The organism is Parabacteroides sp. CAG:2 (assembly GCF_000436315.1).
Classification (GTDB): domain Bacteria; phylum Bacteroidota; class Bacteroidia; order Bacteroidales; family Tannerellaceae; genus Parabacteroides; species Parabacteroides distasonis.
Map to the genome: position 1 here is coordinate 2,817 of NZ_FR885287.1, position 114,966 is coordinate 117,782.

The following is a 114,966-nucleotide window of genomic DNA, read 5'->3' on the forward strand; positions in this document are numbered from 1 at the left end:
TAGAAACAGAGATTCGGCGGTCAGTAACCGCCAAATTGCAAATGGTTTCAGAAATTGCAAATAATGACTGGAAATTGGCTGCTGAAAAGCTATTTAACAGATTATCTTCTACGCATTTGAATGCAATATCTGCTATTGACAATCCTATTAAACGTGCCTTTTATGAAATGGAAACGATTAGGGGATGCTGGACTGCAAAAGAACTGGAACGGCAGATTGATTCATTGTACTACGAGCGTAGTGGATTATCTAAAAACAAAGAAGCTCTTTCTGCATTAGTACAGCAACAGGCAGTTCAACTACAGCCTGCGAATGTAATAAATACTCCCTTGACCTTAGAGTTCTTAGGGTTAAATGAACGGGCATTAGTTACAGAGAATGATTTAGAGCAAGCCATCCTTGATAATTTACAAAAGTTCCTTCTGGAAATGGGACACGGCTTCTGCTTTGAAGCTCGCCAAAAACGCATACTGATAGATGAAGATTACTTCTTTGCTGACCTCGTTTTCTATCACCGCATATTGAAATGCCATGTCATAGTGGATTTAAAAATTGACAAATTCCACCATGAATATGCATCCCAACTGAATATGTATCTAAACTACTTCAAAGCAGAAGTAATGCAGCCCGATGATAATCCACCAATCGGTATTTTGCTTTGTACTGAAAAAGGAGATACTTTAGTTCGTTATGCCACAGCAGGATTAGACCCAAATATTTTTGTACAAAAGTATAAAATCCAGTTGCCCAGTGAGGAAGAAATCAAGAGATTTCTTTCAAAGGAGATAGGCTAACAACTTTCAATAAAAACAAAGGTTTAGTTCATTTTAGATATACAAGAGAAATGGGCTAAACTTAATCTGTAACCTTTTCATTATAAAACCTCAAAAATTCCATTTCACCCACCTGCTTTAAAAATTTCTGATTTTCAATAAAGTCTTGTCCATACTTTAACCAACGTTTTGTAAAACCTTTGAACTTAGTACAAGGAAATAGATGACATAGGTAGCAGTGTGTTATTCCTTTCTCAACGCAACACAGGTAAAATGTTCTACATTTTTCACAGCGGGTTTTGTTCTCCTCTGCTCCCTGACAAATTTTTTCATCTCGTGTGTAGCTTGGACAACCGCCACAGAACACACCACAAGCAGGAATACGACCATGATATGGTTTTATTACAGATAAGGTTTTTGCCATCCAAAAATTAGTCAAATTCAATTTATTTGCCTGTCGTTTTTGTTCCTTCTTCACCACGTATTTTTGCTTCTCAAAGAATGGACGAGCAGTTAGACTCACTTCTGATGTGATTTGTATAATACCTTCTGTAATAGCATATCGTTCTATTTCTTCCAAAAGCATAGTTGCAATGCCTTTGCCTTGAAAGTCTGCGTGAATGAACATAGAGTGCAGATAGCCTTGCGGCGTAATGGATGAAAAACCTACAATCTGAGACAGTTGATTAACAGCCACAATAAAATAGTGAGTCTTTATCATTTCCTCTATATTGGAAAGATCATCTCCGCATGATGCCCAATCTTCAACTTCATCCTGTGAATAATCACGCCTGTTTACTACAAGCACGGTATTCTTATATAAATCTCTCAGTTCAGCACTATCAGATTGTTGCGCTATTCTGATTTTAAAGTCCATTTTCATCTTTGGTTTTGTATCTTTTCGTATAATACCTTATTATCATTAAGGGTTAAAACATATATCTGTTTTTCCGAATTATCGTTAAATGCTTCTTCTTCAAAACTTCCAAACTTGTGAATAATATCAAATCCAGCCCGTTCCAGATATGAATCCAATTCTTGAGGGAAAAACATCCTCATGTCCAAATTCTGGATTGAATGAAACTCGCCATTGATAAAATAGTGCCATTCTATGCGATTGATTTGGGTTGTACTCTCATAACGCATTGTTTGTTTTATCAACACATCCCGTCCATCATCCGTTGTATATTCGGCAATTACTGCCTGCACTTTTTCGCTCTCGACAATATACTGGATGTTGGGATTAAAGCAATCTAACAGAAATAAGCCTCCTGCTTTGAGATGATTTCTAACGCATCCTAACGCATTGAATAAATCTTCGTTTCTGTATAAATGGTGGATTGAATTAAATGGAATAAAGATTAGGTCGAATTTTTCTTGCAAGTCGAGCATTCTAATATCTGCTTCTATGAAATCAATCACTAATTCTGCTTCGATAGCCTTCATCTTTGCTTGTTCGAGCATTGAGGGTGTGTAATCTACTCCGCAAATGCTGTATCCATCTTTGGCAATGGGGATCGTAAGTCTGCCTGTACCACAGCACAGTTCAAGTATTTCAGCCTCCTTATTTTTCGGTAGCCACTTTTTGTAGAATTGCAAATCAGATAGAAAGGTATTTAATCCATCATATATATTTGCATCATAAATCAACTCACCAACCTTGTAACCTATATTCATTTATATTCTCCAATACTCATTGTTTCATGTTTATATACCAAACTTATTTCTATTCTCTTTCGTGTCCGGATGGATATGCCATAGATTAACCTTATTTTCCTTTATTTCTGCAACCCAAATAGCATGAACATTATTTAGAACCTGATCTGAACAAATGGAATATCCCTGCATAATAACCATAGAACCATTTACTGTTACGCTCTCGAAAATGTTTCGATATCCCGGATAAAGTCTAAAAAACGGCTTCCATGCCTTAACTATATTATCAGATTTTCCTACAATTCGATTGTTTGCCATATCGATAAAAACATGATTTTCAGTCATTAAACTGGATAGTGCGTTAATGTCAGCCCTACTGATACATTCATTAAATTGCAAGGTAATAATTTGGGGGTCTATCATTATCTCTTCTTTGCTATATTTATCATTATTACCCCATTCGGTCTTAAGCTGCGCATAAATTATATCATCTACCCAATCCCCACGCAAATAATAGCTCTCCTTAAAGTGAGCTTCCTTTCTGAACCCCAATCGCTCTATTAACTGGATAGAAGCTGTATTTCTCGGATCGACTGAGGCTATAATCCGATGTTTATCGAGCGTTCCAAAAAGATAATCAACCATTGCTTTCAATGCTTCTGTAGCATAACCTTTTTTCTGATAATCTTTATGTAGCGTACATCCAAGTTCAGCCTGCATATTGTTGTGATTGGTAAAGCTGATTCCCATATCACCAATTAACCTGTTTTCATCTGCAAGAATAATGGTAAACTGAAAACATATATTGGCAATATCCATTGTCGCCGGCATATTGCTAATATAATCACGGACTTCTTCAACTGAATCAGGGAACCATCCCTGATACTTATTTTCCGCAAAGTCAGAACGGTAAGAAAAAATGCTTTCTGCATCTTCCGGTTCAGCAAGCCGTATGATTAATCTTTCTGTTTTAATGGGATATTTCACCTTGTTGTTTATAAATTCATGAGTTGAGCAAAAATACAAAAATTGTCTAGCCGTGGATAGTCCTGCCGAATAATTACATACAAAAAAAGCTTGACTGATTACTCAATCAAGCTTTTCAACTTCAGTACCCAGAGCCGGGATCGAACCGGCATGGAAGTGAATCCACTGGTGTTTGAGACCAGCGCGTCTACCAATTCCGCCATCTGGGCATTTTTAATTAAGCTTTAGCAGTAGGTTTGTTTCTCAAATGCGTTGCAAAGGTACAGCTTTTTTTTAAACCCGCAAGCGTTTGGGTGAAAATTTTCAAATATTTTTTTCACAGTGGGAATATGTACGGGATTGTTTCGCATAGAAAGATTATTTCGTTACATTTGTAAACGTATAATCATAATAACAGCCAATATCATGAAAGATAATTATTGCGTCATCATGGGAGGCGGAATCGGTAGCCGTTTCTGGCCTTTCAGTAGAGAAAGTTACCCAAAGCAATTCCTTGATTTTTTTGGGAGCGGACGGTCTTTACTGCAAATGACATTTGATCGCTTCGCAAAAATCATCCCTACTGAAAATATATACATCGTTACCAACGAATCTTATGCGGACTTAATCAAGGAGCAGTTGCCGGAATTAGCGGAAGAACAAATCCTTTTGGAACCGGCTCGTCGCAATACAGCTCCTTGTATCGCTTATGCGGCTTATCATATTAAGGCATGCAATCCGGAAGCCAATATTGTCGTAGCCCCTTCCGACCATCTGATCTTAAAAGAGGATGTTTTCTTGAGGGACGTTCAAAAGGCGTTGGATTTCGTGAAGAGAAACCGTGCGTTGGTCACCTTGGGCATCAAGCCTAGCCGCCCGGAAACAGGATACGGATATATCCAAAGCAGTGATACGGTAGTAGATGATTTCACCAAGGTGAAGACCTTTACTGAAAAACCGAACCTCGAGTTGGCAAAGGTATTTATGGAAAGTGGAGAATTCTTCTGGAATTCTGGCTTGTTCGTCTGGAACGTGAATACGATCTTGGAAGCGTTCTCTAAATATCTCCCGGATATCAGCAGCCGTTTCGATCTAGGTAAGGATAAATTTAATACCCCGGAAGAAAAAGCGTTCATCCAAGAGAATTTCCCTTATTGCCTAAATATATCCATCGACTACGGTATCATGGAGAAAGCACACAACGTATATATGCTATGTGTAGATTTCGGTTGGGCCGACCTCGGTAGCTGGGGATCTTTGTTCGACCTAGCGAATAAAGACGAAAATGAGAACGCAGTATTGAAAAATAACGAGGCAATGCTATACGAATGCTCCGGCAATGTGATCGCATTAAATAACCCGAAACGTCTAGCCGTTATCCAAGGGCTAAAAGATTGCATCGTGGCTGAGTCCGGAAACGTATTATTGATTTGTAAGAAGGATGACGAACAACGTATCAAACAATTCGTAGCCGACGCTAAAATCAAATACGGAAAAGAATACAACTAATTAAGAATTGAGAATTGAGAATTATCGGCAAGCGGTATTCATTCTCAATTCTCAATTTTCAACTTCTTAGCAAGATATCGTACAGGATACCACGCAGCCAAAAAGCCTATCGTTAATACCGTTACAAAGACTGTTATTATATCCACCGTGACTACACGTACTGGATAAGCCTCTATAATAAACGCTCCGGCAGCTTCCCCTAGTTTTATAAAGCCAAACTCTTGTTGTAGCAAGCAAAGTACAACCCCGATCAAGACTCCGATCAAAGCTCCAAAACCGGAGATCATCCAGCCTTCAAACAAGAAAATCCGACGGATCAGACTGTCGTCAGCCCCCATATTACGCAGTGTGCTCACATCCTCCTGTTTCTCGATCATCAACATGGATAAAGAACCCACCACGTTGAATAAGGCGATCGCCAATATAAAAGTAAGGATCAAGAAGGTCATCCATTTCTCGACTTGCATCATCTTGAAAGAAGCCTCTTGTTGCTCAAAACGGTCTTGCACGATATATTGATCACCTAGGATACGTTGAATCTCTTTCTTTACCGGAGCGATATCCCCGCTATCTTTCACCTTCAATTCCACCGCTGTCACTTCTTTATCATAATTAAATAAAGAACGGGCCAATGACAAAGGCACGATCATATATGAATCATCGTAAACCTGTTGGTCCGTACGAAAGACAGCACCGATATAAGCATATTCCAAATTGAAAGAAGAAGCCGGATTCGCCATGTTCACCTTCTCCTCCCGCTTCGGAGCGTAGATCTCCAGCGGAGAGACAAAGCCTGCGTTTATTCCTAGCGAGAAAGCCAATCCGATCCCCATATTCGCGTAATTCGCCACCTCGTCATTCAGAAGGAACTTTCCATCGATCAAGATACTATCGATCTGCGCCAGTTTCTCATATTGCTCGTCTACACCTTTCAAGGTAGCTACACCCTGACGATCTCGATAACGGACCAAGGCATTGTCCTGCAATACCTCACTAAAACAAACAATGCCGGGCAATTCCCGCACCTTACGTATCTCTTCCGAGGTCGGGTCGAAAACCTTCCCTTTCCGAGGCATGATCTTCAACTCCGGATCAAAATTGCTGAACAGAGAAGAGACCAAATCGTTGAAACCATTATAGACCGACAAGGCGCATACTAAGGCGATCGTGGCGACAACAACCCCGCATACCGATACCATCGATATGATATTTATGGCATTGTGCGACTTCTTCGAAAAGAGATATCGCCGGGCTATATAGAACGGAAGATTCAAGGCTCCTCTGATTACTTATGCAAAAGATTGTCGATATTCTCGATATAATCCAATGAATCGTCTATAAAGAAGCTCAATTCAGGAATCTTACGAACCTGCAAACGAATACGTTGCCCCAAATCAAAACGGATCGCTTTCGTATTGCTCCGTATAGCCTCCAATAGCTCTTGCGATTTATCCGACGGGAAAATGCTTAAATAAGCTCTCGCCACACTTAAATCCGGACTTACACGAACTACGCTGACAGAGACCAATACGCCATGCATTCCTTGCGTCTGCTTCTGAAATATATCACTCAACTCCTTCTGAAGAAGGCGTTCGATCTTTTGTAATCTAGTACTTTCCATACGCTTTATTATTTACTTTTTCCAGATCATCGTCAAGCCGTCACGTAAAGGGAGGATCACCTTCTCTACCCGATCGTCTTGCTTAACCTTTTCATTAAAAACCAGTATTCCCTTCGTTTGTTTATCGGAAGGATGCACTTCTTCTACCACTTTACCGTCCCAAAGCGTATTATCCGCGAGAATCAAGCCGCCCGGACGGACCATCGGGAATACCAAATCATAATACTCGGAATACAGGCGTTTGTCGGCATCGATAAAAACCATATCGAACGTCTCATCCAAACGGGGGATAATCTCCATCGCATCCCCAAAATGGACTTTTATCTTGTCCTTATGTAGCGAGCGGGAAAGATATTTCATGATAAAATCCTCCATCTCGTCATTGATCTCAATCGTATGGATCAACGCCCCCTCTTCCATGCCTTCCGCCATACACAAAGTGGCATAAGACGTATAAGTCCCGATCTCCAAGACTCTTCTCGGACGAATCATCCGGCAAAACATCTTCAATATCCTACCCTGCAAATGCCCGGATAGCATACGCGGACGGAGAAGGTTCACATTGGCGTCGCGATTCAGCGCCGACAGCAAATCCCCTTCTTCATCTATATGAGAAAGAATATACGCATCAATCTCGCCCGTAAACATTCCTCTTACTCTTTAAAAGTAGGCAACTGATATTGCGTGCCGGCATCCAGCACCTTTCCTACGTTGTTAATCTCCAAAAAGCTGGTACCGCCACCTTCGCCGAAGCTACCGCTCAAATACGCTACCATATCGTTGCGAGTGATACGTCCGCTATGGATCAGCTGGTTCAACGCATCATAGAAATATCCCCTACGACTGTCGTTGTACGGCTGATGAACCGCCCATACCCCATAAGAAAGACCCAACATACGCATCACACGAGGATTATAGCATATAGCGAACACAGTAGAGGTTCCGCGGAAAGCGGCCAGATAACGTGCCGTACGACCCGTATAACTATCCGTGATAATCGCCTTCACATGTAATTTAGAAGAAGACTTAACGGCTTGTTTCGCCAAGAAAGAAGTCACGTCTAAATCATTCCCCTCGATCGGCACACGGATATCATTCGCGGAAAGCTTGGTCTTCTCGGCTTCACGAGCCACTTTCGTCATGGTCTGTACCGCCTCGATCGGATATTTTCCATAAGCCGTCTCACCGCTTAACATCAAAGCATCCGTACGATAATAAATAGCGTTGGCGATATCCGTAACCTCGGCACGAGTAGGACGAGGATTATTAATCATGGAATGAAGCATTTGCGTAGCCACGATAACCGGCTTCTTCACCTCCACGCATTTACGGATCAGCATACGCTGGATACCCGGGATCTTCTCGGCCGGAACCTCGATACCCAAGTCACCACGAGCGATCATAACGCCATAAGCCACTTCCAAAATCTCCTCGATATTGTCTACACCCTCTTGATTCTCGATCTTAGCGATAATCTTGATAGGGCTGTTACGCTCGTCCAAGATACGTTGGATATCCAATACGTCCTGTTTGTTGCGAACAAATGAGTGAGCGATAAAATCGAGATCATGATCGATCGCCCAAAGGATATTATTACGGTCTTTCTCAGTCAACGAAGGCAAATTGATACGTACGCCCGGCACATTCACGCTCTTGCGGCTACCTAGCGTAGCGTCATTCTGGATCTCGCAAAGCAAACAATCGCCGGATTTCCCGGTAACCTTCATTTCCAGATCACCATCATCGATAAGGATGTCGCTGCCAATCGCCAAGTCGTTCACGAAATTCTTATATGACACACAAATACAATCATGCGAAGTTTCCTGATCGGGATTACCGATTACCTTCACGATCTCTCCAGTCTTGAAAGGGATCGGTTCCTTGTTTACCGTCGTCGTGGTACGTACTTCCGGCCCCTTTGTATCCATCAAGATACCGATACGGTCGGATACTGTACGGACGTTATTTACCACACGGGTCAACCCCTCTTCCATCATGTGAGCCGTATTCAGGCGCACCACATTCATTCCCGCTTTATATAACGCCTCAACGAACGCAACGTCGCAGCGCTGGTCGGAAACTGTAGCAACAATCTTCGTATGCTTTAACATATACCTTAAATTATTATAACCTAATTATTAATTCTATTTGATAACCTTCTAAACCTTCTATCACATAAACGATTCGATCGCCAACCGATACGAATCCAGCCCAAACCCAAGAATCACTCCCCTGCATGCCGCCGATATCATCGACACATGACGAAACGATTCACGGGCATGCACATTCGAGATATGCACTTCCACGACTGGCGTAGTAACCGCCTTGATAGCATCGTGCAACGCAATGGAAGTATGCGTATAAGCGCCGGCGTTCAACACGATACCGTCATATTCAAAACCCACCTCATGGATCTTGTTAATTATCTCTCCTTCCACATTACTTTGATAATAAGATATCTCACACTGAGGAAAGCGGGCACGTAACTCGCTCAAATAGTCCTCGAACGAGGCATTTCCGTATACTGTCGGTTCTCGCTTGCCCAACAGATTCAAATTAGGGCCATTGATGATCTGAATCTTCTTCATTCTTAATTGTAAGTTTATTACCTTTGTACCGCCCGTTGAGGCCGGAATTATCCGGCAAAGGTAAGGATTTTATTTGACACATTCATAACGACATACCGACAATGCGACAAGGAAAAGATATAATAAACCGATATAACACCTATTTACGATTAGAAAAATCGCTCTCAGCCAACTCCATCGACGCCTATTTGACAGATCTTGACAAATTGCTACGTTTCGCAGAGGATGAGAAAAAGGACGTTAAGGAGATCAGCTACGACGACTTGCAACAGTTCATCGCCCAATTACGTGACATCGGCATCCATCCCCGATCGCAAGCACGCATCATCTCGGGTATCAAATCGTTCTATCGTTTCTTATTGCTTGACAATTATATAACAAATGATCCGACCGAATTGTTAGAGTCTCCCAAGATCGGATTGAAGCTGCCGGAAGTATTAACCGTCAACGAGATAAATAGCATTCTCGACACGATAGACCTCACGCTTCCCGAGGGACAGCGGAACCGTGCGATGCTGGAGGTTTTATATAGTTGCGGACTGCGCGTATCGGAGCTTACTGGCCTGCGTTATTCGGATATATATCCCAAGGAAGGTTTCATCCGGGTAGAGGGTAAAGGAAGCAAACAACGGCTTGTTCCTATCTCCGAAGTTGCTTTGCGGGAAATTAAAAACTATCTGTATGACCGGAATTCGGTCGTGGTTAAAAAAGGCTTCGAGGATATTTTATTTCTAAGCCGGCGAGGAACGGCCCTCTCCCGTATCATGGTATTTCATATCATCAAGCAACAGACGGAGGCCGCCGGTATCCATAAAAACGTAAGTCCCCATACCTTCCGTCATTCTTTCGCCACCCACTTGCTGGAAGGCGGCGCCAACTTACGCGCTATCCAAGAGATGCTGGGGCATGAGAAAATCACCACCACCGAGATATATACACATATCGACCGGGAATTCCTTCGCAAAGAGATACTGGAACATCATCCGAGGAGCAGGCCAAGAACTTAAAAGAACCGATCCTGCTCCGCTAGCAAAGCCCCAAGGATATCATAAATTATTTATTTCCTCCTCTGACAAACCAGTATAACACACGACCATTTCCATCGAAAGCCCATCAGACCGCATACGCCGAGCTGTTTCTAGACGTTCTTCCGCACGGCCTTCTTCCCGTCCTTCAAACTTAGCAGTGCTCAACACGTCATTCTGGATCATAATCGCATTCAGATGTTCGTCATAAGCATAACGTTCCTCGGGAGACATTGAGTAATAGCGTAATTTCTCTCGTGCCTCTTCCAAGCCGGGGGCTGTCGTTTCGGAAGTTATGATCCCGTCTTTCAAGTATCGCACCCATTCCTCCAAGGGGGTCACGGCCTCCTTATCAAACTCATTCACCCGAACCAATATATACTCCGGAAAGATCTCCGAAGGAAGACGCTTGACGATCGCACCCCTCTCCTTGGTATTTACCTGTAAATGATCATGGGTATGCACGCCGACAAATTGGTTCTGCCCGTGATACAGATAATCGGTTCCTACGCCTATATCAAAATAAAGGATACTGATAGAATAGATCTTTTTCACCTCGGAATAGTCCTGCCCCAAATGAAGATGCTCGGTGACGGCCTTCGCCACGCCATAGAGCACACGTTCCAAATAATAAAGCTCGCGGGTATTCTGGATCTCGATAAGGATGATATCTCCCTTTGTGTTCTTAGCCTTGATATCCACCCGATTGAATTTATCATCAGCGTCCTGCTGGTTCCCCTCACTCTCCAATATCTCCTCAATCTTGATCTGCTCGCCCAAGAACACGGTAAGAAAGCCTTCTAGCACTCCGAAATTCGCTTTTTGCCGGAGTAGGCGTTTGATGGCCCAGTCGAAACGGATATATCGATCTTGTAATTCCTTCATATACTTCTCCTCTTTTTCTGTTTTCTTTTCCATAGTCATATCATGTTTTAGTTACCCCACTATTGGGTGGCTTCAAATGTACATAAAAAGATCCGGAATACAAGCTTATCCCATCTAAAAAGAAATGTCCTTCCTTTTGGATCCGTAAGTGAATAGCCAACGAACGGAATCGTAAGCGGTCGCAAAAGGGTATTCTTGTGCCGTTATAACTCTATTTTAACCTCATATTGTATCGGTTTAAACTATTTACCCAAAAACAAAAAACATGGATGTGGACAAATATAAAGACTACTCAATTCTTAGAAATGAGGATTCTGCACCAAATGGCCATCCGATGCTCTGTCGCACCACCTTCCGAATGCTGATCGCCGGGAGAGGCGCTATTGGTGAAATCAATCCACGCTTTATGATCATCTTCCGCCCATAAGTTCAAGGCCGTTCCCTTTACCTTTTTACTATCATACCGTTCCATAGAGGTTCCCAGTAAAACGGCGAAATTATGTTTATCGATCGAACGTTTATAACTCAACGTATTCTCCCAAAGAAGCTTCACGCCACGATTCATCGTTTGCTCCACCCTCGATTTCTCAGTCTTGACCATATAACACAAATAGCTAACAGGGAACCAATTTCTTTCGCCCCAAAAAGCCATATCCGTGGAGAGAGGGCTCTTAAACGTAAGACTCTCAAATACTTCTAATTCACCCCAAACAGAACCCACAAACTTAATCCCTCTACGGGAACGCGATATTATTCATCTCCGGAAGACGAATTAAATTAGGTTCAAAAATCTGACGCTTGAAAATGCGGTAGATCCTCCACATAGAAATGAATGTGACTATCTATCGGGAATGGCAGTTCTTGAAATAATGGTTTCATAGGCTTTATACTAAAGGTTTCAACCTCTCGATCAGTTCATCCCCAAGCGCCCGTTTATTCACGATATGTTCCTGCACGGCGGTAACAAACGGATTATTCATGAAATCTCCTCGAACACCCTCGAAATCCTGTTGTTTTTCTTTGCTGGAACCATCCACACCGAAACCAATCATAGAAGTCAAGGAGAATTCCTTACGGGCATCCTCATAAAGCATCTCATCCAAGCGGATCACACATTCTTGCCAACGACGAACCAGATCAATAATCTCTGCGGCGGAAATCGAACGGAGATCCACCCCATAATAACGTTCGATCATCTCGTACGCCCATGTCCATTCCAAGGAATAATAACGTCCGTGAACCAAACGGAAAAAGCATTCCACATCCTCTAAGGAAGCGATTTCCCCCTGTTCGATATCTTGCAACAAGGCTTCTAGCGGTTCCCTCGGGAGGATCAAGCCCGCCAAGTCCAACCATTCTCCGGAGCCTTTGGATTCCGTAGGACGCAATTGCTCCCAGACCTCTTCCATAGAACAATAGGTCGTACCTTCCAAACGCTTGATTAACGAGTTACCAAAGAACTTATTAATTGCCATCCCATAAAAGTTCAACGCATTCCGGAGGGAGGAACCTTTTATACGAGTATTCTGATAATAATAAATCTCGGAAGTCTCTCCAACCAATGCCTGCAGGTTTTTCAAGATATCCACCGCTTTCAGCATCTTCTGGATCGTATAGGGACTCAATAGATTATAGTTAATCATATCCAAGCGATCCGGGTCCGTACGTTTATCACGTTTCGGCCATTTCTGGGCATCACGGATCGTACCTACGCTGCGAAGATTAATTCCCGGAACTAAGTAAGTCTCATCATCCTTCTCTATTAAATAGGAGAATGGAATATCGGAAGTATCGCTATGATGATGATGGCGGCCCATTACCAAAGAGAAAGCGCCAATACGAGCCGGCCAAAGAATATACGAGTCGCTGGTCGTCTTGGAACCACGTTCCACGATCCCTTGATGGATCGGTCCCAGCTTATACATATGATTACTCTGGTTGGAGCCACTTCCCGCATTCAAAAACGAATACATTCCCGCTATCAGCAAACTACTCTTATGCATAGACACTGTAAACGGACCGGCGAAAATAGCGCAAGCCTCCCCATTCTCGAAAGCGCAGTTGCTGAACAACAAGGAATCATGGGCCGAGAAGTTATGCGTCACTTGGCAAGCCTGTCCGATAAAGCAACGGATAATCTTAGCGGCATCCGCGATCTTGGCTCCCGAAGAGACAATGAAATCTTGCGCGATCACGCTATCCCCGATAAATACCGGGGCCTCCTTCTTACTATTTACGGAACCATTTTCCAGACGTGCGCTATTCTCTATGGTCGCGTAATCACCAATCTTCACGTTACGGATCGTACCGGTATTGACAATCTTGACCTTATCGCCAACCGTTCCCTCCGTAGAGGCAATACCCTCCGTATAAGCGGTAATCATATCCCGCAAGCGTTCGATCAAGGCCGGACGATGACGGTACAATGCTATAATATAAGCCAATGAAGCCGACAGGCCATCGTAAATCGGAACCTCACGCCCGCCGGTCTCATTCAAGACCGACACCTCGACATTATTCCCGAACGTAGCCTTGCCTTCCACCAACATAACATTTATATTCTGGATAAAGCAGTCATCACCGATCCGGTAATTAGCGATATAATTCTGTACGTTCTCAATCAACACGTTATCCCCCAACGTGCAATTATGTAGGGTAACATGACGAAGCCCGCTATGCTTTACCAATCCTCCCGGCAGGGTAAAAATCTTACGAAAGGCTCCTAACTTAACCACTCCTGAAAAACGTACGTGGTTCACATATTCAATATCAAACACTTCTGGAACCCAAACTTGATTCCAATCATCGGCCCGGCAAGCCTGAGATCGCAAGGTGGCGATCTCATCCGGCCGCAAATTTCTCAAATGATTCATTGGTACTAATTTTGTAAGACTCTACTCTTCATCATATTGCTGAAAGAGGAAGTCATTGTAGGGGAAACGGGTGATATGGATTTGTTTGACCCGTTCATACAACATCTCTTTCAACGCCTCTATATTCGTACGTTCCTTGGCGGAGATAAAGATGCAATTATCTTGCAATTTTCCCATCCACGTACGTTTCAGTTCATCCAGATCGATATTCTCACGACCACGAGGGGTCAAATCATCTTCCTCTTTCGGGACAAAGGTAAATGCGTCCACCTTATTGAAAACCATGATCATCGGTTTCTCGGTCTTATCGATCTCCGCCAACGTACGGTTCACGACCTCTATTTGCTCCTCAAAAGTCGGGTGTGAGATATCCACGATATGTACCAGCAAATCCGCCTCCCGTACCTCATCCAAGGTAGATTTAAAAGATTCCACCAGCTCGGTCGGTAACTTGCGGATAAATCCGACCGTATCAGACAGCAAGAACGGCAAGTTCTCGATAATGACCTTGCGTACGGTCGTATCTAACGTAGCGAACAACTTATTCTCGGCAAAGACCTCACTCTTGCTCAATAAGTTCATCAAGGTAGATTTACCTACGTTCGTATATCCGACTAACGCTACACGTACCATCTTACCCCGGTTTTTCCGTTGTACGCTTTTTTGCTTGTCAATATCCACCAGCTCTTTCTTCAATCGTGCGATCTTATCCAAGATAATACGTTTATCAGTCTCCAACTGTGTCTCACCCGGACCACGCATACCTACGCCGCCTCGCTGACGCTCCAAGTGTGTCCACAGACGAGTCAAGCGGGGTAACATATATTTATATTGTGCAAGCTCCACCTGTGTCTTCGCATGGGCGGTCTGTGCACGGCTAGCGAAGATATCCAAGATCAAGCTCGTACGATCCAAGATTTTCACCTGCAATTCTTTCTCAATATTACGGAGTTGCTTCGGACTCAGCTCATCATCAAAGATCACCAAGCCGATCTCATTCTCTACCACATACTCCTTAATTTCCTGCAATTTACCGGTCCCGACAAAAGTGACGGAATTCGGGTAATCCATTTTCTGGGTAAAACGCTTTACCGCATCCACCCCTGCCGTATCGGCCAAGAAAGCCAATTCGTCCAGATATTCCTTAACCTTTTGCTCATTTTGCTCGGGGGTAACCAAACCCACCAAAACGGCCTTTTCGGTCTGTGCCTCAGATATGATAAATTCTTTCATGCCACAAAGATATATTATTTCAATTATTTACGTATATTTGCGAACATATTTACAAATATAAATCAACTTAGCTATGAAAAAGAGAATTTGGCATCTATCCAGATGCGTTGTCGTTTGTACGGCATTCCTATTCGTACAACAATTTATCCAGTCACAAGTTTCAAATCCATCTACATGGGAAAGTTTTGTGCAAAGTAACGCAAATATATCTATCCGGGATACGTTTCGGATGCAGACATTTGAGGGACTTGCTTCTGATAATTGGGATTATGCCATTACAGGTGAAGCCCTTATTGAAGATATCTCCGGCGTGAAAGATATTCCTAACAGCCACGGAAACTACGGGTTACGAATGCCAATGAATACGCAAGTGGCTTTCGAGCATTTCACGTTAACAAATCATCAAGATATAAAAATCAGTATACGGAAAGGGGGCATCCTTCTAGTAGAAGGAGAAGGCATGAGAGCCAGAACCTATCGAAAAGGGGAAACAAGTTATCCCTCCTTAGTTCCAACCATAGGAGAGAGTGGCATCAATCCTTTCAAAACCACAGATATAAAAAACAATCCTCCGGGCTTAGATCTTATCGTCCCCACACCGGCCGCCAATACCAAAAACGGCTATTATTATGTAGACAGCGTTTACGCACACGGCATGATTCCTACCTATTCCCTATTTACCGGAAACAGCGATTGGAACCATGAGGATCGCTGGAGCCACCTACCCGCCTACCGTCACCGCAACGCCTTGATTAACGGCAATATCTCCATAAATACAAATATCAGCTGTAAAGATATCTTTATTGGCAATGGAAATATCCATATTTTACCAACCGGAAATCTATCCGCAAATAACCTTACCATCTATCCTAATGATGGTATCTTGGCGTCTTCCTCCACCTTGCGATCGTCTGGAACTATTAACATCTCCGGCAAAATAACAATCGAGAAGACCTTCGCTCAAAAAGGCAAATGGTATTTTATCTCCTTCCCCTTCGATGTATTCGCTTCCGGCATAGACCCGGATTTCCAACTGGGTGATGACAAAAGCGATACAAACGGTAACTACTTTTACGTACAAACCTATAACGGAGAAAAGCGAGCCAACTCACAAAGCCCTTCCAACAACTGGGAAGTCATACCACAAACAATAATCAATACATCCCAGCCCATCTTCAAGAAGAACAAGGGGTACCTGATCGCTATTGACGCTTCCGCCGATCGTCAGAACCTTCGTTTCTCCTCGAAAGCAAAAGATATCCCTATAGATTTCGGAAAAAACGGTCAAGCCTCTATTCCGGTAAGCATTAACAACCAAAGCCAGAACCAGAATCACAACGGCTGGTATCTATGCGGTAATCCTCTGCCGGCTCCTTTATCTCTTAGTCAAATAGAATCAAACTCGGCCTTAGACGGATACATTTATATATATGACGGCTCCACCTACCAACCCTACGTGATCGGTAGCGATTTCGCCATCCCTCCATTCTCCGCTTTCTTTGTCAAAGCGAATAATAGTACCAGCCTATCTGTATATAATACATCCGAACCAGCCAATTATAAATTATTATCAACGAATGCACCCATATCTTTCCCAACATCGGAACCTCAAGCCCGACAAGATCCTCCTGTTTCCAATCAAGCCTTTTCATTTCCGGAATTAAGCTATCAGCTAGAGAACAAAACTTTATTCATTAATAATCTTCCATCCCCCGGTAAAGTCAAACTACTTACTCCGGCAGGCATATTGGTATTTACGCAAGCGGTACAGGCAGGGAACCCTATCCTCCCGATTCCCCTCCCACAAGGTTTATATATCTTAATTATTCAAACAGAACATTATCGGGCACAGTACAAATGCGTTTTAACCTCCTAAAGCCCGAAACAATCTTATATCTTTGCCCTGTTTTAAGAATAAAACGAATATGAAGAAGATCAACATCACAACAATTGCCTTACTTGTCTACTTAATCGTAATGAGTATCATCGGCTGGCCGGGAAACAATTCGGGGAATAATTATACCGAATATTTCTTGATGATCGGCGCTACGCTCGTCATCATCATCCTTCTACGCTATCTGCAAGTCAAACGTCTGAGAATGCGAGATAAGTGGAATAAAGACGAAGATCCTGCCAAGCAATAAAAACACAGCCTGTTTTTCTTCACAGAAGAACAGGCTGAATGAACTTTATTTTATTACACTAGTATTAATATTACTGCTTTTTCGCCCTCACAGGCTACTTGAATGTCTCGTAAAGACTACGCACAGTATAAATTATTCGATTATAAATAAGTACAATCTTAACAGGACACACACACCACTTGTTTCGCTTACTTTCTTAAAATGAGTTACTTTCATAATTCTTACATTTTATTCACTAGTACTAAAACGTCATTAACCAATACGCAAAAGACAACCGACATCATTTTTGTAATCGTAGCCTAATCGTCATATCACTGAAAGGCAATACAATCGTGAACACATTTTTAATAACATAGACATATCATCGTAATACAATCACACGTCCTTTGCGTTCTGAAAAAATAGATTAATTCTAATATATTTTAAGGACAAAAGGATGGACAACAGAAATTACTTTACGATGGCGATTCCCGCTCTTTTGCTAGGCGTAGCATACTTACAGCCAATCAATGCGGCACCAGCGGAGGATCTGCCAAACGTTACTGGACGAATGACGATCACCCAACAGACATTCACGGTAAGTGGCGTAGTCACCGATACGAACGGAGAACCAATTATCGGGGCTAACGTGATTGAGAAAGGGACTACAAATGGAGCCGTAACCGATTTTGACGGCAAATTTTCTCTCTCGCTGCAAAACAAGCAAAGCATATTGGTCGTTACTTATATCGGTTATAACACCAAGGAGATTCCAGCCGGGAATGGTTCTCCCCTCACGATCCAATTGCAGGATGACACCCAGAACCTAGACGAGGTTATCGTGGTAGGTTATAGTGTACAGAAGAAAAAAGACCTTACCGGTGCTGTTTCCGTACTGGAGGTAGGCGACCTGAAAGATACCCCGGTATCCAGTGTAGATCAAATGATGCAAGGTAAATTGTCCGGCGTAAACGTAATCCCGGATAATATGCCCGGCGGAGGCGTAGCGGTACGTGTACGCGGTTTCAGCACGATCCGTAACAATGATCCGCTTTATATCATCGATGGCGTACCAGTAGAGGGCGGCATCAATTTTCTCAACCCGAATGATATCGAAAGTATGCAGGTATTGAAAGATGCTTCTTCCGCTTCCATCTATGGCGCACGTGCGGCAAACGGCGTGGTTATCATCAGTACAAAAAAAGGGAAGGAAGGTACTTTCCGGGTAAACCTAGACGCTTACGTGGGAGTACAAACCTCGGCAAAACAGATGCGTATGCTAAACGCCCAAGAATATGGCGACTTATTATGGCAGGCACAGCGTAACGACGGGAAATCACCAGTAAGCGACGTGTATGGCTCCGGCGAGACCGCCGTAATTCCGGAATTCCTTGACGCAGATCACCGTCTTCCCTCGGGAGACGTGGATTGGGTTGACGAGATCATGCAAAAAGCCATGGTCCAGTCCTATAACCTCTCTCTGGCGAAAGCAGATAAAGTTAGCAGCCACTTGTTCTCCCTAGGCTATTTCAACCAAGACGGTCTTATGAAATATACTGGTTTCGAACGTATATCCGGACGTTTCAACAATGAGTTCAAGCTCTTCAACGATCGTTTGAAAATCGGTGAGAACGCCACATTATCACATGCGTGGGGAACCTCGGTCACCAATAACGCCGCACTGGGAGGTATGTTATACAACGCCTATAAGACCGTATCCATTACCCCTGTTTACGATCTGGACGGGAATTTCGGCAGCAACCCGATCGCCGACATCTCCAACCCGTTAGGCGAATTATACCGTAATAAGGATAATAAAGATCGTACCACCCGCCTATTCGGTAATCTATTCGCCGAACTGAATATCCTAGAGGGACTTTATTTCAAGACCAACTTCGGAGCGGATTACAAAAATCTGTATAAACGAAGCTTCAAGGCCAAATACAACGAATTGAACACCCAGCAGCCCTTGAGTACGTTGAGCACGCAAAACCGTTGGAACTTCAATTGGGTATTCACGAACACGTTAAACTATTTACGGACATTCGATAAACATACGATCGGAGCCTTATTAGGTATCGAGACAAACCGTTATCAAGAGGAATACTTCTCCGCCTCCCGTGAAGGCTTTGCCTCGGATGACAATAACTTCCATTTCCTCGATGCGGGCGATAGCGGCTCCCAGAAGAACGCAGGTTCTGCCTTTACTTCCAAGATGATGTCTTATTTCGGTAAAATTGATTATAATTTCGACAACCGCTACTTATTCGCAGCCACGTTCCGACGTGACGGATCTTCTAAACTTGGTAACAATAAATGGGGTAATTTCCCGGCTGTCTCCGCAGGCTGGCGTATCAGTAGCGAACCGTTTTATGATATTCCGGCTATCAGCAACATGAAAGTCCGCATAGGTTGGGGACAAAACGGCAACTCTGATATCCCGGCTTATTCCACGATCGATTCTTACATGAGTAATCCGAACCACTCCAACTATCCGATCGACGGTAGCCAAAGTTCCGTGACAACCGGATACACCCAAACCCGTTACGGTAACGCAAACTTGAAATGGGAGACCACCACGCAAACTAATGTCGGGCTGGATCTAGGCTTCCTAGATAACAGCCTAACCGTTGTGCTGGATTGGTTTAACAAAGATACCAAGGACTTATTATGGGAGCGTCCCTTGATCGGTACCGTGGGGGGTACAAACCAAACGGTATGGGACAATGTCGGGAAAATGCGTAACCGGGGTTTCGAAGCTGAGGTCAGCTACAATAAGAGCATCAATAAAGATTTCGGGTTCAATGTCGCCTTCAATATGTCCGCTATCAAGAACAAGATGACGGAATTAGACGGTGATGTCTCCTATATCGGACTGCCTACCAGTGTGATTCACTCCCTCAACTTCGATCAAGAGGTTTCTCGTTCCGCCATCGGTCAACCAATCGGCTCTTTCTACGCTTATAAAGAAGACGGTTTATTCCAGAGCGAGGCGGAGATCAAATCATATACCAATAATAAAGGCGAACTACTCCAACCTAACGCAAAACCGGGTGATATCAAGTTCGTAGACGTAAACGGAGATGGCGTAATAGACGGTAACGACCGTGACTATATCGGTAACCCGCTCCCCGATGTCACAGCAGGCCTTACATTAGGAGTCAACTTCCATAATTTTGACCTCAGTCTATTCTTTCAGGGAATGTTCGGAAACGATGTATACGACTTGACCCGTTATGTGGGTGATTTCTACAATCAATCGCAATACAACAAAAACAGCCGTGTCGTTAATGCATGGACACCAACCAACACGAATACGGACATACCCCGTGTCACCATGGACGATCCGAACAATAACATCCGGCCCTCGTCTTACTATGTGCAAGACGCTTCTTTCGTTCGCTTAAAGAACATGAAAATCGGTTATTCCGTACCTCAGTCCATCCTATCCAAGATTAAGTTCAATAGCTTGTATATCTATGCGCAAGCAACCAACTTATTCACGATCACAGGATACGACGGTATCGATCCGGAAGTGGGATTGCAAAGTTACTCCAGTGACTACCGTAACCTAGATATGGGTGTGGACCGCGGCATCTATCCGTTATCCCGCACCTTCACCTTTGGAGTAAACGTAAGTTTTTAATCATCAAACAACAACAAACTAGAATATGAAGAAAATGATTATAGCGGCCTGTGCCGTATTCGCATTGACATCATGCAGCGATTTTCTGGAAGAGACACCTGTAGGCGAACTGACTCCCGAACAAGCACAAGATCCCAATAACATCGAGGGATTGATTATCTCCGCCTATTCCATCCTAGACGGCCAGATGGACGATGCCAGCTCCGGCTTGAATTCAGGATGCTCCAACTGGCAATTTGGCGATGTGATCTCAGACGATACCTACAAAGGCGGAGGTGGTACGGGAGACCAGAACCCGGTTCACTTGATGGAAATCTTCCATATCGACCCGACTATCCAAGATTACAATCGGAAATGGCTAGCCTTATACGAGGGCGTGAACCGCTGTAACCAAGCGATCCGTATCCTCAAAGGCAGCGATTATGATAAAAAGGAGACCCGTATCGCCGAGATGCGTTTCCTGCGTGCCCATTTCTATTTCAACTTAAAGATCATCTATAACCAGATCCCATATTTCGACGAGAGTGTCAGCGATCCTTCCGCGTTCGCCTCTATCTCGAATAAGGAGTATACATCCGATCAATTATGGGAGAAGATACTGAATGATTTTAAGGCCGCCTACGAAGGTCTCCCGGATTCCCAGCCGGATGTGGCACGTCCATGCAAGATGACGGCCCGGGCTTATATGGCTAAAGTTTACTTGTTCCAAGGCAAATGGCAGGAATGCGCTACAGCGACGGATGAGGTGATCAATTCCGGCAAATACCAGCTACTCCCCGACTTCCGGAATATCTTCTTGCCGGAAAATGACAACTGCCCTGAAATTTTATTTTCAGTCCAAGCCTCTATCAACGATGGCTCCCCGAACAACTACAACGGAAATCCGGGCGACCGTTTGTTACCTCCGGGAGGCCCTTATCCCAACTATGGTTTCCTTCGTCCTTCCCAAAACCTAGTAAACGCTTATAAGACCGACTCCAACGGCTTGCCTTTGGAAGACGGCATAGACGTTTCGGAAAATGATTATGTAGACACCCGCCTAGACCACACGGTAGCCCGCCCCGGAATCATGTTCCTAGATGTCCAACTCTATGACTGGACTCCTCGTGAGGCTACGGTTTACGGTCCGTATAGCCCGAAAAAACGTATTGTCTCCAAGAACTCAAGTTACTATTTGGCTATCTGGCCATACGTAAACGCATTGAATGTTTATATTATTCGATATGCGGACGTGTTATTGTGGCGTGCCGAAGCTGCTATCGAACTAGGCGATTTGACTACCGGATTGAAATACATCAACCAAGTTCGCGAGCGTGCCATGAACAGCCAGACCGTAAAAACCGCTGACGGGACAGCGGATGCCGCCAAATACCGGATCGGATTATATCCGTCATTTTCCGACAAAGAGGAGGCGATCCGAGCCTTACGTACCGAACGACGTCTGGAATTCGCCTTAGAAGGTGAACGTTTCTTTGATCTAGTCCGTTGGGGAATCGCCTCAGACGTGATGAACACTTATTTCGAGCATGAGAAGACATTCCGCTCTCATCTCCAAAATGCCCGTTTCATCAAAGGGACCCACGAATACGGCCCGATACCGCAAGCGGTTATAGACCTTGCGAAAAATGGAATCATCGAGCAAAACCCAGGATATTAATGGGAATGCTCCCATTCTTCTTAAAAGAAATAGCTCCTATCCGAATATTCGGGCAGGAGCTATTTACATTTGTCTTTATATCGTCTCTTTATAACTTATCCCTTAAAAACCTACCGGTATAGGATGCCTCGCAAGCCGCGATCTCCTCCGGTGTGCCGGCACAAACCAGCTGCCCGCCGGCCTTTCCGCCTTCCGGTCCTAAATCGATCACATAATCCGCACATTTGATCACATCCATATTATGCTCGATAATTACCACGGAGTGACCTTTCTCGATCAAGGCATTGAAAGCTTTCAACAAAGTCTTGATATCATGAAAATGTAAACCGGTCGTAGGCTCGTCGAAAACGAACAAGGTAGGTTGCTGCTTCTCTTGGCCCAAGTAATAAGCCAGTTTCACACGTTGGTTCTCACCACCGGATAAAGTGGAGGAAGTCTGTCCCAGCTTGATATAGCCCAAGCCCACGTCTTGCAGCGGTTTCAAGCGTTTCACGATCTTCTTCTCTTGGGAGCCGGAACCTTTCTCGAAGAACTCGATCGCTTGATTCACGGTCATTTCCAATACATCGTATATGTTAGCGCCTTGATACTCTACATCCAATACATCCTGCTTGAAGCGTTTGCCGTGGCAAGCCTCGCATTCCAAGGTGATATCCGCCATAAACTGCATCTCTACCGTGATCTTGCCCTCGCCCTTACATTCCTCGCAGCGACCTCCTTCTTTATTAAAGGAAAAATAAGCGGCGTTATATCCCATCTGCTTCGCTAGAGGCTGCTCGCCGAATAGTTTACGGATCTCGTCGTAAGCACCGATATACGTCACGGGGTTCGAGCGAGAACTCTTTCCGATCGAGTTCTGGTCTACAAACTCAATCGCCTGAATCATATTCAAATCACCACTGATACCGGAGCAATCTACGGTCAGACGGGCGGCATCATCCAAATGGCGTTTCACGCCCTCGTAGAAAATATCACGAACCAAGGAACTTTTACCCGAACCGCTCACGCCGGTAACCACCGTCATCACGTTCAAAGGAAACTTCACGTCCACGCCCTTTAAGTTATTCTTCCGAGCCCCTGTCACTTCTATATAATTATTCCACGGACGGCGATAAGGCGGGATCTCGATCTGATCCTCTCCCGTCAAATAACGTACCGTATGGCTATCGGTACATTTCCGGAGGTTATTCACATCGCCTTGATAAACAACCTCACCCCCCAAACGCCCCGCTTTCGGACCGATATCGATGATATAATCCGCCGCACGGATAATCTCCTCATCATGCTCCACCACGACCACGGTATTCCCCAAGGCTTGCAACTGTCGCAATACCTTGATCAGCAAATCCGTATCCCGGGAATGCAGACCGATACTCGGCTCATCCAAAATATACAACGAACCCACCAAGCTACTACCCAACGAGGTAGCCAGATTGATACGTTGGCTCTCTCCTCCGGATAAAGAGGCCGAGAGGCGATCTAAAGCCAGATAACCCAACCCCACATCCAACAGGAATTGCAAGCGATTATTGATTTCCGTGAGCAAACGTTTAGCGATCGCCGTATCCGTCTCGTCCAGTTCCAGTTGATCAAAGAAAGCCTTTGCCTCCGAAACCGGCATCGTCACCAGCTCGGCGATATTCTTACCGCCCACTTGCACATACAGCGCTTCCGGCCTCAAGCGGCTCCCCTTACAAACCGGGCAAGTCGTCTTTCCCCGATAGCGGGCTTGCATCACCCGGTATTGTATCTTATAAAGATTCTCTTCCACGAACTTAAAGAAATCGTCGATGCCGTGTAAACCTCTCGCCCCATGCCACAACAAGTCTTTCTCTTTCTGTGTCAAGTCGTAATACGGGCGGTGGATCGGGAAGTTATATTTCTCGCTCTTCACGATAAAGTCTTTCAGCCATTCCCCCATCACCTCACCTTTCCAGCAAACCACGGCTCCTTGGTAGACAGACAAACTTTTATCAGGCACCACCAGATTCTCATCGATGCCCAGCACCTTACCGAATCCCTCACAGGTCGGACATGCGCCCAACGGATTATTAAAGCTAAACATCATATCGGTAGGCTCCTCGAATATCATGCCATCCGCCTCGAACTTCTTCGAGAATTCCTTCACGACTACCCCTTCCTCCGTATAAATACGGATCAAACAGGTACCATGGCCCTCAAAGAAAGCGGTCTCGGCCGAGTCTGCCAAACGGCTTTTCAAGGTCTTATCGTCCGATACCGTCAGGCGGTCCACCAACAACTCGATCGGGTAAGACAGCAACTCCTCGCTCGCCAGTACCTCCGAGATACGATATACCGTATCATTTACCGACAGACGGGCATATCCTTCTTTCCGCAAGATCTCCAGCTGCTCCTTCATATCCCGGCCTTCCGGCAAGACAACCGGAGCGAATACGGCAAAACGAGTTCCTTCGGGATATCGCATGACCTCCTTGATAATATCGCTCACCTGATGTTTTTTCACCTCGGTGCCGGAAACCGGCGATATCGTCTTTCCGACGCGAGCATATAACAAGCGTAAATACTCATAAATCTCGGTAGATGTACCGACCGTGGAACGCGGATTACGGGTATTCACCTTCTGCTCGATAGCGATAGCCGGCGGTATTCCCTTAATATAGTCGCATTCCGGCTTACTCATCCTCCCCAAGAACTGGCGGGCGTAAGCGGATAAACTCTCTACATACCGGCGCTGTCCCTCCGCATAAAGGGTATCGAACGCCAACGATGATTTTCCACTCCCCGACAGCCCGGTTATCACCACCAGCTTGTCCCTCGGAATCTCTACATCTATATTTTTCAAGTTGTTGACACGTGCCCCCTTGATGAAAATCGAATTGCTCTCAGACATATTACCTTTATCTTTTTCTTTAACGCAAAGATAGCCAAAACTAACCGATTCTGCCCTATCTTCATCGAACTAATTCACACAGTTAGACAGGGTGTGCCTCGTCTCTACTGCCAAGTAAATAAAATAACAAGGGTGAAATATTTCATATTTACAGGGAATCTTCTACATTTGTTGAAAATTTCATAGACAAACACAGCAAGGCACCCATGTACATTAAATATTTTCGCTTCTTAGTAGCGATTCTCTTTTGTGCGATAACCTCATGTTCTACGGTTCGCGAGAAGCCTCGTCCGGCTACAAGTACGGGCAAGGAGGCCAAGCGAGAGTTTAGGGGAGCATGGATACAGACCGCTTTTCAAGGCGAATACAAGGATATGACTCCCGCCCGGATGAAAAAAGACTTCATCCGCAAGCTTAATTACCTGCAAGCATGCGGCATCAACGCCATCATCTTTCAGGTGCGCCCCGAGGCGGACGCTTTCTATAAATCCGATATCGAGCCGTGGAGCCGCTTCTTCACCGGAGAGCAAGGCGTAGCCCCGGCAGGTGAGTTCGACCCGATGGCCTTCCTGATCCAAGAATGCCATAAACGGAACATGGAGTTTCACGCTTGGTTGAATCCTTACCGGGCGAGCACGGCGGGAAACACCCGTTTCGCCGATTCCCACATCTATCATAAGCATCCCGAATGGTTTGTCACCTATAATAAACAAATCCTTTTCGACCCGGGATTGCCGGAAAGCCGTCAGTTTATCTGCCGGGTAGTGCGTGATATCGTCGGCCGTTACGACGTGGACGCTATCCATATGGACGATTATTTCTATCCCTATCCCGCGGCGGGTATGCCTTTCCCGGATGATAACAGCTTCCGGAAATACGGCTTGCGAAAAGGATACAGCGAGGCGCAAAGGAACGATTGGCGCCGGGAGAACGTGAATACCCTGATCCGGGAATTGAAACGTACCATCCTGCTCACCAAGCCTTGGGTACGCTTCGGTATCAGTCCCTTCGGCATCTACCGCAACAAGAAAAGCACCGCGGACGGATCGGGTAGCAATACCAACGGTCTGCAAAACTACGACGACCTCTACGCCGATATCACCTATTGGGTACAGCAAGGTTGGATCGATTATAACATCCCCCAGATCTATTGGGAGATCGGACACCCGGCGGCCGATTACATCACGCTTATCAAATGGTGGGACAAAAACGCCAACGGAGGTCATTTATATATCGGGCAAGACGTGGCCCGCACCATGAAAGCGGACCAATTAACCCGCAAGATGCGTTACGAGCGTGCCTTGCCTCACGTGAGCGGCAATTGTTTCTGGCCCGCCAATGAGATTCTATGGAACAACAAGGGCGTAGCCGACAGCCTGAAACGAAACTACCACCGTTACCCGGCCCTTATCCCGGCCTATACCCATATGCATAACCGTCCGCCAAAAGATGTAAGCAAGCTAAAGGCCGAATGGACACCTAAAGGCTTCTTGTTACATTGGCAAGCGGAGCAAAGCCCCACGAATCCGGAGCTAGCCTCCTATTTCGTGGTCTATCGCTTTAACGACAAGGAGCCGATAGACACGAGCGATCCCTCGAAGATCGTGGCTATCACCCGGGAAACCGGCTACTTGATGCCTTACGAGAAAGGAAAGGTAAAATATCGCTATGTAGTGACCGCCGTAGATCGCTTTCACAACGAGAGCGAGGGCAAGACAAAGAAAGTAAAATTATAAAGACAACAATATATGTTAACCGACCATCGCTGCACCAAATATACCGACTGTTCCTCTTGTAGTTTCTACCAGAGGGACATATTCAAGTATCGTCTTTATCCGAAAGGGTACGTGATCCCTCAGACAAGATGCATGCAGAACATGGTCTTTTTCCTAGTCAAGGGAGAGATCTGGCTGAACAGCGAGGAGCACCCGGACACCACGTTCCGGGGCGGACAGTTCGTATTGCAACCGATCGGCTCGAAAGTGGAGTGCAAGGTACTCGACTACACCGAATGTATCATCTATCTCTTCGAGCGTCCGCAAAACATATGCGACAATCGTTTCAACAAAGGCATCTCCATCGTGGAGAACGAACGCCAGCAGCCCATCGTAATGACGATGGTCCCGCCGATACAACTCTTCATCGAGGGCATGAAGCTTTACCTCAACGATGATTTAAGATGCTCCGGACTGATGCAAGCCAAACGCTCGGAGATGGTCTACTTGCTGAACTGCTACTACCCCATCAAGGAGCTAGCCGCCTTTTACGCCCCGATTTACCGGTATAGCCACAGTTTCCAGTATTTCGTGATGCAGAACTACCAGAAGGCGAAAGACGTGGAGACCTTCGCCCAATTGGGAGGCTACAGCGTACCCACCTTCCGCCGTATCTTCAAGGATACGTTTGGAGAGCCCGCTTATCAATGGATGCTGAAACGCAAATGCCAAGACATTCATAACGACCTTATCATGACAGAGCTTTCCATATCCGAGATTTGCTACAAGTATGGCTTTGAATCGCTTTCTAACTTCTCGCACTTCTGCAGGGCTAATTTCGGCCAATCTCCCCGCTCTGTCCGTTCTCTAAAGGATGAAAATACATAATATTCAATGATTTTTTTTAAATCTCTCAACTTTTGCAACTCTTTGGACAAAAATAACAATTCTCCCCTTTAGCATTCCCTATACATTTGCGTTCAGAAGGTCAATCATAATTGATTTTCAAAGACAACTAAAATGTATAGGTACAATAAGACAAGTATTATCTTAAAGATCTCTATCGCGGTTTTATTCATTATCGGCATGGTGCTGGAATGTAGTTGCGAGAGATCCGAGGAACCGGAGAAAAGAGGCACGGGCTACATCACTTGCACCCTTCGTTGGGATAGCGTGGTAGCAGGTTCCCCGGTACCGGAGAAACTTCGCTATTGTATCTACCCGTCGGAGGGCGGGCCGATGATACAGACGGACGGGAACGCCAATGGCATCACCCTGTTCTTACCACCGGATAAATATAATGTATTGGTTTTCAATTACGACGCGAAAAACATAGGTTTTCGTAATATGTCGAAGTTCGAGGAAGCGGAAGCGTATATCTCCTCTCTAGAGGATCTGGAGGCATGTCAAGACGAGGTGATCCCGTTATATGTCGCCACGATCCGTTCGGTAGAGGTTGAGGGGGACACGGAGAAGCATAAGGAATTGACCTTGTCGCCGTTTTTCCTATCGAAGGATAGTTCCTTGAATCTAAGCAATGAAAGGAAAGGGATCGCAAACAATATCAACGGGCTAAAGAAAACGAGTATCCGATGAGAGAGAGCCGGTTATTTATCATCCTGATCTCGCTTGTCATGGGATTGGCGGGATGCTCGAAAGAGACAATGATCGGCGAGTATGTAGACCGTTGCGCCGTGCGCCTCGACATAGATTGGGGCCCTTGCGGTATCGACCCGGATGGTATGACCGCGCTCTTTTACCCGGTCGATGGAGGGGAGCCAAGCCGTTTCCTTACCAACACGGTGACGGGCGACGAGGTGCGATTGAGGAAAGGGATCTATAACGTAGTGGTATTTAACCAAGCGGCCGAAGAATACAGTTATCTCACGATCGAGGGTCAAGATCAATACAGCACCCTGCGGATCGTGATGAAGACGACGGATAGCGATTGGTACACGCCCACCGAGGGAGAGCGGCTGATCTACGATCCGGAACCTTTAGCGGTAGCTACATTGGAGGGTTTTGAGGTGACGCAAGAGATGGTACGGGCGAACCTTAAGGAGGGAAAGGAGTTTTCCTTGGCTTGCCGGCCCGAGAAGGTAATCTTCACGACCCATCTGTCCTTAGAGATAAAAGGATTGCACAACGTGCGGACTGCGAGGGGATCGATTAAAGGGATGGCGGATACATATTGGATAGCGGATAGAAAGACCGGGAGTAGCGTAGCGACGCAACTCGTGGACTTCTCGGAAAAGACCTTTCACGAGAACTCAACGACCGACGGTATCTTATCCGGCTCTTACTTGACACTCGGCAGACCGAACGTCACATCGAAGGCCACGGACGAGATCAGTAATTTGCTTACGCTCTCCATCTTATTGGTCGATAACAAAACGGTCATTACGAAGCAATATGATATAGCTCCACGTGCCGCGATCAATAATGAGACGAAAGAGGTGAAAGTGGTGTTGGGTACCGGAGCTGATCCGGACGAGGAGGAAACTCCCGAGGATATTCCGCTGGAATTGCCAAACGTAAAGCCGGCAACTAATGGCGGCGAAGGGGGATTCGACGCAAGTGTAGACAATTGGGGAGATGAGACGAATATCGTAATCCCCGCATAGATATAGAATGATAAATAGTAACAACATAAAACAACATTAAAAGACTAAGCGTTATGAAGACAAATTTATTCATCGCAGCATTAAGCCTAGTAGTATTGGCGGGCTGCTCAGGCGAAGATGAGATTGATACATTAGTAGCTAAGAGTGATAATGCGATTACTTTCGGGACTTATGTGGGGAAACAGACGAAGGCGACAGAAAAGAGTGCATTTGAGAAAAATGATACATTCGGAGTTCTAGGGTATTATGCTAAAGGAGGAACATATAGTCAATTCTCAGCGAATTTCATGTCAAACGAGAAGATGACAATGCAGGAGGGTGGAACTTGGTCATATACAAATACTAAATATTGGCCAGAAAACGCTACAGATAGTATCTCATTCGTCGCTTACTACCCTAGCAGTATTAGTACAACAGTAACAAATGGCTCAATATCTACTGAGTTCACGGTTGCAGATACCCCTTCTAATCAAAGCGACTTTATGTGGTCATCTATTAGAAGTGCAAGCAAAGATAATAAACTAGGAAAAGAAATCAATGGTAAAGAAAACACATCAACAAGTAAAGATAATGTTACATTCAAATTCCAACATGCTCTTTCTAAAGTTATATTCAAAGCTAAATTAGCAGAAGAGATACCTACTACAGGTGAAGGTGAGTCCGCTACTCCTGTTGCTACTGTTTCTATTACCAATATATCTATTGCTGATTTAGCAAACAAAGGAACTTTCACGATAGCTAATGATTTAAGAACTGGCTCATGGGGAGCAAATCCAGCAGGTAAGCAATCATATGCTATTTTTGAAGCAAACGCAGAGAGTCCCAAAGCTATCGACGTTACCTCCTCAACAAATGCAACGGATGCCATAGGAGAATCTCTTTTAACAATTCCTCAAAGCGTTAGTGGCAAAACAATCACAGTAAAGTATAATGTAACATACAAACAACCAAGTCTCACAGTTCCAAATGAGGTCACTATCACTATACCGGCCGATGCGACTTGGGCTTCTAATACGATTTACACTTATACTCTTAAAATATCCTTAACAGAAGTTTCTATGGAGACTGGCTTTGAAAAATGGGAAAATGGTGGTTCTGAATTGCCAAGCAAGTAATTCAGATTTGTAACTTCCACTGTTTTCATTCTTATAGTTAAGGGATTAGGCTTCTTCAACATAGAAGATCTAATCCCTTAATTAATTTTTAATAGCCGGTCTTCATATCATCGCCTCTCTTCTCAATCATAAAATCCATTCTCATAAAAACATGCCATCCTAATATCTAGCAAGGACTACTTATGATAAAACAAATATCAGAAGCCCTTCCGATAGCGATACAGTTGTTATCCCATCTTTTTGCTCAATATAAGCCGTATATCGTGACAATCCCTTCCACCTACAATCACGAAACAACACCAAAGACATCCCCATAAACCGCCTTTTTCCCCTCGAAAGTCCCCCTTTTCACACACAATAGGTCGCGAAAGCCAACGCGAAAGGCCGCGTTAGGCGACACATATGGTTACGTTGGGCATCGTAAGCAGCTAAGAATAGGGTTATAACCTAATGAGAAAGGCGTTATAACCTTATTATAACCCTATCGTAACCTTATGGAATCGCCCAAACACCCGGCAAACCATGAGTTACGATGAATTAATTTCGCTAGAATAAAAGGCCATTTTCCAACATCTGTCTGTCTACTAAACAATTGCTGTTTTTTTCTTGCGTATTTGGAAGCGAGACGTACATCCGCCCGAAATAATCGACTCTCACGGACTTCCGTTTACATTTTGTCAAAATGTCAATCCGCGAGGAAACTTCTCCCCACATAGCATACGGATATCAATTATTCTTCCTATATTTGCGATAATCCCTCATATCTAAGCGTAGGTCACTGAAGGAGGACATAAGTTAACGAAGAGCGTTTAAAGATATTATCCCGTATTGAAATCTGGACAATTTCATATCCATGGATAATAGACAATAAACGCTCACGTCGGTGCTATATTTACCAGTAATCGCTCTGGACGATATAACAGCATGGCGTGGGCTATTGTTTATTACATGGATAGGGCCGTCCAGAGCCTCAATACGGTAATATCAATAGTTTCCACGCTTCTGTATTTTTAGCCCGGCAACCGATGGAGACAGGTTGCCCTTATCCATTAAATGAAGACGATCCTCCTGTTACCCGTCTTGTCGCTATGGCTCCTGCTTGCCACGCAAGCCCATGCCCAAGTCTATCACCTACATTTATCCGACAACACTTGCCGGATAACAGAATGCGTTGATACTCCACAAGGCATCAAGCCCTTGGGTCAGACATGGAAAGGAAACACCTTCCATGATCGTTTCACGCTAGATTTCGATCGCGCTATCTTTAGGTGGGAAAAGGAAGGAAAAGAGACGTATGCCAACAAGATCATCAACCACACTGCCAAATACGCTCACCACTCATTCTCCACGGAGCAGATTACCGCCAACCTCACCATCAACAGCCATCGAGCCGTCCTTCAACTTATCCACTTTCAGAATGGCCAATGGATACAAGTCACTTATTTTTGCGAGATAGGGAATTAACGGCTCATGCGAACATCTACAACATCTACCACTTATACTTGATATTTGTACTTTTTATTTGTGAGTGAAAATTCCAGCCTTAAAAAAGGAGGCCTTAAAGTTTACGATAAACATCTTCAAAAGGTACTCTGCAACGTTCTCCCCAAATGCCTTTATTTCCATCCCGTATCCCACAAGGAATAGCCATGTTTATTTCAGCACCATGAGGTAGTTTCAATGTCCTTTTTAGCCGACGGCTGTCCAGCCCTTCTAAGGGGCACGTGTCATAGCCTTCGTTTGCCATCGCAATCATAAACGTTTGTGCGGCAAGCGCACAGGATTTATGGGCTGTCACACGTATGTCATTCTCGGAAACTTCAAGCATCATAGGACGGAAAATACTGATTATATTAGCCAACAATTTCCTGAGCAATCCGAGAATACCGAAGAACCGGGCATAAACAAAAGGCATCAATATACCGTAATATATTTCCCGATCCTTAATACGTTTGGCCTGACGTTCTTTAGGACTGTAACGACGAATGTTCTCCCGTTCAAAATTGAGTACGAATCGCGCATGTTTCTTGTACCAGTCACGCCGAACCACAAAAATGACAATTTGTGAAGCGGTAGAAGCCGCTTTCTGACCAAGGCAGTCCCTTGAAATTTTTGCCAATAATTCAGGTTCTGTAATATGGTAAAATTCCCATAATTGCATATCAGAACTGTTAGGAGCCAATGTAGCCAGTTCCAAACAATGTTTTACCTTTTCCGTATCTATTGGTTTTTCTTTATCATACACCCGTACAGAACGACGATGATGAAGGACTTCATCTAAATTCATAATGATACTGATTTGAATTAAACATTTATTCCCAGCTGATTACTTCAGCCATTTATTATTGTGCTTTATTTAATTGCCGCATAACGACCTTCGCCATTTCTTTAGAACTGAACGGGTCCTGCCCAGTAATCAGATTATTATCTACAACTATTTTTGAAGTCATAGGTATCAATGCTTTTTCATAATCCGCTCCTCTCTCTTTCAACAACGCTTCAAGATCAAAAGGCACGTCTTCTTTTCTTCTGGCAAGACTTTCTTCAAACCAACTGAATCCCGTCAGCTTTTTGCCTTTAATCATATATTCGCCATTGGATAGTTTGGCATTCAACAACCCACTGACCCCGTGGCAGATGGCCGACACTATCCTCCCACTTTCATCCTGTTTCCTTACGATAGTCTTTAAAGCTTCATTGTCAGGAAAGTCATACATCGCACCGTGTCCGCCGGCTAAATAGACACAATCAAACTGTTGTTCCAACAGGTTATCCAAACTGTTTGCATGATCCAACAGCTTTTTGAATTCTGGCTTTTCCCAATACTTTTCGGACATTTCATCTAAAAAAATTGGTTTTAAACTTTCGGGATCAATGGGAGTATAACCTCCTTTCGGATTGGCTACCGTTATGTCATAGCCGCTTTCTTTTGCACTATGATAGATATGAGTAAACTCACTAAGCCATAATCCGGTCGCGAGTTTCCCATTGGCAAAAGTCCCTGTGCTAGTAACTATTATTAAAATCTTCATGATAATCAAATTATTGATTCATATTCTTTAAAAGAAAACATACACATGGATAGATTGTTTTTCAGAATATGGAATCTTTAACATAATCCGAAAATATGAAAACCTGCAAATCCTTTCAAATGCTATCTCTATCCACCAGCATTCGATAAGGAGAAATTACCGATCCCTTTCCTATTACCTCCGGGAGGAAGCAATTTGATGAATATTGTTTCCATGATGCCCAAGTTGAAAGAAGAATTAAGAACTATTTTCAACGACTATGGCTTGAAATATGTCTTCGATACCAATAGCCAGGAGATTAAAGTAATGAAAGAAAAGAAACCGGGAGAGATATTTTTAATTCCATTTCATTCCATAGCCGATACCCTGCAGCGTATGATTTTCTACAAAGCGGCTATTGAAAGTAACAGTGAGTCCGCATTAGTTTTTGAAGAACCGGAAGCCCACTCATACCCTCCTTTCATATCAAAGGTAACGCAGGATATTATCCAATCGGACAGAAACCAGTTTTTTATAACGACACACAGTCCTTATGTGGTTAACGACTTTCTGGAATTACCGAGTGACAAACTTGCCATTTACCTAGTTGACTTCAGGAATGGGGAAACTTTCGTGAAAAGAGCCAGTGACACAGAAGTACAAGAAATGTACGAATATGGCATCGACCTATTTTTCAACACTGAAACATAGCGAAAGATACAGAACACATTGCAGGCACAAGCCCATACCCAAGTCTACCGCCTACGCTTATTCGACAGTACTTGCAGGATAACGGAATGCGTTAAAAACTATTTTACGGAATGTCCAAATGTTCTGTCAATACGTTTACGAATGTTCGTAATGGCGCACCTTCATAATTATCCAACTCCCCAACCAAGATCAGAGCGGCGTTCTTCATCCATGGGTGGTATGGAATCGATAGTTCATAGGGGATTTCCCGGATCAGTTCCGGGGTGTTCTTGATTACCGTATAAGTGTCGCCATCGGCGGCTTTCTTGCCTTCGAAAACTAAGGTGCGGTCGTACATTTTTTGCTTGTTTGCCCCGTTTAGTACTACCGGGGCCATGACTACGGAATCTCTGTCGCTACGCAACATCGGCATCAAGGACAGGGTTTGATATCGTCCCACGGAGAGTCCGCAGACACTGATCGTTAGGTCTAGACGCAAGGAGTTGCCCTCCCGCTCGATGCGGTTTTGCTTCACGGAGACTTGCCCCCGGTAAGATTGTATAGGCACCTGCGCTCCTGCCGGAAGAACAAGGCCGATCACAAGCAAGCATATATAAATGAATGTCTTCATAGATTTATCTCTTTATTTGATGATGTAAACGATACTGATACCCGCCTTTGTTAATCCCCAATACTCGTTGCGGAACTTGCCGATAGGCGCATCTCCTCTAGGAAAAGCGTACTTATCATATTCGAAATGCAAGTATCCGAAACCCGCCGTGAACTCCACGTTCCAACGGGGCGACACGTATAACTGATAACCATAAGAGATACCGCCGCCATAAGCGTTACCGTTATAACTATTCTTTTTCTCCATCCCATACAGGAGCTTCAAACCGGCGAAATCGTAATCCATATACTGGGCATGAACCCCGAAGAAATGTCCGTTGAAACGCTCGTGTATCCAGTAGCGCGCCTCTGGTTGTATCATCCAATGCTTAAAGGACTTATCGCTCGAGAATGTCCAACCGTTATAATACCCCGATGCCTCAACCGACCAATGCTTGTTGAACGCGACCTCCGCCCCTACGTTCGGCGTAGTGATCGCGTCATAAAGCACATTGGTCTTCACGGCCACGACCTGTCCTTGAATATCCATAAAGGTTGACAAAAGAAATACTAACAGTAAATATAGTTTATTCATATCTCCCGGTTCATTAGGTTTGTTTATTTAAGAGGCAAAACCGTACAAATATAAATATTATTTATCAGTTCATTTGTACGTTAACTTATATAATATCCATGATTTACGGATGAAAAACGTTATCTTTGTAAAATAAATCCAGAATATGACTCATGAAGGCTAAATATATCGTGATTTTTTTCCTGTCACTCCTTTCGTTTGTCGCTTGCGATAAAGAGGAGGTCGTTATCCCTACTACCGCCCCTCGTACGGTTCTTATCTATTTCGCGGGGGATAATAGCTTGAGTGGATACGTGAGCCAAAACCTGAGGGCGATAAAGGAAGGGATTGAGCGAGATGGATTGAACAACGGCAATTTGTTGATCTATACGGATAAGCAGAACGAGGCTCCCCAGCTTTTTCAATTAAAGCTGGAAGCGGATACCATCCGGCAGATCGTGCTCGAGACCTACGACTCGAACCAGAACTCGGCCTCTACCGAGACGCTGACGCAAATAATCGACAAGGTACAAAAGGAATATCCGGCGGATAGTTACGGGTTGGTGCTGTGGAGTCACGGAACAGGATGGCTGCCTTCTGATATCTATAGTTATTTGCGTTCCTTCGGGCAAGACGGGAAAAATAATTTCATGGAGATCAATGATCTGGCCTCCGCTTTATCGAAGTATCATTTTGATTTTATTTTGTTCGACGCTTGTTATATGTCGTGTGCCGAGGTAGCTTACGCTTTCCGGGGATGTGCGGATTATATTATCGGCTCGCCAACGGAGATATTGGCGAACGGCTTCCCTTATCAATCGATAATGGGGGATATGTTCAAGAAAGAAGCTGATGTGGTGGGGATAGCGACAAAGTTTTATACGTATTATCAAAGTGAGGCAGGAACGATCTCGGTCATGAAAAGCGATGAGTTGGATGAATTGGCTGCTACTTGCCGTACCCTATTCCATGATAAGACGGAAAGAGATCTTTTCGCCGTACCCGTTAGCGAATTGCAGATCATGGAGTATTTGACGCCGAATTATCATGCCTTATATGATTTTGATGATTACGTGAGCCGTCTGGCCACGGAAGAGCAATATAACGCATTCAAGCGGAGCATGGAAAAGGCGGTTATTTACAAGGCTACTACACCCAAGGCGGTTTACGCTTATCCGTATCCGTATGGAAGCTATCTGCCGGTCAATAAATATAGCGGCTTATCTATCTACATCCCCCAAGAAGCCTTGCCCAAACTAAATGAGTGGTACAAGGATCTTGAGTGGTATAAAGATGTATATCAATGATTAAAACTCATCTCTTAGCCAGCGTTTACCACGAGGGGTATACAGGAATATCAAGAAACCTGCCGCCATTATAGAAATAACCGTAAAGAATACTGCTAATAACATATTTCTCTATTTTAATAATGCGCTTCCTACTCCCAATACAAGAGCGGCAAAAGTTAATTTTGACAAATCGAAGAAATACTTTGAAGTATTTTCTCTTCTGTTCTTCATTAAATCCTGAGCCGCTTTTCTTTTTTCAATGTTACCGTTATAGTTACTCATAGCAAAAATACTAATATTATTTCACAAATGAACTTATTTCACTAAAAACACTTCCTTATATCGTTTTACCTGTCCTTGAGGATGAACAAGTTCCGCATAGAAAATATAAACGCCGGTTCTCACCTTGGAACCATTTGCCGCAAGGCCGTTCCAAGTTAATTCACCTTCTATCCCTAATAAGTCATGATTTACCACCTCACTGATACGCCTTCCGGAGATATCAAATATCCAGGCCCTACAGGTATAGCCGGATTCATCAAGATGGTAGGAGATCGTATATTCCTTCGTTGCCTCAGAATAAACGGGAGACTCTATGCCCGTGACCTCGCCTTCATCTTGCTTTCCATATTGGGAATTCCGATAGCCGGGCGTACCGTATCCCGCCGTGGCCGAAGCCGAGGTCCAATTCATCTCATCCTGCGTATCGCTATCAGGATTAATCCGCTCCAAGGCAATCCCCTTCTCGTTTTTCACGGATGGAGCATGCCATTTAGAAGTATAACGAATCTCATCGATCATAACCTCATCTTCTGTACGAAACAGGACTAACGTAGCGGAGGTATTTGCCAAGACCGGAAGTTTTAATTCATGCAAAGCATCCGGCGAAGATATCAGATAAAAATCGCTCACTCCTCCCATACTTTTAGTCAGCAACACATAATCTTGTGGTTCTACCGGAGAGACTATAGAAGATAAAGGATAATGCGAACTCAATGTACCATCGGATTTACGAGTAGCAACAGACAGTCCGGCCAAAGGCAATGTCCGGTCCGAACGATTATAAAGCTCGATATACTCACTCCCTTCCGGGTAAGGATTCGGCAACAACTCATTAAAAACGATCTCATTGGGTAAGACTATAATGTCCGTGGGGATACCCGGTTTATGGGGAGTGTCCGGACGATCTGGATCTTCTGGTTCATCGTCAGGAGAAGAGTTCGCGGAACCCGGCGTGCCTCCTCGCTCATCCGTTGATAAATGAAAGCCGGTTTCAGAACGTTCCCAAGCGATACCGACTTTCGCTTTCTCATAGGCAATCCGGTCGATCTCCTTACCGGAAGGATCGAATAAAGCAAGCTCCTTCCCCGTGTTTACCAACGACGCCGGGAATTTATCCAAGGGCAGATCCAGCCCCGCATCATCAATATGTATATCCCTACCGGACCGATAAAGCACGACATACCCATCCGCATCCAAGAGCAAAGCTGTCAATACCGTTGGCTTACTACCATATAAGAATGACCAACCATTTAACTCTATAGCCTTATCCGTCGTATTATAAAGTTCCACATACTCCGTTTCCGGAAAAGCCTTTTGTCCTTTCGGATCAGCCATCACCTCATTAATACGGATACTACCGGCGGGGAAAGAAGGAGTATCCGGCACTTCCGGTTCCTCCGGAACGTCGGGCTCTTCTTCATATTCTAACCGAATCTCGGTAGAACTCTCCGGAATCTTATTTCCCTCAAGATCCATTAACCCCGAGCACAACAAATCATAACCCATACCAACCTTCAACTCCTTATCAAAGCTGATATTCACATGGATCCGCATATCATCCGCATAGGTCATACGAGAAGCATTACCGATACCCGATATAGAGAATATCGCCTCACGGATATCCACCGGAAGATTATATTGTAATTGGAAAACAGACTCGGTGATCGGTTGGATAGCAAGAAGCCGCGGAAGAACCAACGGCTCATCGGGCTCATTGGGTTCTTCTGGCTTTTCGGGAGTATCCGGCTTCTCTGGTTCGATCGAGATATTATCGGATATAATGATGTAGTTACACGCAAAATCATTTACTCGAGTTTTAGAATAGCGGCATTCAAAACGTAGTTGTCCCCCTTTACATGAAGAAGAAACTTCAGACTCACAACTCCCTATCAAGACAAACCTACCCTTCTCTAGCACATATAAGTTCCATATCTTATGATTTTCTAAAGTAAGTTTCACTTTCAAATCCACGGCTCCCAACAAGACATCGAGCGCTTTCTCTATTAAGATCTTTGGATTCTTCTCCGTTGCGGTATGTTTCCGAAAAGTTATCGTTTTCTTATTACTGCCGATTTGGACATAATAATCGTTTTTTAATCCAAGCATCCTCTGATCATCTAAATAAACATGTAGCCGGATATGGTTTTGATCGCTTGGTTTGAAATCCATCCGAATCTCAAATTCCCATTCCATTGTAGCGGAATAAACGAGAGGAGTTTCTATGGAAACACTTTTCCGGGTAGGATCCGCACGTGAGACCAGCCATCCGTTCTCAATCACAAAGCAATCTAAATCACCCGTCCAAGGGTTATCCGATGTAATCTCCGGTCCATTAAATGGTTCTTTTAACTGGGGATAAGCGCAAAGCGGAAGTAAAAACGCAAGAATTAATAATAATTGTTTCATAGCTATATCGTTTTAGTTATAAATTTCTCTATCTTTGCACCCTAATAAGTTACAACTGTAAATAATAGGGCGCAAAAGGCAAAAATATGAAAGCCCTTTACAGACAGCAAAGTTATAACTATTTTACATTATTCAAATTAAATCAGTGCTCAAAATGAAAGTAGCAATTGTTGGTGTAAGTGGAGCCGTAGGACAGGAGTTCCTGCGTGTACTCGACCAGAGAAACTTCCCGATGGATGAGCTGGAACTTTTTGGCTCATCTCGTAGTGCCGGACGTGTTTATACCTTCCGTGGTAAACAGTATACCGTTAAGGAACTGAAGCATAACGACGACTTTAAGGGAATCGATGTTGCTTTTGTTTCAGCCGGCGGTGGTACTTCCAAGGAGTTTGAGAAGACGATCACGAAACATGGTACGGTGATGATCGATAACTCCAGCGCGTTTCGTATGGACGAGGATGTTCCATTGGTCGTACCGGAAGTAAACCCGGAGGATGCTTTGAATCGTCCTCGTGGTGTGATCGCTAACCCGAATTGTACCACGATCCAGATGGTTGTAGCGTTGAAGGCGATCGAGAACTTATCTCATATCAAGCGTGTTCACGTATCTACTTATCAAGCTGCCAGTGGAGCAGGTGCTACCGCTATGGCTGAGTTGGTAAAACAATATGAGCAACTATTAAAGGGCGAGGAGCCTACAGTGGAGAAATTTGCTTATCAATTGGCATATAACGTAATCCCTCACGTAGACGTATTCACGGAAAATGGCTATACGAAAGAGGAGATGAAGATGTATAACGAGACCCGTAAGATCATGCACTCGGATATCGAGGTGAGCGCTACTTGTGTTCGCGTACCGGTTATGCGTGCGCATAGCGAATCTACTTGGGTAGAGACAGAGCGTCCGATCAGCGTGGAAGAGGCTCGCAAGGCTTTCGCCGAGGCTGAGGGTGTGGTATTGCAGGATGAACCGGCAAACAAGGATTATCCGATGCCGTTGTTCGTAGCGGATCACGATCCGGTTTACGTAGGCCGTATCCGTAAGGATATCAGCAACCCGAATGGTTTGACATTCTGGACCGTGAGCGACCAGATCAAGAAAGGCGCCGCTTTGAACGCCGTACAAATCGCCGAGTACTTGCTAAAGGTGGGTAATATCAAATAACAGACAACTTTGTAAATTCTATATACGTGGAAGCGGGATCAAGAGAATACTCTTATCCCGCTTTTTTATGCTTAGCGTAATTCCTCCATGCCTTCTCAAAACGTATAAATCAATACGCCCAATACCCGATGGTTGGTTATCGAATGTGTGTCATGAATCCGTCCGCCATCTTGCAAATCCACATTGCCATACCATGCGATGGAAGGGCTATATTCAACACCTAATTTCCAGTGCGGAAGATTATACGAAAGTTGCAGGTTGGTCGTAAATACCTGATCTACGTCCAGACCTACGCCATAGGTTTTGCCTACCAGTGCCTCATTCGCTCCCAAGTTCTTCAAATAGCCTAAGAACAAACCCGGTTTCCATTTCTTTCCGTACACGATATTCAACCAAGAAGTAGAGAAGAGATACGGCGAATATTCCTGTTCGCCGGTACGTGGGTCGATAGAGGTGACGCCGTAACCACCCAACATACAAGTCTGCGTCAAGTTAGAAGCCAGCAAGGTTTTCGCCATCACCAACCAATTCGCGTCCTGATATTTCACGTGCGCCTCGCCGGATACGGAAGAAACCCGCTCGCTGACTTTATAAATCTTGCCATCCACCTCGTTCTGCGTTCTCGGCACTAACGACAAGATTTCCATACCGGCTCCTACCTGCCAACCGGGTTTCTTATAATCCACCCCGAGATAGACTTCCGGCACGCAACTATTCTTGATATATTCCTCGCTCTTTCCGTTCGGTCCAGCCGATAGATATTGCAACTGCCATAGAACCGACCCGGTCAATTGCCACCCATTGTCCGTATAACGATAACGAATTTGCGGGCTGCGGTTAAAGGGCTGGAACGGGGCGCCGGTAGAAAGATTCAACATCTGTGGAAAGACCTCGCCAAATAGCGGATGCCATGTCTGTCCGATCAAGACAGCGGACTTGCCCCAATCCAGATTCACATAGGCATGACGGATACGGAGCACCGCCCAATTGCTACCCGAACCCCGGAAATCGGCCTCCAGTTTCAAGGAAGTCTTGGCCGAACCAACCTTCGGTCCTTGTACATCGATTCCCAAACGGGAGTAAAGCAGGTAAAAACTACCGTTCGGACTAGCGTTCAAGTCCTTGCCATCCGCATCCAACGCCACGTCCTTCGGATATAGGTGGAACAAACCATCCACGATCTCGGCATTCGCACGGGAATTATAGAACAAGTCTCCACGTACCTGTCCGTAAAATTTGTAAGAGAAGTTTTTCTTTTGCGCCTGTACGCATACCGCCATACATAGGCCGATCAAAAGAAGCAAGTTGCGTTTCATTTCCATTCCGGTCAATCTATCTTTAAAAATAATACATCATCAAACCTAATATACGATGATTCGTTATCGCATGTGTTTGCTCGATACGTCCGCTCTCTAAGTCGGTCGTGCCATAATAAGCTGTCGCCGGACAATACTCGAAACCGAACTTCCAATGCGGTAAATTATACGATACGTTTAAGCTGACGGTTATTAATTGATCGATATCCAATCCCATACCATACACCTTATCCGCTGAGACCAAGGACTTCCCGGTTCCCAAATTCTTCGTATATCCGACGAAAACTCCCGGTCTCCATTTCGTTCCGTAGGCGAAATTCACCCATGTCGTAGAATGGCGAAAAGGCGTATATCCCTGCTCGCCCGTACGGGAGTCCACCGAGCTCACCCCGTAACCGCCCAATAAAGCGGTATGATCCAAGGCTGAGGCCATCAAGGTTTTCGCCGCAAAGGTATAGTTTCTTCCGCTATACTTCAAATGTGCCTCGTAAGAGAATGCGGTCATTCGCTCGTTCACCTTAAAAGTTTGCTCCTTCCATTCCGTGGAAGTACGGGGTTTCAAGGAGATCATATGAGCGCCGAGCCCCATCAACCAACCATCCGCAGGGGTAAAATCCGCCCCCACGAACATCTCCGGAATGCAGCTATTCTTAATATAATCCTCGCTCATGCCTTTCGGTCCGCTGGAAAGGTATTGTAATTGCCACAACACGGAAGCCGTCAATTGTACCCGGCTATTCGCCTTATACTGGTAACGGATCTGAGGGCTACGGTTGAAAGGCTGGAACGGCGCTCCGGTGGAAAGATTCAAGACATCCGGCATCACGGCGCCAAACAAGGGATGCCACGTGATCCCTACTAATACCGCCGATTTTCCCCAATCCAAGTTTACGTATGCCTGCCGGATACGTAACATCGTATTACTACCGGAAAAACCGCCAAAGTCCGTCTCTATCTTAGCGGAGGAACGAGCCTTGCCGATATCGGGACCCGTCACGTCCAAGCCCAAGCGGGAAGTGAACGTATAGAAACTGCCATTCGGCGTGGCGTTCAAATCCTTGCCATCCGCATCAAAACTCTTATCCAAAGGATAGAGATAAAAGTTCCCATCGATCGGAGCCATATTAGCCCGGGAATTGTAGAAAAGATCTCCACGGACGAAGCCGTAGAATTTGTAAGTGAAGTTTTTTCTTTGCGCTGTCGTAGAAAATAAGGCTAGCATCCCCACGAGCAACAGGGTAATCCGTCTCATTATAATTCAGTTTGTTATTTTTCTTACCTTATAAGCCGCGAATGTATATATTTTTACGGATTCAATTTGAAGAAACGAAATATTATTTGTTCCTTTGCTTCCAAGTTGTAAGCCTTAAAGGTCAAATTAGATTAATATTGTAAACACCAGATAAAGAAAATGAGTACTAAAAAGTTTTTGCTAGAAGAAAAAGATATACCTACGGCATGGTATAATATCGTAGCGGATATGAAGAACAAACCGCTGCCGATCTTAAATCCACAAACTAAACAGCCCTTAAAGGAGGAAGATTTATATCCTCTATTCTCGAAAGGCGTCTCTCATCAAGAAATGAACACGACAGACACATGGATCGAGATCCCCGATGAAGTACGCGAGCTTTATAAGGTATGGCGACCGACTCCGTTGGTTCGTGCCACCGGATTGGAAAAAGCGCTGGATACGCCCGCTCATATCTATTTCAAGAACGAGAGTGTAAGCCCGATCGGTTCACATAAGTTGAATTCGGCCTTGGCTCAGGCTTATTATTGTAAACAAGAGGGTACGACAAATATCACGACCGAGACAGGCGCCGGACAATGGGGTGCCGCTCTTTCTTATGCGGCAAAAGCTTTCGGCTTGGAACTTGCCGTTTATATGGTAAAGGTTAGTTACCACCAGAAGCCCTACCGTCGTTCGATCATGCAGACTTTCGGAGCACAAGTTGTTGCCTCCCCGAGTATGAGTACGAAAGCCGGACGTAAGATCTTGACAGACCATCCTAATTATCAAGGTAGTCTAGGTACCGCCATCTCCGAGGCGGTAGAGCTGGCCATGCAGACACCGAACTGTAAATATACATTAGGTAGCGTATTAAACCACGTTATGCTGCATCAGACCGTTATCGGACTGGAAGCTGAGAAACAAATGGAAATGGCTGGCGAGTACCCCGATGTCGTTATCGGTTGTTTCGGTGGTGGTTCCAACTTCTCCGGTATCACATTCCCATTCCTGCGCCATAAACTAACGGAAGGTAAGGATATCCGGGTTATAGCGGCGGAACCGGCATCTTGCCCGAAACTTACAAGAGGGCAATTCCAATATGACTTCGGAGATGAGGCAGGCTATACCCCATTAATCCCGATGTTCACGTTGGGACATAATTTCTCTCCAGCGAATATCCATGCGGGAGGTTTGCGTTATCATGGCGCCGGCTCCATCGTCAGCCAGTTGATGAAAGACGAATTGATGAGCGCCGTGGATATCAAGCAATTGGATACCTTCAAGGCCGCTACCTTATTCGCACAAGCGGAAGGAATCATACCGGCCCCGGAATCATCCCACGCTATCGCCGCGGCTATCCATGAGGCAGAGCAAGCCAAAATCGAAGGTAAACCTCGTACGATCTTGTTCAACTTATCGGGCCACGGCTTGATCGATATGGCCGCTTACGACCAATATCTATCCGGCGATCTAACAAACTATGAGGTAACGGATGAGGAAGTAGCTAACAATTTGAAAGATTTGGAGAAAATCATCTGATAAAAACAAGAAAAGGGGCGATACCAAATCGCCCCTTTCCCTTATTTGTCTATGAAAGTCTTAATTTAAAGTATGTATTATGAGAAAATTTCTTCGTAATTAGTACTCGGGATAATCATGTTCTGGACATTTAAGCTAAAGTTTTTCTTCTTCTTATCCCACATACCGTAATTTGTCTTTATCTCTCCACTTTGATCATCATATTGATAAGTGATCTGATAGAATGGAACCCATTCGTCGTTTGTCCGATCCCAACGAAACGCTTTCTTCTCGGAAACCTTGCCGTTCTCGTTGTACTGGAACTCATATCTTACCTGTTTGTTCAACAGTCCGTTTTCCTGTAAGAATACCACTTTAGAGATAATCTTACCATTCTCCTCTTTTGTATCATATAGATAATCTTTAGGAGACGCTGCGCTTATCGCTAAACTACACATGAAAGTAAAAACTAGCGCAAGAATACTTTTACCCCAAACTGATGTCTTCATACTATTTTAATTTATAAGGTTACTATCATTTTGTACCGCGAAGTAAGGAAGTTTCCCAACAATCACCAAAAGTAAAGTGACAAATCGTTAGCGATATCACAATATTTAACACATTCAAGACCTTCATTCCCTTCGATTCCCCCATGTTTACTGACATATTGTAAACCAAATCGTAAGTTCTCCCGATTTTTAAATATCTATTATTTACCACCAGCCGGATGTAACTTTCAAAAGAAAACTTTAAACATCGCTTTTTTAATAAATTAAAAATCTATTGATTAATAAATATATCCTTACCTTTGCGAAGGTAGAATGCAAATTGATTTCTTGACATGCGACAAATAATGAAACTATTTATCACATCCTTTCTTTTTATCCTATTCTCAGGATGTACAAAGGATGTATATGATCCTTCCGATAAAATTCCGGGAGAAGGTACTAATCCATTCTCAAAGGTAACAATTTCCTCTAATTTCGATTGGTCGATGATACAAATATCCCACCTTACCGTACAATCTTTCGACCCCTATGATGGCACCTATAATTATCTGGTAGAAGTATTTGATAAAAGTCCGGAAGATCAAGACGCGAATCTTCTCGCTACCGGGGTTTGCTCAAAGAAAACGCTTTTCGATAAGAAAATTATCTATCCAAAGGGAGAGTCGGATCAAGTTTACATACAATTGACGACCCCTACCGGATATCAAGTTACCGCTCCTGTCACCTTAACACCGGGTAATGATAATGTCTGTGATTTCGATTCGTTAGCCGTATCGCAGGAAACAACCGCTACTCCGGTTAGCCGTACCCCGACCCGAAGCGTGTCTTCCACCTATACATTTATAATAGAAGACTCTTTCCCTAATTACGGAGATTATGATTTTAATGATGCCGTGATAAAAGTCCAGATGGAAACTTCCATGAAAGACGATTATGTACAATTCGCCAATATAAAACTGACTTTCCGTGCATTAGGCGGAACTAAGCGGGCCGGAGCTTTCATCCATCTCCCCGGCATAAAGTCCAAAGACATCCAAAAAGCCGAGTTAAATGGCTGGACCACGACTCCAGAATCGGAAACCGAGACTCCGGTTTATGCCCTATCGGATGATATACATGGATTATTCTCTTTTCATGAAATGATTAATACAGATAATGACCTTCCATATAGGGGAAAGCAAGAACGTTTGATCACCTTTTCGTTCGCAGCCGGTGCCTTAAAAGATTTGACCATTGATGACATCGATCTTTTCACGACCGTATTAAAGCGGGAAGGAGAGGTCTTACGCACGGAAATCCACCAACGTAATTATAGCTATACCCCCAAAGGGGTCAGATACCGTTATTACTCAAATGATAATTGCATATGGGCCTTAATGATACCGGATGATTTCAAATACCCTGTGGAACATGCTTTTATTGGTGATGCCTATCCGGATCTATTGAAATGGGTAAGTGGAGATAGCAAACATGTACAATGGTATAAAAGTAAGAATACGGTTGATAAGTGGATTTATACCCGAGAACAATAACAACCTAAAATCCTCCGTAAAATGAAAACGACCGCCATCTTATTTCTTGCCTATCTGGCTTTATGCGTTCAGTGCTCAGTGCCGGAAAACAAGAGCACGAAAAAAGAGATTAGTACTCAACCGATAAAGGTGGGTGTATTCGATGGGCATGGAGGAGCACAGACCTGTATTTGGGAAACTGTCGCCGCTATCCGGCTGGACCCGGAAATGGAGGTATGTACCATTACTACAGCAGATATAGCTAATAATGTGCTCGATTCGATCGACGCTATTATTATCCCGGGAGGAAGTGGCAAAAGTCAGTACTTAAACCTAGGGACCTTAAATCAACAACGTATCAAGGACTTCATCTCTAAAGGTAAAGGGGCTGTCGGGATCTGTGCCGGAGCCTATCTATTCTCGAATACTCCCGATTACACCTGTATACAGCTAAATGGACAGCAAGCGATCGACATCGAGCATGACAACCGAGGGCATGGATTAGCGAAATTCACCTTATGCGAGGAGGGTAAGAAGATATTCCCCGAATTAGCCGACCGCGATACGAGTTTCGTCATTTACTATGAGGGACCGGTATTTATAAACAATCCGGCTGATACGATCCAAAGCAACACGCTTGCCATCATGGAAAGCGATGTGCATGAGGAAGGAAACGCCCCGGCTAATATGACAAACGGTAAGCCATTCTTCGTAGCCAATAACTACGGGAAAGGGCGTGTTTTTAGTTCCATCGCCCACCCCGAAGGTACTCCCGGCATGATGTGGATGATCCCCCGGATGGTACGTTGGACCTTGAATAAGCCTTTTATCCCTTATCAATCCTCCGCCGTACGTCCAGACCTGTTCAATCATGAATCATTAATGGCTACCGATGATTTAAAGCAGGAAGAAAAAGCCTTTCAAATCCTTTTAAGCGGAGAAAGCGAGCAAAAGGTTGCCGCCTTGGATTGGCTGGAAGCACACCATTCATGGGACGCCAAACGATGGGTACAAGGATTGCTTTATGACGCTTCACCCGCCGTCCGTATCCGGGCAGCTCGGTATATAGCGGATACCCATTACTTACCTTTCTTACCCAACTTACAGGCGGCCTACCGGACAGAAACCGATAAGGCGACCCAAGAAGAGTTAAAGACGCAGCTGGAGAAACTAACAGCCCTACTTCCTTAGGCTAGGGAGATTTAAACTCTCCCTAGATATTCATCTACCGTATAGTTTAAGAAACGATTGAATGGTAATAACAATTTAAAGTCATCCACCGCCTTATCCATCCAATTCTTAGCGTAAAAGAAATTATCCGGCTTATAAGACACCACGCTGAAATCCTTATGCTTCATGATATAACCATAAGGGGAATCCATTGGATAGCCGGCAGGCATGCGTTTCAGCATCTCCCCCTCTAACACCGGAAATGTTTTCTTAAATGTAGGTTCCTCGATAATAGCCGTAAATTCCTCGATATGATCGTATATATCCTGACGAAGTTTCTTTAATAGCGCAGGTGGCGGGCACCATACACCACCGGAAAGCAAGCAACCTCCCGGCTCCAGATGGATATAATAACCACCCCGTTCGCTGGCACGACCACCTTGGGAGATGTAAGCGGCGAAATGACATTTATAAGGAGTCTTATCCGGAGAGAAACGGATATCCCTGTATATCCGGAACAAACAATCTTTCGCCTCCAACCCGGCTACCTCGGGATCGAATAAAGAGATACGACCGATTAAATCCTGTACCTCATCGATAAAAACCTTACGTAGCGCATCGTAACGATTTTTATTGTCTTGGAACCATTCCCGATTGTTATGGCTCCTCAACTCTGTCAAGAACTCTATGATCTGTTCATTCATAACTTTCTATTTTTAATCCTTACAAATGTAAGAAATATTAGAAACTGTAACCCAGATTCAGATAAAATTGCAGGTTATTATTCCGGTTCGACAATCCAAAGTTCGTATTCATCGGACCGACTATACTGTTATAAGCATAACCGATGCTACCTCCCCAAACGCTTTCTCCCTTGAAGAGATCGAAGAAATTATTCTCATGGATCGCATAATTAGCGATCAAAGAGATATAATGCCGTTGCCCGATACGCTGACGCAAGTTTAAGCGGACAATCGCCACGGAATTATCGAATATCTCCATATGGTTGATCCCAGCGAAAGGGAGTTGCTGGGGAAGATACCGTTCCGGCATATCGCCTCCCACCACATTCAAAAAGGGATAAGCCGGATCTTTCCCGATCAACACACGCCCATCGATGGAAGGTAACAGGCTCAAATGGGAAGTCAGCGGCAATACCGACAGGAAGCTGAGCTTCAAGGCGGAGAAGAATGTATGTCCTTTATAGGTCACGAAGTTATCCGTATAAATGGAATAATCCGCTTGCAGAGAAACGCCTTTACTCGGGAAGTAACGACGATCCAACGTCTCCAGATGGGCTTGAGCGAAATAGCTGATAAAGCCTTCCGGTTTTACTTGATACTTTTGGTTTTCCGCCGTATAAAGGAATGAGTTATAATCGAAATACTCATAACGGGCTCCTAGCTTCAACTTGAAATTCAGCCAGTTCATATCCGAATACCCGAGTTCCACGAAATGATGGCGATACGTCGTATTTACGATCTTATCTCCCCTGTTATACACGTCGAGGTCATGGTACGTGAACATGTAAGACAGGTTAATATTACGCAATGGATTACGCTCTATCGCATAGTCCACCCGCCCATACATACGTTTCCCGATCCTCCCGGTTACGGAGAACTTCGAATGGTAACGGGCCCGATTGTCAAAAGTCACATTCAGCAATAGGGCGACGATATCCTCGCTATTGAAATTCAGGCCCACATTAATCGCGCTATTTGATTTTTCCTGTACCGTAAGCACCAAATCCTCCTGCCTCTCGCCGACTAATTTATAGCTTACATTCGAGTAAAGGTTTGTACCGATCACAATAGACATGGCTTCCTGCAATTTCTTCACGGTAAGCAAGCTATTCTCTTTCAAGCCGCTGATTTGCGTCAACCATTTCTCATCACGAGGATCTATACCTTCAAACAAGACACGCCGGATATGAAACGTATCGGTAGGGGCTACCGGATAGGAATGTACTAATCTCTTTCGGTGCATATCCGAACTATCGGATAAACCAATCTTCTTCTTTAAGGCAAGAATCTCATCCCATTGCTTGCGGGCGACTTGCTCACCCCGGTCAATCAAGGTATCCAAGGCCGTCTCCCCAAAACTAGCGGAATTATAAGGGTCTGTATTCGGGCGGAACAACAGATCGGTCTGTTCCTTATTCGGTCCGTATTTCTCATAACCATGCAAGGCGACGATCTGCCCTACGATATCCCAAGGGGTATTTATCCGCTCCAACTGTTTCAAGTCGCTAGTACCCAGATCTACGCCAATAATAATATCCGCCCCCATATCCCGTGCGACATCCGCCGGATAGTTATTCTTGATCCCACCATCTACCAACACCATGCTATCCAAACGTACCGGTGCGAACACGGCAGGAATCGCCATACTGGCACGCATAGCCAACGGAAGACTTCCATGATGGAAAACATATTCTTGGCCGTCCACCACATTCAACGCCACACAAGCGAAAGGTATATTCAATTGATTGAAGTCCACGGAATCATGATAGCCGATCGTTAGATTCGAGAACAGGTTCTGGAGATTTTGCCCTTTTATCATCCCTTGGATCGCTATCTCTTTTTTACTCCGCCCAAAAGGGAGTGAGAATACATAACGCTCGGAATTCTCTTTCTCCGGAAAAGTAAGGCTACTACGTTTCACCCGGTCGCTCAATAACATACTCCAGTCCTGCAATCTCACCATGCTATCGATTTCCGCAGCATTATATCCAACGGAATATAAGCCCCCCACGATAGCTCCCATACTAGTGCCGGCAATATAATCAATCGGGATGCCGGCCTCCTCCAATACCTTCAACACCCCGATATGAGCGACACCTTTCGCCCCACCGCCTCCCAGCACCAAGCCAACCTTTTTCCGCTCAGCCATCACAGAAGGCACCAACATCAACCCAACCAACCACAATAAAAGGAACTTCCTCATCTAGATATTCTTTCCGGCAAATGTAGCTGGTTTACTCGAAAACGCAAACGGATTCATCTAGAATAAAACGTATGTTTACCTATATATAAAGTTTATCGCTATCTCATCTATTCTATAAACCATGCCGTGAACTGTATAAACCAAGGCGTGGTCTGCACATTCCACGGCGTGGTTTATACAGTTCACGGCGCTGATTTAAGAATAAATACTTATTCGCTATGGAATGCATAGGTTATCGGAGAGCTATTTCAATAGGAGAGGAACATTTTATTTCCGGAACATAAGTGGGCAATCGATAGTATTTGATACGGCCTCCCTAAAATTAATAGGCATTTCTCGCTCAAATCGATTTAAGAACACACGACCAGAATAAAGCTTCTTATAAATCAGGGTCATAATTTCATCAACGATTTCCATTTTTTCAACTGGTGCAGCGGTATAATGTCTCACAGAAAACATGTACATACATGATCGGAATCAAGTATGTACGTGTTTATCAAAAAATAATATAGCCATCAACTTACTTTTTTCCAGCAAGGTAGCAGCCGGAGCAATATATTACTTTTTCTTTTTCAGCAGCATGACCACAGGATTCGACTCCTCACTCAAGTTTGCGGCGATCTCCTTCAACTTTCCTTTTAGCTGGCCTTTCTCGTAAGCCTCAACTAAGTCCGGGGCATCTAGAGTTTGGCAGATAGCTATTTCGGGGTTTCTTGGCTCTGATGTTAGAGAGACTTCTTCCTTATTGATGAAATCATCATTGCATAGAATATAGCTGAATAAGGCATTTTCTTGTTTATCATACACCAGATCTTCACCAAGGAAACCTTTAAACGTCGTAAAGTCAACCTCTTTTCTCATGGTTCTCATAAAACAGTAGCGATCGGTGATAACGGTTGGAAAAAGAAATACTTTCGTATCCATGGAGGATATGGAAGGGCTTCTTACGATAAAAGGACTCAGATTACCATCCGGCAAGTAATGGAATATGGTATCAGACGATGTATTGACAAGTATCCATTTATCCCGATCCGGGAACGTAAGATAAAATTCCGGCGTAATGACAAACTCCCCTTCTGTCACAACCGGAGTCTCAATACCCTTAGAGGGAATCTGGATCTCATGGGTGATACGGCCATCTTGTTTGGAAATAATCAAATGGCACTCCCGCTTGCCTTTTTCCGATGGATAACTCTTATAGCAAATCAAATGATCACGATCATAATTAAATATATAATTATAATAACTGGTATCCGTGAACTTAAAACTCCTTTTATAGTTTCCCAATAAGTCATAGACACCTATTTTTCTCGCCGGATTATCCTTGACGAATATCTCATCGTTATCCTCATCCAAGACAAGCCCTGTAAGCTGCGTGTATTCCTCACCGCTTTGCCCTAAACGGTTTATCTTCCTAAGTCCCTTTCCGTTTTTATCGAAAACAAGAATCTCCCCATCACTGCCCCGATTCGTCACCAGCATGATATCCTTTCCGATCGCTTTCACGGCACCTTTAGTTATAAAATCATCCGTGGTTTCCAACGCAATGTATTCCACGTCCATAAGATCTTGAAGTATCAATTCCTTTTCCGGATAATCGGCCATGACATCAACCCTTATAAGGTTATCGACAGAGGAAGCGGACCGATTGCCACATCCCATACATCCGACTAAAGCGAGTAGCATAGCCACTGCGTTCGTAGTTAATTTTCTCATTTTTTATGATGTTTAAAGTCTTTCGTTCAATGTCATTTCTTGCTCTTTAGCATTTTCTCCCGGTCCATCATTCGTATCATCTCTTTTACCTCATCGGATGTCTCCGGCAGTTGTTGGATCAGAGATTGGAGTTCATCTATAGAAAGCTGGCTTTTCCGATTATCTGGAGCCAGCATGGTTTGCTCCGTGATACCCCGTTTGGACATATCCGAATTTAATGACTCCAAGAAAGGCCGGGTAAAAGTCAAGTTACTCAGATCCGACTCGTTTTTCAACAGTTCCTTTGCGTAAGTCACTTGAGCGAATACACCTCTCTGTAGCTCCTCCGCATTCTTGAATCCGGAGATATCCGGATGGCTATATAGGTTCGCGATCTCACGAAGCAATTCTACACGAGTACCCTTCACCTTCCACGCCCGATAAAGCAGACGGGCCGCCTCCTCTATCTTACCCGAGCTTCTGGCGCTCATGGCACGAATCTCCATGACCATCTCCGATTCCTCCGGCAATTGATTGATCAGGTTACGCAAATCCACGATAGAGATCTTGCTCTTTTTCCCATCCGGGTCTATCATAGTCTCCTCCTCCACATTACGGAAAAACATATCCTCATAGAAGGATTGCAGAAGCGCCCGGCTAAACACCATCGTCCTCTCGTCCGCTTTTTTCTTTAAGCTCTCATTCATATAAAGTACCAAGATAAAAAGCCCTCGCTGGCGATCCTCCTCACTCTGGAATTTAGACACGTCAATCTCACTATACATATGCGAGATCGCCGCCAGGAAATCCAGTCGTTCCGGATTCTTCTTCCATGCCTCATAGTAGAGACGGGACGCTTCCTTATATCTCCCGTCTTTTTGGTAAGTCTCCGCACGGAAGGCCAATAATTGATTTACCAAGAAACGATTGGGTTCCAATCCCTTTTCCGCCCGGTCAAATAAGTCGTAAGCCCGCTTCCGGTCATACGTCTTACCCAAGGCGGAACCCAATAAGAGGCATACCTCGACCGAGGTCGTATCCTGCTCATATGCCATATCCAAGATATCTACCGAGGGCATATACAGACCGGCATAATACTTCGAGGCTCCCCCATATTTCAAGGTAAGGTAGGTGGAATCACCATCAGCCAACAAACTGGAATAGACAGAATCCGCCTGAACAAATTGTTTCACGATATATAGCCCCAATCCTTTACTACGCAATAATTGACGATTCCCGGGATTATAAAACAAGGCGGTATCGCAAATCGCTATTCCTTCCGATATATAATCCGGGCTACTAGCCCCCATCCGATACAATGAATTCACTAACGCAACCGCCAACCCCGCATTCTCACGATTCAAGTTATACGCCTGAAAATAAGCGGTCGTAGCGGAAGGATATTGTTCCATTCGAGTATAGCAATCGCCAATCGCACGGTATAAGACAGTATTATCCTCATTCTGAGCTTGCAATTTCTCATAGGCATCAACTGCTTTCTCATACTCCCCCAATTGGAAATACAGACGTGCCAACTGATAATTAGCGTAGAAGTTCGAGCTATCGGCGGATAAGACCTGATGAAAATATCGCTCGGCATCCTCCGCACGGCCTAAGTTCGTCGCCGTCCGAGCCAAGATGTTTAAGATATCCAAGTTCGTCGTATCCATAGAAAAGCAAAGACGGTAATAGTCATAAGCCTTCTGATACCGAAGCATACCCTCATAAGCCTGCCCGATAGCGTTCATAATCTCATAATTCGAAGAATCGGCTAATGTAAGGCTATCAGCATGAGCGATCACAGCCGCATATTGCTTACGGTTCACCAAGTCTTGCCAATTAAACTCTTGAGCATTCCCGGGAAAAATAAGGCAACAAAGTAACAGAACTGTAACTAAATTACATTTCTCATTCATATCTGTATGTTTTTAAGATTACTGATTAAGCGACCAACACAGCCTCTATTCTTATTTCACTGTAACCGGAAAGTAATAGGCACCGTATATAAGACGCGGACCGCCTTTCCGTCCTGACGACCGGGAGTCCACCGGGGCATCATTCCGATGACTCGCAAAGCTTCCGCATCCAAGGAGGGATCTATCCCCCGTATGATTTTAGGTTCCACGATATTTCCTTTCTTATCTACCACAAACGAACAGATCACACGACCTTGCACTCCCGCTTCCTGCGCATCTGTCGGATACTTTATGCTTTGAGCGATAAACTTCAATAATTCACGATCCCCTCCGGGATATTGCGGCATCACGTCCACTACCGTCAAAGTCTCTTCCTTCGCTTCTTCTACCGGACTTTTCAAACGGAACGTAATCGGGACCGTATATTTCACGGCGACCGCCTTTCCACGTTGCATTCCCGGATTCCAACGAGGCATAGTGTTTATTACCCTTACGGCCTCCTCATTCAATAAAGGAGTCACTCCCCGAAGCACCTCCGGATTATTGACGGAACCATCACGCCCAACGATAAACGAGCAGATTACACGCCCTTGCTCCCCGTTATCCTGACTCTCTTTCGGATACTTTATATTCGTGGCTATGTATTTCAACAACTCCGCATCCCCACCCGGAAAACTAGGCATCTTCTCTACCACGGTAAATACTTGCTCGTTCATCTCACGGGATTTGGAAGATAAGGACAAATGGGTATTATTTGTCATATCAGCAGCCAAGACCTCTTGAGACTCCCTTCCTTGATAGCTGCATCGCAAAATCGCATTCGCAGGGACCTCCAAAGAGAAAGCCCCTTTCTTATCCGTGATAGTCCTCTCTTTACCGCCCTTCACCACAACTGATGCCCCGATCAAAGGCTGCCCGGTCTCATCAACCAGAATGCCCGTAGCCGTCACCATAGCGTTCGAGACCGTAGCCTCATTCGCCAGACGGACAGTCAAACGGGCTACCGCCTCGATATTACTTAACAGCATCAAGATCCCTACCAATGGAATAAATATCAGATATTTCGTACGTACGATACCCGGGCTCCGCTTCTTGTTCATCATCATAATCCGGTTCTTCAGATGCAGCACATTGAAACTATTATACAAAGTAGTAACGGACTGATGATGAGCCAATCCCAATAAATGGTATTGATAGCTCTTACTATCGTAACCAGACTGGATCACCGTGTTATCCGCCAGATACTCCAGATTATGCCTAACCTCACGCTTCAATAACCATACAAAAGGATTAAACCAGCAAGCCATACACATCATCTCGCTCAAGATCACGTCAATCGAGTGCCATTGGGATACGTGCGTACATTCATGTGTCAATATCTCATCCGTTTCCTTATCCGAATGACTCTCCGGATGCAAGAAGACCATACGGAAAAAGGAAAATGGCCCGGCGGCCTTCCGCAACGCATAAACCGGAGTTTCATGAATAACAACACGCTCACTGGTATGAGCCAACCATAAGATACTGCTTAATTGCACGAGAAAACGTCCGCATAAGAACGCTACGATCCCCCAATAAATAAACCCCAAAGATCCCAGCAACCATCCATACCAATCCACGGACGCCGCGGCATCCGCTTTCGCCGTCGCCTCAGGCAACATAGCGGAATACATATAAATCACATCTGCTATAGGCTCTTGTTGCCTTACCCAATCTTGGATGTTCAGCAAAGGATAAAACAGAGCCAAGCCAAAGAACGCCAGCAATATCGCACGACGTAGCTTGAAGAACGTGTCCTTATAGAAGAACAACCGGTAGAAGGCGTAAAAGAGTACAAAGGCTACATTTACCTTCAATAAGTAGGCAAATTCCGGTGTCATGGTATGTGGGATTTAGGTTATTCTTTTCCTTTCTCAATCAAATCGATGATATCCTTTAGATCATCCGTAGAGATTTTCTGATCTTTCGCAAAGAAAGAAACCATTTCTTTATACGAGTTAGCGAAATAATTCGTTACCACGCCGCCAAGGAACGTACGTTTATATTCCGTTTCCTCTATCAAAGGACGGTATTCATACGTATTTCCATAACGTTTCGCCTTCACGTACTTCTTTCGCTCCAGATTCTTGATCACGGAAGCGAGCGTCGTATAAGGAGGTTTCGGGTCCTCGTATTTGGCCAGCACATCTTTCACAAAACAAGGACCGATCCGCCAAATCCAGCGCATCGCCTCTTCTTCCTGCATCGTTAGCTTCTCCATAAATCTTATCCTTTTATTAATGTATATCCACAAAGCTACGAAATAGTCGTAAACGGCATGCGGAAGGCACGTTAATTAACATTAAATAAGAATCACAAGACCTGCAATCGTGAATTATTGCAACTTAAATGTGATCGGCACCGTATATTTCACGGCTACCGGCTCGCCTCTTTGCGTGCCCGGTGTCCAACGAGGCATCATTTGCAAAACTCGAACCGCCTCTTGGTCTAATGCCGGGGAGATTCCTCTAATGACCTTGTAATTCGTAAGTGTTCCATCCTTCGTTACCACAAACGAACAAATCACACGGCCTTGCTCTCCTTTGTTTTGGCTTTCTTGTGGATACTTTACATTCTTGGCTATAAATTTCAAAAGCTCCGCATCACCGCCGGGAAACTTCGGCATCACCTCTACTACCCTAAATACCTGCTCTCCATTTTCCAGCGTATCTTCGTCCTCCGCTTCCACCTGTACTTGCTCTTGTTTTTCTGCCTTTGTTACATCTGTCGGAACACTTTCTTCTTTTTGTTCCGAAGACTGTCCGCATCCTACGCACATCGCCAAAGCGAACAGGATGATCATTGTGTTCATAATCGCCTTTTTCATTTTCAATCAGTTTTAATGTTATTTATACCGTTATTACACATACTTACCAACCTCTAAGCATACCCGGATATTACGTCGGTTTCGCAAACATACGAAATATTCGTAATATAAATATAAACAATATGTTAAATAACACTAATAGCCATCAAAGACATAGAAAAGATAAAAGAACATAGCTTCTATCGCTAGATTATTACAAGAAGTACAACCGAGCGATACATATCGAAGTCAAATAAGCGAATAGAACACAAAAACCGGATTGCCCTCCTCTCCTTTTAAGTCCAACTCCTGCGGAATCGTGATCGAGTGAAGCGACTTATATAAGTTTAGCTCATACGGGGTCACTACTTGTACCAACTCATCTTTTATGACCCTCCCCCAGACCGGGAAATTCCGATAACTTCTCGTACCCTGCATGCCATGTTGAAGGTTCGCGTCCGCCAGTTCATAGATAGACCCCGGCATCTCGCATTTTTCCACGAGTGTCTTTCCCGTTTTTTTATCCACAGAGGCGATATAATAGCCTTGGTTATACAATAAACGGAAATAATAATGTGCCGGAAACTCAATCATATCTTGCACAAAGATATCCTTGGGGTCCTTTTTTTCAATTCGCAAATTACTCATGTCCGTAACATCCAACGAACGAATCACTTCCGCATCCGAGTTTTTCAGATCAAGGACACAAGCCGCACTTATTCGATCCGCCGAGATACAGAAGACCGTATCATTACTACCGGTCTTAAACAACACGGAGTTTTGCGCATCAGAATAAGCGGAGGCGATACTTGTCGTGAACCCGCTCTTCTCATGGGGTAATAAAAAGGAATAAAAATCATTCTTGATCGCTATCGTATCCCCTTTCCTCGAAAATAGGCCCAATCCGAATCCCCCTCCGTTGAAAGGCTGAAAAGGGAATGATATGGCGGCGAAACGATCCTTTCCGATATGACGCATATAGATTACCGAATACTCATGGGTGGATTGTCCGATAAATTCACCTTCTAACGTATATTCCCAAACTCGATTATTACTAAATAAAAAAAGGCGATCATTACGTTCGTCCACTTGGATACATGGCAGAATACCGCTAAATTCACCCGGCCCCTGCCCTTCTTTTACCAACGTCCGGATAAAACGCCCTTGCCGATCGAACAGGACGATACGGGGCTCTTTTACGGGAAACACATAGATATATCGATCTGTCACGGCATAATCATAAACTCCGTCTATCAACGAGGCATCATCCGTGGTCACCTCTAAAGGGACAAAAGTAACCCCCTTGATCTCATCGCCTAATTCCAATAGCCCCGGTTTATCCATCCCCCCTCTTATATCCGCAGTTAAAAGAGAGGACGCTTCCGTTGGCGAAGAACCGCATGACACGAAACAAGAAACGACAAAAACACTATTTAAATAAAACAAGATAGAGGCTAACTTTACACTTTTCATAACCATGCTTTTTTGCCTCCAAAAATATCCCGTATATCTCACAAATCACATAATAAATGAGAACAAAAATGAGAACAAACCTGCCAAGACCGCTATAAATATATAATAATCAAAAGTTTGATATAAACTCCACAAATGCCTCCGTAGAACCTTCTTTCTTAAAAATCTTCCGGAATAGACGAGGACGAAGTACCGAACTATTATATTTCAATACCCGTGTGATCTGGTTGGCGGGAACACCGATTTTCGTGAGCATACAGGCCTTCAACTCCGTATCGGAAATAACAGGATATAGCTTTTTCAGCCGTAAGGTAAAGTCATCATAAGCCTTATTCAACAAAACCTCCAAAAGCTCCCAATCCTCAGAGATAATCTTGCCGGCATCCCGATCGTGAAACTTCTCATAGACCTCCGATTTCCGCAAGATCGCGACAGATAATAAATGCTTACTCTCCTTATTAAGAATCGACTCGTTACAAATTTCCAGCCGTTGTTTTTCCAATTGTAAGGAAACCAACATCAACTCTTGATCCTTTTCTTCCTTTATTTTCGTAATTCTTTTTTCCAAAAGGGTGATTTGCCGTTCATTCTCTTCTTTTTCTTCTCGCATACGTTGTTGCTGGCTAGCAATCGAACGTCGCAAGGCTTCTTCCCTTCGAAGAGCGTTTTCCTGCGTATTTCTCCATCGCCGATAAAGGAGGAAGCAAATAAATAGGATTATGCCGATAATAAATGCGTACAGATAACGCTCCTGTCCCCTTTGTAATAGCATCAACTCTTTCTTAGACAAGTCCTCACGGATCGGCCTTACATCATAGCGGGAAGTGATCTGATAAATCGATTCTCTCGCTGATAGTGATCCGATAGAATCCCGTAACATCTCGTATTTCTTGACCTCGGTCAGTATCCGGTCTTGTCCGGCCGCATCGTTCAATAACTGATATTGAGCACTCGCTTTTCTCAAAAAAGACATAGCCTTGCCATATAATTCCTGCTCGGCGTACAGCATCCCCATTTGGTTATATAACCTTCCCCAGAATTCATAATCCCAATTCTCTCCCTCATATTCCAACGCACGTAAATAGCATTCCAAAGCTAGGGACGGTTGATCCATATCCTCATAGACTTTCCCCCGGTAAAACCAAGCTTTGGGAGGCCAGTAACAGCCTCGTGTCGTCCTATAATAATCCGTAGCGATAGAGATTATGGAATCCGATGTATGCCTCAATCCCGCCTCATCCCGTGATTCGGTCCATAACAGACAATAACGGGCTTTCTCTCGAAGCGATAATCCATTGATATCCCTCACTTTCTCTAATAACACCAAAGCACTGTCCGGATGATGCGGAATCAATTTCTCTACCTGCCAGAACAGGTTGCCATGCTTGTCGCTCCTATATGAAAAAAGCACAAGAACCAAGATCACGATCGTAAATAATAAGATCGTAAACTTGATCCCTATGGAAAAATGCCGTGACCCATTCAAATCCTTACGCATATAGGCAAATGTATATAAATTATTCATAAGGAAAGCCTTTTCCTTCCGCATTATTCCATGTGTCGGGACACATGCCCTGACCTCTCCCATTAATGCAGAAATATTTCTTTAATCGTTTGCGCAATATATGGATTTAGCATACCTTTGCGTGATAATTACATAGTTTAAGTAGAAATTTCTAAATACAATTAAATAACTTAAATTATTATCTTATGTGGTTACTTAATTCTTCTATCGGGAAGAAGCTGATAATGAGTATATCAGGCCTCTTTCTTGTTCTGTTCTTATTGTTCCACCTGTCGATGAACGTGGCGGCCGTTTTCTCCGGAGAGGCTTATAACATGGTTTGTTCGCTGTTGGGCTCTAATTGGTACGCTGTGGCAGCTACTCTCGTATTGGCCGCAGGCGTTGTGATCCACTTCGTGTACGCTATCATTCTTACCTTGCAAAACCGTAAGGCACGTGGTAACGACCGTTACGCTATCAACGCTCGTCCGAAAGGCGTGGAATGGGCATCTCAGAACATGTTCGTTTTGGGTTTGATTGTTATCCTGTTCATGCTGTTGCACTTCAGCCAGTTCTGGTATAAGATGATGTTCGCCGAATTGATCGGTCATCACGAAGTTGCATTGGGGTCAGCTATGGTATCTCCACAAGACGGAGCCGCTTTTATCAACTATTACTTCCAAGGTAATGCCGTGATCACTGTTCTTTATTTGATCTGGTACGTGGCTTTGTGGTTCCACTTGACTCACGGGTTCTGGAGCGCTATCCAAACAATTGGTTGGAATAATACGATCTGGATGAACCGTTGGGAATGTATCTCTAAGATCGTAGCTACGGTTATTTGCGGACTTTTCGCGATCATTACTATCATCTTCTTCCTAAACGGAGTAGGTGCTTAATTGCAAGCTACAGGTTTTATAATTAAGAACTTTTGAAATTAAATCATTATGTCTGAAATAAATTCTAAAATACCTCAAGGCCCGTTGGCTGAGAAGTGGACTAATTATAAAAATCACCAGAAATTGGTGAACCCCGCTAACAAGCGTCGTTTGGATGTTATCGTAGTCGGTACAGGTTTGGCCGGAGCTTCCGCTGCCGCATCTTTGGCAGAGATGGGATTCAACGTATTGAACTTCTGTATCCAAGATTCTCCCCGCCGTGCGCACTCTATCGCCGCTCAAGGTGGTATCAACGCCGCTAAGAACTACCAGAATGATGGTGACTCTGTTTACCGTTTGTTCTACGATACGATCAAAGGTGGTGACTACCGTGCTCGTGAGGCTAACGTTTATCGTTTGGCTGAGGTTTCTAACTCAATCATCGACCAGTGCGTGGCTCAAGGCGTTCCTTTCGCTCGCGAATATGGTGGTTTGTTGGATAACCGTTCATTCGGTGGCGCTCAGGTATCGCGTACGTTCTACGCCCGTGGCCAGACGGGCCAGCAGCTTTTGTTAGGTGCTTATTCAGCGTTGAGCCGTCAGATCGGTTTGGGTAAGGTTAAGATGTACACTCGTCATGAGATGTTGGATGTAGTTAAGGTAGACGGTCGTGCTCGTGGTATCATCGCCCGCAACTTGATTACAGGTAAGATCGAGCGTTACGCCGCTCACGCTGTAGTTGTAGCTACGGGTGGTTACGTTAATACGTTCTTCTTGTCAACCAACGCTATGGCATCTAACGGTTCCGCCGCATGGCAATGCTACAAGAAAGGCGCTTACTTCGCTAATCCTTGTATGGTTCAGATCCACCCGACTTGCGTACCGGTGAAAGGTGACTTCCAATCTAAATTGACTTTGATGTCCGAATCCTTGCGTAACGACGGCCGTATCTGGGTTCCGAAGAAACTGGAAGACGCTAAAGCTCTACAGGCCGGAACGAAGAAAGGTAAAGATATTCCCGAGGCAGACCGTGATTATTATTTGGAGCGTCGTTATCCGGCATTCGGAAACTTGGTTCCTCGCGACGTGGCTTCTCGTGCCGCTAAAGAGCGTTGCGACGCAGGTTTCGGCGTGAACAGCACGGGCTTGGCCGTATTCTTGGATTTCTCCGACGCGATCAATCGCTTGGGTAAAGAGGTCGTTAAGCAGAAATACGGTAACTTGTTCGATATGTACGAAGAGATCACGAACGATAATCCATACGAGACTCCGATGATGATCTACCCGGCATTGCACTACTCAATGGGTGGATTGTGGGTTGACTATGAGTTGATGACCTCCATTCCGGGTCTGTTCGCTATCGGTGAGGCAAACTTCTCCGATCACGGAGCGAACCGTTTAGGTGCTTCCGCTTTGATGCAGGGATTGGCCGATGGTTATTTCGTATTACCATACACGATCCAGAACTATTTGTCCGACCAAATCCAAGTTCCTCGCTTCAGCACGGATCTGCCGGAGTTCGTCGAGGCAGAAAAGGCCATCAAGGATCGTATCCAAAAATTGATGAACGTCAAGGGTAAAGAAACCGTAGACACTATCCACCGCAAACTAGGTCATATCATGTGGGAACATATCGGTATGGCACGCGACGCAAAAGGTTTGCAAGAAGCTATCCAGATGCTGAAAGACTTGAAGAAAGAGTTCTGGAGCAACGTATTCATCCCAGGCAACGCAGACAACTTGAATACCGAGTTAGAGAAAGCATTACGTGTAGCCGACTTTATCGAGATCGGTACATTGATGGCACACGATGCTTTGGACCGCGCTGAGTCTTGTGGTGGTCACTTCCGTACGGAGCACCAGACAGAAGAAGGTGAGGCCTTGCGTCATGACGATAAGTTCATGTACGTATCTTGCTGGGAGTACCAAGGCGAGGACAAAGATCCTGTCATGTTGAAAGAGGATTTGAACTATGAGTTCGTTGTTCCTCAAACACGTAACTACAAGAAGTAATAATCATCAATCTCAGAAAAAATTAGAATCATGGATAAAGATATAAGTGTAACACTTAAGGTTTGGCGTCAGAGAGGTCCGAAGGAGAAAGGACAGTTCGAGACATACAAAATTGAGAAGATCAATCAGAGTGTCTCTTTCTTGGAAATGTTGGATATCTTGAACGAGCAGTTGGTCAACGAGGGTAAGGAACCGATCGTATTCGATCACGACTGCCGCGAGGGTATCTGTGGCATGTGTTCATTGTATGTAAACGGACACCCGCACGGACCGGCAACTGGAGCTACGACTTGCCAGTTATATATGCGTCGTTTCCACGATGGAGAGACGATCACGATCGAACCGTGGCGTTCCGCAGGTTTCCCTGTTATCCGCGACTTGATGGTAGACCGCTACGCTTACGACAAAATCATCCAAGCGGGTGGTTTCACATCTGTCAACACAGGTGGTGTACCCGACGCTAATGCGATACCTATCCCAAAGAAGGACGCAGACTTAGCCATGGACGCTGCCGCTTGTATCGGTTGTGGCGCTTGTGCTGCCGCTTGTAAGAATGGTTCCGCTATGTTATTCGTATCCGCTAAGGTTAGCCAGCTGGCTTTGTTGCCTCAAGGTAAAGTCGAGGCTGCTCGCCGTGCCAAAGCTATGGTCGCTAAAATGGATGAGCTTGGCTTCGGTAACTGTACGAACACACGTGCTTGCGAGATGGAATGTCCGAAGAATATCTCCGTTAGCAACATCGCTCGTTTGAACCGCGAGTTCATTTGCGCTAAATTACAAGACTAATATTTGATTAGTATATCATGGAAAAGGCGTCTTTCTCTAAAAGAAAGGCGCCTTTTTGTTTTTGTTATATGTCGTAAAACATAATTTAGCATTATAACCCTTGACAGGAATTGAAAAGTCCGTATATTTGCATCGTGGTTTTTTCATAATAGTATTAGATTTAAGGTTAACAAAGTTTGGTTAGGGCTTGTCGTGAGACAGGCTTTAATTGTTTATAGACCTACCTTTTAAACATGGACCATAAAATACTGCAAATAGAGATTGTTTAGCGTCATTTTATCGTCGATCTTTGCCTTTAAAGATCATATAGTATATGCTAATAAGTATTTTATTTGGCTTCTTATGTTATTTTCTCCGGGTGTTGATCAAACACAAGGAAAAAATCATGCGCCAGATAAGACAAATGGTAAAACAAAAATAAAATGGACAAAAAACGAACCACCAGTTCTTTCAGGGCAATGAGCACGGAAAGAAAACTCGAGTCGATCTTCCTTTTCGTAACAGGCCGATGCAACGCCAAATGCGCAATGTGTTTCTATGCCCAAGAAATGGATAAGAAGCAACCCGACCTCACTTTCGATGAAATCAAGAAGATATCAGAAACCGCCGGGCAATTCAATCGATTATGGATATCCGGGGGTGAGCCTACCTTGCGTGAGGATCTACCGGAAATATTGGAGTTATTCTACAAAAACAACCATATCAAAGATGTGAACATCCCTACGAACGGCTTAAAACCAGACCGGATCGTCGAATGGGTAAAACGGTTCCGCCAGAACTGCCCGGATTGTAATATTAACGTAAGCCTTTCCTTGGATGGCTTCGGTACGACCCACGATACACAGAGAGGCGTACCGGGAAACTTCTATAAGGCCTTGGAAACCCTGCGTAAGATACAGGAGAATTTCGGAGATGACGGCAAAGTCTTAAAAAATATAGCAACCGTTATCACGAAATACAATATAGACCAGATAGAAGACTTCATGACTTGGGTATACGGACGTTTCCGTACCTCCACGCATACGATTGAGGCTGCCAGAGGCATGACCCGTGACGATGGCGTGAAAATCCTAACCGAGTCAACGCTACGCAAAATACAAGATGACATATCCCCTATCTATTCTGCTTATGCGGATCGGATGGTAGCGGATACCACCGGCTTAAGGAAACCGATCACACGCTTCTTCTATCTCGGCCTTATACGTACCTTATATAATGTGCGTGCCAGCAACATAGATCACCCGACCCCTTGGGGGATGGATTGTACGGCCGGAGAGACTACCTTGGTAATCGACTACGACGGACGTTTTCGTGCCTGCGAGCTACGGGAACCGCTCGGAAATATAAAAGAGTATGGTTGCGATATAAGTAAAGTGATGAATAGCGAAGCGATGAAACAGGAAATAGCCGCTATCGGACATGGGTATAAAGCCAACTGTTGGTGTACGCACGGCTGCTGGATCACCTCATCCGTCATTTTCAATCCACGTAAGATGATTCGCTCCGTATATAAAGGATACCGGGAAACGAAACGATTGAATCATCCCCTAGCCATCAATGAGCAGAAACTACAAACGATGGAAGCCAAATACCATCTGGACATCGAGCGTTTGCGTCAACTGAATATCCGGTAAACAAGACCCTCATAGCCCATAAATAAACGTAGCATGAAAATACTATTAGTAACCAGAGGCTCACAAGGCGACGTCCTTCCTTATTTGGCCATAGCGGCCGAATTGGAAAGACGTGGCCATGAGGTGACCATCAATCTCCCTCAAATATTCGAGGAGACCGTTAAACCCTACGGATTTAAATACGTATTGCAGCAGTTTGACGATATCGGCGGCATGATCGATAGCGCAGCGCAAAACTCACATAAATTCCGGCCATTCCTTAAATGGATGAGGAACGTGATCGATAAACAGTTCGATCAATTGATTCCCCTACTAAAAGAGCATGATATTTTAGTATCGACCAACTCGGAATTTGCTGTCGCAAGTATCGCCGAGTATTGCAAGAAGCCCTTGATACGTACCGCCTACGCCCCGTTCTTGCCGGGTAAGAAGATTCCCCCGGCCGTATTGCCATTTCCCAAACCCAACCCGATCATCACCCCTGCCATCTTATGGAAGTTGATGAACCGGATGACCAATTTCATGGTCAAAGACACGATCAACAAGAACCGGGCTAAATACGGACTCGCACCGATTCGTAATTTTGGTTATCATGCGGGAGAGCGTTCATATAATTACTTGCTTTTCAGCCAGCACCTAGGAAACATAGATCCGGACTGGACGTTCAAATGGTCGATCGGAGGCTATTGCTTCAATGACACTTTTCAATATGATGAGAAGGCTTACGAGGAAATGATATCATTCGTCGACAGCGCTCAAAGCCCTATTATCTTTTTTACCCTCGGGAGTTGTAGTTCCAAGGATGGTAACCGTTTTAGCAAAGCCTTGGTCGATATTTGCAAGAAACATGATTATCGGCTCATCATCGATTCCGGTTGGGCAAAGACAGGAATCACCTTACAAGCGGATAAACATTTATTCTTAATGAAGCAGCCGGTTCCGCATAATTTGATATTTCCGCACTGCGACGGCGTTATCCATCATGGAGGTTGCGGCACGACCCATAGCGTAGGAAGGGCGGGAAAGCCCCAATTAATCACTCCGTTGATTATCGATCAACCCTATTGGTCCTATCGAATCCACCAATTAGGGTTAGGGCCGGAAGGGCTTAAGATAGCGAAAGCGAGCGAGCAGGAGATCGAACGCAAGGTTTGTGATCTGGTCACCAATCCGCTTTATAAGAAAAATGCCGCTCATATAGGCGAGATGATCCAAAAAGAGGGAGGTATAAAGAATATATGCGACTCTATCGAAAGATTTCAATGAGGCATAAGTTCCTATTAGATTTTATTACATGTTACAAAACACAATTTAGCACTTAAACTATTGACAAATAATAGTAACTCCGTATATTTGCATCGTGGTTTTTTCATAATAGTATTAGATTTAAGGTTAACAAAGTTTGGTTAGGGCTTGTCGTGAGACAGGCTTTAATTGTTTTATAAGGTCTGCTTCCCGCAAAGCCCTTCGATTACATCAGAATAATCCGATGCGTCAATAAAGTTGATATCTTGTCTTTTAAGATCTTCCCATTAATCGGTTTCGCCGTATAGGCATCAAATCCACTATTAATGATCCGTTGCTCATCTTGGGCGAAAGCATAAGCCGTCACCGCGATAATAGGCACGCTAGCAGAAACCTTACGAATCTCTGCGGTAGCCTCGTATCCATCCATGACCGGCATCTTTATATCCATCAAGATCAACTGAGGTTTGTGCTGATAAAATAGCTCCACAGCCTCCTTTCCATTCCATGCATGAATCAATTTATATTCAGGCTTCAATATAGACTCAAACAGGCGATAATTACTGGAATTGTCCTCAGCGATCAAGATCGTAACCTCACTTCGGGCGATCTTCTCCAAAGTAACAGGCTTCTGCTCTTCACTAGGAAATAATTCTTTCTTCGGCTGAAAAGGCAATGTAAACCAGAACTTAGAGCCTTTCCCTTCCATAGAATCAACCCCGATCGTTCCTTTCATCTGGGTAACAATCATCTCACAGATGCTTAAACCCAATCCTGTTCCTTGAGCGAAAGTGTTCAGTTTCACAAAACGTCCGAAAATATCTTTCCGTTTATTCTCCGGGATTCCGCAGCCCGTATCCTCTACATAGAACCACAACGTATTATCATCCCGCAGTTTATAGCCAAATGAGATCAATCCTGCCTGCGTAAATTTCATGGCATTGTTCAACAGATTGATCATCAGTTGGGACAGACGATTTCGATCCGTATAAATCACGCAAGGCTCCAGATAATCCTTAAATGAGATCTGTACATCCGGATTCTTATTCTTCAAATGAGCCGATTGCTCCAAATCCCTCAATACAGCGTTAATATCCACATAGTCATAAGTAAACTCCAAGGTACCCGCCTCAATTTTTGACAAATCCAAGATATCGTTTATCAACTGCAACAATAGGGAATTATTATTCTCGATAATATCAGCGAATTCCTTCTTATCCTCAAGGTTATCGGTCGAGGCGAGGATATTAGAGAAACCTACGATCGCATTCAACGGTGTACGTATCTCATGGCTCATATTAGCTAAAAACGCAGATTTCAATTTATTCGACTCCTCCGCCTTATCCCTAGCCATTCGAAGGTCATGTTCCAATTGCTTACGCTCGGTAATAGATATCGTAGACCCGATCAACGCTTTCGGTTTACCGGAAGCATCATATTCGACCATTACCTGTATCTCCTCCCACTCATGGCGATCTTCTCCCGGAATCAACCGCTCCAGACAATATTCTTTTCGTACTTTCTTTATTTTCCCATTACACAAATCATCGAAAGCCTTTTCCACGCAAGCCCTGAAAGACGGGTGTATCTTGCTGAAATATTCCTTCAACGAAACCTCATGGGTATGCACCTCTGCTGTCTCTATATTATCTCCCGGATGTACTTTCGACTCATAGATAATCTTCTCTTCAGCCAGATTATATCGCCACGGTAAAAGATCTGCCGCCTCTAACGCCATAGCCAGCTTATGATTCATGGCTTTCAAATGCGTCTGGAATTTATGGATATCCGTAATATCAATAAAAAACGCATCAACCACATTCTCTTCCGAGGTAGGCATGATGATAATCGTATAGTAAAGCCCTGTCGGCTCAAAATAATACTCACAAGTAAAGGATTTCCCACTCTCCAGAACTGTAGGTACAGCCGATAGAAGCAAAGGATAACTTCCCCCAATTAAATTAGCGATCTCTTTTCCATGCTTATTTACCACGAAATCTTTAGGAGCGATTTTTTCCTCGAAAGCATGGTTTACATCCAAAACCTGCACATCGATTTGCGTACCTTCCCGAATCAGCCGCTGCCGTATATAAGGCAATGGCATATTATTAAATAAATCACGGTAACGGGATAATAGCCTCAACTCCACTTCCTTCATCTTTTGCTTAGAACGATACACGTAATGCCACGCTAAAAACACGACTACCAGAAAGAATATCAGAAAGCCTAACAGTTGCATCCAATATTTTTCCAAGAAAGAGGGAGGCGCATTCAAGTAGATCGCATCACGCGGGAAATTATCTTCATTAGATATCGCACTTATCAACGAAACATAATTCAAGTATTTATGAGGATCATCCACCGTTGAAACCGGGATCTTGCCCATATCTTCACCGTTATAAACTTGTTGTAGCAAGGGGATTAGAGCAGTCTCAATCGTTTTAGCGCTATTATAATATCCACCAATCGTATATCCTTCTTCCACACCCATATCATATAAAGAAAAAACAGGATGCCTAGAAATACCGTTTATACCTTGATATAAAGTACTATATAATAACGAGTGATTCAAGAAAGGTTTCTCGGTAATCCACGAGTAATACATCACGGCTGTCGCTCGATGCGGATCTTTCTCCGACAGAACCGCCAATAAACTATCCATGGAGCAAGAACCCTCCGTATAAAAATCCACTTTCCCCTCAGGGAAAGAAGTTTCCATATGTTTCTCCATCTCATCCCGGAGCCATGTGGAAACATAACGTCTGTCGGATATGAAAATCAGACGTTTCAAACCCGGGATTAATTCCTTCACCAAGTCGATCGAACCTTTAACATAATAAGGGATAACCAATCCCGTAGCGTTATACCCCTTAACCGCCTCTTGTAAAGGAATCACCCTATCAGAGGAATGCCTCTGATTAAAATAACATTCATTTTCTGCCATTTCCCCCGTCTCCGAACAGACCAGAGTGGGAATATCCCCCCATTTCTCCCGGATCTTATCCCGCATAAAAGCCCATCCATTTACGCCTAAGTAGATAATTCCATCCGGCTTCTTCTTGTTAGCTTCAAAGAAGACCTCTTGTTTCTCTTTTAATTTCTCTGGCGTATCAACCAACATCACGCTTATATGATCTATCCGGAGAGTGTACTCCTCCGGGGTAGCGAACTTCGAGATCATGTTTAATAAATTACCAGACCAACGTTCGCCATCCACATATGAATTTATCACCAATACATACGATTCCTCCTTGACCGGATATGAAGAACTCCCATAAGCCGGAGTCGGCATACCGGCTATCAAGCATAAAATCAATCCAAAATAAAGTATTATTGCCTTTAAATTTATAATATTTCGTATCATTCCCTACATTCCTCTATTGCAGTTGTAAAGACAAAGATATTCCTTAATTATCAACTAATCTTATCAAACTAGTTTTTTTATCAAGTTTTGGTGTCAAATTCACGTTTCTTACAAACTAAAGGCTTTTTTAATCGGGATTATTCGGTTATTTACCGATACTCGTATAGAAATCAGCGGTATTTACTTGTGTATAGAATGACGAACCCGTACATTTGATAAAAAACAAAAAAATGGAACTTATGGATATGAAAGATTATGACATCGATTTTAAAGAGAAGAGGACAAACGGGTATCTGATCGCTACCTTATTTATCATTGTCGGTATATTATTTTTACTGCGGAATCTAGGAATGATAGATCCATCCTTATTTGACTTGCTTGTATCTTGGCCGATGCTGCTTGTCGTGTCGGGCATCTTTACGATTTTCCACCGTAATCCGGTAGGAGGTATGCTCCTCGTAGGCGTGGGAGTCTATTTCCTTTTCCCGCAGTTAAATTGGATCACGAACGATTTCTTACGTATATATTGGCCGTTAGGATTAATCCTGTTAGGATTGGTCATCATGCTGAAGCGGAAAGATTCTATCCGCACGAAAAAGCATAAACGTCCTTTTAACCATCCCCCTTTCGGGCACAGAAAGCCTAACGATGAGATCAACTACGAGACAGATAACGGTTTCGTATCGGTTGACACCACTTTCAACTCGGTAAGGCACATCGTACTGGACCCCGTATTCAAGGGAGCGGACATAGACGTATCTTTCGGCAACGTGATCCTCGATCTTAAAAAAACAACATTAGAGGCTGATGAAACCATCATAAACATAGATAGCTCCTTCAGCGGCGTAGTAATATACGTTCCTAAAGGATGGCTGGTTCGTCTAAAGGTTGATTCCTTCTTGGCTGGATGCCAAGACATGAGGGACCTGACAGAAACAACCGACATGACGCACACGTTATATATATGTGGAGACTTGTCGTTCAGCGGCCTTGAACTAAGAGACTAAACTCATCATGCAAGAACATCCTATTACAACATCCATATTACATAAAGGGCTGGGAAGCCTATTATTACTTTTAGCCATAGCGATCCAATGCGCATTATTAACTCTTTATGGCGATCTTCCGTTGAGCATCACTTTGGTCGATAGCTTACTTTCCATCGCATTGTTCGCCGTAGCGGGATATTATCTTTGGTATGTACAATGTACGTTACATATCATGCAAGCACGAGTGGCTTTCGCCGTACTCGTACAAATCGCTTGCATAGCCGGATGCTCGATCTTGCTACAAATATTCGGATTGGAAGATTGGGAGGAATTCTCGATCACGATTCCTTTTCGATTCCTGTTCGGCCTAATGGCATGGATCATTCTATCCCAATGGTATGCCAGCCGGGAAAGAAAGAGTGAGGCGGAGCTTATCGTGAGACAAATGGAGGAAAAGACGGCACCTCCCCCGACTACCGTTCCGGAGGAGATTCTAGATCGTATATCCGTAAAAGACGGGACACGTATTCATATCATCCCGATAAAAGAGATATTCTATTTGCAAGCATGTGGCGACTATGTGACCTTATTCACTACTTCCGGTCAGCACGTAAAGGAGCAAACCATGAAGTATTTCGAGCGAAGCCTTCCTTCTCCGGAGTTCGTTCGTATACATCGCTCTTATATCGTTAATACGGAACAGATATTGCGAGTAGAACTATTCGGAAAAGAAGCCTATCAAGTACGATTAAAGGATGGAACCTATCTTCGTGCCAGTAGCGCTGGCTATAAGCTACTCAAAGAACGTCTTTCCCTTTAGCAGTCCTATAAAAGGAAGCTAATCATCGTTAAAATTAGAAGATTTTGATTGTAATATATAGAGTTTTGTGTTGTGTAACACTTTTTGGCAAGCATCGATATGTTACTTAACATATATTAGTTGCAAAAGACTTGACAAATGGTCTTGACGAACGTATCTTTGCATCGTGGTTTTTTCATAATAGTATTAGATTTAAGGTTAACAAAGTTTGGTTAGGGCTTGTCGTGAGACAGGCTTTAATTGTTTATAGGGATTTGCTTCCCTAGATTTACATATAACTATAAAAAAACGGCCACCCCTAAAAAGAGGCGGCCGTAATTATACCATAAGATAGGATTTCTATTCCTCAACAATACCTACGACTTCCATCTCAAAAATCATCGTAGTGCAAGGTTTTACAACAACAGCCCCGGTATTAGGATTCTTATATCCCGCTTCTCCATATCCAAGTTGCGAGGGAACCCAAATCTCCCATTTATCACCGGGATGCATATTCTGTAAAGCCGTGGCAAAGCCATCAGTCATCTTGTACACTTCCATCACCGCAGGCTCTCCAGCCTCGAAAGAACGATCATCAAAAACTTCACCATTTATAAAAGAGCCTTTATAATAACATTCCACCTTGCTCGTATAATAAATCGGCTCCTTACTCTCCCCAGTCTTCAAGACCTTGTAAAGGATAAATCCGGCATTACTTTGAGAACTCAATTGCTCGAAACCCGGAACCAGCATCTGGGCTTGAAAAGCCTCCTCATTCTGGACCTTCCAAACCTCATCCACCTCTAGTGCCTCATCATCATCCCCACAAGAGGTGATCATGAGCACGCAAAACAACATCAACGCAATATGCCAGTACTTCTTCATTCGTTTACTCTATTACCTTTTTCAATAAATTCTTCATGCTCACCTTCTCCGTGATAATATCGTGAAGCTTATCGATACTTACGCGCTCTTGCTCCATCGTGTCACGGAAACGGATCGTTACGCAATTATCCTTCAAGGTGTCATGGTCTACCGTAATACAATACGGGGTACCGATCGCATCCTGACGGCGATAACGCTTACCAATAGAATCCTTCTCGTCGTATTGGCAACGGAAGTCGAAACGCAACATATTTATAATCTCCTCAGCTTTCTCGGGCAAGCCATCTTTCTTCACCAATGGCAATACGGCCAACTTGATCGGAGCCAAGGCTGCGGGCAACTTCAATACCACACGGCTCTCGCCATTCGCCAACGTCTCCTCGCAGTAAGAACCCGCCATGATGCTCAAGAACACACGGTCTACACCGATCGAGGTCTCGATTACATACGGAGTGTAACTCTGGTTCAACTCCGGATCGAAATATTGGATCTTTTTACCGGAAAACTTCTCATGCTGACTCAAGTCGAAGTTCGTACGGCTATGTATACCCTCCACTTCCTTAAATCCGAACGGCATCTCGAACTCGATATCCGTAGCCGCGTTAGCGTAGTGAGCCAACTTCTCATGATCGTGATAACGATACTTCTGATCTCCCAAGCCAAGAGCTTGATGCCATTTCAAGCGAGTAGACTTCCATTTCTTGAACCACTCGATCTCCTCACCCGGACGAACAAAGAATTGCATCTCCATTTGCTCGAACTCACGCATACGGAAGATAAACTGACGAGCCACGATCTCATTACGGAACGCCTTACCGATCTGGGCGATACCGAACGGGATCTTCATACGGCCAGTCTTCTGCACATTCAAGAAGTTCACGAAAATACCTTGAGCCGTCTCCGGACGAAGATAAATCTTAGTCGCTCCATCAGCGGTAGAACCCATATCCGTAGAGAACATCAAGTTAAACTGGCGAACCTCCGTCCAGTTACGAGTTCCGGAAATCGGGCAAACGATCTCGCAATCCAAGATCAATTGGCGAAGATCCTCGAAGTTAGACTCGTTCATCGCCTTACTATAACGCTCATGAATCTCATTCCATTTCGCTTGATGCTCCAATACACGAGGATTCGTCTCACGGAATTTAGCCTCATCGAAAGCGTCACCGAATTTCTTTGCGGCTTTCGCCACTTCCTTATTTATTTTCTCCTCGATCTTGCCCAAATGGTCCTCGATCAAAACGTCCGCACGGTAACGTTTCTTCGAGTCCTTGTTATCGATCAACGGATCATTAAAAGCGTCAACATGGCCGGAAGCTTTCCAGATAGTAGGGTGCATAAAAATAGCGGAATCAATACCCACTACATTCTCATGCAGCAAAGTCATGCTATCCCACCAATATTTCTTTATATTATTCTTTAACTCAACACCATACTGGCCATAATCGTATACCGCTCCCAAACCGTCATAAATCTCTGAGGAGGGAAATACGAAACCATACTCCTTACAGTGTGAAACTAATTTCTTAAATACATCTTCTTGTGCCATAATCTAATAATTTGCCAATTTTGTTAATATGCCAATGTGCCAATGATAAGTCCATCGGAGACCCGCCTGAGTGACACATTAGCACATGGTCTCCTTTATGCGGCTACAAAGTAAATGATTTTTTCCGTAACTATAGAAAGTTTTGTATATTTACGACGTAAATCGTTAGTGTTTGCGCAAACAGTATAATTTAAACAAGATAATACCATGAAATCAGAAGAAATCTCACGCCGCTCGTTCCTTAAGCGAGCGCTAGCCTTATCGGCAGTATCAGCCATCCCGTCGTTCTGGACACCCGCCCACGGACGTGTTCTACCTACTTCCCCGCTAATCAGCGCTAATGACCGGGTAAATATAGCGTTCATCGGCATCGGACAACGAGGGGGCGAGATCGCCAAGGAATTGTATAACACAGGTCTGTGTAACGTGGTAGCTCTCTGCGACGTGGACATGGGAGCCCCTCACACGCAAGAGATTATCAACATGTTCCCGAAAGCGGCCCGTTTTCAGGACTTCCGCACGATGTTCGACCGGATGGCGGACAAGATCGATGCCGTCAGCGTAGGCGTGCCGGATCATTCCCACTTCCCGATCACGATCGAGGCGATGGCGCACGGCAAACATGTATATGTAGAGAAACCGATGGCCCGCACGTTCCAAGAAATAGAGATCATGATGCGTGGAGCGAAGAAATACGGCGTTGTCACCCAAATGGGTAACCAAGGACATTCCGAGGCGAACTATTTCCAATTCAAGGCATGGAAAGAGGCCGGTATTATCAAGGATGTTACCGCCATTACCGCCCATATGAATAATCCGCGTCGCTGGCACGGATGGAACCCGAATATTAGGCATATGCCTATGGGAGAACCGGTTCCCGAGACGATGGATTGGGACACATGGATCGGCGTAGCTCAATATCATGATTACAACCATGACTACCATTTGGGACAATGGCGTTGTTGGTACGACTTCGGAATGGGTGTCTTAGGAGATTGGGGAGCGCATATTTTGGATACGGCACATGAATTCCTAGATTTAGGATTGCCTACAGAAATAAATCCGCTTTATTTGAAAGACCATAACCCGTTCTTCTTCCCGATGTCATCCACCCTTCTGTTTAAATTCCCGGAAAGAGGGAATATGCCGGCCGTGGATATCACTTGGTACGATGGACTGGACAATATCCCCGCCGTACCGGAAGGTTATGGTGTCTCGGAGCTCGACCCGAACATCCCGACCGTAGCCGGAGGGAAGATACAACCGGCGAAGTTGAACCCGGGCAAGGAAATCTACTCGAAAGAATTAACCTTCAAGGGTGGTTCTCATGGAAGTACCTTATCTATCATCCCGGATGAGAAAGCGAAAGAGATGGAATCCCGCTTACCGGAAGTGCCGAAAAGCCCGTCTAACCATTTCGCGAACTTCCTGTTAAGCTGTATGGGTAAGGAGAAAACCCGCTCACCGTTCTCGATCGCCGGCCCATTAAGTCAGGTATTCTGTCTCGGCGTATTAAGCCAGCGCTTGAACCGCAAGCTCGTCTTCGATCGTGACACGAAACAGATCACGAACGATCCGGAAGCGAATAAGATGCTGTGTGGTTTGCCGCCTCGCAAAGGATGGGAACAATATTATACCATTTAATTGAAACATGGAGAATTGAAAGTTATTCGTTCATCGCTTTAACTTTCAATTCTCCCATATAATTTACAAGCCCATTTGCTACAACATCTACAACTATCCCTGCAATCATCTGGTCTTAGGATACTTAATCCATGGTGGTAGATAAAAAACATCTACAATTATCTGGCTCTATCTACCACTATTTACTGCCATTTACCACTTTTCCTTCACCTAACACAACGATCCTCTACACTCACTATATAGCATTATCCGATCTCCTTTCAACATATATAAAATATTAGCATCTAGTTATTTGTAGTTTTTCAGACTAAAAAATAAAAGTTTGTCCATATGAAAACAAAAGTTTAATAAGCGGAAAACTTTTATTTCTCTATAGGGAAACTAAAGTTTCCTCAGTATGAAACTTTTGTTACCTCTAAGAGAAACCCACTTTTGCTTTTAATCCCGACGCTACGCTCTGCATTTTTTGTTATATTTATGGCAAATATAGAAAACCATAAGAACTAAAAGAATTTTCAAATTACCGGAGGAAAAGTACAAGGAGTGAGAACAACTACGGAAGGGGTCTTATTGTATAAGGGTATTTCATGAAGACCGGAAATCCGAACGAACAAGGATTGGACGAATAGGCCCCCTATACGAAGGAAAAAACATTCGTGATGACATTCCATATCGAATAAAGTCATCACGAACGCCTTCAAATATACTCATAGGACTCCGAGAAACTCGACTGGGAGCTAGAAGAAGCTAATTCTTCAGAGACTAATTGAAGCAGATTGCCATTCTGATCATAGGACTTCGTGATCCGACGAAGCTCTATGGATTCTTTTTCTGTTGGAAGGTCGGCATAAACCATGATCTCCATGTTCAATCCGTTCTCATTACGGTACTCGCTATATCGGAGAACCTCGGACGTTTCGGGATCACGAATCGTTTCTTTTGTCAACAACCCTGTCTCATCGTACTCATAGTCCGTATAAGTAAGCTTCCGGCCGAGTTCGTCGTACTCAACTTTCCGTTCCAGAAGATTATTCTTATAAGAAAAGACTGTCACCTTGCTCTTGCCAATAACCGGATATTCAGTAATCTCCTTTATTTTCCGGCCTTGTTCATCATACTTATAATGAAGCGTAGACAAATTATGATACGTCTGATCTAGGTTTCTGTTGAAGTAAACTTCTTTAGACAAAAAACCCCACTCGTCATAAACATATTCAACGTAGCCAATCAAGTATCCTTCTCCATCCTCCGTATTCAATGGATATAATACCTTGGAGATACGTCCCGACTCATCGTACACATATTCCTTCGCCAGACTCTGAGGAGAGGAAATACCCGCACCGTACCAAACTCGTGCCAATTTAGCTCCCTCCGGATAAACAACACTAGGACAAATCACCGGCTTAGCCTCATCTTGAAATGAGTCCTCGCTACACCCCAGAGTGCCCAGCAAGACAAAAAGCAGGATGATCCCACCTATCGGATTGATGATTCTCATAATATCTTATTTATTTAAGTTTCTATAAGTTATAGATGATCAAACAATCTCAAAAGCTGCGTATCTATTAAAAAAAGACACCGAATATTCGTCAGATTCGTATCCTATAAGTGATTTGCTGTTAAAGCTTGAACTTATACCCAACCGTCAGACTCATCGTATTGTAATTGGCACCGACACTTCTTACCTCATACAGAGAGAAATTATCGCCATCGATCTTATAGTTACCGCCCTCATCACCTAGAGAGAGATCATACCCCAGATTCATCACCCAGTTATTCACCTCTATACCAAAAGAAGTTGTCAATCCCCAATCAAAAGAATTCACGTCTCGAAATGGATGATCGGCGTTTTCAGCCTCATCACATCCCGAATGGCCATAACCATAACTATACCCTAGGCCAGTAGATTTGACATATTTACCAAGCGCCTGCGGCTCCTTCGAATACCCCATCGTAAACGAAGATCCCCAATTCGTATCATTCTTGACAGATACACCGGCATACATACCGACCGCTAAATGCATACGTACCTCTTTCGACACTTTCCATGAGAAATCAGCCATCACGGGCAATTGCAAAAAATGTTGCGTGATACCACCGGTCATCATCTCTTTCAAGACATACGTGGCAGACTCCGTCGTTCTCGGATAATCTCCCAACGAATACCCTCTATTCGCATAATATAAACCGGATTTCAATCCAATCCATCCCGGTTCAAACTGGTAAGATACACCAACGCCTACCTTAACCCCCGCACGCCAGCTAGAGCCCATTCCAACACGATTAACCGCGGCAAATCCACCCTCCGGAGTAATCCCCCAGCGTGATTGAGCGCTCACCATCAAGCCACTCAAAGCGCATAACACAAATAAAATCAGCTTCTTCATATCATATTCTTTTATATGTAAATATCAATTGTTATTGATAAGACAAAAGATTCTGAAAAACCCCTACCACCTAAATATTTATTTTATAAAATCTCTTTATTTAACGCAAACTCACTCTCGTAAAAGCCTCATTCTTATAAAAACTGCCGAATATTTGCTATATTTACACCCTGTTAGCAATTTGGCGTAATAGCGTTGTGTAGAAAGAACTGGATTTTATGAGACCGGAAGATAAAGAAGACGATTATATCGAGGATAAGGAAAACGAGGAAATTGAGGATATAAATAGTGATACCCAAGATAACGAGACTACGGAGGAAGAGGCGAATACCCATTCCGACTATAAAGTCCCGGGGAAAGGGGATACACGTGTCACGACCTATCATTTGTCTGGGATGTACCAAAACTGGTTCCTAGACTACGCTTCTTATGTGATCTTGGAACGGGCCGTTCCGCATATCAACGATGGACTGAAACCCGTACAACGACGTATCCTGCACTCCATGAGGAGGTTGGATGACGGGCGGTATAACAAGGTCGCAAATATCGTAGGTCATACGATGCAGTTCCACCCTCACGGAGACGCCTCTATCGGAGATGCCTTGGTGCAATTGGGACAAAAAGATCTGTTGATCGATTGCCAAGGAAACTGGGGTAATATCCTGACGGGAGACGGAGCCGCCGCTCCTCGTTATATAGAGGCTCGCCTTTCCAAGTTTGCCTTGGAGACCGTATTCAATCCCAAGACAACCCTTTGGCAGCTTTCTTACGACGGGCGTAATAAGGAACCGGTTACCTTACCGGTAAAATTCCCTTTATTGCTGGCACAGGGCGTGGAAGGTATCGCCGTAGGCCTGTCTTCCAAGATACTCCCTCATAATTTCAATGAGTTATTAGATGCTTCCATCGCCTATCTACGGGGAGAGGAATTCGCGTTATACCCGGATTTCCAGACAGGAGGCTCTATCGACATAGCCAAATATAATGATGGAGAACGGGGTGGATCGGTGAAAGTCCGTGCAAAAATCGGCAAGCTCGATAATAAGACATTGGTGATCTCGGAGATCCCGTATGGAAAAACAACCTCTACCGTGATCGAGTCCATCCTAAAAGCGAACGATAAAGGAAAGATCAAGATCAAGAAGGTAGACGATAATACCGCCAAGGATGTAGAGATCTTGGTGCATCTCGCTCCGGGGGTCTCTTCAGACAAGACCATCGATGCTTTATACGCCTTTACGGATTGTGAGATCAGTATCTCCCCGAACTGTTGCGTGATCAAGGAGGACAAGCCGCATTTCCTTACGGTCAGCGATGTGCTTCGCCACTCTACGGATCGTACGCTGGAGCTTTTACGGGAAGAGCTCAAGATCCAGAAACAAGAGCAGGAGGAGGCCCTGTTCTTCGCCTCCCTTGAAAAGATATTTATCGAGGAACGTATTTATAAAGACCCGGAATTCGAGAACGCCAAGAACATGGACGAGGCGATATCCCATATCGACCTTCGTTTAGAGCCGTTCAAGCCCCGATTTATCCGTGAGGTTACCCGGGACGATATCCTGAAACTCATGGAGATCAAGATGGGACGTATCTTAAAGTTCAACTCCGACAAGAGTAACGAGTTCATTGCCCAGACCTTGGAACAAATCGCCAAGATCAACGATAAGCTGGAACATATCGTCGACTATACCATCGATTGGTTTACCATGCTGAAAGAGAAATACGGCAAGGCTTACCCTCGCCATACCGTGATACGCAATTTCGACACGATCGAGGCGACCAAGGTCGTAGAGGCGAACGAGAAATTGTATATCAACCGTCAAGAAGGTTTCATCGGTATGGGACTGAAAAAGGACGAGTTCATATGTAACTGCTCGGATATAGACGATGTCATCATCTTCTATCGCAACGGTACTTATAAGATCGTCAAGGTAGCGGATAAGATCTTTATCGGTAAGGATATTCTATATGTCAACGTATTTAAGCGCAATGACAACCGGACGATTTACAACGTTATATACCGGGACGGTAAGTTCGGATATAATTACATCAAACGCTTCGCTGTCACGGGCGCTACACGCGACCGGGAATACGACCTGACCAAAGGAACGGAAAACTCCCGTGTCCTTTACTTCAGCGCGAACCCGAACGGAGAGGCGGAGACCGTCAAGGTAATCCTGAAACCCAAACCCCGGCAGAAACTACTCGTCTTCGAGAAGAACTTCAGCGAGATAGCCATTAAGGGACGGGGCTCTCAAGGTAATATCCTGACGAAAGCGGAAGTGCACAAGATCAGCCTCAAGCAGAAAGGCTCTTCCACCTTGGGAGGCCGGGAAGTATGGTTCGACTGGGACGTACTCCGGTTAAATTACGATGGGCGGGGAGAAGAGCTAGGCGAGTTCCACAGCAACGACCAGATATTGGTGATCCTGCCGAACGGCGATTTCTACGCCACGAATTTCGACCTTAGCAATCACTACGAGTCCAATATCATGGTCATCGAGAAATACGAGCCGAGCAAGATATGGACTGCCGTATTATACGACGCAGATCAGAAATATTATTATATCAAACGATTCCTGCTGGAGGTAAACACCCGGAAGCAGAATTTCCTAGGAGAGAATCCGAAGAACCGCCTGATGTTGCTTACGGATGAGGTCTACCCGCGTATCGAGGTGATCTTCGGAGGCCATGACGCCTTCCGGGAGGCTCTCGTCCTCGATGCCGACGAATTTATCGCGGTGAAAGGCTTCAAAGCCAAAGGTAAACGAATCTCTACATTTGAGGTCGAGACAATCAATGAGCTGGAACCGAATCGCTTCGTCCCTTCCGAAAACGCATCGGAATCAGACGATACCGAAGGCAATGAGGAGGGAAACGACACTGACGACGGGCAGAGTACCACGGATATTATCGATGAAATTACGGGACAGATGAAATTGTTTGACGAATAACCTATGAAAGCTATCACCTGTTTGATTGGTTTGTTCCTGCTGTTTCTCGCGTCACCGGCCAAGGCCCAGTCCGATGGAGACGAGATCCCTTGGTCTATCAACAGCGGGACCATGGTCGGTATAGGAAGCTACAACCTAATGGACACCTATTTATCTCCCAGCATGGAAGATAAGAAATATACAGGCCCCGGATTACGGGTAATGAATGAACGGATGAAGAGGGTCCGGCTGGCAAACTATCGGGTATCCAGACAGCAAATCATAAGCGTCGATCTGGCTACCACGGATAATGCCGCCTCTACCGCTACGGATTTCGCAGGCTTTATCGATTATACGTTGGGTTACCATTATCATTTGCCCACGCTATTGCCGGATCTAAAGCTTCTGGCGGGTGGTGCCGTGCATGGCATGGGTGGTTTTATATACAATACCCGTAACGGAAATAACCCGGCCTCGGCGAAAGCGGATATCGATTTGAACATCTCTGCCATGGCGATCTATAAGTTACGCGTCAAGGAATATCCCATGACGCTACGCTACCAGTTCACGATCCCCTTCGCCGGTGTTTTATTCTCCCCCCATTACGGGCAATCGTATTACGAGATCTTCAACCTAGGGAATGCCTCGGGAGTGGTGCAATTCAATTCCTTCCATAATAAATTCGCCATGAAGAACTTTTTCACGGTAGATTTCCCGGTTTGTAATTTTACGATACGGGCAGGTTACCTAAACAGCTCTTACCGTACAGATGTCAATGGGATACAGTCTCATATAATCTCTCACTCTTTTATGATCGGCCTCGTGAAAGAATTTATCTCTTTCGGAGGAAAACGCCTAAAGAATACCCAGCGGTTCAGAAGCGCTTATTATTAAAAGGAAATCAAATGAAACGATACCTTATATATATATGTATATCTCTCGGATTCCTGTTTACCGGATGTGAGAAATCGGACGAATACGTGGCCTCCCCACAGGAGAACTTTGAGGCGCTTTGGAAAATATTGGATGAGAATTACTGCTTCTTCGAATACAAGGACATTGATTGGAACGAGGTTCACGACCGTTATAAGACGCAGATAAGCGATACGATGAACCAATACGTCCTATTTGACGTATTAGGCGATATGCTAAACGAGCTGAAAGACGGGCATACCAATTTGATATCCACCTTCAATATGTCCCGCTATTGGGATTGGTACCTCGATTATCCGAATAATTTCGACTCGGACATACAAGAGAATTATCTCGGAAGGAACTACTCGATCGCCGGAGGACTTAAATACACGACATTGAGTGACGGGCAGATCGGGTATATTTACTACGGTAGCTTTTCCAGTTCGGCCGGCGAAAGCGGTTTGGATCACATATTCTATCAATTCAAGGATTGCAAAGGTTTGATCTTCGATATTCGGGATAATGGCGGTGGCATGTTATCAAACGCCGATCGCATCGCTTCCCGTTTCTTGGAGGAAAAGATACTGACCGGCTATATCCAACATAAGACGGGTAAAGGGCACGATGACTTTTCCGAACCTTATCCCCTTTATCTCTCACCTTCCGAGCGTATCCGCTGGTTACGCCCTGTCGTGGTCTTAACGAATCGTCATTGCTACAGCGCCGCCAACGATTTCGTGCAGAAAGTACGCATGATGCCTTATGTAACGACGATGGGAGATCGCACCGGAGGCGGTAGTGGCTTCCCCTTTAACTCCGAGTTGCCCAACGGCTGGGGTGTCCGTTTCTCCGCGTCTCCCATGCTAGATGTAAACAAACAGCATACGGAATTCGGTATCGATCCTACATATAAGGTTTCTATGACCCAAGAAGATATCGAGAAAGGTAAAGATACGATTATCGAGGCGGCGATCACCCACCTCTTGTCCGAGACCGAGAAGAAATAAGGTTTCGCTAAAAAAACAACGCAAATATTTGCAAGTTTATAAAAAAGCATTACCTTTGCACACGATTCCAATGCGGCTGTGGTGTAATTGGTAGCCACGTCAGACTTAGGATCTGATGCTTCACGGCGTGGGGGTTCGAGTCCCTTCAGCCGCACAAATCCAGAAATCCTTGTAAGTTCGCTTACAAGGATTTTTTAGTATGGATAAACCTCCTCCATATATACAAGCACTGTGCAGATCAAGGATTACAAACAATATCCAAATTGTTAATTTTAGAAGATTTTGCGCATATTCTGTATAGTTTCAAATTCAAAAACATTTTTTACACCGGACTGGCATGTTGTTTAACACAAGTTATACTCAAAACCCTTGACAAAGGGGCTTTACAAGCTTATCTTTGCATTGTGGTTTTTTCATAATAGTATTAGATTTAAGGTTAACAAAGTTTGGTTAGGGCTTGTCGTGAGACAGGCTTTAATTATTTATAGGGGTTTCATTCGTTTATAGATGCTTCCCGGCATCGATTTTATCTTTCCATCCAATTCCAACTCAAAGAGCAGAGAAGATAATTGATGTACCGGAAGATTCAAGGCTACGGACAATTCATTGATATGAGATTCCTTTCGCATTTCCAAGAACGACAAGATCCGTTCACTCTCCTCGTTCTCAGGAAATAATAATTGGGTTTGGACCGGTAACGCGTCCGTCTTTTGAGCGACATCCCAACGCATCGCCATGATTAAATCGTCAGCGCAAGTGATCAAGCCTCCTTTATTCTGCCGGATTAAGCTATTACATCCCTTAGAGTTGATATCCGTTACCCGGCCCGGAAAGGCATAGACATCCCGGCCATACGAGAAAGCGATATCCGCCGTGATCAAAGAGCCTCCTTTCTCCGCCGATTCAATAACGATCGTGGCATCCGCCAGACCGGCTACGATCCGGTTTCGCCGGATAAAGTTCTGCCGATCCGGATTCGTCCCGCTAGGAAAGTCGGTCAATAAACCTCCCCGCTCCAACATCTCGACCGCCGTAGAGCGATGCACGGGAGGATAGATACGATCCAAACCATGCGCCAATACGCCCACCGTGGGCAATTGGTTCTTCAACGCATTCCGATGAGCGCAAATATCGATGCCATACGCGAGTCCGCTAACGACCAATAGATCCGGGAAAATCACGGATAAATCCCGCAATAAACGCTCGGTCACTTCCTGTCCATAAGTGGAGGCCCTACGAGTACCCACAACGCTGATGATATGGGCGGCGTTTAAATCCGCGTTCCCCTTGAAATAAAATAAAACCGGAGCGTCCGGGCATTCCCGCAGACGTTCCGGATAATTCATATCTTTCAAGAAATAGATAGAGATACCGTTCTTTTGGGCAAAAGCCAATTCTTTCTCTGCCCGTAAGAGCACATCCGCCCGCTTAATCTCGGTGATAATCGAATCGCCGATACCCGGTATCTTCTCTAGCGACTGGCGCTTTTCCGTAAACACGGCCTCCGCATCTCCCAACGCTTCCAGAAGATGGCGGGCTAGGATATCTCCCACCCCATTAATCATAGTAAGGCCAATTTGGTAAATCTGTTTGTCTGTCATTTATGCTTGTTTTGATTCTATTCGCTTTAGCATCTCATCGAAATATTCTCCTCTGGTTAATTTGCCATTCTCTACGACAACGGATTCCACGACTCCTTTAGTAGCCAGCGCCCCATCGGATTCCCGGTAAATATCTTGCTCGAACACCAGTTTCACCCCTTTCTTATATACATTCAGGCAAGAAGTATACCGATCGCCGCTCCGCAAGGAGTTCTTGAACTGGATATCCACACGGGCCACAAAAGCATCGATGCCCTTCTCATGCATGGCGCCGAAGTTCTCACCCAACGACTCTAGAAACTCATGCCGGGTATGCTCCATATAATGCTGGTAATTGGAGTTATTCACCACGCCTTGCAAATCGCACTCATAATCGCGAACCTTGTCTGTCAGTTTAAAAATATATTCCTTCATTATCGTAGTTCTTTTTCGATTTGTACTTTCTCCATTTTATAAAGACGATCGGACGGGCGGATCTTCTCGGACATCTTTATCGAGAAGCGTTCCCCTTTCACGGTCTCCTCCACCGGTTTCAGGTCTACCCGGATCTCATCGACGGTCTGCATAACGGCTCCGGTCGTGGGACCTGTTACCAAGATCTCATCGCCTACTCTCAAGGAACCGGACTCCATCTCAAACTCGGCGACACCGATTCCGCTGAAGTATTTGATACCCCGTGCCACGTACACTTTCTTACGGGTAGCACCGGAGCCATATTTACTGCTCCATTCACCCAATCGTTGTCCCAGATAGTAGCCATCCCAGAAACCGCGATTAAAGACCCTGCGCAGACGCTCGTCCCAAACCGCTACCTTCTCCTCATCGAAGGTACCTTCGCAATAGGCCTTGATCGCCTCTTTATAACATTCGGTCACGAGACGCACATACTCCGGCCCGCGGGCACGCCCCTCCAGCTTGAACACACGTACGCCGGCATCCATCATCTTATTCATGAAATGAATCGTCTTCAAGTCTTTCGGCGACATGATATACTGATTCTCCACATCCAGCTCGATCTGGCTATCCTTGTCATGCACCGTATAGGCACGACGACAAATTTGCATGCAAGCCCCCCGGTTGGCGGAAGCGTTCATCTCATGCAAACTCAAATAGCATTTACCGGACACGGCCATGCACAAAGCCCCGTGAGCGAACATCTCTATGCGGATCAATTCCCCTTTCGGGCCTTTGATCTGCTGCTTCACGATCTCCTGATAAATCTCATGCACCTGCTTTAAGTTCAATTCGCGAGCCAATACGACCACATCGGCGAAGCGGGCGTAAAACTTCAACGCCTCCACGTTCGAGATATTCAACTGCGTGGATAAGTGCACCTCTTGCCCGATGCTATTCGCGTAATTCATAGCGGCCACATCGGCGGCGATAATGGCGGAGACACCCGCATCCTTAGCGGCGTCTATGATCTCCCTCATCAACGGAAGATCCTCACCATAAATAACCGTATTAACCGTGAGATAACTCTTGATACCATGTTCCCCGCAAATAGCGACGATCTTGCGCAAATCCTCCGTCGTGAAATTATTCGACGAGCGAGAACGCATATTCAATCCTTCGATACCGAAATAAATGGAGTCGGCCCCTCCTTGTATAGCAGCCATCAACGATTCATAGGAACCGACAGGCGCCATTATTTCAAAATCCTTCTCTTTCAAGGTTATATATTTTAATATTACGGTAGCAAAGGTACGAATAATATTTGAGAAGATTTCTTATAAGCACAAACCCTCCATCCCATCATGAAAGAATAGTTCCAGTTGGAGAAGCACAAGATCCTAAATAAAGCGGGGCAATCCGAACTCTATCAATATATCATAAATGATCCGGATTATTAAAAACACCTGTTCCATCCACCGATCATCTTACGAGATGTAAAAATTATTCCCCAAAAAGAAGTACTTTTGTAATCTCTATTTAGTTAGCAAACAGAAGGTATGAAGATTGGTTCAATAGATTTAGGGGAGCGTCCGGTATTCTTGGCGCCTATGGAGGACGTGACGGATATCTCGTTTCGTTTGATGTGCAAACGCTTCGGGGCGGACATGGTATATACGGAGTTCGTATCGAGCGACGCGTTGATCCGCAGTGTGAACAAAACACAGCAAAAACTAAATGTCTCCGATGATGAACGTCCGGTCGCTATCCAGATTTACGGCAAGGACGTAGCCTCGATGGTAGAGGCCGCACGTATTTGCGAGGAAGCTCGTCCGGATATTTTAGATATAAACTTTGGTTGCCCCGTAAAGAAAGTAGCGGGCAAGGGAGCCGGGGCCGGCATGCTACGCAATATCCCGTTGATGCTGGAGATCACGAGAGAGGTGGTGAAAGCCGTGAACATCCCCGTCACCGTGAAAACCCGTTTGGGATGGGATGCCGACAACCGCGTTATCGTGGATCTGGCCGAGCAACTACAGGATTGCGGTATCGCCGCCCTCTCCATCCACGGACGTACACGGGCGCAAATGTACACGGGCGAGGCGGATTGGACCTTGATCGGTGCCGTAAAAAATAACCCTCGCATGCAAATCCCTATCATCGGGAATGGCGACGTGACTTCCGCCGAGATATGCAAGCAGCGTTTCGAGGACTATGGCGTAGACGCCGTAATGATCGGTAGGGCTAGCATAGGCCGCCCTTGGATCTTCCGGGAGGTAAAACACTATCTTACGACCGGGGAATTATTGCCGCAAGAGCCTTTCTCTTGGTATCTGGATATCCTAAAAAAACAAGTGGAGCAAAGCGTGGAACGATTGGACGAACGTAGGGGAATCTTACATATTCGTCGTCATCTGGCAGCTACTCCGCTCTTCAAAGGTATTACCGATTTCAAGCAAACACGGATCGCCATGCTACGTGCGGAGACTGTTAACGAATTATTCGAAATTATGAATAATATTCCTAAAAAGTACGGAATTTCAGAATAACAAGCTTGATATATATCAAATTGAAACCCATTTGCGATATTTTTACAATAAAATGTTACAAATACTATTGACGCATATTATAAAACCCTTTATATTTGCATCGAGTTTTTTTCATAGTATTTTAGATCTAAGGTTAACAAGTCTTTGCAAGGGGGGAATCGTGAGATTGTTTCATTGAGGAGCAAAAAAAGCCGCATCCATATTGGGACTAGCGGCTTTTTTGTTTTTCCGGACTCTATATCCTAAATCAAGAAACTTATCGTATCTTTGTCAATAGGTCACATTAAATATTTGGCACTATGAACCAGACTATTTATCCCATCGGTATACAGAACTTCGAGAAGATTCGTAAGGACGGCTATCTCTACGTCGACAAGACCGCTTTGGTTTATCAATTGGCGAATACCGGAAGTTACTACTTCCTCAGCCGTCCCCGACGCTTCGGGAAAAGCCTGTTACTCTCTACTCTGGAAGCCTATTTCCAAGGGAAGAAAGAGCTATTCGAAGGATTGGCGATCGCGAATCTGGAGAAAGAGTGGATGGAGTATCCCATCCTGCATCTGGATTTGAATGCCGAGAAATACTCAGACGCAGGCGCCTTGGAAAGCATACTACGGCGTTTCTTGAATCTTTGGGAAGACCGGTGGGGGAAGGATGACAGGGAGACCACACCTTCCGATCGTTTCACCGGTGTGATACGCCGAGCTTATGAGAAAACAGGACGAAGAGTTGTCGTGCTGGTAGACGAGTACGACAAGCCTTTACTCCAAGCCCTAGAGAACGCAGAGCTTCAAGAGGCATATCGTGCGATATTAAAGGCGTTCTACGGTGTGTTGAAAACCATGGACGGATATATCCGGCTGGCATTTCTAACTGGTGTCACGAAGTTCGGGAAAGTGAGCGTATTCAGCGACCTAAATAACTTGGACGATATATCTATGCGAGAGCCATACGCCGCGATTTGCGGGATTACGGAAGCAGAGTTACTAACTTATTTCGACGGAGATATCCATAAACTGGCCTCCTCCCTCGAACTGACCTATGATGAAACACGCTCCTTGCTGAAAAAGCGTTACGACGGCTATCATTTCGTAGCCAACGTACCGGGTATCTATAACCCTTTCAGCCTGCTGAATACCTTTAAATATATGCGGCCTGAGGATTATTGGTTCGAGACCGGAACACCTTCTTATTTAGTAGAGTTACTCAAGCACACCCATTACGACCTCTATGAGCTGGCAAATACCGAAACCGATGCCGATGTGCTGAATAGTATCGACTCAACCTCTAGCAATCCTGTCCCTGTCATTTACCAAAGCGGCTACCTTACGATCAAGGATTATGATTCTCGCTTTGGTATCTATAAACTAGGATTTCCCAATTTAGAGGTAGAAGAAGGCTTTGTCAAATACCTGCTTCCTTTCTACACCAGTGTTAGCGCCCCAAAGACTCCTTTCGAAATCGGGCGTTTTGTCCGGGAGGTGGAGAATGGTGATTACGACGCTTTCTTCCGTCGCTTGCAAAGCTTCTTCGCCGACACCCCTTACGAGGTGATCGCCGGCCAAAAGCCGGAACGAGACACGGAGTTGCATTACCAAAATGTACTTTTCATTGTCTTCCGACTGATCGGGCTTTACGCCAAGGTGGAATACCACACCTCAAACGGTCGTATCGACCTCGTCGTACAGACCGATCGTTACATATACATCATGGAGTTTAAGTTGAATGGCTCCGCGGAAGATGCCCTGCGGCAAATCGACGAGAAACGATACGCCCTGCCTTTCGCCAACGATGGACGCAAGGTTTTCAAGATCGGTGTAAACTTTTCTTCCGAGACACGAAACATTGAGCGGTGGGTGGTGGAATAAAAAAGCCTATGTTTTCGCACACACGCTATACATTATTCGAAATAAACCCTTACATTTGCGAAAAACATAATACTATACCACCATGAGTAAGAAAGTCATAACTTTCGGAGAGATCATGCTTAGGCTGGCTACTCCGGACTATTTACGCTTTTGCCAAGCCAATCAGTTCAACGCTACTTTCGGCGGAGGGGAAGCGAATGTCGCCGCCTCACTCGCCAACTATGGCATAGAGACTGAGTTTGTAACCCGTTTACCCCAAAATGACATCGCCCGTGCCTGCGTTATGGAATTACGCAAACAGGGTATCGGAACTTCCAAGATCATTTACGGAGGGGAACGGTTAGGCATTTATTTTCTGGAGACCGGAGCGGTCGCTCGTGCCAGCAAGGTGGTATATGACCGGGCTCATTCTTCCATCGCCGAGATCCGACCGGGGATGATCGATTGGGACGAGGTATTCAAGGATGCCTCTTGGTTTCACTGGACAGGTATCACGCCAGCCATATCCGAAGGTGCCGCCAACGTATGCTTGGAAGCGATACAGGCGGCAAACCGATTGGGCATCACGGTATCCTGCGACCTCAACTACCGGAAAAATCTCTGGAAATACGGTAAGACAGCCCATGAGGTCATGCCGGAACTAGTAGCCGGATGCGATATCATCCTAGGAAACGAGGAAGATGCCGAGAAAGTCTTCGGTATCAAGCCCGAAGGTTTCGACGCCGCCGCCACGGAAGGCGAGGTACACGCCGCTTCTTTCCAGTCGGTATGTACCCAATTAATGGCTCACTTCCCACGTGCCCGGAAAGTTATCATCACGCTAAGAGGCTCCATCAATGCCAATCATAACACATGGGGCGGAGTGCTATACGCCGACAACCGGTTGTACGAATCCCGCCGGTATGACATCACCCATATCGTAGATCGTGTAGGTGGAGGCGATTCTTTTATGGGAGGTCTTATTTACGGTTTGCTCTCCTACCCCGGTGACGACCAGAAAGCCTTGGACTTCGCGGTAGCGGCTTCCTGCCTGAAACACACGATCTACGGAGACTTCAACCAAGTAACCGTAGAGGAAGTAGAAAAACTCATGTCCGGCGACACCTCCGGCCGTGTCTCCCGCTAATTTTCAATTCTCAATTTTCAATTTTTAATTCCCAATATGGCTCGATTCAATAAAATACAAACATTACAGGCTATCATCCAAACCGGAATGGTGCCCGTCTATTATAATAAAGAGGTAGAGATCGCAAAACAAGTTGTAAAAGCCTGTTACGAGGGAGGCGTCAGAGCCTTCGAGTTTACTAACCGGGGAGATTTCGCCCACGAGGTATTTGGCGAGCTGGTAAAATACGCCGCCAAGGAATGTCCGGAATTAGTATTGGGCGTAGGTTCTATCGTAGACCCGGCCACAGCCGCCTTATTCATACAGCTAGGGGCAAACTTCGTAGTCGGCCCGCTGTTTAACCCGGAGATAGCGAAGATATGTAACCGTCGCCTCATCCCTTATACGCCCGGCTGCGGTTCCGTATCCGAGATCGGCTTTGCCCAAGAAACAGGTTGCGACCTTTGCAAGATATTCCCCGCCGGAAATGTAGGAGGTCCCTCATTTGTCAAGAACATAAAGGCCCCCATGCCATGGACCCTAATCATGGCTACCGGTGCCGTGGAGCCGACAGAGGAGAATCTATCCGCTTGGTTCAAGGCCGGCGTGACCTGCGTAGGAATGGGATCCAAACTCTTCCCCAAAGAAGCGATAGCGGGAAACGATTGGCAATCCATTACAGATTTATGCCGCGACGCCTTATCTATCATTCAAAAGTATCGCCAAGTATGAAAAACTTTTTAGATCAAGATTTCTTGCTCCAAACCGACACGGCCCGTGAGTTATATCACGAGCATGCGGCGAAGATGCCCATCATTGATTACCATTGCCATCTGGATCCCCGGCAAATAGCGGAGAATCATCAATTCGAGGATCTTACGGAGATATGGCTGGGCGGAGACCATTACAAATGGCGGGCGATGAGAGCGAACGGTATTCCCGAAGAATATATCACCGGAGATAAGCCCCCTTACGAGAAATTCCTTAAATGGGCAGAGACGATGCCTTACACGATGCGAAACCCGCTTTATCATTGGACACATCTGGAACTTAGCCGTATATTCGGAATCCATAAAGTCTTGAATCCGGCTTCCGCCGAGGAAATCTACGCAACTTGTACGGATAAACTGCGTACTCCCGAATATCGTGCGCAAGCCATCATGAAACGGATGAACGTAGAGGTTGTTTGTACGACCGACGATCCTATAGACTCATTGGAATTCCATCAAAAAATACGTTCAAGCGGATGCCACACCCGTGTATATCCGGCATGGCGACCGGACAAGGTACTCGCTATCGATAATTTCAAGGCGCTAAATGACTATTTGTCCAAGCTGGAGGCCGCCGCCGATAAGACCATCCTCACCTACAAGCATTTATTGGAGGCATTACAAAAGCGGCATGATTTCTTCGCCGCCCAAGGGTGCCGGTTATCGGACCACGGGTTGGATACTTTCTATGCCGAACCTTATACCGAGCAGGAGATTGAGGTGATTTTCCTCAAGGCTCGTATGGGTAAATCGCTCACGGAGCAGGAAGTTCGCAAATACCGTTCGGCATTGCTATACGAATTGGCGGCGATGGATGCCCGGAGTGGATGGGTACAACAATTCCATATCGGCGCTAACCGAAATAATAACAAACGGATGTTCAAGTTATTAGGACCGGACACGGGTTTCGACGCTATCGACGATCAGCCGATCTCCGTATCCATGAACCGCTTTTTCAGTCGTTTAGATCAAGAAGGGCTGTTAGCGAAAACGATCGTTTACAACCTGAACCCCCGCGACACCGAGTTGATGGTAGCCAATGCCTACAATTTCAACGACGGCAGTGTACCCGGGAAGATGCAATATGGAGCGGCTTGGTGGTTCCTCGATCAGATCAAAGGTATGGAAGATCAATTAAATGCGCTTTCCAGCCTCGGTCTTTTAAGCCGTTTCGTCGGTATGCTGACAGATTCCCGTAGCTTCCTGTCATATCCCCGTCATGAGTATTTCCGCCGGATCCTTTGTAATATGCTAGGCAATGAGATAGAGAAAGGCTTATTGCCTGCCTCCGAGCTTTCCTTCATTGGACAGATGGTGGAGGACATCAGTTACAACAACGCTAAACGATACTTTGATTTCTGATTACTGCAACCCGCATTGCAGTGTTACTGCACGCCTGTCGCAGTAACACTGCACGTGCGTTGCAGTAAGGCTGCAACAGCTTTGCAACATTTTATTCACAAACGCTTCATAAGACCTTCCACTATACTCGCACATATTACGCCTACTTTTGCGGCAGATTTAGATAAACACTAAAATACGCAAACATGAAACAACGGCTTTATGATTTCATCCCTGTCAAGCATCTATGCGTAGGGATGTCTTTATGTGGCATAGTGGCAGGTACCCAAACCGCTCAAGCTTCTCCCGTCTTCGGGCAATCATCGGGCTTAGAACATCTGAGTCCCAGCATCTACCAACAAAGTACGAAACAGATTTCCGGTATCGTCAAAGACCAGGCGGGGATTCCCGTAATTGGCGCGAACGTGATCGTAAAAGGGACGACAAACGGAGTAATCACCGGGCTCGATGGAGATTTCCTACTGGAAGTTCCGGAAAACGCTACCTTAGAGATCAGTTATATCGGTTATATGACGCAAAGTATCCCGATAAACGGGAAAACGACCTTCAACATCATCCTAGAAGAAGATACGCAGAAATTGGATGAGGTAGTCGTACTCGGTTATGGAGCGGGGCAACGCAAACAAGATCTCTCCGCTTCCGTGGGCGTGCTGAACAACACGGAAGACTTGGTGGCCCGTCCGGTTACCTCTACCGAAAGTATGTTGCAAGGGCAGTTAGCGGGTGTTACCGTACAAGCGAACGGTGGAGACCCGACGGCTACACCCTCGATCGTGATTCGTGGACAGGGCTCACAGAATGGCGATAACGTATTATGGGTTGTTGACGGTGTTCCCGGCGCACCCATCGCCTCTATGAATGATATCGAGACGATTGTCGTCTTAAAAGATGCTGCCTCTGCCGCTATCTATGGAGCGCAATCCGGAGCCGGCGGTGTTATCTTGGTAACCACCAAGAAGGCGAAAGAGGGCAAGACCTCGTTGAGCTATGACGCGACTTTCGGTGTTCGTAAAGCTAGCAACGTAATCGAGCCGTTAAATGCGGAAGAGCAACTCGAGATGCGAAAACTGTCTTACGCAAACGCGGGGCTTACATTGCCGACCGGTTGGGATTTGACCAAGAACCCATGGGTAGGTACCACACGTACCAACTGGATGGACGAGATCTTCCGCACCGCTTTCTACCAACGCCATAACGTAGCCTTGAATGTTGGTTCCGAGAATGCCTCCAACCGTGTTTCATTTGCTTACGATAATGATGAAGGTGTATTGATCAATACTTTCAACAAGAACCTTTCACTTCGTTACAACGGTAAATTCAAATTGAATAAATGGGTGACTATCACCGAAGACGTGGTTTGGAAAAACAACGAAAGCCGTTCAAAAGATACCGACAGTGGTTATACGGGAGTTGTTGCGGCGGCTATGTATATGCCTGCCAGCGCTACGGTTTACAATCCGCTGGATGGCACTTACGGTGGAACAACGACCGAAGACCCGGATTACATCGCCAAATATGGCTCCAACTTCGCAGATATCCATGGAGACGCTGTCAATCCGGTTCGCTTGCTGGAAGCGGAAAACCGCTATGACCGAACCAGCGACATCTGGAGTACGACCAGTCTGGAACTAGCTAATATCGTTACCGGCTTGAAGTTCACGAGCCGTTTCACTTACAACCTGAAGAATAATCTATATAAGAACTTCAGCCCGATCCGTGACGAGGTGGGAAAACCCTCCTTGACAAATAATCTGGATGAAACGACTTACCGTGCAGACGCATGGAAAACGGAAAACACATTGACTTACGACAATACGTTTAATGACATGCACACCGTGGGTGTCTTACTATCCACTACGGCCGATCATTACAGCAAGCGAGGATTAGAGGTTAATGGAAAAGATTTATCTGACGAATCCGCTTATTTACAATATCTATCCTATGCGAATTCCGTTTCCGCAACCGATTATTTGACCGGTCCTGACGCAAACGTATCCTTGATCGCCCGTCTGGCTTATTCCTTCAACGATCGTTACTTCGTTACAGCCTCTTGGCGTCGTGATTACGCAGGCCGTCTACCTAAAGATAATAACTATGGCGACTTCCCTGCCGTAACAGCCGGATGGAAAATCTCTAATGAATCTTTCTTCCCGAAGAGCGAGACACTGAATTTATTGAAGATCCGTGCTTCTTGGGGACGTGTCGGTAATCTAGGATCTATCGGTTATAATTACAAATCAGCTTTATTAGGTAAGAATTATTGGTCGGAGCAGGCACAGTACGGCGTAGAATCGAACAAGATTTGGGGAAACTTCGTCTATAACTCTACCGCATTAAATCCCAACTTAACATGGGAAACTTCCGAGCAATGGGACTTAGGTCTAGATGTGAACATGTTCGACAATCGCTTGAGCATGGCATTCGACTATTTCGACAAACGCACGTTCAACTTGATCCAGTCGCAAACGATGAACTGGCCGGGAACGATCGGTATCGATGCCATGTTAGTCAATCAAGGTGAAGTCCGCAACCGAGGTTTTGAGGCGCAAATCAATTGGAACCAACAGGTAAATAAAGATTGGTCGTACTTCGTTTCCGGAAACTTCTCTTATCTAAAGAACTGGGTTTCTGATATTGGGGTAAAGAACTCAGACGGAACCCCGGGTGTCTGGACAGGTATCACCAAGGACAATGCCTATTTCGATGGAAGTTATCGTAACCTTCCATATATGTATCAAACAGCCGAAGGAGAACCGCTGGCCTCTTTCTATCTGATCAAGACTGACGGCATTTTTCAAAGCGACGCAGAGGCAGCCGCTTATGTAAACAAAGACGGAAAACGAATCCAACCGGACGCTGTAGCCGGCGATTTGAAATTCGTCGATGCCAATGGTGATGGAGTCATCAATGATGAAGACCGTCAATACTGCGGTAGCGCTACACCTAAAACTACATTCTCATTCTCCGGAGGATTCACTTGGAAGAAGCTTTCCGTAAGCGCTATGTTCCAAGGCGTAGGTGGAGCACAAGCTTTATATGTAGGTAAATATATGGCCTTAAGTGATGTAGAAGGAAACTTCAACCGCTCAAAAGAGATCATGAACGCTTGGAGTCCGTCGAATACAGGGTCGAATATTCCACGCTTATCGAAAAACGACCCGAATAGCAACTTTAGCACACCGTCTGATTGGTATCTGGAGAATGCTTCTTACTTGCGTTTGAAGAACTTCACCGTATCCTATGACTTGAGTGATGTTATCAGGAAATGCGCTCACCTGCAAGAACGCAACAGCATGATGTCGGTTTACCTTAGCGGTGAGAACCTCTGCACGATCACGAACTACTCAGGAATGGACCCGGAAACCGGCGGTTGGGATGCCTTGAAGTATCCGGTTTCACGCGTATTCTCTGTCGGAGTCAAATTGACATACTAATCGGGTGTTTTAAAAGATATTCATATTAACAAAGGATCAAAATGAAAAGATATATTACAGTATTAGCATTATCCGCATTGGTTTGTAGTTCTTGTAGCGACTTCCTCGACGTTCAGCCGGAAGGAAACGCAACTACAACCTCCTATTTCTTGAATGATCAACAGGCCATTGATGCCATTGACGGATTATATGAAAGATTCCATCAAGAGGGTTGTTACGGCCGTGAGTTATTCTGGGAACAGGGAGCCGCATGCGACATTGTTTGGGGACGTACGCGCGGTTATAACTCTTTGGCGACCTTAGCCTATACCGGTGATGAATCTCCTCTAAGAGATGTATTCAGCCGTATGTATTCTACTATGTCCCGTGCGAATTGGATCATCCAAGAATTAGTGAAGAAAGAAAAGGGAACGACGCTGACCGCCGTCGAGAAACGCAGCTTGGGCGAAGCTTACTTCAGTCGCGGTTGGGCACATTATCTGATCGCTTATCGGTACGGTACGGATAAACAAGGAGTGCCTTTCGTACGTTACGAGGACTTCCCCGACGATTACGACAACTCCATACCGCCTCAGCAAGCTACCGTTATGGACAATTATAAACTGATCATCGAAGATATGGACAAAGCAATCGCCTACCTTCCAAACTTCGAATCCTATGACGCTGACAACCGGGGCCGGGCACATCAGGCTGCTGCCGTGGCGTTCAAAGCGAAAACTTATGCTTACTGGGCTACTTGGGATGCTACCCAATGGAACAACGTCATCGAGATGGTCAATCAATTAGAGAACAACTACAATCGAGATCTAGCTCCCACATTTGCGGAACTATTCTCGTCTGACTTGAAAGATTATTGGAACGCCGAATATCTCTGGACTATTCCGAGTATCGGTGGCGCACTACCGGGCGGTACCGAATTCCCGGGTATTATCCTTGAGAACAAAGGCTGGGGCAAATATAATGGTTGGGGGCAGATGAAGCCCTCTTACGACATCTACGAAGAAATGGCGAAAGATGGTAAAGGTAATGACCGTTTAGTACGCTCAATCTTGGAATACAACCAAGAGTTCCCGTTCTTCGGCGAGACACGCAAGTTCTGGTCTACCTCCGATCTTGAAGCTGGTTTCATGATCAATAAATACATGGACGCGTTCAAATACTCAGACCCTGTAGGTGAAGGAGCCGTGAGTGCTAACGGAGACTGGCCTACGGTCCGTGTCAATTTCCCGATCATCCGTTTCGCAGAAATGTTATTGTTCCGTGCCGAGGCATATTTAATGACAGGCCAAGCCGATAAAGCAACCGCAGATATCAACCGTATCCGCCTACGCTCCAACTTGGTACCGCTTGCCGGCACCGCCACGATGAAGGATCTATATCACGAACGCCGTTGTGAATTGGCTTTTGAGTTTACAGACCATCTATTCGACTTAAAGCGTTGGAACCGTTCTTCCAATGCCGACATAAAGACATTGGCCGATAAAGAGTTGAACGCACATCCACGTATCCGCAGATATGAAGACCGGGCGAATCCGGAATCCGCGTTCACGATTATTGGTTACGAAGATTACACCAACAAAAACGCCTATCAAGCACATATGATGGTATTCCCGTATCCAAGTGAAGAGATTACTAAATCGAATGGTCAACTGAAGCAGAACGAGGGATATTAACCGGCTCCTTTAAACCGATCAAGGAACGAATAAGATTCAATTACGGGCTGTCTCAGAAAATGAAACAGCCCGTGTTATTTTCTACCGGGTAAAAACGCATATCTCAAATAGGTAGTTTACCTTTGCCAATTGTATAATATAGTAAACAAAAGATACACCATGAGATTAATTCAAACTCTTTCTTCTTGCTTGTGTACAGGGATAATAGCCTTATTCACGGCCTGTAGCCAAGCACCACAATCCCCCATCGATTCCGTGAATCCGTTTATCGGCACGGGATTTCACGGACACACGTATCCCGGGGCCACGGCTCCTTACGGAGCGGTCCAACTCAGTCCGGACACCCGGAAAGGGAATTGGGACGCTTGTTCCGGTTATCATTACAGCGATTCTACCTTAATGGGTTTTTCCCATACCCATTTAAGCGGTACGGGATGTATCGACCTTGGCGATATCCTATTCCGTCCGTCACTCCAGACACCTCTAGCGTTCTCGCACTCGGACGAGAAGGCTTCCCCGGGTTACTACTCGGTGAATCTCAGGGAGGCAGGTGTATTAGCGGAACTTACCACGACCCCGCATGTCGGGATACACCGATATACCTATAAAAAAGGGATAGAGTCTACGTTGGTGGTCGATATGGACCATTTATTGGATAACGAATATATATACGAAGGCTGGGTTAAGCAAACCGGGGAGAATGAGCTTACCGGTATGCGGCGTACCCGGGGCTGGGTAGACAATCAGTATGTCTTCTTTGTAGCGCAATTCTCGCAACCCTTCTCTTCCATGGAACAGCCTTCCGAACGGCAAGCCGTACTTACCTTCGATACGACTACCGGAAAGCCCATCGTCTGCAAAGTCGGGGTATCGATCGTAAATGAGGAGAACGCCCGTCTGAACCTTGAGCAAGAGACGGATTCCTATGGCTTTGATTTCGACGCCATCCATCAAGCGACACGCTCCAATTGGGAAAAAGAACTGGACGTTATCACGGTAGAAGGAGGCACCGAAGCCGAGCGCACGAATTTCTATACGGCGCTATACCATAGCAAGATCATCCCGAATATAGCGAGCGACGTGAACGGACAATACCGCCGTCACGACATGAGCGTAGCGACGATCCCGGCAGGTCGCCGCCAATTCTCCACCTTTTCCACTTGGGACACCTTCCGGGCCTGGCATCCGATGATGACTCTGTTGGATACTACCTTGGTGAATGATATGGTACAGTCTCTCTTGGATATGTACGACGCCAGCGGCGAGCTTCCGTTATGGCCCTTATCGGCAGGCGAGACCGGGACCATGATCGGTTATCACTCCACATCGATTATAGCGGACGCTTATTTGAAAGGTATTCGCGGATATGATGCGGAACACGCTCTCGAAGCGATGAAAATCTCAGCGGAGAAGAATAAGAAAGGAGCGGATTATTATATAAAGGAAGGCTTCATCCCGACGAATATCAAGAAAGAATCGGTTTCCTGCCTATTGGAATTTGCCTACGATGATTGGTGTATCGCACAAATGGCGAAAGCTTTAGGACATATGGATGATTATGAGACGTTCATCAAGCGCTCCCAGAATTTTATCAACGTATTCGACGGTAGTACCCGGTTCTTCCGGGGCAAACGGCAGGATGGGAATTGGGAGACTCCTTTCGATCCATTCGCCATCGGACGTTCCTATACGGAGGCTACGGCCTGGCAATATCGTTTCTTTACCCCGCATGACGTATATGGATTGACCCAGTTGTCCGGAGGCCGGGAGGCGTTCATCGCTGATCTGGATAGCTTATTTATGGTTACCTCCGAGGTAGTCGGCGATCTGGTAGACGTTACAGGATTGGTTGGTCAATATGCGCATGGCAACGAGCCTAGCCACCACATGGCTTACCTATATAGCTATGTAGGCCAGCCCTGGAAGACACAGGAATGGACCCGTCGCTTGCTGGACGAGATGTACCAGCCCACGCCGGAAGGTATCATCGGCAATGAGGATTGCGGCCAGATGTCCGCTTGGTATATCTTGAGCAGCCTCGGCTTCTACTCCGTATGTCCGGGTAGCAACCAGTTTATCCTAACGACCCCGTTGTTCGATAAGGCGAACATGAAGCTGGGCAATGGCAAGACATTGGTCATTACCGCCAACCAGCCGGATAAGAACAAGTATATCACGAAGGTTACCTTAAACGGCGAGGAGATATCGCATTGCTACATCACCTACGACCAGTTGATGCAAGGAGGCACACTGGACTTTACGCTCTCGGCAACACCGGACAAGCGTTGGGGAACCGCTCCCGAGTACGCTCCCTATTCCTATACGGAGCAACCTACCGTCTCTATCCCTTACATAGCGAATGATCTGGATTTGTTTGAAGGTGAGATTACGGCGGAACTAAAATCCACGACACCCGAGGCGGTTATCCATTACACGCTTGACGGATCGGAACCGGATGAGAACGCTCCCGTATACAGCGAGCCATTCGTCTTAAAAGAGACCACGATTATCAAGGCCAAAGGATATAAAAAGGGATTCGTACCCAGCCGTACGTACTCGATCCAAGCCACAAAAGCCGTATTACGCCCCGCATTATCCATACAGCCTACGAAGCATGGGGTAGCTTATACTTATTACGAAGGAGAGTTCCAATGGGTAGCCGATCTGCAAAAGGCGAAGGTAGTCGAGACCGGAACAATACCTGAGCCTTCTATCCTGAACGCTAAATTGCCGGATCATTTCGGTTATATCTTCACCGGATATATATACGCCCCGGAAGATGGAGTCTATGAGTTCAGTACCCGCTCGGATGACGGTAGCGTCCTCTATATCGGCAAAGAAAAGGTAGTGGACAATGATGCCTCCCACGCCGCTATCGAAGCGACGGGACGCATCCCCTTACAAAAAGGCTACCACCCCTTCGCCTTGCATTATTTCGAGGATTACGAGGGTGAGTACCTAGGCTGGAGCTGGCGTACGCCAAGCATGTCCAAACTAGACGCGATCCCAACAGAGAACCTTTATATAAATTGATAATATTAAATACTGAATCATATGAGAAGAACAACTCTATCCGTGCTATCCTCCTTAGCCATCCTGCTATCCGGCATGATCGTTCCGGAGGCCGCGGCACAAAGTCGCCGAGACAAAGAACAAACGTATGTATTAGAGAAACCTTACGAGGTCAAGAAACTAGTCCCCCCTACCGGAAAGAAAATAAAGAACGTGATCCTCATGATCGGCGACGGCATGAGCCTTATGCACATGTATTCCGCTTGGACCGCCAACCGGGGCAAGCTCTGGCTGGACAACTCCCAATACACCGGCCTCTCGAAAACCTATTGCGCCAACCGCCTCATCACCGACTCCGGAGCCGGAGGTACCGCACTGGCCACCGGCCATAAAACGAACTACCATATGGTAGGCGTAGATCCGGAAGGCAAGCCCTTGGAATCTTTGGCTACCTTGGCGAATAAGAAAGGCCTGTCAAGCGGCATCGCCGTTACCTGTCGCCTATGGGACGCTACGCCCGCCGACTTCTGCTGCCACAATACGGATCGCGACGCCGAGGCCGAGATCGTAGCGGATTACGTGAACTGTGGCGTCGATTACGTATTCGGCGGCGGCTCCAAGCTATTCGAGAACCGTGCGGACGGTCGCGATTTGTTCAAGGAATTAAGGGAGAAAGGTTACCAAACTCCCCGTAGCTGGGAGGAACTGGCGAAGATTCAAAAAGGCAAGGTATTCTGCGTTACCGATACCGTAGACACCCCGCTTCCCGCCGAGCGAGGCGATCTCTTGGCTCGTGCCTCAATGAAAGCGATCGATCTGCTGGGACAAAACCCGGAAGGTTTCTTCCTGATGGTAGAAGGTTCCCAATTGGATGATTACGGGCATTTCAACGATATCGACCTGTTGATGCAAGAGACACATGATTTCGACCGTACGATCGGACGTATCTTCGAATGGGCCGCCCAAGACGGTGAGACATTGGTTGTCGTAACCGCCGATCACGAGACCGGTGGCCTTACCTTGGTGGACGGGGATCTGAACGAGGGCCGTATCGTTTGTAAATTCTCCACCGGAGGGCATAGCGGCGTGATGGTTCCCGTTTACGCTTTCGGCCCGGGTGCCGAGAACTTCACGGGTATTTTCGAGAATACGGATATCTTCTGGAAGATCAAAAAGCTCCTGAATCTATAATCAAACAGTATTCATCCGATGGAGAGTATAACAGACCGCTATCCCGCTAGTCAAGTACCGCAATCCTCCCGGTCGGGTACCGCAGTACCCCTGCCCAAGTACCGCAGTACTTTGGCTGAGAGGACAGCAGTACTTGACTAGCAGTACTACGGTACCCGACTGGGAGGACTGTGTTCACCGACTGAGACGCACCTTCTCCCTCTCTCCCCCAATAAATATCATAAAGAATGACAACAAGACGAAACTTCTTAAAGCAATCCCTTCTTGCGGCAGGCGCGGCCTCCGTTCCCGCCGGGAACCTTTTAGCGCAAGAGAAAATGGAAGAGAAACGACCCAAGTACAATCTTCCTTACAAGAACACCTACCTGAAGGAACCCTTCGTGACCGAGAACGAGTTCCGGACAGCGAAACCGGAGACCATCACGCCCGGAACCTTCGAGGAGGCCAAGCAAATCCTCCCGGACCCGACTTGGAGCGGACACGAGAAGGAAATCGAGATGTACTGGAAGGCTTGGCAAATCGGCATCGGCAACATCAAGGCCCCGGAACCGGATTCCGGTTTCGTATGCAGTTACCTCGATGTCGCCTACAACGGCAATATCTTCATGTGGGACTCCGCCTTCATGATGATGTTCGCCCGTTTCGGTACCCGTTTCTTCCCTTTCCAGCGTACGTTAGATAATTTCTACGCCAAACAACATCCGGACGGTTTCATCTGCCGGGAGATCAAGGCGGACGGAGCGGATTGTTTCGAGCGTTACGACCCGACCAGTACCGGACCGAACATCCTCCCTTGGAGCGAGATCGTCTATTATAAGCAGTTCGGCGATATAGACCGCCTACACAAGATATTCCCCGCCCTTTGCGCTTATTATAAATGGTTGAAGCTAAACCATACGTGGCGTAACGGTACGTATTGGACCTGCGGTTGGGGTACCGGCATGGACAACATGCCCCGGGTGGAACCGAAATACAATCCGATATACAGCCACGGCCATATGATCTGGCTGGACGTTTGCTTGCAACAATACTTCACCGCCGGGCATCTGCTTGAGATGGGTTTCTATCTGGAGCGTTGGCAGGAGATCGAGGAGTTCGAGGACGAGCAGAAGATGCTAAAGAAGTATATCAACGAGAACCTATGGGACGAGAAGGAGCATTTCCTTTTCGATCAATACGCCGACGGAAGCCTTTCCTCCACCAAGGGAATCTACGCGTACTGGGCCTTATTGACCGATGTCCTGTCCAAGGAACGCATGGATGCTTTCGTGGCCGAGCTGGATAACAAGGAGACATTCAACCGCCTGCACCGCGTCCCTTCCCTTGCCGCCAACCATCCTAAATACAAGGATAACGGCCGCTACTGGCAGGGTGGCGTATGGCCGGGAGCGAACTATATGGTGATTACCGGCCTATTGCAACAAGGCTATCGTAAATTGGCTTACGAGATCGCACGCAACCATTACGATAACGTCCTAAAGGTGTATAAGAATACCGGTACGTTCTGGGAATACTACGCTCCGGAACATGAGGAGCCGGGCTTCATGGCTCGCCCGAATTTCGTGGGCTGGGGCGGACTGGCACCGATCTCCGGCTTGATCGAGCAAATCTTCGGCATCCGCTCCAATGTGTACGAGAAGAAATTGACCGTAGACGTGAACTTGACGGAGGCTTATGGTATCGACCGTTATCCTTTCGGCCTCGACGGTCTGGTAGCGATCAAAGTCAAGTCCCGTTCTTCCGCTACCCAAGAGCCGCAGGTAGAAATTACCAGCGACGTCCCCTTGGAACTAACCGTCCTTTGGGGCGACAAACAGAAGACGGCTAACGTAAAACCCGGCACGCAAACCATATAAAACAGTAAATCCATCAAACATCCAGTTGTAGAGACGGGGCATGCCCCGTCTCTACAACTAGACTCAAAAAACAATTAGTATATGAAACAGATTCTATCCTTATTTATCACCTCCCTCGCCCTCTGTACGGCTTGCACCTCCCCGAAGGGATCGGACACAGTTCAAGTGGCGGAGACAACCACGGAGCAGACGATTCAGAAAGCCTCCTCCGCGATTCATTACAACGCCTTCTCGCACAATGATTACTGGCGGGAGAGACCTCTGCTGGACGCCTTGTCCTTCCGCTTCAACTGCGTGGAGGCCGATCTGTGGCTGATCGATGACGAGCTATACGTTTCCCATGATCGCCCGGAACCCAATCCGGCAATTACCTTCGAGAACCTATACCTCAAGTCGCTCGTGGCCCGCATACAAGCGAATGGAGGTAAGGTCTATCCCGATAGCGATCGTCCTTTCTACCTGATGGTGGATTGCAAGGCACAAGGCGAAGAGATGTACAAGCTATTAAAGAAACAGATGGAACCTTACAAGGAATATTTCTGTTCCGTCGATAACGGCGAATATAAAGAAGGTGCCGTCCTCTTCTTCCTTTCCGGTGACCGTCCGAAGAGCAGCCTGCCGAAAGAGAACAGCCGCTTCACCTTCCTCGACGGACAAATAAAGGATCTGGGACAGGGCATCCCTGCTTCCCTCGCTCCGGTCATAAGCGATAATTACTCCGATTTCTTCACTTGGAAAGGCGAAGGTGAGATGCCCGCCGACCAACTACAGAAGATGCGTGAGATCATCCGGAAAGTCCACGATGAGGGAAAACTATTCCGTTGGTGGGGCGCCCCGGATACCGAGCAGTTCAAACGCTTCTTCATCAAAGAAGGCGTAGACTTGGTAGGTGCCGATGACCTGAATGGGTTATACAACGTATTGAACGAGCGTTAAACGAGAAAATTACAATAGGCATTATAAGGTTGTTACAATGGGCATTCTAGCATCTTTACAACAGGCATCGTAACAGCCTTATAATGCCCATCATAGTTTTAACATATCACAACCGCTTTTATTCCAACCAAGGCTGCGGATTCAGCTTCGTCTTTTCCTTCCACAATTGGAAATGAAGGATCGTGGAATTACCGTCCTCCGGATCCGAATAGATCCTTCCGATCGCTTGACGGGTAGAGACCCGGTCGCCCGCTTTTACATATACCTGACTCAAATTGCTATAAACCGTCAAGTAGTTACCATGACGAACGATTACGGAATTATTATACCCCGGCACCACGAACACACGCGTCACCTCCCCATTGAATACCGCACGGGCATCCGCCCCGGGTGAGGTCTGGATATCGATACCACTATTACTGGTACGAACATATTTCAACTCCTGATGCTGTTGCTCGCCGAATGTAGCGACGATCGTATGTCTTCCGGCCACCGGATACGGCAAACGCCCCCGGTTATTGGCGAAGTTATCGGACAATTGCTTCTCCGCCTTTGTCATCGCATAGCCCCCTTTCGTATCCGCCACACGTTCCTCACGGATCGGCTCGTTTTTACTCTCCGGTACGGGTTTACCCTTAGCGGCAGCTTGTTCACGGGCACGGCGCTCACGTTCCGCACGTTCACGGGCGGCTTTCGCCTCGGCCTCGGCACGGGCGATCTCCTCGGCGATCTGCTTCTCTATCTGTCGGTTTAAAGCCTCGGCTTGACGACGCTTCTTTTGGAGATCCGCCTTCAAATCCTTTTGTCTCTTATTCAATAGCTGGACTTCCTCTTTCTGAGAAGCTTCCTCGCTTTCTAGCTTCTTACTCTCTTCTTGACGAGTTCCTAAAAGGGTACGCTTCTCGGCACGGGTCTTCTCCATCTCAGCTTGCTTGCGGCTGATCTCGGCCTGCTTTTCAACGATGTCATTCGCTTGCCGCTTCTGCCAATCCGCATATTCCCGCAAATACCGCATACGCCGCATGGATTGAGAGAAACTCTCGGCGGATAGGATAAACAACAATTTATCTTGCGAGCTATGGCGTTTATAAAGCCCTCGCATCGATTTACCGTAATTCGTCTGCTTATCGCCCAGTTCCCGTTTTAAGGTGCGCAACTGGCCTTGGATATTCAAGATATCTTTCTCGATCTCATCCAGCTCTTGATTCAATAAACTGATGACTTTCTTACGCGAAAGAATTTGTTTGGAAAGTAGATTCAAACGGTTCAGGGAAGTTTTAGCAGTCTGGGCCGTCTCCTGTAATAATTTATTCGTCTCCTCGATATCGGCCAACGCCTCCTTGCGCTGCTGCTCCAACTGACGGACAGCGGCGGATTTCTGACCGTAAACCACGGTAGATAAAGACAATGCCAATAGAACGATCCAGACGTGCCTCATGATAGATTATTGATTCAGATTCGTAATCGTTTTCAATACTTGCGCAAAGGTAATACGCTTATATTTAGAAGGAACCGAAAAATCCAACTTGAGCGGCTCGTCCAGTTGGATACGGGAGTAATGGATCTTCACCCCACCCTCGGGATTCCCGTTCTTCAACACCTGCACATCCATCAACATCGGGAACGGCTGCCGATCCACCAAGCGAAAATCCTCGTACAGCCATTGCAAGGCATAACGATCGGAAGGATCCGCTACATAGGTAGAGAGAAGTTTCTCCTCGCCGTCCGCCTTAAAGGTATAGAATAACCCCATGGCATCCTTCGTCTTGATCTCGGCGACCGGACCTTCTTGATTCAGCTTAAACCGATTATAATGCTTACGGGAAACGCCTTGCTCCCCCGGGATAAACAGATGATTCGTGAAAAGAGCCTGCAAATTATAGAAGTTGAACTCGATCGGAGTCTGTCCTTGCAAATTGGAATAATTCTCGATCATATAGCGTTTATTCATGCGGTCTACCACTTTGATCGTATCCCGGCTCAACTCGATACGGAAGATCTCGATCCCGAGAAATGGCTGTACCGACAGCTGGAAAGCGCTATCCTTGACCATCTTCATATCCACCCGAGAACTCATTTGCTTACCGGGGATATCCAGATCCACGTTCAGCCGGGCCGTCAAGGTACGGAACTGGAAGGATTGATCCTCCACCGACTGGAAGAACTCATTATGAGCCTTCACGCTAGCGGATTCCACCGTCCCGACTTTCTTGGACGATTTACAGCCTGTCAACATCGAAAGTAAAAGACCTCCACATAACAGGAAGGTCAAGAAATAGTCTCTTTTCATTTCGCGTTCTCGTCTTCTATATATTGTTGCTCGGCGATCTTACGGTTCAAGATCTCGGAATCCTTCCCCATCTCTTTCGCCTTTTTCCATTGCTCCACCGCTTTTTCCTTATCACCGTTCATGAAAAGGATGTCCCCATAATGATCCACGAGTTCGGCGCTCTTTGTCTTATCTTTCTCCAAAGCGCTCTCGATATAGATTTTCGCCAAGGTATAGTTTCCTTGTACGAAGAAGATCCAAGCGTAGGTATCCAGATACGTGGCGTTGTCCGGTTCCAGCTTGATACATTGGGCGCTCATACGCTCCGCCTTCTTCAAGTCTTTCTTCTCCAAGGAAAGGAAGTAACTGTAGTTGTTCAGTACGACCACGTTCTTGTCATTGTACTTCAATGCCTCATCGTACGCTTTATACGCTTGATCCAATTGCCCCATCTGGTAATAAATATCACCGATCTGGCCGTAGAAATCAGATTTCAGCGGCAGGTTCTCCTTCGGGATGATATTCAAGCCCGCATAATAGGTATTCAAGGCTTCTTGATATTTCTGTTGTTGGTAGTAAGCGATACCCAGATAGAAGTAATATTCCGGCGACTCGGGGAAAAGCTCCATACAAGCCGTACAGATACGGATGACCTCCGGGATATCCTCCCCTTTCAAAGCCAAATTCAGCAATTGCTGCCAAGCCCCGGCGTTACTCGGTTCCATCTCGGTTACCAACTGGAACTGGAATTTCGCCTCCTCTGTCTTTCCTTGGGCCATCAAGAGACCGCCATACATCAGCTTTAAGTCAATATCCTCCGGATGTTGCTCCAAAAGAGTTTGGAATAAATGGTTTGCGTTCTCGGTTCCCTGCTTCGTTTGTTGCAGTTTCAAGATATACCGGGAAAGGATGTTCACTTTCGTCTCCACGTCCAGCTTCTCGTTTACCAAAGCGCTACGGATTTGTTGCTCGGCGGCCTCCTTATCCCCTTTCGCCTCGTAGTAATTGGCCATAGAGACGATATAATAAGGGTCAGTCGGATCAATCTCATTCGCTTTTTGATAGCAAGCCAAAGCCTTGTCCATCTCCCCGTTTTCCAAATGAAGATCGCCCAATACGATCTGGTAACGGGCCTCCATAGGATATTTAGCCGCTAGCTTCTCGATCTCCTTGAAAGCCTCTTCCGGTTTCTCCAACTGGACGTACAGTTTGTATTTCTGCATGGAGATCGCCTCGTTCATACCCATAACCGACTCCAATGCGTCATAAGCCTCGATCGCCTTCCCGATCTCGCCGGCTTGCGTCAAGGCATCGGCCAGATAATAATTCAGCTCCTCCTTCTCCGGATAATCACGAACCAGTTCCTCGTACTCCTCGGCGGCTTCGCCATACATACCCAGATTCCGGGTGATAGACGCCAATGCCATTTTATACGTGAAATTATCCTTGCTGTTGGCTACGGCTCTTTTCAACATCTCGACCGCTTTCTCCGGACGGTTCAACTGTACATAAAAAGAAGAAAGCTCATACAAGACCGGAGCCGCCGTCGAGTCAATCGCCAAGCAATGGTTGAAGGCATCATAAGCGGCGTCAAATTTCCCGGCGTTCTTCAAGTTCAAGCCCTCATAAAAGAAGTAATCGAATTTACGTTGATCCTTCTCCGTTTCTGTAGCACCAGCCGGGAGCACAGCGACCAACGAGAGGAAAGAGATGAGATATATCAGTTGCTTAAACATCCTATTATTCTTGTTAACCTTATTATTCTTATTCTTTTCCGGTATGACCGAATCCCCCGGCTCCCCGCTCCGTATCATCCAACGTCTCCACGAGTTCCCAATCCACATGGCTATGAGCGGCTATAACCATTTGGCAGATACGCTCACCATCATTCACCGTAAAAGGCTCGGAAGATAGATTCACGAGAATGATACCGATCTCCCCCCGATAATCGGCATCGATCGTACCCGGCGTATTCAGCAGGGTTATCCCATGCTTTAAAGCCAGCCCGCTACGAGGACGCATCTGGGCCTCATAGCCTTCCGGCAGCGAGATATAAAGTCCGGTCGGGATTAATTTACGTTCCAACGGTTTCAACACAACCGATTCCGACAAATTCGCCCGGATATCCATCCCGGCAGATAAAGGAGTCGCATAACCCGGCAGCGGGTGATGCGATTTATTGATAATTCTTACTTTCATACTTGCAAAGATAAACAAATTGTCAATAGTCAATCAATTAACCCAATCCCCGTTCTCTTTTATTAACTGAACTAAACGTTCTACAGCGTCTTCCTCGGGGATATTCTTGAGGACACATTCCTTACCTTTATACAGGCTGATTTGTCCACGTCCGGCACCCACATAACCATAGTCGGCATCGGCCATCTCGCCGGGACCATTCACGATACAGCCCATGATACCGATCTTCAAGCCTTTTAAATGGGAAGTAGCCTCCTTGATACGGGCGATCGTTGTTTGCAGGTCGTACAAGGTACGTCCGCAACTCGGACAAGAGATATATTCCGTCTTACTGATACGGGTTCTTGTAGCCTGCAAGATCCCGAACATACAGCGATCCGAGACAACCGCCTCGCATCCCTCATTGTGCAGCATCAAGCCATCCCCGAAACCATCCAGCAAAAGCGTTCCGAAATCGGCGGCGGATTTCAGTTGCAACAACTCCACATCCGTCTCCCGGAAATCACGATGCAAGACAACCGGCACGTCACAACCCGCCATCAGCAATTTATGCATAGCCGCACGTTGCGAGCCAACCCCATTCCGATGATGTGTACTTAATAAGACCACCACGGTCTTATCCGCTTTCAAGATCTCCAACATACGATCCGTAAGATCCATATACGTCAGACGGATAAACTTAAGCGGACAATCGTAATCCTTTAACTCCTCCGCCTCCGAGGCGATGAAGCAAGGAAAAGCATTCGGACGCTCTTTCCAAAAATGAGCGTCTACCAATAAACGGAAATTATCCGGCAAATTATCCGGATCTTCCTTTCCTATATATATATAGTCCGGCAAGGACAAATAATCAAACTCAAAATCCCCGCTACTACGATCGGAGATCACGACTGGCGAGAAAGTACCTCCGATACCTTCCACCACACGGCTTATACGACGGCTTGTCGCCACCGTATCGAAACCGGGAGCCATCGAAGCCTCGATAGGACGATGATTTTCCCGTTCCCTAATATAATCCACCAATTTACGCGCTACCGGCATTTCCGCCTCGGGGTCCTCACTCAAGGAAACCCGGATCGTATCACCGATACCGTCACATAGAAGCGTACCGATTCCAACAGCGCTCTTGATACGCCCGTCCTCACCGTCACCCGCCTCCGTTACCCCAAGGTGCAAGGGGTAATGCATATTCTCGGCCTCCATCGTACGAACCAACAACCGCACGGTCCTTACCATGACAACGGTATTGGAAGCCTTAATCGAAATAACCACATCCGGGAAATTCTCCTCCCGGCAAATGCGAAGAAACTCCATACAACTCGCTACCATCCCCTCGGGCGTATCACCATAACGGCTCATGATACGATCGGAGAGCGAGCCATGATTCACACCGATACGAATAGCGGTGCCATGTGCCTTACAAATATTCAAGAAAGGGACGAACCGCTCGCGGATCTTCTCGATCTCGGCGGCATATTCCTCATCCGTATATTCAAGATGGCTGAATGTCTTTACCTTATCTACATAGTTTCCCGGATTGATACGTACCTTTTCCACCTCACCGGCGGCGGCATCAGCCGCTCTAGGATTAAAATGGATATCAGCGACCAAAGGAGTCGTATACCCTTGCTCATTCAATTGTTTACGAATCTCGCCCAAGTTTCGGGCTTCCCGTTCCCCCTGTGCCGTAAAACGCACATACTCAGCTCCCGCCTCGATCATACGGATCGCTTGAGCTACCGCCGCCTCCGTATCCATCGTTGATACATTAGCCATGGATTGAATACGGATAGGATTCTCACCTCCCATGGGTGTGTCACCGATTTGGGCAACGGATGATTTACGGCGGTTGTAATTAAAGTAAGCCATTGTTCATTGAAAATTGAGAATTGAAAATTGAGAATGAGTGTTGAGAACTGAAAACCTAAAGAGAGACTTTCTCCTTAATTTTCAATTCTCAACTTTCAACTTTCAATTAATTAGTTTTGTATTTAAAAGAAACCTTAGCCAACTCCTCGTTAGCCTTCACGATTTTCTTCTTCAAATCCTCCTTATAAGCGGATAGCTTCTCCTGAAGTTGCTCGTCGCCGACGGCAAGCATCTGCACCGCAAGGATACCAGCGTTCAAAGCGCCATTGATGCCGACAGTAGCCACAGGGATTCCCGGAGGCATCTGTACGATAGCCAACAAGGCATCCATACCGTCCAGCGTAGAGTTAATAGGCACGCCGATCACGGGAACCGTCGTCATGGAAGCGATCACACCGCAAAGATGAGCGGCCATTCCGGCAGCGGCGATGATAACCTTGATTCCACGTCCTTTAGCTCCTTTGGCGAAAGCCTCCACCTCAGCGGGAGTACGGTGTGCGGATAGAGCATGCATCTCGAACGGGATCTCCATCTCATCCAAGAACTTAGCCGCCTTCTCCATAACGGGTAGATCCGAGGTACTACCCATGATAATACTTACAACAGGTGTCATTCTTATTTAGCGATTAATTTTTGATAGTCTTCAGCGGATAATAGTTCCTCCAACTCAGAAGCGTCCGTAAGAGAAATCTTGATTAACCAACCTTTACCATAAGCGTCTTCATTAACCAATTCAGGAGTGTCTTCCAATTCAGCGTTTACTTCCAAAACCTCTCCGCTAACCGGCATGAAAAGATCGGAAACAGTCTTAACAGCTTCAATCGTACCGAACACCTCTTCTTTAGCGACGGTCTCCCCCTCTGTCGTAATGTCTACATAAACGATCTCACCTAGCTCGCCTTGAGCGTAATCAGTAATACCAACATAAGCTACGTCACCTTCTACACGAATCCACTCATGGTCTTTTGTGTACTTTAAATCTGCAGGAAAATTCATAATTTTAGTGTTTTTATTAGATGAATAAATAGATATAACTCATTAATGAGGCTACAAAGGTACATATAAATCCCAGACAAAACCCCGCATATACCTGCATTGGTGTATGTCTTTTTAAAAAGATGCGCGAGGTACCTAATAAACCGGCCACGATCAACACGACTATAAAAGCCCAGTAGGGATTTATCATATGGATACGCGCCACTCCCATAATAGCGCCCAGTAACCCGCCGATACCAATAGCATGCGCGCTAATCTTCCAAGCGAAATTGACGCATAAGGCGATTACCAAGGCTACGCAAGCCCCGATCAGCATCGCCAACAACCAAAACGGCATCAGCATCTTATACAGGAAAAAGATACAGACCAAGATGGAAGTGATAAAAATCAGATAAGGAACCACTCGTTCCTTCCGGTCGGAAAGCTCTATATCGCCGGCCGCGCCATTTTTCACCAATAAGAAAATGAAAAGTCCGGGAACTATCGCTGTCGAAATAAAGGTGCCTCCGGCAATCAGCAGCTTCACAGGTAACGGGTAAATGGCGAGGAATGTAAACATCAACGCCAACACGATCCCATAGGTCACCATAAGCAACGGATGGAACACGAAGGATATTATATTCGAGAATAGCTTCATACGCTTTTATATTTCTTTTCTCAGACGAGCTACCGGAATCCCCAGTTGCTCCCTGTATTTCGCTACCGTACGCCGGGCGATGACATATCCTTTTTCTTTCAGGATCGTAGCCAACTCCTCATCGGTCAACGGTTTTCGTTTATCTTCGGCATCTACATGCTCTTTCATGATCTTTTTCACCTCACGGGTCGAGATCTCCTCGCCGGTATCGGTCTGCATAGACTCGGAGAAAAAGTATTTCAACGGATAAATACCGAAATTCGTTTGCACATATTTACTGTTACTTACCCGGGAAATAGTGGAGATATCATATCCCGCACGCTCCGCTACGTCTTTCAAGATCATGGGATGGAGGGTAGCCTCATCGCCTGTCAAGAAAAAGTCCCGTTGTAAATAGATAATCGCCTCCATGGTACGCTGCAAGGTCTCATTACGTTGCTTGATAGCGTCGATGAACCACTGGGCGGAATCCAACTTTTGTTTCACGAACTGTACGGCATCCCGCCTCTCAGCGGTTTGGTTCGCCTTATTCGCCGTATAATCCTGAAACATCTCGGCATACTCCCGGTTGATACGCATATCCGGTACCCCCCGGTTATTCATGCTCAAGATAAGCTCTCCATTATGCGCTTCCACCACGAAATCCGGGATGATCTGGCTCATCGCCACTTCCATAGAACCACCCCAACTACTTCCGGGTTTCGGATTTAACATAGTAATCTCGTGAATGACCTTCTTTAACGTTTCCTCATCGATATCGAGACCTCGTAAGATCTTATCGTAATGTTTGCGGGTGAACTCCTCGAAATATTCGGTCAAAACACGAATCGCCAAATTTGTAACCGGAGTATTCTCCTTCTTATCCAGCTGGATCAACAGACATTCTTTCAAGTCACGGGCACCTACCCCGGCAGGCTCAAAATCTTGGATGATATTCAAGATAGACTCGATCTCCTTCTCATCTACCTCTTGTCCGGCTTGGAAGATCAAATCGTCTGCTATCGCCGAAAGGTCCCGTCTCAAATAACCGTCATCATCGATATTTCCAATGATATACTCCGCTATTTTCATTTGCTTATCCGGTAAATCCCTTAACCCGAGCTGCTGTAACAGAAACTCATTCAAGGATTGGCTTACGGAGAAGGGGACATCCTCTTTCCGTTCCGCACGCTCGGTCATTTCCCGTAGCTTATAATCAGGTATATCGTCTTCCGTTAAATAATCTCCCAAAGAAAGGTCGGTCTCAGTATCAACAGAAGGGATCTCTTCTCCCCCCTCCTCGCTTTCAGTTCGTTCAAAATCATCAACAGGCTCTTTTCCTTCCTCCAAGGCTGGGTTATCTTCCAGCTCATGCTTCACACGTTCTTCCAACTCGATCGCGGGAAGCTCCAGAAGCCGTATCAACTGTATCTGCTGAGGGGATAGCTTTTGCTGTAACTTTTGTTGTAACTGTTGCTTTAACATAATCTAAATCATTGCACTGTAAGGGCAGGACAATCACCCGCCCTCTTATTTATCAACATGCAAATATAAGTTTTTAGTTTTAACAGTACAGCTATTAAACTATAATAGTTCTAAACAAGGTGCATGATGGACCCTAGCGACTTTAAAATCCTTCCTTCACGATCCGTTTTATCGGCAGGAAGAATCGTTCGATCAGGCGTAATTCTTCCG

Annotated in this window: 89 protein-coding genes and 2 tRNA genes; 42 read left to right on the forward strand and 49 right to left on the reverse strand. The window is 45.5% G+C overall.

Translation table 11 applies throughout. From position 1 onward, the window contains the following. Window positions 1-794 (forward strand): PDDEXK nuclease domain-containing protein (locus QVP94_RS08160; protein ID WP_288213214.1); only part of this gene is annotated, 794 nt, incomplete at its 5' end. A 61-nt stretch (window positions 795-855) separates the two neighbouring features. Here QVP94_RS08160 and QVP94_RS08165 read toward each other — a convergent pair. The 4 genes from QVP94_RS08165 to QVP94_RS08180 all read right to left on the reverse strand — a co-directional run bounded on the left by QVP94_RS08165 (window position 856) and on the right by QVP94_RS08180 (window position 3,625). Beyond that, a complete protein-coding gene (locus tag QVP94_RS08165) occupies window positions 856-1,656 on the reverse strand; it encodes a GNAT family N-acetyltransferase (RefSeq protein WP_036618782.1) in 801 nt (266 codons plus the stop codon). Continuing rightward, entirely contained in the window at window positions 1,653-2,450 is a 798-nt protein-coding gene (locus QVP94_RS08170) for a class I SAM-dependent methyltransferase (protein WP_008772948.1), read from the reverse strand. The genes QVP94_RS08165 and QVP94_RS08170 overlap by 4 nt, the downstream gene beginning before the upstream one ends. Window positions 2,451-2,480: 30 nt before the next feature. After that, window positions 2,481-3,416 carry a GNAT family N-acetyltransferase gene (locus tag QVP94_RS08175; RefSeq protein ID WP_011967263.1) on the reverse strand — a complete coding sequence of 312 codons (936 nt, stop codon included), beginning with the start codon at window positions 3,414-3,416 and terminating at the stop codon, window positions 2,481-2,483. A 125-nt stretch (window positions 3,417-3,541) separates the two neighbouring features. Further along, a tRNA-Leu gene (locus tag QVP94_RS08180) sits at window positions 3,542-3,625 on the reverse strand. A gap of 196 nt (window positions 3,626-3,821) precedes the next feature. On the opposite strand from QVP94_RS08180, the gene QVP94_RS08185 reads away from it, so the two are divergent. Continuing rightward, window positions 3,822-4,904 carry a mannose-1-phosphate guanylyltransferase gene (locus QVP94_RS08185; RefSeq protein WP_009016577.1) on the forward strand — a complete coding sequence of 361 codons (1,083 nt, stop codon included), beginning with the start codon at window positions 3,822-3,824 and terminating at the stop codon, window positions 4,902-4,904. Between the two features lie 44 nt (window positions 4,905-4,948). On the opposite strand, the gene QVP94_RS08190 is transcribed toward QVP94_RS08185, so the two are convergent. From QVP94_RS08190 to aroQ, 5 genes are read right to left on the reverse strand one after another with little or no spacing between them, the layout of a single operon-like run. Continuing rightward, window positions 4,949-6,178: an FtsX-like permease family protein gene (locus QVP94_RS08190; RefSeq protein ID WP_008778805.1), complete on the reverse strand. Its 1,230-nt coding sequence runs from the start codon at window positions 6,176-6,178 to the stop codon at window positions 4,949-4,951. A gap of 11 nt (window positions 6,179-6,189) precedes the next feature. Next, the gene (gene rbfA / locus QVP94_RS08195; protein WP_005859883.1) at window positions 6,190-6,525 is read right to left on the reverse strand and encodes a 30S ribosome-binding factor RbfA; all 336 of its coding nucleotides are present in this window, start codon (window positions 6,523-6,525) and stop codon (window positions 6,190-6,192) included. A 12-nt stretch (window positions 6,526-6,537) separates the two neighbouring features. Next, entirely contained in the window at window positions 6,538-7,173 is a 636-nt protein-coding gene (locus tag QVP94_RS08200) for an O-methyltransferase (RefSeq protein WP_005859885.1), read from the reverse strand. Between the two features lie 5 nt (window positions 7,174-7,178). Beyond that, window positions 7,179-8,636: a pyruvate kinase gene (gene pyk, locus QVP94_RS08205; protein WP_005859887.1), complete on the reverse strand. Its 1,458-nt coding sequence runs from the start codon at window positions 8,634-8,636 to the stop codon at window positions 7,179-7,181. Between the two features lie 60 nt (window positions 8,637-8,696). Continuing rightward, window positions 8,697-9,113, reverse strand: a complete 417-nt coding sequence (gene aroQ, locus QVP94_RS08210; RefSeq protein WP_005859889.1) for a type II 3-dehydroquinate dehydratase — start codon at window positions 9,111-9,113, stop codon at window positions 8,697-8,699. Window positions 9,114-9,214: 101 nt separating this feature from the next. On the opposite strand from aroQ, the gene xerD reads away from it, so the two are divergent. Then, complete coding sequence (gene xerD, locus QVP94_RS08215; protein ID WP_005859891.1) at window positions 9,215-10,120, forward strand: site-specific tyrosine recombinase XerD; 906 nt, start codon at window positions 9,215-9,217, stop codon at window positions 10,118-10,120. 39 nt (window positions 10,121-10,159) lie between these two features. Here xerD and QVP94_RS08220 read toward each other — a convergent pair whose 3' ends face one another. The 4 genes from QVP94_RS08220 to hflX all read right to left on the reverse strand — a co-directional run bounded on the left by QVP94_RS08220 (window position 10,160) and on the right by hflX (window position 15,129). Further along, a complete protein-coding gene (locus QVP94_RS08220; RefSeq protein WP_005859893.1) occupies window positions 10,160-11,056 on the reverse strand; it encodes an Rpn family recombination-promoting nuclease/putative transposase in 897 nt (298 codons plus the stop codon). Window positions 11,057-11,315: 259 nt separating this feature from the next. Then, window positions 11,316-11,744, reverse strand: a complete 429-nt coding sequence (locus tag QVP94_RS08225; protein WP_005859894.1) for a hypothetical protein — start codon at window positions 11,742-11,744, stop codon at window positions 11,316-11,318. A gap of 163 nt (window positions 11,745-11,907) precedes the next feature. Then, the gene (locus QVP94_RS08230) at window positions 11,908-13,896 is read right to left on the reverse strand and encodes a DUF4954 family protein (RefSeq protein ID WP_005859896.1); all 1,989 of its coding nucleotides are present in this window, start codon (window positions 13,894-13,896) and stop codon (window positions 11,908-11,910) included. Window positions 13,897-13,917: 21 nt separating this feature from the next. Beyond that, the gene (gene hflX, locus QVP94_RS08235; RefSeq protein ID WP_005859898.1) at window positions 13,918-15,129 is read right to left on the reverse strand and encodes a GTPase HflX; all 1,212 of its coding nucleotides are present in this window, start codon (window positions 15,127-15,129) and stop codon (window positions 13,918-13,920) included. 73 nt (window positions 15,130-15,202) lie between these two features. Here hflX and QVP94_RS08240 point away from each other — a divergent pair, with 73 nt between their 5' ends. The 4 genes from QVP94_RS08240 (at window position 15,203) to QVP94_RS08255 (ending at window position 22,555) form a co-directional block, all read left to right on the forward strand. Further along, window positions 15,203-17,005 carry a DUF4097 family beta strand repeat-containing protein gene (locus tag QVP94_RS08240; RefSeq protein WP_005859900.1) on the forward strand — a complete coding sequence of 601 codons (1,803 nt, stop codon included), beginning with the start codon at window positions 15,203-15,205 and terminating at the stop codon, window positions 17,003-17,005. Window positions 17,006-17,054: 49 nt separating this feature from the next. Then, the gene (locus QVP94_RS08245) at window positions 17,055-17,273 is read left to right on the forward strand and encodes a hypothetical protein (RefSeq protein WP_005859902.1); all 219 of its coding nucleotides are present in this window, start codon (window positions 17,055-17,057) and stop codon (window positions 17,271-17,273) included. 436 nt (window positions 17,274-17,709) lie between these two features. Then, entirely contained in the window at window positions 17,710-20,898 is a 3,189-nt protein-coding gene (locus QVP94_RS08250; RefSeq protein WP_022192354.1) for a SusC/RagA family TonB-linked outer membrane protein, read from the forward strand. Between the two features lie 25 nt (window positions 20,899-20,923). Further along, window positions 20,924-22,555, forward strand: coding sequence for a RagB/SusD family nutrient uptake outer membrane protein (locus QVP94_RS08255; RefSeq protein ID WP_011967255.1), 1,632 nt, complete (start codon window positions 20,924-20,926; stop codon window positions 22,553-22,555). An 88-nt stretch (window positions 22,556-22,643) separates the two neighbouring features. On the opposite strand, the gene uvrA is transcribed toward QVP94_RS08255, so the two are convergent. Then, window positions 22,644-25,427 carry an excinuclease ABC subunit UvrA gene (gene uvrA / locus QVP94_RS08260; protein WP_022192356.1) on the reverse strand — a complete coding sequence of 928 codons (2,784 nt, stop codon included), beginning with the start codon at window positions 25,425-25,427 and terminating at the stop codon, window positions 22,644-22,646. Between the two features lie 206 nt (window positions 25,428-25,633). Here uvrA and QVP94_RS08265 point away from each other — a divergent pair, with 206 nt between their 5' ends. The 6 genes from QVP94_RS08265 to QVP94_RS08290 all read left to right on the forward strand — a co-directional run bounded on the left by QVP94_RS08265 (window position 25,634) and on the right by QVP94_RS08290 (window position 32,345). Continuing rightward, window positions 25,634-27,163 carry a glycoside hydrolase family 10-like protein gene (locus QVP94_RS08265; RefSeq protein ID WP_022192357.1) on the forward strand — a complete coding sequence of 510 codons (1,530 nt, stop codon included), beginning with the start codon at window positions 25,634-25,636 and terminating at the stop codon, window positions 27,161-27,163. A gap of 12 nt (window positions 27,164-27,175) precedes the next feature. Beyond that, on the forward strand, window positions 27,176-28,030 hold the full coding sequence (locus QVP94_RS08270; RefSeq protein ID WP_005859912.1) for a helix-turn-helix transcriptional regulator: 855 nt from the start codon (window positions 27,176-27,178) through the stop codon (window positions 28,028-28,030). Window positions 28,031-28,162: 132 nt separating this feature from the next. Continuing rightward, window positions 28,163-28,738 (forward strand): DUF5119 domain-containing protein, encoded by a 576-nt coding sequence (locus QVP94_RS08275; RefSeq protein ID WP_009275253.1) that lies wholly within the window; start codon window positions 28,163-28,165, stop codon window positions 28,736-28,738. Then, window positions 28,735-29,766: a DUF5119 domain-containing protein gene (locus QVP94_RS08280; protein ID WP_009016595.1), complete on the forward strand. Its 1,032-nt coding sequence runs from the start codon at window positions 28,735-28,737 to the stop codon at window positions 29,764-29,766. The genes QVP94_RS08275 and QVP94_RS08280 overlap by 4 nt, the downstream gene beginning before the upstream one ends. Window positions 29,767-29,819: 53 nt before the next feature. Further along, window positions 29,820-30,881, forward strand: coding sequence for a fimbrillin family protein (locus QVP94_RS08285; RefSeq protein WP_022192358.1), 1,062 nt, complete (start codon window positions 29,820-29,822; stop codon window positions 30,879-30,881). A 1,053-nt stretch (window positions 30,882-31,934) separates the two neighbouring features. Further along, window positions 31,935-32,345, forward strand: coding sequence for a hypothetical protein (locus QVP94_RS08290; RefSeq protein WP_022192359.1), 411 nt, complete (start codon window positions 31,935-31,937; stop codon window positions 32,343-32,345). Window positions 32,346-32,439: 94 nt separating this feature from the next. Here the strand turns inward: QVP94_RS08290 and QVP94_RS08295 are convergent, their stop codons facing one another. Together QVP94_RS08295 and QVP94_RS08300 are read right to left on the reverse strand one after the other, a co-directional pair. Then, window positions 32,440-33,168, reverse strand: coding sequence for a nitroreductase family protein (locus tag QVP94_RS08295; protein WP_011967249.1), 729 nt, complete (start codon window positions 33,166-33,168; stop codon window positions 32,440-32,442). A 55-nt stretch (window positions 33,169-33,223) separates the two neighbouring features. Then, window positions 33,224-33,913 (reverse strand): type 1 glutamine amidotransferase domain-containing protein, encoded by a 690-nt coding sequence (locus QVP94_RS08300; protein ID WP_022192360.1) that lies wholly within the window; start codon window positions 33,911-33,913, stop codon window positions 33,224-33,226. Between the two features lie 216 nt (window positions 33,914-34,129). Between QVP94_RS08300 and QVP94_RS08305 the strand changes: the two genes are divergently transcribed. Beyond that, window positions 34,130-34,603 carry an AAA family ATPase gene (locus QVP94_RS08305; RefSeq protein ID WP_232432029.1) on the forward strand — a complete coding sequence of 158 codons (474 nt, stop codon included), beginning with the start codon at window positions 34,130-34,132 and terminating at the stop codon, window positions 34,601-34,603. Window positions 34,604-34,706: 103 nt separating this feature from the next. On the opposite strand, the gene QVP94_RS08310 is transcribed toward QVP94_RS08305, so the two are convergent. After that, window positions 34,707-35,213: a DUF3868 domain-containing protein gene (locus QVP94_RS08310; RefSeq protein WP_008772995.1), complete on the reverse strand. Its 507-nt coding sequence runs from the start codon at window positions 35,211-35,213 to the stop codon at window positions 34,707-34,709. Window positions 35,214-35,225: 12 nt separating this feature from the next. Then, a complete protein-coding gene (locus tag QVP94_RS08315) occupies window positions 35,226-35,786 on the reverse strand; it encodes a DUF3575 domain-containing protein (RefSeq protein ID WP_005863367.1) in 561 nt (186 codons plus the stop codon). Between the two features lie 152 nt (window positions 35,787-35,938). Here QVP94_RS08315 and QVP94_RS08320 point away from each other — a divergent pair, with 152 nt between their 5' ends. Further along, entirely contained in the window at window positions 35,939-37,072 is a 1,134-nt protein-coding gene (locus QVP94_RS08320) for a clostripain-related cysteine peptidase (protein WP_022192362.1), read from the forward strand. 111 nt (window positions 37,073-37,183) lie between these two features. Here QVP94_RS08320 and QVP94_RS08325 read toward each other — a convergent pair whose 3' ends face one another. Both QVP94_RS08325 and QVP94_RS08330 read right to left on the reverse strand, forming a co-directional pair. Continuing rightward, the gene (locus QVP94_RS08325) at window positions 37,184-37,336 is read right to left on the reverse strand and encodes a DUF6722 family protein (RefSeq protein ID WP_008778811.1); all 153 of its coding nucleotides are present in this window, start codon (window positions 37,334-37,336) and stop codon (window positions 37,184-37,186) included. Between the two features lie 33 nt (window positions 37,337-37,369). After that, window positions 37,370-39,742 carry a lamin tail domain-containing protein gene (locus tag QVP94_RS08330; protein WP_022192363.1) on the reverse strand — a complete coding sequence of 791 codons (2,373 nt, stop codon included), beginning with the start codon at window positions 39,740-39,742 and terminating at the stop codon, window positions 37,370-37,372. A 154-nt stretch (window positions 39,743-39,896) separates the two neighbouring features. Between QVP94_RS08330 and QVP94_RS08335 the strand changes: the two genes are divergently transcribed. Further along, on the forward strand, window positions 39,897-40,907 hold the full coding sequence (locus tag QVP94_RS08335) for an aspartate-semialdehyde dehydrogenase (RefSeq protein ID WP_022192364.1): 1,011 nt from the start codon (window positions 39,897-39,899) through the stop codon (window positions 40,905-40,907). Between the two features lie 95 nt (window positions 40,908-41,002). Here the strand turns inward: QVP94_RS08335 and QVP94_RS08340 are convergent, their stop codons facing one another. Both QVP94_RS08340 and QVP94_RS08345 read right to left on the reverse strand, forming a co-directional pair. After that, entirely contained in the window at window positions 41,003-42,223 is a 1,221-nt protein-coding gene (locus tag QVP94_RS08340; protein ID WP_029257155.1) for a DcaP family trimeric outer membrane transporter, read from the reverse strand. Window positions 42,224-42,245: 22 nt separating this feature from the next. Next, window positions 42,246-43,475 (reverse strand): DcaP family trimeric outer membrane transporter, encoded by a 1,230-nt coding sequence (locus tag QVP94_RS08345; protein ID WP_005859945.1) that lies wholly within the window; start codon window positions 43,473-43,475, stop codon window positions 42,246-42,248. 159 nt (window positions 43,476-43,634) lie between these two features. Here QVP94_RS08345 and QVP94_RS08350 point away from each other — a divergent pair, with 159 nt between their 5' ends. Further along, a complete protein-coding gene (locus QVP94_RS08350) occupies window positions 43,635-44,996 on the forward strand; it encodes a TrpB-like pyridoxal phosphate-dependent enzyme (protein ID WP_005859947.1) in 1,362 nt (453 codons plus the stop codon). Between the two features lie 77 nt (window positions 44,997-45,073). Here the strand turns inward: QVP94_RS08350 and QVP94_RS08355 are convergent, their stop codons facing one another. Next, the gene (locus QVP94_RS08355; RefSeq protein WP_005859949.1) at window positions 45,074-45,484 is read right to left on the reverse strand and encodes a DUF3836 domain-containing protein; all 411 of its coding nucleotides are present in this window, start codon (window positions 45,482-45,484) and stop codon (window positions 45,074-45,076) included. A 485-nt stretch (window positions 45,485-45,969) separates the two neighbouring features. Here QVP94_RS08355 and QVP94_RS08360 point away from each other — a divergent pair, with 485 nt between their 5' ends. Beyond that, window positions 45,970-47,016 (forward strand): LruC domain-containing protein, encoded by a 1,047-nt coding sequence (locus QVP94_RS08360; RefSeq protein WP_232520549.1) that lies wholly within the window; start codon window positions 45,970-45,972, stop codon window positions 47,014-47,016. Between the two features lie 21 nt (window positions 47,017-47,037). Continuing rightward, window positions 47,038-48,186, forward strand: a complete 1,149-nt coding sequence (locus tag QVP94_RS08365; protein WP_005859955.1) for a BPL-N domain-containing protein — start codon at window positions 47,038-47,040, stop codon at window positions 48,184-48,186. Between the two features lie 11 nt (window positions 48,187-48,197). On the opposite strand, the gene QVP94_RS08370 is transcribed toward QVP94_RS08365, so the two are convergent. The 9 genes from QVP94_RS08370 to QVP94_RS08410 all read right to left on the reverse strand — a co-directional run bounded on the left by QVP94_RS08370 (window position 48,198) and on the right by QVP94_RS08410 (window position 60,565). Continuing rightward, on the reverse strand, window positions 48,198-48,869 hold the full coding sequence (locus tag QVP94_RS08370) for a DUF2461 domain-containing protein (protein ID WP_005859957.1): 672 nt from the start codon (window positions 48,867-48,869) through the stop codon (window positions 48,198-48,200). 37 nt (window positions 48,870-48,906) lie between these two features. Next, the gene (locus QVP94_RS08375; protein ID WP_005859959.1) at window positions 48,907-51,111 is read right to left on the reverse strand and encodes a patatin-like phospholipase family protein; all 2,205 of its coding nucleotides are present in this window, start codon (window positions 51,109-51,111) and stop codon (window positions 48,907-48,909) included. A gap of 558 nt (window positions 51,112-51,669) precedes the next feature. Further along, entirely contained in the window at window positions 51,670-52,827 is a 1,158-nt protein-coding gene (locus QVP94_RS08380; RefSeq protein WP_022192366.1) for a DUF4934 domain-containing protein, read from the reverse strand. Between the two features lie 32 nt (window positions 52,828-52,859). Continuing rightward, on the reverse strand, window positions 52,860-54,722 hold the full coding sequence (locus QVP94_RS08385; RefSeq protein WP_005859963.1) for a tetratricopeptide repeat protein: 1,863 nt from the start codon (window positions 54,720-54,722) through the stop codon (window positions 52,860-52,862). A 56-nt stretch (window positions 54,723-54,778) separates the two neighbouring features. Then, complete coding sequence (locus tag QVP94_RS08390) at window positions 54,779-56,602, reverse strand: M56 family metallopeptidase (protein WP_005859965.1); 1,824 nt, start codon at window positions 56,600-56,602, stop codon at window positions 54,779-54,781. A 17-nt stretch (window positions 56,603-56,619) separates the two neighbouring features. Beyond that, window positions 56,620-56,982 carry a BlaI/MecI/CopY family transcriptional regulator gene (locus QVP94_RS08395; RefSeq protein WP_005859967.1) on the reverse strand — a complete coding sequence of 121 codons (363 nt, stop codon included), beginning with the start codon at window positions 56,980-56,982 and terminating at the stop codon, window positions 56,620-56,622. Window positions 56,983-57,096: 114 nt separating this feature from the next. Beyond that, window positions 57,097-57,588: an energy transducer TonB gene (locus tag QVP94_RS08400; protein ID WP_005859969.1), complete on the reverse strand. Its 492-nt coding sequence runs from the start codon at window positions 57,586-57,588 to the stop codon at window positions 57,097-57,099. 228 nt (window positions 57,589-57,816) lie between these two features. After that, entirely contained in the window at window positions 57,817-59,040 is a 1,224-nt protein-coding gene (locus QVP94_RS08405) for a DUF4934 domain-containing protein (protein WP_005859971.1), read from the reverse strand. A 109-nt stretch (window positions 59,041-59,149) separates the two neighbouring features. After that, entirely contained in the window at window positions 59,150-60,565 is a 1,416-nt protein-coding gene (locus QVP94_RS08410; RefSeq protein ID WP_008779061.1) for a tetratricopeptide repeat protein, read from the reverse strand. Between the two features lie 185 nt (window positions 60,566-60,750). Here QVP94_RS08410 and QVP94_RS08415 point away from each other — a divergent pair, with 185 nt between their 5' ends. From QVP94_RS08415 to QVP94_RS08435, 5 genes are all read left to right on the forward strand, one after another. Further along, complete coding sequence (locus QVP94_RS08415) at window positions 60,751-61,443, forward strand: succinate dehydrogenase cytochrome b subunit (RefSeq protein WP_005859976.1); 693 nt, start codon at window positions 60,751-60,753, stop codon at window positions 61,441-61,443. 48 nt (window positions 61,444-61,491) lie between these two features. Then, window positions 61,492-63,435, forward strand: a complete 1,944-nt coding sequence (locus QVP94_RS08420; protein WP_005859978.1) for a fumarate reductase/succinate dehydrogenase flavoprotein subunit — start codon at window positions 61,492-61,494, stop codon at window positions 63,433-63,435. Between the two features lie 30 nt (window positions 63,436-63,465). Beyond that, window positions 63,466-64,221 carry a succinate dehydrogenase/fumarate reductase iron-sulfur subunit gene (locus tag QVP94_RS08425; protein WP_005859980.1) on the forward strand — a complete coding sequence of 252 codons (756 nt, stop codon included), beginning with the start codon at window positions 63,466-63,468 and terminating at the stop codon, window positions 64,219-64,221. Window positions 64,222-64,643: 422 nt separating this feature from the next. Further along, complete coding sequence (locus QVP94_RS08430) at window positions 64,644-65,855, forward strand: radical SAM protein (RefSeq protein WP_005862040.1); 1,212 nt, start codon at window positions 64,644-64,646, stop codon at window positions 65,853-65,855. Between the two features lie 33 nt (window positions 65,856-65,888). Then, window positions 65,889-67,121, forward strand: coding sequence for a glycosyltransferase (locus tag QVP94_RS08435; RefSeq protein ID WP_005862038.1), 1,233 nt, complete (start codon window positions 65,889-65,891; stop codon window positions 67,119-67,121). Window positions 67,122-67,326: 205 nt separating this feature from the next. Here QVP94_RS08435 and QVP94_RS08440 read toward each other — a convergent pair whose 3' ends face one another. After that, the gene (locus QVP94_RS08440; RefSeq protein WP_036629101.1) at window positions 67,327-70,464 is read right to left on the reverse strand and encodes an ATP-binding protein; all 3,138 of its coding nucleotides are present in this window, start codon (window positions 70,462-70,464) and stop codon (window positions 67,327-67,329) included. A 239-nt stretch (window positions 70,465-70,703) separates the two neighbouring features. Here QVP94_RS08440 and QVP94_RS08445 point away from each other — a divergent pair, with 239 nt between their 5' ends. After that, window positions 70,704-71,471 carry a LiaI-LiaF-like domain-containing protein gene (locus QVP94_RS08445; protein ID WP_057326161.1) on the forward strand — a complete coding sequence of 256 codons (768 nt, stop codon included), beginning with the start codon at window positions 70,704-70,706 and terminating at the stop codon, window positions 71,469-71,471. A 7-nt stretch (window positions 71,472-71,478) separates the two neighbouring features. After that, window positions 71,479-72,273, forward strand: a complete 795-nt coding sequence (locus QVP94_RS08450) for a LytR/AlgR family response regulator transcription factor (RefSeq protein WP_022192368.1) — start codon at window positions 71,479-71,481, stop codon at window positions 72,271-72,273. A 339-nt stretch (window positions 72,274-72,612) separates the two neighbouring features. Here the strand turns inward: QVP94_RS08450 and bamJ are convergent, their stop codons facing one another. Continuing rightward, complete coding sequence (gene bamJ / locus QVP94_RS08455) at window positions 72,613-73,137, reverse strand: BamJ family beta-barrel-assembly machinery protein (protein WP_008773016.1); 525 nt, start codon at window positions 73,135-73,137, stop codon at window positions 72,613-72,615. A gap of 4 nt (window positions 73,138-73,141) precedes the next feature. Then, on the reverse strand, window positions 73,142-74,686 hold the full coding sequence (locus QVP94_RS08460; protein ID WP_005859992.1) for a glycine--tRNA ligase: 1,545 nt from the start codon (window positions 74,684-74,686) through the stop codon (window positions 73,142-73,144). A gap of 207 nt (window positions 74,687-74,893) precedes the next feature. On the opposite strand from QVP94_RS08460, the gene QVP94_RS08465 reads away from it, so the two are divergent. Continuing rightward, window positions 74,894-76,330: a Gfo/Idh/MocA family oxidoreductase gene (locus QVP94_RS08465; RefSeq protein ID WP_005859995.1), complete on the forward strand. Its 1,437-nt coding sequence runs from the start codon at window positions 74,894-74,896 to the stop codon at window positions 76,328-76,330. A gap of 697 nt (window positions 76,331-77,027) precedes the next feature. On the opposite strand, the gene QVP94_RS08470 is transcribed toward QVP94_RS08465, so the two are convergent. Beyond that, window positions 77,028-77,828 (reverse strand): hypothetical protein, encoded by an 801-nt coding sequence (locus QVP94_RS08470; protein WP_022192369.1) that lies wholly within the window; start codon window positions 77,826-77,828, stop codon window positions 77,028-77,030. A 121-nt stretch (window positions 77,829-77,949) separates the two neighbouring features. Continuing rightward, window positions 77,950-78,717, reverse strand: a complete 768-nt coding sequence (locus QVP94_RS08475) for a porin family protein (protein WP_022192370.1) — start codon at window positions 78,715-78,717, stop codon at window positions 77,950-77,952. A 218-nt stretch (window positions 78,718-78,935) separates the two neighbouring features. Between QVP94_RS08475 and QVP94_RS08480 the strand changes: the two genes are divergently transcribed. The 4 genes from QVP94_RS08480 (at window position 78,936) to QVP94_RS08495 (ending at window position 83,726) form a co-directional block, all read left to right on the forward strand. Beyond that, a complete protein-coding gene (locus QVP94_RS08480; protein ID WP_022192371.1) occupies window positions 78,936-81,671 on the forward strand; it encodes a DNA gyrase/topoisomerase IV subunit A in 2,736 nt (911 codons plus the stop codon). 3 nt (window positions 81,672-81,674) lie between these two features. Beyond that, window positions 81,675-82,544, forward strand: a complete 870-nt coding sequence (locus QVP94_RS08485) for a DUF3316 domain-containing protein (protein WP_022192372.1) — start codon at window positions 81,675-81,677, stop codon at window positions 82,542-82,544. A gap of 11 nt (window positions 82,545-82,555) precedes the next feature. Beyond that, the gene (locus QVP94_RS08490) at window positions 82,556-83,572 is read left to right on the forward strand and encodes a S41 family peptidase (RefSeq protein ID WP_022192373.1); all 1,017 of its coding nucleotides are present in this window, start codon (window positions 82,556-82,558) and stop codon (window positions 83,570-83,572) included. 72 nt (window positions 83,573-83,644) lie between these two features. Next, window positions 83,645-83,726, forward strand: a tRNA-Leu gene (locus QVP94_RS08495). 328 nt (window positions 83,727-84,054) lie between these two features. Here the strand turns inward: QVP94_RS08495 and dprA are convergent. From dprA to QVP94_RS08510, 3 genes are read right to left on the reverse strand one after another with little or no spacing between them, the layout of a single operon-like run. Further along, window positions 84,055-85,173: a DNA-processing protein DprA gene (dprA, locus tag QVP94_RS08500; protein WP_022192374.1), complete on the reverse strand. Its 1,119-nt coding sequence runs from the start codon at window positions 85,171-85,173 to the stop codon at window positions 84,055-84,057. Further along, complete coding sequence (locus tag QVP94_RS08505; RefSeq protein WP_005860009.1) at window positions 85,174-85,587, reverse strand: acyl-CoA thioesterase; 414 nt, start codon at window positions 85,585-85,587, stop codon at window positions 85,174-85,176. It lies immediately after the preceding gene. Further along, window positions 85,587-86,846 (reverse strand): peptidase U32 family protein, encoded by a 1,260-nt coding sequence (locus tag QVP94_RS08510; protein WP_022192375.1) that lies wholly within the window; start codon window positions 86,844-86,846, stop codon window positions 85,587-85,589. Before QVP94_RS08510 ends, QVP94_RS08505 begins: the two co-directional genes overlap by 1 nt. Window positions 86,847-87,125: 279 nt before the next feature. Here QVP94_RS08510 and dusB point away from each other — a divergent pair, with 279 nt between their 5' ends. From dusB to QVP94_RS08565, 11 genes are all read left to right on the forward strand, one after another. Beyond that, window positions 87,126-88,115 carry a tRNA dihydrouridine synthase DusB gene (gene dusB / locus QVP94_RS08515; RefSeq protein ID WP_022192376.1) on the forward strand — a complete coding sequence of 330 codons (990 nt, stop codon included), beginning with the start codon at window positions 87,126-87,128 and terminating at the stop codon, window positions 88,113-88,115. A 299-nt stretch (window positions 88,116-88,414) separates the two neighbouring features. Continuing rightward, entirely contained in the window at window positions 88,415-89,983 is a 1,569-nt protein-coding gene (locus tag QVP94_RS08520) for a PD-(D/E)XK nuclease domain-containing ATP-binding protein (protein ID WP_022192377.1), read from the forward strand. Window positions 89,984-90,065: 82 nt separating this feature from the next. After that, window positions 90,066-91,109, forward strand: coding sequence for a sugar kinase (locus QVP94_RS08525; RefSeq protein ID WP_005860014.1), 1,044 nt, complete (start codon window positions 90,066-90,068; stop codon window positions 91,107-91,109). A 36-nt stretch (window positions 91,110-91,145) separates the two neighbouring features. Continuing rightward, complete coding sequence (locus QVP94_RS08530; RefSeq protein WP_005860016.1) at window positions 91,146-91,820, forward strand: bifunctional 4-hydroxy-2-oxoglutarate aldolase/2-dehydro-3-deoxy-phosphogluconate aldolase; 675 nt, start codon at window positions 91,146-91,148, stop codon at window positions 91,818-91,820. Further along, window positions 91,817-93,220, forward strand: coding sequence for a glucuronate isomerase (gene uxaC, locus QVP94_RS08535; RefSeq protein WP_005860018.1), 1,404 nt, complete (start codon window positions 91,817-91,819; stop codon window positions 93,218-93,220). Before QVP94_RS08530 ends, uxaC begins: the two co-directional genes overlap by 4 nt. 185 nt (window positions 93,221-93,405) lie before the next feature. Next, window positions 93,406-96,654: a SusC/RagA family TonB-linked outer membrane protein gene (locus QVP94_RS08540; RefSeq protein WP_022192378.1), complete on the forward strand. Its 3,249-nt coding sequence runs from the start codon at window positions 93,406-93,408 to the stop codon at window positions 96,652-96,654. A gap of 41 nt (window positions 96,655-96,695) precedes the next feature. Next, a complete protein-coding gene (locus QVP94_RS08545) occupies window positions 96,696-98,327 on the forward strand; it encodes a RagB/SusD family nutrient uptake outer membrane protein (RefSeq protein ID WP_005860022.1) in 1,632 nt (543 codons plus the stop codon). Between the two features lie 159 nt (window positions 98,328-98,486). After that, window positions 98,487-101,360: a GH92 family glycosyl hydrolase gene (locus tag QVP94_RS08550; protein WP_022192379.1), complete on the forward strand. Its 2,874-nt coding sequence runs from the start codon at window positions 98,487-98,489 to the stop codon at window positions 101,358-101,360. Between the two features lie 21 nt (window positions 101,361-101,381). Next, complete coding sequence (locus QVP94_RS08555) at window positions 101,382-102,530, forward strand: alkaline phosphatase (protein WP_022192380.1); 1,149 nt, start codon at window positions 101,382-101,384, stop codon at window positions 102,528-102,530. Between the two features lie 227 nt (window positions 102,531-102,757). After that, the gene (locus tag QVP94_RS08560; RefSeq protein ID WP_022192381.1) at window positions 102,758-104,386 is read left to right on the forward strand and encodes an MGH1-like glycoside hydrolase domain-containing protein; all 1,629 of its coding nucleotides are present in this window, start codon (window positions 102,758-102,760) and stop codon (window positions 104,384-104,386) included. An 81-nt stretch (window positions 104,387-104,467) separates the two neighbouring features. Continuing rightward, window positions 104,468-105,322, forward strand: coding sequence for a phosphatidylinositol-specific phospholipase C/glycerophosphodiester phosphodiesterase family protein (locus QVP94_RS08565; RefSeq protein ID WP_022192382.1), 855 nt, complete (start codon window positions 104,468-104,470; stop codon window positions 105,320-105,322). A 118-nt stretch (window positions 105,323-105,440) separates the two neighbouring features. Here QVP94_RS08565 and QVP94_RS08570 read toward each other — a convergent pair whose 3' ends face one another. The 9 genes from QVP94_RS08570 to rpoN all read right to left on the reverse strand — a co-directional run bounded on the left by QVP94_RS08570 (window position 105,441) and on the right by rpoN (window position 114,756). Beyond that, on the reverse strand, window positions 105,441-106,760 hold the full coding sequence (locus QVP94_RS08570) for a murein hydrolase activator EnvC family protein (RefSeq protein ID WP_022192383.1): 1,320 nt from the start codon (window positions 106,758-106,760) through the stop codon (window positions 105,441-105,443). A gap of 6 nt (window positions 106,761-106,766) precedes the next feature. After that, entirely contained in the window at window positions 106,767-107,612 is an 846-nt protein-coding gene (gene lolB1 / locus QVP94_RS08575) for a lipoprotein insertase outer membrane protein LolB1 (RefSeq protein ID WP_005860032.1), read from the reverse strand. Continuing rightward, entirely contained in the window at window positions 107,609-109,327 is a 1,719-nt protein-coding gene (locus QVP94_RS08580; RefSeq protein WP_005863454.1) for a tetratricopeptide repeat protein, read from the reverse strand. Before QVP94_RS08580 ends, lolB1 begins: the two co-directional genes overlap by 4 nt. A gap of 28 nt (window positions 109,328-109,355) precedes the next feature. After that, window positions 109,356-109,790 carry a dUTP diphosphatase gene (dut, locus tag QVP94_RS08585; protein ID WP_022192384.1) on the reverse strand — a complete coding sequence of 145 codons (435 nt, stop codon included), beginning with the start codon at window positions 109,788-109,790 and terminating at the stop codon, window positions 109,356-109,358. Between the two features lie 33 nt (window positions 109,791-109,823). Continuing rightward, a complete protein-coding gene (locus QVP94_RS08590; RefSeq protein WP_005860039.1) occupies window positions 109,824-111,659 on the reverse strand; it encodes a 4-hydroxy-3-methylbut-2-en-1-yl diphosphate synthase in 1,836 nt (611 codons plus the stop codon). Window positions 111,660-111,765: 106 nt separating this feature from the next. Further along, entirely contained in the window at window positions 111,766-112,272 is a 507-nt protein-coding gene (gene purE, locus QVP94_RS08595; protein WP_005860041.1) for a 5-(carboxyamino)imidazole ribonucleotide mutase, read from the reverse strand. A 2-nt stretch (window positions 112,273-112,274) separates the two neighbouring features. Further along, the gene (gene gcvH / locus QVP94_RS08600) at window positions 112,275-112,655 is read right to left on the reverse strand and encodes a glycine cleavage system protein GcvH (protein WP_005860043.1); all 381 of its coding nucleotides are present in this window, start codon (window positions 112,653-112,655) and stop codon (window positions 112,275-112,277) included. Between the two features lie 16 nt (window positions 112,656-112,671). Continuing rightward, entirely contained in the window at window positions 112,672-113,292 is a 621-nt protein-coding gene (locus tag QVP94_RS08605; RefSeq protein ID WP_005860045.1) for a phosphatase PAP2 family protein, read from the reverse strand. 6 nt (window positions 113,293-113,298) lie between these two features. Continuing rightward, window positions 113,299-114,756: an RNA polymerase factor sigma-54 gene (gene rpoN, locus QVP94_RS08610; RefSeq protein WP_005860047.1), complete on the reverse strand. Its 1,458-nt coding sequence runs from the start codon at window positions 114,754-114,756 to the stop codon at window positions 113,299-113,301. Between the last annotated feature and the right edge of the window lie 210 nt (window positions 114,757-114,966).

What these genes read in the sequence shown, in the direction of transcription:
- lolB1 (WP_005860032.1), bottom strand. Translation starts at nt 107,612, where the DNA reads ATGAAAAGAGACTATTTCTTGACCTTCCTGTTATGTGGAGGTCTTTTA.
- QVP94_RS08265 (WP_022192357.1), top strand. Translation starts at nt 25,634, where the DNA reads ATGTACATTAAATATTTTCGCTTCTTAGTAGCGATTCTCTTTTGTGCG.
- QVP94_RS08290 (WP_022192359.1), top strand. Translation starts at nt 31,935, where the DNA reads ATGAAGACGATCCTCCTGTTACCCGTCTTGTCGCTATGGCTCCTGCTT.
- QVP94_RS08400 (WP_005859969.1), bottom strand. Translation starts at nt 57,588, where the DNA reads ATGAAAAAGGCGATTATGAACACAATGATCATCCTGTTCGCTTTGGCG.
- QVP94_RS08250 (WP_022192354.1), top strand. Translation starts at nt 17,710, where the DNA reads ATGGACAACAGAAATTACTTTACGATGGCGATTCCCGCTCTTTTGCTA.
- QVP94_RS08330 (WP_022192363.1), bottom strand. Translation starts at nt 39,742, where the DNA reads ATGAAACAATTATTATTAATTCTTGCGTTTTTACTTCCGCTTTGCGCT.
- QVP94_RS08310 (WP_008772995.1), bottom strand. Translation starts at nt 35,213, where the DNA reads ATGAAGACATTCATTTATATATGCTTGCTTGTGATCGGCCTTGTTCTT.
- QVP94_RS08415 (WP_005859976.1), top strand. Translation starts at nt 60,751, where the DNA reads ATGTGGTTACTTAATTCTTCTATCGGGAAGAAGCTGATAATGAGTATA.
- QVP94_RS08295 (WP_011967249.1), bottom strand. Translation starts at nt 33,168, where the DNA reads ATGAATTTAGATGAAGTCCTTCATCATCGTCGTTCTGTACGGGTGTAT.
- QVP94_RS08385 (WP_005859963.1), bottom strand. Translation starts at nt 54,722, where the DNA reads ATGAATGAGAAATGTAATTTAGTTACAGTTCTGTTACTTTGTTGCCTT.
- QVP94_RS08305 (WP_232432029.1), top strand. Translation starts at nt 34,130, where the DNA reads ATGCCCAAGTTGAAAGAAGAATTAAGAACTATTTTCAACGACTATGGC.
- uxaC (WP_005860018.1), top strand. Translation starts at nt 91,817, where the DNA reads ATGAAAAACTTTTTAGATCAAGATTTCTTGCTCCAAACCGACACGGCC.
- QVP94_RS08555 (WP_022192380.1), top strand. Translation starts at nt 101,382, where the DNA reads ATGAGAAGAACAACTCTATCCGTGCTATCCTCCTTAGCCATCCTGCTA.
- QVP94_RS08545 (WP_005860022.1), top strand. Translation starts at nt 96,696, where the DNA reads ATGAAAAGATATATTACAGTATTAGCATTATCCGCATTGGTTTGTAGT.
- QVP94_RS08485 (WP_022192372.1), top strand. Translation starts at nt 81,675, where the DNA reads ATGAAAGCTATCACCTGTTTGATTGGTTTGTTCCTGCTGTTTCTCGCG.
- QVP94_RS08520 (WP_022192377.1), top strand. Translation starts at nt 88,415, where the DNA reads ATGAACCAGACTATTTATCCCATCGGTATACAGAACTTCGAGAAGATT.
- rbfA (WP_005859883.1), bottom strand. Translation starts at nt 6,525, where the DNA reads ATGGAAAGTACTAGATTACAAAAGATCGAACGCCTTCTTCAGAAGGAG.
- QVP94_RS08285 (WP_022192358.1), top strand. Translation starts at nt 29,820, where the DNA reads ATGAAGACAAATTTATTCATCGCAGCATTAAGCCTAGTAGTATTGGCG.
- hflX (WP_005859898.1), bottom strand. Translation starts at nt 15,129, where the DNA reads ATGAAAGAATTTATCATATCTGAGGCACAGACCGAAAAGGCCGTTTTG.
- aroQ (WP_005859889.1), bottom strand. Translation starts at nt 9,113, where the DNA reads ATGAAGAAGATTCAGATCATCAATGGCCCTAATTTGAATCTGTTGGGC.
- QVP94_RS08525 (WP_005860014.1), top strand. Translation starts at nt 90,066, where the DNA reads ATGAGTAAGAAAGTCATAACTTTCGGAGAGATCATGCTTAGGCTGGCT.
- QVP94_RS08405 (WP_005859971.1), bottom strand. Translation starts at nt 59,040, where the DNA reads ATGAAAAGTGTAAAGTTAGCCTCTATCTTGTTTTATTTAAATAGTGTT.
- QVP94_RS08170 (WP_008772948.1), bottom strand. Translation starts at nt 2,450, where the DNA reads ATGAATATAGGTTACAAGGTTGGTGAGTTGATTTATGATGCAAATATA.
- rpoN (WP_005860047.1), bottom strand. Translation starts at nt 114,756, where the DNA reads ATGTTAAAGCAACAGTTACAACAAAAGTTACAGCAAAAGCTATCCCCT.
- QVP94_RS08480 (WP_022192371.1), top strand. Translation starts at nt 78,936, where the DNA reads ATGAGACCGGAAGATAAAGAAGACGATTATATCGAGGATAAGGAAAAC.
- QVP94_RS08475 (WP_022192370.1), bottom strand. Translation starts at nt 78,717, where the DNA reads ATGAAGAAGCTGATTTTATTTGTGTTATGCGCTTTGAGTGGCTTGATG.
- QVP94_RS08335 (WP_022192364.1), top strand. Translation starts at nt 39,897, where the DNA reads ATGAAAGTAGCAATTGTTGGTGTAAGTGGAGCCGTAGGACAGGAGTTC.
- dprA (WP_022192374.1), bottom strand. Translation starts at nt 85,173, where the DNA reads ATGACAGACAAACAGATTTACCAAATTGGCCTTACTATGATTAATGGG.
- bamJ (WP_008773016.1), bottom strand. Translation starts at nt 73,137, where the DNA reads ATGAAGAAGTACTGGCATATTGCGTTGATGTTGTTTTGCGTGCTCATG.
- QVP94_RS08220 (WP_005859893.1), bottom strand. Translation starts at nt 11,056, where the DNA reads ATGGAAAAGAAAACAGAAAAAGAGGAGAAGTATATGAAGGAATTACAA.
- QVP94_RS08390 (WP_005859965.1), bottom strand. Translation starts at nt 56,602, where the DNA reads ATGACACCGGAATTTGCCTACTTATTGAAGGTAAATGTAGCCTTTGTA.
- uvrA (WP_022192356.1), bottom strand. Translation starts at nt 25,427, where the DNA reads ATGTCTGAGAGCAATTCGATTTTCATCAAGGGGGCACGTGTCAACAAC.
- purE (WP_005860041.1), bottom strand. Translation starts at nt 112,272, where the DNA reads ATGACACCTGTTGTAAGTATTATCATGGGTAGTACCTCGGATCTACCC.
- QVP94_RS08245 (WP_005859902.1), top strand. Translation starts at nt 17,055, where the DNA reads ATGAAGAAGATCAACATCACAACAATTGCCTTACTTGTCTACTTAATC.
- QVP94_RS08565 (WP_022192382.1), top strand. Translation starts at nt 104,468, where the DNA reads ATGAAACAGATTCTATCCTTATTTATCACCTCCCTCGCCCTCTGTACG.
- QVP94_RS08440 (WP_036629101.1), bottom strand. Translation starts at nt 70,464, where the DNA reads ATGATACGAAATATTATAAATTTAAAGGCAATAATACTTTATTTTGGA.
- QVP94_RS08590 (WP_005860039.1), bottom strand. Translation starts at nt 111,659, where the DNA reads ATGGCTTACTTTAATTACAACCGCCGTAAATCATCCGTTGCCCAAATC.
- pyk (WP_005859887.1), bottom strand. Translation starts at nt 8,636, where the DNA reads ATGTTAAAGCATACGAAGATTGTTGCTACAGTTTCCGACCAGCGCTGC.
- QVP94_RS08165 (WP_036618782.1), bottom strand. Translation starts at nt 1,656, where the DNA reads ATGAAAATGGACTTTAAAATCAGAATAGCGCAACAATCTGATAGTGCT.
- QVP94_RS08350 (WP_005859947.1), top strand. Translation starts at nt 43,635, where the DNA reads ATGAGTACTAAAAAGTTTTTGCTAGAAGAAAAAGATATACCTACGGCA.
- QVP94_RS08445 (WP_057326161.1), top strand. Translation starts at nt 70,704, where the DNA reads ATGGATATGAAAGATTATGACATCGATTTTAAAGAGAAGAGGACAAAC.
- QVP94_RS08280 (WP_009016595.1), top strand. Translation starts at nt 28,735, where the DNA reads ATGAGAGAGAGCCGGTTATTTATCATCCTGATCTCGCTTGTCATGGGA.
- QVP94_RS08370 (WP_005859957.1), bottom strand. Translation starts at nt 48,869, where the DNA reads ATGAATGAACAGATCATAGAGTTCTTGACAGAGTTGAGGAGCCATAAC.
- QVP94_RS08570 (WP_022192383.1), bottom strand. Translation starts at nt 106,760, where the DNA reads ATGAGGCACGTCTGGATCGTTCTATTGGCATTGTCTTTATCTACCGTG.
- QVP94_RS08325 (WP_008778811.1), bottom strand. Translation starts at nt 37,336, where the DNA reads ATGAGTAACTATAACGGTAACATTGAAAAAAGAAAAGCGGCTCAGGAT.
- xerD (WP_005859891.1), top strand. Translation starts at nt 9,215, where the DNA reads ATGCGACAAGGAAAAGATATAATAAACCGATATAACACCTATTTACGA.
- QVP94_RS08375 (WP_005859959.1), bottom strand. Translation starts at nt 51,111, where the DNA reads ATGAGGAAGTTCCTTTTATTGTGGTTGGTTGGGTTGATGTTGGTGCCT.
- QVP94_RS08605 (WP_005860045.1), bottom strand. Translation starts at nt 113,292, where the DNA reads ATGAAGCTATTCTCGAATATAATATCCTTCGTGTTCCATCCGTTGCTT.
- QVP94_RS08530 (WP_005860016.1), top strand. Translation starts at nt 91,146, where the DNA reads ATGGCTCGATTCAATAAAATACAAACATTACAGGCTATCATCCAAACC.
- QVP94_RS08320 (WP_022192362.1), top strand. Translation starts at nt 35,939, where the DNA reads ATGAAGGCTAAATATATCGTGATTTTTTTCCTGTCACTCCTTTCGTTT.
- QVP94_RS08255 (WP_011967255.1), top strand. Translation starts at nt 20,924, where the DNA reads ATGAAGAAAATGATTATAGCGGCCTGTGCCGTATTCGCATTGACATCA.
- QVP94_RS08430 (WP_005862040.1), top strand. Translation starts at nt 64,644, where the DNA reads ATGGACAAAAAACGAACCACCAGTTCTTTCAGGGCAATGAGCACGGAA.
- QVP94_RS08560 (WP_022192381.1), top strand. Translation starts at nt 102,758, where the DNA reads ATGACAACAAGACGAAACTTCTTAAAGCAATCCCTTCTTGCGGCAGGC.
- QVP94_RS08540 (WP_022192378.1), top strand. Translation starts at nt 93,406, where the DNA reads ATGAAACAACGGCTTTATGATTTCATCCCTGTCAAGCATCTATGCGTA.
- QVP94_RS08230 (WP_005859896.1), bottom strand. Translation starts at nt 13,896, where the DNA reads ATGAATCATTTGAGAAATTTGCGGCCGGATGAGATCGCCACCTTGCGA.
- QVP94_RS08435 (WP_005862038.1), top strand. Translation starts at nt 65,889, where the DNA reads ATGAAAATACTATTAGTAACCAGAGGCTCACAAGGCGACGTCCTTCCT.
- gcvH (WP_005860043.1), bottom strand. Translation starts at nt 112,655, where the DNA reads ATGAATTTTCCTGCAGATTTAAAGTACACAAAAGACCATGAGTGGATT.
- QVP94_RS08550 (WP_022192379.1), top strand. Translation starts at nt 98,487, where the DNA reads ATGAGATTAATTCAAACTCTTTCTTCTTGCTTGTGTACAGGGATAATA.
- QVP94_RS08470 (WP_022192369.1), bottom strand. Translation starts at nt 77,828, where the DNA reads ATGAGAATCATCAATCCGATAGGTGGGATCATCCTGCTTTTTGTCTTG.
- QVP94_RS08360 (WP_232520549.1), top strand. Translation starts at nt 45,970, where the DNA reads ATGATACAAATATCCCACCTTACCGTACAATCTTTCGACCCCTATGAT.
- QVP94_RS08315 (WP_005863367.1), bottom strand. Translation starts at nt 35,786, where the DNA reads ATGAATAAACTATATTTACTGTTAGTATTTCTTTTGTCAACCTTTATG.
- QVP94_RS08465 (WP_005859995.1), top strand. Translation starts at nt 74,894, where the DNA reads ATGAAATCAGAAGAAATCTCACGCCGCTCGTTCCTTAAGCGAGCGCTA.
- QVP94_RS08410 (WP_008779061.1), bottom strand. Translation starts at nt 60,565, where the DNA reads ATGAATAATTTATATACATTTGCCTATATGCGTAAGGATTTGAATGGG.
- QVP94_RS08240 (WP_005859900.1), top strand. Translation starts at nt 15,203, where the DNA reads ATGAAAAAGAGAATTTGGCATCTATCCAGATGCGTTGTCGTTTGTACG.
- QVP94_RS08380 (WP_022192366.1), bottom strand. Translation starts at nt 52,827, where the DNA reads ATGAGAAAATTAACTACGAACGCAGTGGCTATGCTACTCGCTTTAGTC.
- QVP94_RS08395 (WP_005859967.1), bottom strand. Translation starts at nt 56,982, where the DNA reads ATGGAGAAGCTAACGATGCAGGAAGAAGAGGCGATGCGCTGGATTTGG.
- QVP94_RS08505 (WP_005860009.1), bottom strand. Translation starts at nt 85,587, where the DNA reads ATGAAGGAATATATTTTTAAACTGACAGACAAGGTTCGCGATTATGAG.
- QVP94_RS08270 (WP_005859912.1), top strand. Translation starts at nt 27,176, where the DNA reads ATGTTAACCGACCATCGCTGCACCAAATATACCGACTGTTCCTCTTGT.
- dusB (WP_022192376.1), top strand. Translation starts at nt 87,126, where the DNA reads ATGAAGATTGGTTCAATAGATTTAGGGGAGCGTCCGGTATTCTTGGCG.
- QVP94_RS08345 (WP_005859945.1), bottom strand. Translation starts at nt 43,475, where the DNA reads ATGAGACGGATTACCCTGTTGCTCGTGGGGATGCTAGCCTTATTTTCT.
- QVP94_RS08450 (WP_022192368.1), top strand. Translation starts at nt 71,479, where the DNA reads ATGCAAGAACATCCTATTACAACATCCATATTACATAAAGGGCTGGGA.
- QVP94_RS08275 (WP_009275253.1), top strand. Translation starts at nt 28,163, where the DNA reads ATGTATAGGTACAATAAGACAAGTATTATCTTAAAGATCTCTATCGCG.
- QVP94_RS08425 (WP_005859980.1), top strand. Translation starts at nt 63,466, where the DNA reads ATGGATAAAGATATAAGTGTAACACTTAAGGTTTGGCGTCAGAGAGGT.
- QVP94_RS08340 (WP_029257155.1), bottom strand. Translation starts at nt 42,223, where the DNA reads ATGAAACGCAACTTGCTTCTTTTGATCGGCCTATGTATGGCGGTATGC.
- QVP94_RS08200 (WP_005859885.1), bottom strand. Translation starts at nt 7,173, where the DNA reads ATGTTTACGGGCGAGATTGATGCGTATATTCTTTCTCATATAGATGAA.
- QVP94_RS08300 (WP_022192360.1), bottom strand. Translation starts at nt 33,913, where the DNA reads ATGAAGATTTTAATAATAGTTACTAGCACAGGGACTTTTGCCAATGGG.
- QVP94_RS08420 (WP_005859978.1), top strand. Translation starts at nt 61,492, where the DNA reads ATGTCTGAAATAAATTCTAAAATACCTCAAGGCCCGTTGGCTGAGAAG.
- QVP94_RS08185 (WP_009016577.1), top strand. Translation starts at nt 3,822, where the DNA reads ATGAAAGATAATTATTGCGTCATCATGGGAGGCGGAATCGGTAGCCGT.
- QVP94_RS08355 (WP_005859949.1), bottom strand. Translation starts at nt 45,484, where the DNA reads ATGAAGACATCAGTTTGGGGTAAAAGTATTCTTGCGCTAGTTTTTACT.
- dut (WP_022192384.1), bottom strand. Translation starts at nt 109,790, where the DNA reads ATGAAAGTAAGAATTATCAATAAATCGCATCACCCGCTGCCGGGTTAT.
- QVP94_RS08365 (WP_005859955.1), top strand. Translation starts at nt 47,038, where the DNA reads ATGAAAACGACCGCCATCTTATTTCTTGCCTATCTGGCTTTATGCGTT.
- QVP94_RS08460 (WP_005859992.1), bottom strand. Translation starts at nt 74,686, where the DNA reads ATGGCACAAGAAGATGTATTTAAGAAATTAGTTTCACACTGTAAGGAG.
- QVP94_RS08580 (WP_005863454.1), bottom strand. Translation starts at nt 109,327, where the DNA reads ATGTTTAAGCAACTGATATATCTCATCTCTTTCCTCTCGTTGGTCGCT.
- QVP94_RS08490 (WP_022192373.1), top strand. Translation starts at nt 82,556, where the DNA reads ATGAAACGATACCTTATATATATATGTATATCTCTCGGATTCCTGTTT.